At 68.1% G+C, this 111679-nt stretch carries 106 protein-coding genes and 1 pseudogene (2 of these 107 cut by a window edge); 56 read left to right on the top strand and 51 right to left on the bottom strand.

Going from position 1 to position 111679, the window contains the following annotated elements:
• The 3 genes in view from EGT29_RS28190 to EGT29_RS28180 are tightly spaced (at most 34 nt apart) and all read right to left on the bottom strand, a layout consistent with a single transcriptional unit that may run on beyond the window.
• Positions 1–578, bottom strand: the 5' portion of a protein-coding gene (locus tag EGT29_RS28190) for a tripartite tricarboxylate transporter substrate binding protein (protein ID WP_161568023.1). The gene continues 397 nt to the left of window position 1, outside the view; only the first 578 of its 975 coding nucleotides appear in the window; it begins with the start codon at positions 576–578; its stop codon lies beyond the left edge, outside the window.
• A 34-nt stretch (positions 579–612) separates the two neighbouring features.
• Complete coding sequence (locus EGT29_RS28185) at positions 613–1392, bottom strand: SDR family NAD(P)-dependent oxidoreductase (RefSeq protein WP_124692114.1); 780 nt, start codon at positions 1390–1392, stop codon at positions 613–615.
• An 8-nt stretch (positions 1393–1400) separates the two neighbouring features.
• Positions 1401–2531 (bottom strand): Rieske 2Fe-2S domain-containing protein, encoded by a 1131-nt coding sequence (locus tag EGT29_RS28180; RefSeq protein WP_161568022.1) that lies wholly within the window; start codon positions 2529–2531, stop codon positions 1401–1403.
• A gap of 186 nt (positions 2532–2717) precedes the next feature.
• Between EGT29_RS28180 and EGT29_RS28175 the strand changes: the two genes are divergently transcribed.
• Complete coding sequence (locus EGT29_RS28175; RefSeq protein ID WP_124692112.1) at positions 2718–3260, top strand: MarR family winged helix-turn-helix transcriptional regulator; 543 nt, start codon at positions 2718–2720, stop codon at positions 3258–3260.
• A 38-nt stretch (positions 3261–3298) separates the two neighbouring features.
• Here the strand turns inward: EGT29_RS28175 and EGT29_RS28170 are convergent, their stop codons facing one another.
• The 9 genes from EGT29_RS28170 to EGT29_RS28130 form a co-directional block, all read right to left on the bottom strand.
• Positions 3299–4249 carry a tripartite tricarboxylate transporter substrate binding protein gene (locus EGT29_RS28170; protein ID WP_238160238.1) on the bottom strand — a complete coding sequence of 317 codons (951 nt, stop codon included), beginning with the start codon at positions 4247–4249 and terminating at the stop codon, positions 3299–3301.
• Positions 4250–4318: 69 nt separating this feature from the next.
• Positions 4319–5305, bottom strand: a complete 987-nt coding sequence (locus EGT29_RS28165) for an ornithine cyclodeaminase family protein (protein ID WP_161568021.1) — start codon at positions 5303–5305, stop codon at positions 4319–4321.
• Between the two features lie 26 nt (positions 5306–5331).
• Complete coding sequence (locus EGT29_RS28160; protein ID WP_161568020.1) at positions 5332–6477, bottom strand: Xaa-Pro peptidase family protein; 1146 nt, start codon at positions 6475–6477, stop codon at positions 5332–5334.
• A 55-nt stretch (positions 6478–6532) separates the two neighbouring features.
• Entirely contained in the window at positions 6533–8122 is a 1590-nt protein-coding gene (locus EGT29_RS28155; protein ID WP_124692108.1) for a gamma-glutamyltransferase family protein, read from the bottom strand.
• 5 nt (positions 8123–8127) lie between these two features.
• Positions 8128–9057, bottom strand: coding sequence for a branched-chain amino acid transaminase (locus EGT29_RS28150; protein WP_124692107.1), 930 nt, complete (start codon positions 9055–9057; stop codon positions 8128–8130).
• A 55-nt stretch (positions 9058–9112) separates the two neighbouring features.
• Positions 9113–9625, bottom strand: coding sequence for a MarR family winged helix-turn-helix transcriptional regulator (locus EGT29_RS28145; RefSeq protein WP_124692106.1), 513 nt, complete (start codon positions 9623–9625; stop codon positions 9113–9115).
• A 218-nt stretch (positions 9626–9843) separates the two neighbouring features.
• The gene (locus EGT29_RS28140; RefSeq protein WP_124692105.1) at positions 9844–10293 is read right to left on the bottom strand and encodes a type II toxin-antitoxin system HigA family antitoxin; all 450 of its coding nucleotides are present in this window, start codon (positions 10291–10293) and stop codon (positions 9844–9846) included.
• Entirely contained in the window at positions 10281–10562 is a 282-nt protein-coding gene (locus EGT29_RS28135; RefSeq protein ID WP_124692104.1) for a type II toxin-antitoxin system HigB family toxin, read from the bottom strand. The genes EGT29_RS28140 and EGT29_RS28135 overlap by 13 nt, the downstream gene beginning before the upstream one ends.
• A 99-nt stretch (positions 10563–10661) precedes the next feature.
• The gene (locus tag EGT29_RS28130) at positions 10662–11879 is read right to left on the bottom strand and encodes an MFS transporter (RefSeq protein WP_124692103.1); all 1218 of its coding nucleotides are present in this window, start codon (positions 11877–11879) and stop codon (positions 10662–10664) included.
• A gap of 98 nt (positions 11880–11977) precedes the next feature.
• Here EGT29_RS28130 and EGT29_RS28125 point away from each other — a divergent pair, with 98 nt between their 5' ends.
• Positions 11978–12922: a LysR family transcriptional regulator gene (locus tag EGT29_RS28125; protein WP_124692102.1), complete on the top strand. Its 945-nt coding sequence runs from the start codon at positions 11978–11980 to the stop codon at positions 12920–12922.
• Here EGT29_RS28125 and EGT29_RS28120 read toward each other — a convergent pair.
• The 5 genes and pseudogenes from EGT29_RS28120 to EGT29_RS28100 all read right to left on the bottom strand — a co-directional run bounded on the left by EGT29_RS28120 (position 12909) and on the right by EGT29_RS28100 (position 19167).
• Complete coding sequence (locus EGT29_RS28120) at positions 12909–13874, bottom strand: tripartite tricarboxylate transporter substrate binding protein (RefSeq protein WP_124692101.1); 966 nt, start codon at positions 13872–13874, stop codon at positions 12909–12911. The genes EGT29_RS28125 and EGT29_RS28120 overlap by 14 nt on opposite strands.
• Positions 13875–13909: 35 nt before the next feature.
• Positions 13910–14956, bottom strand: a complete 1047-nt coding sequence (locus EGT29_RS28115; RefSeq protein ID WP_124692100.1) for a GTP-binding protein — start codon at positions 14954–14956, stop codon at positions 13910–13912.
• Positions 14953–15273, bottom strand: a complete 321-nt coding sequence (locus EGT29_RS28110; protein WP_370283081.1) for a hypothetical protein — start codon at positions 15271–15273, stop codon at positions 14953–14955. The genes EGT29_RS28115 and EGT29_RS28110 overlap by 4 nt, the downstream gene beginning before the upstream one ends.
• 24 nt (positions 15274–15297) lie before the next feature.
• Positions 15298–17074: pseudogene (locus EGT29_RS28105) on the bottom strand (hydantoinase B/oxoprolinase family protein); the annotation flags it as partial.
• The gene (locus tag EGT29_RS28100) at positions 17074–19167 is read right to left on the bottom strand and encodes a hydantoinase/oxoprolinase family protein (protein ID WP_124692098.1); all 2094 of its coding nucleotides are present in this window, start codon (positions 19165–19167) and stop codon (positions 17074–17076) included. The gene EGT29_RS28100 and the pseudogene EGT29_RS28105, both read right to left, overlap by 1 nt.
• A 129-nt stretch (positions 19168–19296) precedes the next feature.
• On the opposite strand from EGT29_RS28100, the gene EGT29_RS28095 reads away from it, so the two are divergent.
• The 4 genes from EGT29_RS28095 (at position 19297) to EGT29_RS28080 (ending at position 22798) form a co-directional block, all read left to right on the top strand.
• On the top strand, positions 19297–20292 hold the full coding sequence (locus tag EGT29_RS28095) for a LysR family transcriptional regulator (RefSeq protein WP_124692097.1): 996 nt from the start codon (positions 19297–19299) through the stop codon (positions 20290–20292).
• Entirely contained in the window at positions 20289–21800 is a 1512-nt protein-coding gene (locus tag EGT29_RS28090) for a helix-turn-helix transcriptional regulator (RefSeq protein WP_124692096.1), read from the top strand. Before EGT29_RS28095 ends, EGT29_RS28090 begins: the two co-directional genes overlap by 4 nt.
• Positions 21801–21936: 136 nt before the next feature.
• Positions 21937–22122, top strand: a complete 186-nt coding sequence (locus EGT29_RS28085) for a CsbD family protein (RefSeq protein ID WP_124692095.1) — start codon at positions 21937–21939, stop codon at positions 22120–22122.
• A gap of 52 nt (positions 22123–22174) precedes the next feature.
• Positions 22175–22798, top strand: a complete 624-nt coding sequence (locus EGT29_RS28080; protein ID WP_124692094.1) for a sensor histidine kinase — start codon at positions 22175–22177, stop codon at positions 22796–22798.
• Here the strand turns inward: EGT29_RS28080 and EGT29_RS28075 are convergent.
• Positions 22795–23715: a LysR family transcriptional regulator gene (locus EGT29_RS28075; RefSeq protein ID WP_124692093.1), complete on the bottom strand. Its 921-nt coding sequence runs from the start codon at positions 23713–23715 to the stop codon at positions 22795–22797. The genes EGT29_RS28080 and EGT29_RS28075 overlap by 4 nt on opposite strands.
• Before the next feature lie 174 nt (positions 23716–23889).
• Between EGT29_RS28075 and EGT29_RS28070 the strand changes: the two genes are divergently transcribed.
• Positions 23890–25311 carry an amidohydrolase family protein gene (locus tag EGT29_RS28070; protein WP_124692092.1) on the top strand — a complete coding sequence of 474 codons (1422 nt, stop codon included), beginning with the start codon at positions 23890–23892 and terminating at the stop codon, positions 25309–25311.
• Positions 25308–26297, top strand: coding sequence for a tripartite tricarboxylate transporter substrate binding protein (locus tag EGT29_RS28065; protein ID WP_124692091.1), 990 nt, complete (start codon positions 25308–25310; stop codon positions 26295–26297). Before EGT29_RS28070 ends, EGT29_RS28065 begins: the two co-directional genes overlap by 4 nt.
• Before the next feature lie 19 nt (positions 26298–26316).
• Here EGT29_RS28065 and EGT29_RS28060 read toward each other — a convergent pair whose 3' ends face one another.
• Positions 26317–26973: a flavin reductase family protein gene (locus EGT29_RS28060; RefSeq protein ID WP_124692090.1), complete on the bottom strand. Its 657-nt coding sequence runs from the start codon at positions 26971–26973 to the stop codon at positions 26317–26319.
• A gap of 119 nt (positions 26974–27092) precedes the next feature.
• Between EGT29_RS28060 and EGT29_RS28055 the strand changes: the two genes are divergently transcribed.
• The 7 genes from EGT29_RS28055 (at position 27093) to EGT29_RS28025 (ending at position 35485) form a co-directional block, all read left to right on the top strand.
• Positions 27093–29474: a xanthine dehydrogenase family protein molybdopterin-binding subunit gene (locus tag EGT29_RS28055; RefSeq protein WP_124692089.1), complete on the top strand. Its 2382-nt coding sequence runs from the start codon at positions 27093–27095 to the stop codon at positions 29472–29474.
• Positions 29471–30286, top strand: a complete 816-nt coding sequence (locus EGT29_RS28050) for a xanthine dehydrogenase family protein subunit M (protein WP_124692088.1) — start codon at positions 29471–29473, stop codon at positions 30284–30286. Before EGT29_RS28055 ends, EGT29_RS28050 begins: the two co-directional genes overlap by 4 nt.
• The gene (locus tag EGT29_RS28045; RefSeq protein WP_124692087.1) at positions 30283–31521 is read left to right on the top strand and encodes a 2Fe-2S iron-sulfur cluster-binding protein; all 1239 of its coding nucleotides are present in this window, start codon (positions 30283–30285) and stop codon (positions 31519–31521) included. The genes EGT29_RS28050 and EGT29_RS28045 overlap by 4 nt, the downstream gene beginning before the upstream one ends.
• Entirely contained in the window at positions 31518–32852 is a 1335-nt protein-coding gene (hmgA, locus tag EGT29_RS28040) for a homogentisate 1,2-dioxygenase (protein ID WP_124692086.1), read from the top strand. The genes EGT29_RS28045 and hmgA overlap by 4 nt, the downstream gene beginning before the upstream one ends.
• Positions 32849–33964 (top strand): amidohydrolase family protein, encoded by a 1116-nt coding sequence (locus EGT29_RS28035; protein ID WP_124692085.1) that lies wholly within the window; start codon positions 32849–32851, stop codon positions 33962–33964. Before hmgA ends, EGT29_RS28035 begins: the two co-directional genes overlap by 4 nt.
• A gap of 77 nt (positions 33965–34041) precedes the next feature.
• Complete coding sequence (locus EGT29_RS28030) at positions 34042–35088, top strand: ABC transporter substrate-binding protein (protein WP_161568019.1); 1047 nt, start codon at positions 34042–34044, stop codon at positions 35086–35088.
• 1 nt (position 35089) lies between these two features.
• Positions 35090–35485 (top strand): RidA family protein, encoded by a 396-nt coding sequence (locus EGT29_RS28025; RefSeq protein WP_124692083.1) that lies wholly within the window; start codon positions 35090–35092, stop codon positions 35483–35485.
• A gap of 3 nt (positions 35486–35488) precedes the next feature.
• Here the strand turns inward: EGT29_RS28025 and EGT29_RS28020 are convergent, their stop codons facing one another.
• The 13 genes from EGT29_RS28020 to EGT29_RS27960 all read right to left on the bottom strand — a co-directional run bounded on the left by EGT29_RS28020 (position 35489) and on the right by EGT29_RS27960 (position 48013).
• Positions 35489–35989, bottom strand: a complete 501-nt coding sequence (locus EGT29_RS28020) for a MarR family winged helix-turn-helix transcriptional regulator (RefSeq protein WP_124692082.1) — start codon at positions 35987–35989, stop codon at positions 35489–35491.
• A gap of 145 nt (positions 35990–36134) precedes the next feature.
• Positions 36135–37340 (bottom strand): FAD-dependent monooxygenase, encoded by a 1206-nt coding sequence (locus tag EGT29_RS28015; RefSeq protein WP_124692081.1) that lies wholly within the window; start codon positions 37338–37340, stop codon positions 36135–36137.
• Between the two features lie 18 nt (positions 37341–37358).
• Positions 37359–38357 carry a tripartite tricarboxylate transporter substrate binding protein gene (locus EGT29_RS28010; RefSeq protein ID WP_124692080.1) on the bottom strand — a complete coding sequence of 333 codons (999 nt, stop codon included), beginning with the start codon at positions 38355–38357 and terminating at the stop codon, positions 37359–37361.
• A 196-nt stretch (positions 38358–38553) separates the two neighbouring features.
• Positions 38554–39498, bottom strand: a complete 945-nt coding sequence (gene nudC, locus EGT29_RS28005) for an NAD(+) diphosphatase (RefSeq protein ID WP_124692079.1) — start codon at positions 39496–39498, stop codon at positions 38554–38556.
• Positions 39499–39566: 68 nt separating this feature from the next.
• Entirely contained in the window at positions 39567–40349 is a 783-nt protein-coding gene (locus tag EGT29_RS28000; protein WP_124692078.1) for a sulfate/molybdate ABC transporter ATP-binding protein, read from the bottom strand.
• Positions 40346–41095: a molybdate ABC transporter substrate-binding protein gene (gene modA, locus EGT29_RS27995; RefSeq protein ID WP_124692077.1), complete on the bottom strand. Its 750-nt coding sequence runs from the start codon at positions 41093–41095 to the stop codon at positions 40346–40348. The genes EGT29_RS28000 and modA overlap by 4 nt, the downstream gene beginning before the upstream one ends.
• Positions 41096–41104: 9 nt before the next feature.
• On the bottom strand, positions 41105–41782 hold the full coding sequence (gene modB / locus EGT29_RS27990) for a molybdate ABC transporter permease subunit (protein WP_124692076.1): 678 nt from the start codon (positions 41780–41782) through the stop codon (positions 41105–41107).
• Between the two features lie 71 nt (positions 41783–41853).
• On the bottom strand, positions 41854–42213 hold the full coding sequence (locus EGT29_RS27985) for a winged helix-turn-helix domain-containing protein (protein ID WP_124692075.1): 360 nt from the start codon (positions 42211–42213) through the stop codon (positions 41854–41856).
• Between the two features lie 58 nt (positions 42214–42271).
• Positions 42272–42670 (bottom strand): DUF1850 domain-containing protein, encoded by a 399-nt coding sequence (locus EGT29_RS27980; RefSeq protein ID WP_124692074.1) that lies wholly within the window; start codon positions 42668–42670, stop codon positions 42272–42274.
• A complete protein-coding gene (locus tag EGT29_RS27975) occupies positions 42667–44733 on the bottom strand; it encodes a TRAP transporter permease (RefSeq protein ID WP_124692073.1) in 2067 nt (688 codons plus the stop codon). The genes EGT29_RS27980 and EGT29_RS27975 overlap by 4 nt, the downstream gene beginning before the upstream one ends.
• 21 nt (positions 44734–44754) lie before the next feature.
• Positions 44755–45747 carry a TAXI family TRAP transporter solute-binding subunit gene (locus tag EGT29_RS27970; protein ID WP_341432197.1) on the bottom strand — a complete coding sequence of 331 codons (993 nt, stop codon included), beginning with the start codon at positions 45745–45747 and terminating at the stop codon, positions 44755–44757.
• Between the two features lie 77 nt (positions 45748–45824).
• Positions 45825–47288, bottom strand: coding sequence for an ATP-binding protein (locus tag EGT29_RS27965; protein ID WP_124692072.1), 1464 nt, complete (start codon positions 47286–47288; stop codon positions 45825–45827).
• Positions 47285–48013 carry a response regulator transcription factor gene (locus EGT29_RS27960; protein WP_124692071.1) on the bottom strand — a complete coding sequence of 243 codons (729 nt, stop codon included), beginning with the start codon at positions 48011–48013 and terminating at the stop codon, positions 47285–47287. Before EGT29_RS27960 ends, EGT29_RS27965 begins: the two co-directional genes overlap by 4 nt.
• Before the next feature lie 139 nt (positions 48014–48152).
• Between EGT29_RS27960 and EGT29_RS27955 the strand changes: the two genes are divergently transcribed.
• The 3 genes from EGT29_RS27955 to EGT29_RS27945 all read left to right on the top strand — a co-directional run bounded on the left by EGT29_RS27955 (position 48153) and on the right by EGT29_RS27945 (position 49891).
• Complete coding sequence (locus EGT29_RS27955; RefSeq protein ID WP_124692070.1) at positions 48153–48737, top strand: cytochrome b/b6 domain-containing protein; 585 nt, start codon at positions 48153–48155, stop codon at positions 48735–48737.
• A 9-nt stretch (positions 48738–48746) separates the two neighbouring features.
• Positions 48747–49532, top strand: coding sequence for a molybdopterin-dependent oxidoreductase (locus tag EGT29_RS27950; RefSeq protein WP_124692069.1), 786 nt, complete (start codon positions 48747–48749; stop codon positions 49530–49532).
• A gap of 65 nt (positions 49533–49597) precedes the next feature.
• Complete coding sequence (locus tag EGT29_RS27945; RefSeq protein ID WP_124692068.1) at positions 49598–49891, top strand: pentapeptide MXKDX repeat protein; 294 nt, start codon at positions 49598–49600, stop codon at positions 49889–49891.
• A 10-nt stretch (positions 49892–49901) separates the two neighbouring features.
• Here EGT29_RS27945 and EGT29_RS27940 read toward each other — a convergent pair whose 3' ends face one another.
• Both EGT29_RS27940 and EGT29_RS27935 read right to left on the bottom strand, forming a co-directional pair.
• Positions 49902–51830, bottom strand: a complete 1929-nt coding sequence (locus EGT29_RS27940; protein WP_124692067.1) for an aconitase family protein — start codon at positions 51828–51830, stop codon at positions 49902–49904.
• Between the two features lie 97 nt (positions 51831–51927).
• A complete protein-coding gene (locus EGT29_RS27935) occupies positions 51928–52800 on the bottom strand; it encodes a VOC family protein (protein WP_161568018.1) in 873 nt (290 codons plus the stop codon).
• A gap of 195 nt (positions 52801–52995) precedes the next feature.
• Between EGT29_RS27935 and EGT29_RS27930 the strand changes: the two genes are divergently transcribed.
• From EGT29_RS27930 to EGT29_RS27880, 11 genes are all read left to right on the top strand, one after another.
• Positions 52996–54474 (top strand): carboxylesterase/lipase family protein, encoded by a 1479-nt coding sequence (locus EGT29_RS27930; protein WP_124692065.1) that lies wholly within the window; start codon positions 52996–52998, stop codon positions 54472–54474.
• Entirely contained in the window at positions 54467–56002 is a 1536-nt protein-coding gene (locus EGT29_RS27925) for an amidohydrolase family protein (protein ID WP_161568017.1), read from the top strand. The genes EGT29_RS27930 and EGT29_RS27925 overlap by 8 nt, the downstream gene beginning before the upstream one ends.
• Positions 56003–56138: 136 nt before the next feature.
• Positions 56139–57374, top strand: a complete 1236-nt coding sequence (locus EGT29_RS27920; protein WP_124692063.1) for an ABC transporter substrate-binding protein — start codon at positions 56139–56141, stop codon at positions 57372–57374.
• 15 nt (positions 57375–57389) lie between these two features.
• Positions 57390–58244, top strand: a complete 855-nt coding sequence (locus tag EGT29_RS27915; RefSeq protein WP_124692062.1) for a branched-chain amino acid ABC transporter permease — start codon at positions 57390–57392, stop codon at positions 58242–58244.
• An 8-nt stretch (positions 58245–58252) separates the two neighbouring features.
• A complete protein-coding gene (locus EGT29_RS27910; protein ID WP_161568016.1) occupies positions 58253–59215 on the top strand; it encodes a branched-chain amino acid ABC transporter permease in 963 nt (320 codons plus the stop codon).
• Positions 59212–59961: an ABC transporter ATP-binding protein gene (locus EGT29_RS27905; protein WP_124692060.1), complete on the top strand. Its 750-nt coding sequence runs from the start codon at positions 59212–59214 to the stop codon at positions 59959–59961. Before EGT29_RS27910 ends, EGT29_RS27905 begins: the two co-directional genes overlap by 4 nt.
• Positions 59958–60686, top strand: coding sequence for an ABC transporter ATP-binding protein (locus tag EGT29_RS27900; RefSeq protein WP_124692059.1), 729 nt, complete (start codon positions 59958–59960; stop codon positions 60684–60686). The genes EGT29_RS27905 and EGT29_RS27900 overlap by 4 nt, the downstream gene beginning before the upstream one ends.
• Before the next feature lie 131 nt (positions 60687–60817).
• Positions 60818–61837: a helix-turn-helix domain-containing protein gene (locus EGT29_RS27895; protein ID WP_161568015.1), complete on the top strand. Its 1020-nt coding sequence runs from the start codon at positions 60818–60820 to the stop codon at positions 61835–61837.
• 114 nt (positions 61838–61951) lie between these two features.
• Positions 61952–63352 (top strand): 3-isopropylmalate dehydratase large subunit, encoded by a 1401-nt coding sequence (gene leuC / locus EGT29_RS27890; RefSeq protein ID WP_124692057.1) that lies wholly within the window; start codon positions 61952–61954, stop codon positions 63350–63352.
• A gap of 10 nt (positions 63353–63362) precedes the next feature.
• Positions 63363–64019, top strand: coding sequence for a 3-isopropylmalate dehydratase small subunit (gene leuD, locus EGT29_RS27885; protein ID WP_124692056.1), 657 nt, complete (start codon positions 63363–63365; stop codon positions 64017–64019).
• A 60-nt stretch (positions 64020–64079) separates the two neighbouring features.
• Entirely contained in the window at positions 64080–64979 is a 900-nt protein-coding gene (locus tag EGT29_RS27880) for a LysR substrate-binding domain-containing protein (protein WP_124692055.1), read from the top strand.
• Positions 64980–64983: 4 nt separating this feature from the next.
• Here the strand turns inward: EGT29_RS27880 and EGT29_RS27875 are convergent, their stop codons facing one another.
• Positions 64984–66492, bottom strand: a complete 1509-nt coding sequence (locus tag EGT29_RS27875) for a CoA-acylating methylmalonate-semialdehyde dehydrogenase (protein WP_124692054.1) — start codon at positions 66490–66492, stop codon at positions 64984–64986.
• Between the two features lie 119 nt (positions 66493–66611).
• Between EGT29_RS27875 and EGT29_RS27870 the strand changes: the two genes are divergently transcribed.
• Positions 66612–67544, top strand: coding sequence for a LysR family transcriptional regulator (locus EGT29_RS27870; protein WP_124692053.1), 933 nt, complete (start codon positions 66612–66614; stop codon positions 67542–67544).
• Between the two features lie 38 nt (positions 67545–67582).
• Here the strand turns inward: EGT29_RS27870 and EGT29_RS27865 are convergent, their stop codons facing one another.
• Positions 67583–68419, bottom strand: coding sequence for an NAD-dependent protein deacetylase (locus EGT29_RS27865; protein ID WP_124692052.1), 837 nt, complete (start codon positions 68417–68419; stop codon positions 67583–67585).
• A gap of 433 nt (positions 68420–68852) precedes the next feature.
• On the opposite strand from EGT29_RS27865, the gene EGT29_RS27860 reads away from it, so the two are divergent.
• The 5 genes from EGT29_RS27860 to EGT29_RS27840 all read left to right on the top strand — a co-directional run bounded on the left by EGT29_RS27860 (position 68853) and on the right by EGT29_RS27840 (position 74065).
• Entirely contained in the window at positions 68853–69521 is a 669-nt protein-coding gene (locus EGT29_RS27860) for a response regulator (RefSeq protein WP_124692051.1), read from the top strand.
• Between the two features lie 26 nt (positions 69522–69547).
• Positions 69548–70960: a sensor histidine kinase gene (locus EGT29_RS27855; protein ID WP_124692547.1), complete on the top strand. Its 1413-nt coding sequence runs from the start codon at positions 69548–69550 to the stop codon at positions 70958–70960.
• Between the two features lie 122 nt (positions 70961–71082).
• Positions 71083–72078: a tripartite tricarboxylate transporter substrate binding protein gene (locus EGT29_RS27850; protein ID WP_124692050.1), complete on the top strand. Its 996-nt coding sequence runs from the start codon at positions 71083–71085 to the stop codon at positions 72076–72078.
• 17 nt (positions 72079–72095) lie between these two features.
• Positions 72096–72533, top strand: a complete 438-nt coding sequence (locus EGT29_RS27845) for a tripartite tricarboxylate transporter TctB family protein (RefSeq protein WP_124692546.1) — start codon at positions 72096–72098, stop codon at positions 72531–72533.
• Positions 72530–74065, top strand: coding sequence for a tripartite tricarboxylate transporter permease (locus EGT29_RS27840; RefSeq protein ID WP_124692049.1), 1536 nt, complete (start codon positions 72530–72532; stop codon positions 74063–74065). The genes EGT29_RS27845 and EGT29_RS27840 overlap by 4 nt, the downstream gene beginning before the upstream one ends.
• A 47-nt stretch (positions 74066–74112) precedes the next feature.
• On the opposite strand, the gene EGT29_RS27835 is transcribed toward EGT29_RS27840, so the two are convergent.
• Entirely contained in the window at positions 74113–75279 is a 1167-nt protein-coding gene (locus tag EGT29_RS27835) for a methionine aminotransferase (protein ID WP_124692048.1), read from the bottom strand.
• 95 nt (positions 75280–75374) lie between these two features.
• On the opposite strand from EGT29_RS27835, the gene EGT29_RS27830 reads away from it, so the two are divergent.
• Entirely contained in the window at positions 75375–76412 is a 1038-nt protein-coding gene (locus tag EGT29_RS27830) for an AbrB family transcriptional regulator (RefSeq protein ID WP_124692047.1), read from the top strand.
• 240 nt (positions 76413–76652) lie between these two features.
• A complete protein-coding gene (locus EGT29_RS27825; protein WP_087840420.1) occupies positions 76653–76859 on the top strand; it encodes a cold-shock protein in 207 nt (68 codons plus the stop codon).
• Between the two features lie 457 nt (positions 76860–77316).
• On the opposite strand, the gene EGT29_RS27820 is transcribed toward EGT29_RS27825, so the two are convergent.
• Positions 77317–78303, bottom strand: coding sequence for a D-2-hydroxyacid dehydrogenase family protein (locus EGT29_RS27820; RefSeq protein ID WP_124692046.1), 987 nt, complete (start codon positions 78301–78303; stop codon positions 77317–77319).
• 202 nt (positions 78304–78505) lie between these two features.
• On the opposite strand from EGT29_RS27820, the gene EGT29_RS27815 reads away from it, so the two are divergent.
• The 8 genes from EGT29_RS27815 to EGT29_RS27780 all read left to right on the top strand — a co-directional run bounded on the left by EGT29_RS27815 (position 78506) and on the right by EGT29_RS27780 (position 88178).
• Entirely contained in the window at positions 78506–80365 is a 1860-nt protein-coding gene (locus EGT29_RS27815; protein ID WP_124692045.1) for a phosphoenolpyruvate carboxykinase (GTP), read from the top strand.
• Between the two features lie 159 nt (positions 80366–80524).
• Positions 80525–81433 carry a LysR family transcriptional regulator gene (locus tag EGT29_RS27810; RefSeq protein ID WP_124692044.1) on the top strand — a complete coding sequence of 303 codons (909 nt, stop codon included), beginning with the start codon at positions 80525–80527 and terminating at the stop codon, positions 81431–81433.
• 131 nt (positions 81434–81564) lie between these two features.
• Positions 81565–82035 carry a fasciclin domain-containing protein gene (locus EGT29_RS27805; protein ID WP_124692043.1) on the top strand — a complete coding sequence of 157 codons (471 nt, stop codon included), beginning with the start codon at positions 81565–81567 and terminating at the stop codon, positions 82033–82035.
• 149 nt (positions 82036–82184) lie between these two features.
• Entirely contained in the window at positions 82185–82739 is a 555-nt protein-coding gene (locus EGT29_RS27800; protein WP_124692042.1) for a MarR family winged helix-turn-helix transcriptional regulator, read from the top strand.
• A gap of 740 nt (positions 82740–83479) precedes the next feature.
• The gene (mnmG, locus tag EGT29_RS27795; protein WP_124692041.1) at positions 83480–85420 is read left to right on the top strand and encodes a tRNA uridine-5-carboxymethylaminomethyl(34) synthesis enzyme MnmG; all 1941 of its coding nucleotides are present in this window, start codon (positions 83480–83482) and stop codon (positions 85418–85420) included.
• A 184-nt stretch (positions 85421–85604) separates the two neighbouring features.
• The gene (gene rsmG / locus EGT29_RS27790; protein ID WP_124692040.1) at positions 85605–86291 is read left to right on the top strand and encodes a 16S rRNA (guanine(527)-N(7))-methyltransferase RsmG; all 687 of its coding nucleotides are present in this window, start codon (positions 85605–85607) and stop codon (positions 86289–86291) included.
• Between the two features lie 58 nt (positions 86292–86349).
• Positions 86350–87219 carry a ParA family protein gene (locus EGT29_RS27785; protein WP_238160236.1) on the top strand — a complete coding sequence of 290 codons (870 nt, stop codon included), beginning with the start codon at positions 86350–86352 and terminating at the stop codon, positions 87217–87219.
• Between the two features lie 23 nt (positions 87220–87242).
• Positions 87243–88178, top strand: coding sequence for a ParB/RepB/Spo0J family partition protein (locus EGT29_RS27780; RefSeq protein WP_124692039.1), 936 nt, complete (start codon positions 87243–87245; stop codon positions 88176–88178).
• Positions 88179–88191: 13 nt separating this feature from the next.
• Here the strand turns inward: EGT29_RS27780 and EGT29_RS27775 are convergent, their stop codons facing one another.
• Together EGT29_RS27775 and EGT29_RS27770 are read right to left on the bottom strand one after the other, a co-directional pair.
• A complete protein-coding gene (locus tag EGT29_RS27775) occupies positions 88192–88668 on the bottom strand; it encodes an aromatic-ring-hydroxylating dioxygenase subunit beta (protein ID WP_124692038.1) in 477 nt (158 codons plus the stop codon).
• A gap of 10 nt (positions 88669–88678) precedes the next feature.
• The gene (locus tag EGT29_RS27770) at positions 88679–89962 is read right to left on the bottom strand and encodes a Rieske 2Fe-2S domain-containing protein (RefSeq protein ID WP_124692037.1); all 1284 of its coding nucleotides are present in this window, start codon (positions 89960–89962) and stop codon (positions 88679–88681) included.
• Positions 89963–90082: 120 nt separating this feature from the next.
• Between EGT29_RS27770 and EGT29_RS27765 the strand changes: the two genes are divergently transcribed.
• The gene (locus EGT29_RS27765; protein ID WP_124692036.1) at positions 90083–91063 is read left to right on the top strand and encodes a LysR family transcriptional regulator; all 981 of its coding nucleotides are present in this window, start codon (positions 90083–90085) and stop codon (positions 91061–91063) included.
• A 9-nt stretch (positions 91064–91072) separates the two neighbouring features.
• On the opposite strand, the gene EGT29_RS27760 is transcribed toward EGT29_RS27765, so the two are convergent.
• The 3 genes from EGT29_RS27760 to EGT29_RS27750 form a co-directional block, all read right to left on the bottom strand.
• Entirely contained in the window at positions 91073–92098 is a 1026-nt protein-coding gene (locus tag EGT29_RS27760; protein ID WP_124692035.1) for a GTP-binding protein, read from the bottom strand.
• An 18-nt stretch (positions 92099–92116) separates the two neighbouring features.
• Entirely contained in the window at positions 92117–92896 is a 780-nt protein-coding gene (locus EGT29_RS27755; RefSeq protein ID WP_124692034.1) for an IclR family transcriptional regulator, read from the bottom strand.
• A gap of 189 nt (positions 92897–93085) precedes the next feature.
• Positions 93086–94063: a tripartite tricarboxylate transporter substrate binding protein gene (locus tag EGT29_RS27750; RefSeq protein WP_124692033.1), complete on the bottom strand. Its 978-nt coding sequence runs from the start codon at positions 94061–94063 to the stop codon at positions 93086–93088.
• A gap of 143 nt (positions 94064–94206) precedes the next feature.
• On the opposite strand from EGT29_RS27750, the gene EGT29_RS27745 reads away from it, so the two are divergent.
• The 4 genes from EGT29_RS27745 (at position 94207) to EGT29_RS27730 (ending at position 99130) form a co-directional block, all read left to right on the top strand.
• Positions 94207–95505, top strand: a complete 1299-nt coding sequence (locus EGT29_RS27745) for a Rieske 2Fe-2S domain-containing protein (protein WP_124692032.1) — start codon at positions 94207–94209, stop codon at positions 95503–95505.
• A gap of 5 nt (positions 95506–95510) precedes the next feature.
• On the top strand, positions 95511–96620 hold the full coding sequence (locus tag EGT29_RS27740) for a zinc-binding dehydrogenase (protein ID WP_238160235.1): 1110 nt from the start codon (positions 95511–95513) through the stop codon (positions 96618–96620).
• Between the two features lie 226 nt (positions 96621–96846).
• Complete coding sequence (locus EGT29_RS27735) at positions 96847–98106, top strand: Rieske 2Fe-2S domain-containing protein (protein ID WP_161568014.1); 1260 nt, start codon at positions 96847–96849, stop codon at positions 98104–98106.
• 22 nt (positions 98107–98128) lie between these two features.
• Positions 98129–99130, top strand: a complete 1002-nt coding sequence (locus tag EGT29_RS27730) for a tripartite tricarboxylate transporter substrate binding protein (RefSeq protein WP_124692029.1) — start codon at positions 98129–98131, stop codon at positions 99128–99130.
• 12 nt (positions 99131–99142) lie between these two features.
• Here EGT29_RS27730 and EGT29_RS27725 read toward each other — a convergent pair whose 3' ends face one another.
• A complete protein-coding gene (locus EGT29_RS27725; protein ID WP_124692028.1) occupies positions 99143–99637 on the bottom strand; it encodes a MarR family winged helix-turn-helix transcriptional regulator in 495 nt (164 codons plus the stop codon).
• A 103-nt stretch (positions 99638–99740) separates the two neighbouring features.
• On the opposite strand from EGT29_RS27725, the gene EGT29_RS27720 reads away from it, so the two are divergent.
• A complete protein-coding gene (locus tag EGT29_RS27720) occupies positions 99741–100385 on the top strand; it encodes a cysteine hydrolase family protein (RefSeq protein WP_124692027.1) in 645 nt (214 codons plus the stop codon).
• A 1-nt stretch (position 100386) separates the two neighbouring features.
• Here EGT29_RS27720 and EGT29_RS27715 read toward each other — a convergent pair whose 3' ends face one another.
• Together EGT29_RS27715 and EGT29_RS27710 are read right to left on the bottom strand one after the other, a co-directional pair.
• Positions 100387–100695: a DUF202 domain-containing protein gene (locus tag EGT29_RS27715; protein WP_124692026.1), complete on the bottom strand. Its 309-nt coding sequence runs from the start codon at positions 100693–100695 to the stop codon at positions 100387–100389.
• A complete protein-coding gene (locus EGT29_RS27710; protein WP_124692025.1) occupies positions 100692–101033 on the bottom strand; it encodes a YidH family protein in 342 nt (113 codons plus the stop codon). The genes EGT29_RS27715 and EGT29_RS27710 overlap by 4 nt, the downstream gene beginning before the upstream one ends.
• Before the next feature lie 130 nt (positions 101034–101163).
• Between EGT29_RS27710 and EGT29_RS27705 the strand changes: the two genes are divergently transcribed.
• On the top strand, positions 101164–102213 hold the full coding sequence (locus tag EGT29_RS27705; RefSeq protein WP_124692024.1) for an NADP(H)-dependent aldo-keto reductase: 1050 nt from the start codon (positions 101164–101166) through the stop codon (positions 102211–102213).
• Positions 102214–102228: 15 nt separating this feature from the next.
• On the opposite strand, the gene EGT29_RS27700 is transcribed toward EGT29_RS27705, so the two are convergent.
• Positions 102229–103134, bottom strand: coding sequence for a LysR family transcriptional regulator (locus EGT29_RS27700; RefSeq protein WP_124692023.1), 906 nt, complete (start codon positions 103132–103134; stop codon positions 102229–102231).
• Positions 103135–103346: 212 nt separating this feature from the next.
• Between EGT29_RS27700 and EGT29_RS27695 the strand changes: the two genes are divergently transcribed.
• Genes EGT29_RS27695 through EGT29_RS27685 form a run of 3 tightly spaced genes read left to right on the top strand, consistent with a single transcriptional unit; the run spans position 103347 to position 106448 of the window.
• Positions 103347–104456: a hypothetical protein gene (locus EGT29_RS27695; protein WP_124692022.1), complete on the top strand. Its 1110-nt coding sequence runs from the start codon at positions 103347–103349 to the stop codon at positions 104454–104456.
• A gap of 23 nt (positions 104457–104479) precedes the next feature.
• Complete coding sequence (locus tag EGT29_RS27690; protein ID WP_124692021.1) at positions 104480–105466, top strand: SMP-30/gluconolactonase/LRE family protein; 987 nt, start codon at positions 104480–104482, stop codon at positions 105464–105466.
• 10 nt (positions 105467–105476) lie between these two features.
• Positions 105477–106448 (top strand): tripartite tricarboxylate transporter substrate binding protein, encoded by a 972-nt coding sequence (locus tag EGT29_RS27685; protein WP_161568013.1) that lies wholly within the window; start codon positions 105477–105479, stop codon positions 106446–106448.
• Between the two features lie 35 nt (positions 106449–106483).
• Here the strand turns inward: EGT29_RS27685 and EGT29_RS27680 are convergent, their stop codons facing one another.
• The 4 genes from EGT29_RS27680 to EGT29_RS27665 all read right to left on the bottom strand — a co-directional run bounded on the left by EGT29_RS27680 (position 106484) and on the right by EGT29_RS27665 (position 110646).
• Positions 106484–107476, bottom strand: a complete 993-nt coding sequence (locus tag EGT29_RS27680) for an ABC transporter substrate-binding protein (protein WP_124692019.1) — start codon at positions 107474–107476, stop codon at positions 106484–106486.
• Between the two features lie 31 nt (positions 107477–107507).
• Positions 107508–108488, bottom strand: coding sequence for a tripartite tricarboxylate transporter substrate binding protein (locus EGT29_RS27675; protein ID WP_161568012.1), 981 nt, complete (start codon positions 108486–108488; stop codon positions 107508–107510).
• 233 nt (positions 108489–108721) lie between these two features.
• Complete coding sequence (locus EGT29_RS27670; RefSeq protein WP_161568011.1) at positions 108722–109633, bottom strand: LysR family transcriptional regulator; 912 nt, start codon at positions 109631–109633, stop codon at positions 108722–108724.
• Between the two features lie 68 nt (positions 109634–109701).
• Complete coding sequence (locus EGT29_RS27665) at positions 109702–110646, bottom strand: alpha/beta hydrolase (protein ID WP_161568010.1); 945 nt, start codon at positions 110644–110646, stop codon at positions 109702–109704.
• A 131-nt stretch (positions 110647–110777) separates the two neighbouring features.
• Between EGT29_RS27665 and EGT29_RS27660 the strand changes: the two genes are divergently transcribed.
• A protein-coding gene (locus tag EGT29_RS27660) for a LysR family transcriptional regulator (protein ID WP_161568009.1) crosses the window boundary here: on the top strand, positions 110778–111679 show its 5' portion. It continues 46 nt past the right edge of the window; only the first 902 of its 948 coding nucleotides appear in the window; it begins with the start codon at positions 110778–110780; its stop codon lies off the right edge, out of view.

The following is a 111679-nucleotide window of genomic DNA, read 5'->3' as shown; positions in this document are numbered from 1 at the left end:
TTCAGCGCCGGCGCCAGTCCCTTGTACGACACGAAGGACATGTCGATGCCGGCCATCTGCTTGAGCATTTCGCCGGCCACGTGCTGCGGCGAGCCGTTGGCCGAACCGGTGTAGGTCAGGCCGGGATGAGCCTTGGCATAGGTGACCAGCTCGGGCAGGTTCTTCACGCCCAGGCGCGGATGCGCCGCCAGCACCATCAGCGTCTTGGCCGGCAGGATCACCGGCGCGAAGTCGGCCTGCACGTCGAAGCTCACGACCCCCTTGGGCAGCACCAGCGGCGACAGCACGAAGGTATTGGGCGTCATCATCAGCGTATGGCCATCGGGCGCCGCGCGGGCCACGTGCGCGGCGCCGATGGTGCCGCTCGCGCCGGGGCGGTTCTCGACCACGACGGTCTGGCCCAGGCGCTGGCCCAGCTTGTCGCCGATCACGCGGGCCAGCATGTCCGGGCTGCCTCCGGGCGGGAAGGGAACGACGATGGTGATGGGCCGCGACGGATAGTCGGCGTCGGCCCCATGGGCGGCCGCCATCGGCAGGCAGGCGGCACAGGACAGCAGGAGTGCGGCAAGGGTCTTCATACGGAGCATCCTGAACAAGAGTGGAAACGCCGCGCTAGGCGACGCGCGTACCGCTGGCCGACACCCCGCCGTCCACGGGCAGCACGGCGCCCGTGATGAACGAGGCTTCGTCGGAAGCCAGCCACAACACCGGCGCCGCGATCTCGGCCGGCTCGCCCCAGCGGGCGATGGGCGCGGGCACGAAGCCGCGGTCCTTCAGTTCGGATTCGGACAGGCCGCGCGCGGCGGCGCGGCCCAGCGTGAATCCGGTCAGCACCGACCCCGGACACACGGCATTGGCACGTACGCCATGCCGCGCTTCCTCGATGGCCAGCACCCGGGTCGCCGCCACCATCGCCGCCTTGGTGGCGTCGTACTGGCCCATGCCGGCCCGGCCGCAGATGCCGAAGGTGGAGGCGACGTTGACCACCGCGCCGCGCCCCGACCGGCGCAGCCAGGGCAGGGCGAGCGCGGTGACCAGGCTGGCGCCGACCACGTTGACCGACAGGATGCGCTGCCACGAGGCGGCATCGGCGTCGGCCAGGCGGTGGTATTCGCGCGTGGCGGCGTTGTTGACCAGGATGTCGAGCGCATCGCCGCCCGCGCGGATGGCGTCGCCCAATCGCGCCACCCGGGCTTCGTCGGCGATGTCGCAGGTGGCGGCGACGATGCGCTCGCTGCCCAGGCGCGCCACGGCCGCCGCCAGCGCCTCGGCGTCGCGATCCACCAGGATCACGCGCGCGCCTTCATCGGCGAACAGCGCGGCAATGGCCTGGCCGATGCCGCCCGCGCCGCCGGTAACCAGCGCGGTCCTGCCTTCGAGCCTGTGTCCCATGCGCGCTCCTAGGCGGGGTAGGCCAGCGAGCCGGCCGGGTTGTCGATGCGCTCGCCGTGCTGGGCCTGCGACACGAAGGCCGTGCGCAGCAGCCGGCGGACCTTGATCACGTCCTCGTCGGGCGCCAGCAGGTACTCGCGCGAACGGGCCTCGATCAGGTCACCCTGCGCCTCGGCGGCGAAGGCGTCCTCGGCGTTGACCAGTTCCAGCCGCGGCAGCGCCACCTCGTTGAACAGGCGCGTGGCGGCGGCGCGTTCGGCCTCGGTCCGGGCACGCCAGGACAGGAAGCGGACCACCGTCGTGTGCTGGGCATCCTGCGGGAACTGCCACAGCCGCGACGCGTAGGGCGCGGCGCCCGGCGCCGGCATGATGGGATTGGTGGTCAGACAGGGCAGGCAGAAGCGCTGGCCCTTGACGTCCACGGTGAAGTGGCCGTGGTTGATGGGCTCGCCTTCCAGGTCGACCGATACGCCGCGCACGCCGTGCGAGGTGCGGATGATCTTGATGCGGCGGTCTTCCAGCGGCACCTCGTTGCTGCCCGGCTTGCGTTCGGCGCGATGCACGGCCTGCGAATCAGTGTGCAGCACGACCGCGTGGAAGCCGTCGCTGCCGTCGATGGCCAGCAGCCAGTTGGCCTTCCAGGTGGAGGTGGGCAGCCGGAAGCAGATGAATTCGTCGGGCTTGAGCAGTTCCTCGGGAACCTGGGTCTCGAGCGGCGGCGGCGGAAAGCGGACCGGATCGCCCAGGTAGGCCCAGACATAGCCCCCCAGCTCCCGCGCCGGATACGCCGGCACGCCCAGCCGGTCGTGATGCGGAGTATGCGCGGTTTCCCACGGGATCAGCGTGCAGCGGCCTTCGCCGTTGAAACGCAGCCCGTGCATCAGGCATTGCAGTTCGCCATCCATGACGCGGCCGACCGACAGCCGGATGCTGCGATGGGGGCAGCGATCGCGCACGACATTCGGCTGGCCGTCGGCATCGCGCCAGGCGGCGAGGTTCTCGCCCAGCACCTTCAGCCCGACCGGCTTGCCGGTGGGCAGTTCTTCCGTTTGCAGGATCGGATACCAGTAGTTGCGCAGGCCGGTCGGCAAGCCTTCCGGAATCAACTGGACCAGTTCCTTGACCGCGGTGTCGCTCATTTTCATCCCCTGGGTTCTAGCATGCGAACACTATAAGAAGATGGAAATAACATGTCAAATAATGAATTCATGAATTCCATAACCTATTGTTTTATATTGAATTATAAATTTGTACACGTATAAGTGTTCATATAAGTAGGCAAACTCGGTCGACGGGTGTGGTAACGTTGCCGCCGAGGAGATTCCATGCAGCCCGAACCCGACCACGAACTGCCGGCCGACGCCGGCTCTACGCGCGACGAGCCCGATCCGCTGCTGGTCATGTACAGCATGCCGGGGCACCTGATCCGGCGCGCCAAGCAGAAGACCACGCTGGCCTTCGCGCCCATCACCCGGCGCTTCAACCTCACGCCCATCCAGTACGTCGTGCTCAAGACGATCTCGATACGGCCCGGTGTGGACCAGGCCGAACTGGGCGACATCGTGGGGCTCGATACCTCGACCACCGGACAGGTGGCCGCCCGGCTGGAACAACGCTCGTTGATCGTGCGCCGGCCCGACGGCCGGCGCCAGCGCGTGGAAGCCTCGGCCGAAGGCCTGGCGCTGCTCGAGCAGCTGGGGCCGATGCTGGAGGAAATTCAGGACGAGGTCGTCCAGCCTCTTACGGCCAAGGAAAGACAACAACTGCTGCGGCTGTTGTCCAAGATGCTGGGCGTGGCCACGCTGTACTACCGGCCCAAGCCACGCGGACGGCGGCGCGCGCCGCGCGATCCGGACGCGGCGGGCTGATTCGCCGCGATGACCCGCCAGGGGTCATCGCACCGCCTTCACTCTATCGTCACGCCGGTCCGGGCGATGATGTCCTTCCAGGCGCGCGCTTCGTCCCGCAGACGGCCGGCGAACTGCGCGGGAGAATTCGCGATCGGCAGCGTGCCTTGCTCGACGAACTTGCGCTGCACGTCCGGATCATTGACCGCCGCGCGGAAAGCGCCGGCCAGCCGCTCGACGATGGCCGGGTCGGTGCCGCGCGGCGCCGCGATGCCCCACCAGTTGGCCAGGATGACGCCCGGCGGCAGGCCGACCTCGCCCGTGGTCGGGACCTGCGGCAGGGCCGGCAGCCGCTGGTCGGCGGCCACCGCCACGGCGCGGATGCGCCCCGCCGCGACCTGCCCGGCGACGATGCCGTAGCTGGCGATCAGCAGTTGCACGTCGTTGGCGACCAGCGCCTGCACACCGGGCTGCGAGCCCTTATAGGGCACATGGACCATGCGCGCGCCCAGCTGGTCCGACAGCATCAGCGCGGACACGTGGGGCACGGTACCCGCGCCCGGCGATCCGTAGTTCAGCTTGCCCGGATGGGCCTTGGCGTAGTCGGCGAATCCGGCATAGTCGCGGGCCGGCAGCGCGCCCGCGATCGTGACCAGATAGGGCTGCTCGACCAGCAGGCTGACCGGCGTCAGCGCCGCCAGCGGATCGAAGCCCATCTTCGGGAACAGGAACTGGTTGATGACGAAGTTGTTCGTCGGCCCCATCAGCAGCGTATAGCCGTCGGGCGCGGCGTTGACCACGTCCAGCGTGCCGATGTTGCCCGCCGCGCCGGCCTTGTAGTCGACGATGACGGGCTGCCCGAGCTGCTTCTCCAGGGCCTGCTGCAGGTTGCGCAGCACCAGGTCCCCGCCGCCGCCGGGCGGATAGGGCAGGACGATCTTGACCGGCCGCTCGGGATAGGCGGAGAAGGCGGCGGCGGCGAACGACAGGCTGGCGACGGCCAGGACCAAACGGCATCCACTGCATGGCTTGCTCATAAGAACTCCCATGAATGTAAGGAAACCCCGGCCGGCTGGGGCCTAGGCCAGGTCGAAGCGCTGTCCCCGGTTCTGCTCGTCGGCGCGGCGGTAGATGTCCCACGCCACCGCCACGTCTATGCTGCCTATGCCGGTCATGAAAGCCATGACCCGATCCGTCGCGGCGGCCCGGCCCGGGGCGCGGCCGCTCACGATGTCCTGCATGCCGACGCCGCGGGCGTCGTCGATGGCCAGCCCCGGCCGGTAGCGCTCGAAGGCGCGCGCCAGGTTGTCCCGGTGGTCGCACACCACGCGGTCGGCCCGCCCATAGGTGGCGTCGTCCCACGAGCCCGTGATGTCGAGCGGGATCAGCACCGTGCCCGGCGACCACCATTCGGCCGCGATGGGATGCGTCTGGAGCTTGGGCACGGAAGACACCACGATGTCCATGTCCTGCACGGCCTGCCGGATCTCGTCCACCGGCGTCAGCGTCCACGGCCCCTGGCCCGCCATGCGCGCGCAGAAGTCCGCCCGCGAGGCGGGGCGCTGCGAAGCCACGAATACTTCCGCGATCGAGGGAAACAGCGCCGCCAGGCAGCGCAGGGACCACTCGCCCAGGCCGCCGCAGCCCACCAGGCCGACGCGGCGCGGCGCCGGGTTCGCGCAATACCTGGCCGCCAGCGCGGCGCAGGCGCCGGTGCGGGCGTAGGTGATCCACATCCCGTCCATGATGGCCACCGGCACGCCGGTAAGCGGATCGTTCAGCACGATCAGCGCGCTGGAGTCCGGCGCGCCATGCCGGGCATTGCCCGGAAAGAACGACACCCACTTCATACCCAGCGCCTGCTGGCCGCCCACCCAGGCCGGCATGGCGTGCAGGAAGCTCGACGGGCCGTGCGGGTGCAGCGCGACCTTGGCCGGCACCTCGACTTCCCCCGCCGCATCGCGGCGATAGGTGTCCTCGACGACGCGGATGACGTCGGCCAGCGGCGGCGCGCAATGCGCGACGTCGGTGGCCGACAGCAGGAGCGGGCGTATGGCGGCGGGCATGTCGGTCTCCATCGAGGCCTGCGGGTTCACAGGGAAATGGTGTGCAGCCGCCAGTCCAGGGAGCCCGAGATGATCTCGCACCCCTGCGCGCGCACGATCACGTGCTCTTCCGCGTTCAGCAGCCCTTCCTGCGTCTCGATCTTGGGTTCCGGCGTGATGCTCATGCCTTCCTGGAACACGTGCGTATCGAACGCGTTGATGTAGGGCGGCTCGTTGACCAGCCCGATGCCATGGCCGATGCGCTTGGCGGAATGGTCCGAGTAGTTGGTCCAGCCGGTCCGGGCCAGCAGCGACTGCGAATACTCGAACACCGATGCGGTCGTGACGCCGGGCCGGATCTTCTCCATCACCTGGAAGAGGATTTCCCACATGCCGTCGTGCTCGCCCTGCTGGCGCGCGCTGGGCGCGCCGAACACCGCGCGCCGCGTGATGTCCATCTTGTAGCCGTTGACGCTGCAGCCACCGTCCAGGTACAGGATGTCCCCGCGCCGGAACGCGCCGCCGGGACCCGTGGCGCCCAGCGCCACCGGCGGCCCCGAATCCAGGTCCGCGCCCAGTTCGGCGTACAGGGCCATGATGCGCTGCTGGACCGCGCGCTGCGTCACGCCCTCGTCCAAGGATTCCAGGCATTGCCCCCAGGCCCGCGATCCGATCGCGCACGCCTGCCGCAGCTGCTCGATCTCCCATTCGGACTTGATCATGCGACAGGCCCAGATCACCGGCGAGGCATCGACCCAGCGTATGCCGGGCAGCTCGCCGCGCAGGCGGTCGAGATCCGCCAGCCCCAGGCCCAGCCGGGGTTCGTTGCCCAGCTCGATGCCCAGCCGCGCGGCGTGCAGCCCGCGTTCGGCCAGGATGTCGCGCAGCCCCCAGTCGGTGGCCGGCTCGCGGTCGAACGGCACCTCGGGGTAGATACGCCGGTCGGCCACGCAGGGATTGCCCGGCCGGCGGTACAGGCGCGCGAACATGTCCGGGCCGCTCCAGTTCACCAGGGCCGGTTCGCCCTCGGCCGGCAGCACGAAGGCCGCCGGGCGGCCTGGGCTGGCCTTCTCGCCGGTGAAGTAGTAGAAGCCCACGGGATCGGTAACCACCAGCCCGTCCATGCCGGCGCGCGCCATTTCCGCCCGCGCGCGGGCCATCCTCGATTCGAATTCCTGCCGTGGCACGCTCACTGTTCGCTCCTCCTGTCGCCGCGCCGCATCCTTGGGGAAGCGGGTGGCGCGGTAGTCAAAAGCCGACGGCCGCGCCGTCCTTGCGATGGTCCGATCCCGCCACATAGCCGTCGTCGCCACGCAGGATCAACTGCGCGCCGCCGAACGCGAAAGCGGCCTGCGGCGATTCCCGCCGCACTTCGTGGCCGCGCGCGAGCAGGCCCGCCACGATGGCTTCCGGCATGCCGGCCTCGACCAGCACCTTGCGTCCCGACACCACCTGCCAGCGCGGCGCGTCGGACGCAGCCTGCGGGTTCTGGCCGTACAGCTGCGTGCGCACGGCCAGCTGCAGATGCCCTTGCGCCTGCATCGGCCCGCCCATCACGCCGAAGCTCATCGCGGGCTGGCCCGCGCGCATCGCGAAGCCGGGAATGATGGTGTGCAGCGGCAGCCGCCGCGACCCCACCAGATTGGGATGCCCGGGCCGCAGCGAGAAACCCATGCCGCGGTTCTGCAGGCTGATGCCGGTGCCGGGCACGACCACGCCCGAACCGAAGCCCTCGTAGTTGGACTGGATGAACGAGACCATCATGCCCGCCGCGTCGGCCGCGGCCAGATAGACCGTGCCGCCCTGGCGCGGCGCGCCCGCGCCGAAATCGCCGGCGCGCGCCGGATCGATCAGCGCCGCGCGCGCATCCAGGTAGTCGTCCGCCAGCAGCGACCGCGGGTCGATCTGCATCGAGGCCGGATCGCCGACGAAGGCCTCGACGTCGGCGAACGCCAGTTTCATCGCCTCGATCTGCAGATGCATGGCTTCGACGCTGTCGACCGCGTGCCGCCGCGGGTCGTGGCGCGCCAGGATGCCCAGCGCGATCAGCGTGGCGATGCCCTGCGTATTGGGCGGAATCTCGTGCACGTCGACGTCGCCGATGCGCTGCGACAGCGTGCCGCACCAGTGCGCTTCGTGCGCCGCCAGGTCGTCCCGCGTCATCGCGCCGCCGTGGCGCGCGGCATGCGCGACCAGGGCCTCGGCCAGTGCGCCCCGGTAGAAGGCCTCGCCGCCCGTGGCGGCGATGGCCTCCAGCGTGCCGGCCAACGGCGCGTTGCGGAAGATCTCGCCGGCGGCCGGCGCGCGCCCGCCAGGCAGGAAGGCTTCGGCGAAACCCGGCTGGTCGGCATAGTTGGGCGCGATGCGATGCCACAGCGCGGCGATCAGCGGACTGACCGCGAACCCCCGCCGCGCATAGTCCACCGCCGGCTCGAACAGGCGCTCGAAAGGCAGCGCGCCGAAGCGCCGGCTCAGCGCCGCCCATGACGACACCACGCCCGGCACCGTGACGCTGTCCCAGCCGCGGCGCGGCATGGTCTGGCCCCCGGCGAAGCGCGCCGCCTCCCAGGCGGCCGGCGCGCGGCCGCTGGCATTGAGCCCATGCAGGTTCGCGCCGTCCCAGACCACCGCGAAGGCATCGCTGCCCACGCCGTTGGCGGTGGGCTCGACCACCGTGGAAGCGATGGCCGCCGCCACCGCCGCATCGACGGCGTTGCCGCCTTGCAGCAGCATGCGCAGCCCGGCCTGCGCCGCCAGCGGCTGCGAGGCGCACACCACGTTGCGCGCCAGCACCGGCGAACGCTGCGACGGATAAGGCAATGCGTAGTCGAGATCCATGGCGCTCAGGCCGGCACGCCGGCCACCGGGGTCACCCAGTGCGCGTAGCGTTCGTCGCGTCCACGCACGGCATCGAAATACAGCGACTGCAGCCGCCGCGTCACCGGTCCCGGCACGCCCTGGCCGATGGGCCGGTCGTCCAGCGCCACCACCGGCGTGACCTCGGCGCCGGTGCCGACGAAGAAGGCCTCGTCGGCGATGTACATGGCGTCGCGGGTGAAGAACTCCTCGCGCACTACCAGGCCCGCGCCGCGCGCCAGCTGGATGATGGAGTCGCGGGTGATGCCGTCCAGGATGTAGGTCAGCGGCGGCGTGATCAGTTGCCCGTCGCGCACGATGAAGACGTTCTCCACCGAGCCCTCGGCCACGTGCCCCTGGGCATCCAGCAGCAGCGCCTCGTCGTAGCCGCCGCGCAGCGCGTCGGTGCGCGCCATCTGGAACAGCATGTAGTTGCCGCAGGCCTTGGCCTTGGACATGTTCGAATTGATGTGATGCCGCGTATAGGACGAGGTCTTGACGCGCGTGCCCTGCTCCAGCTTGCCCTGGCCCAGGTATTCGCCCCAGAACCAGACCGCGATGCCCACGCTGACCTTGCAGCCCGTGTAGTTCAGCCCCATGCCGCCGTAGCCGATGTAGGCCACCGGCCGCAGATAGCACTTCGCATGGCCGCTGGCCGCGACGGTTTCGCGGCAGGCCTCGACGATGGTGTCCCGGGTGTAGGGAATGTCCAGCCCGATGATCTTGGCCGACTTGAACAGCCGGTCGATGTGGGCGTCGAGCCGGAATATGGAGGTTCCCTGCTCGCCGTCATAGGCGCGTATGCCTTCGAAGACCCCGAATCCATACTGGAAACTGTTGCTGACGAAATGGACGGACGCATCCGCCCAATCGACCAGCTTGCCATCGATCCAGATGGGTGAACCCTGCTCTTCCATGACCGCCTCCTTCCAGGAAAGGCCGACCGCAAGAACTGCTTGATGGGATTGCCGCTTACTTGATGGGGGAAATCTTCAGGTTGCGCAGCATGCGCTGCAGCGTGGTGCGCAGGATCTCCAGGTCCGCCGGCGGCACGTCGTGCACCGACCACTCGTACTGCGCCGACACCGCGGGCAGCATCGCATCGAGCAGGTCGCGCCCCGCCTGGGTGATGGAGATGATGACCGCGCGGCCGTCGTCGTCGTCCTGTTCGACCGTGACCAGTTCCTGCGCCTCCATCCGGCCGATGGTGCGGCTGAGCGTGGACGACTCGACCAGCGTCAGCTCGATCAGGTCGCGCATCCGGGCATGGTCGCGGCGGGTAAGGGCGATCAGCACCCGGTACACGCTGGCGGTCTGGTTGAAGGGGCGCAGCGCCTCGGTCAGGCTGATGGCCAGCCGTTCGGACACCTGGCGCAGCAGGTAGGCCGTCTTCTTTTCGCTGCGCTGGTCCGAGAAGGCATCCGGCTCGTCATCGACCGGATCGACCGGCTTGCGGCGGGAGGAACGCGTCGAGCTGGAGGCCATGGCGGAGGAACCGTGATGGTTGCGATGGGCCTATTTACTCACAAATAAACTTGCATATGCAAGTTCTTTTACAAGTATTTTTTTGGATGTGTTTGCATATAAATGATGAAAGAGGAGTGAACTCGGTCCGCGTATCAGGGCCGCCTTACAGGGAAATCCGCTCAGGGGCTGGACGATTGAAGGGATTGATTGAACGTCGGGACAGTACGGTTCTTCGCTCAGGGCTTACCGCCACGCTCGATGAAGGCATCCGCACCGACATGGAACCGCTCGACCAGGGCTGCAATCTGCCGGGTGTTGAACATCCTGCGGCCTGCCAGGATTTCGGAAATCACACTCTGGCTTCCCACCTCGGGCAGGTCGGACTGGGTCAGCCCATGCTGGTCCATCAGAAAGCGCAGCACATCCCGAGGGGATGAGGCCGGAATGGCATGGTGGTCGGCCTCATATTCATGCACCGCTGCGGTCAGCAGGTCCAGCAAGTCAGCCAGCGGGTGCGTCACATCTTCCCGTGCAGGGGTATCGCGGGTTTGATCCAGAATCGCTTCAATCAGCGCCAGGGCACGGTCGTAGTCCGCCTCGTTGCGGATCGCACCCACGCCGGCCACGGCGCGGAACTCGCCATAGCTGCGGGCCACCTTGGCCAGGTCGGGGATCACGGCTTCCATGAGTCGTACTCCTTGTGCGTAAAAACGTGCTTGATGAAGACAGTTTGCGATCGGAACACCACGTCCGCAACGATGCGGTACTTGTTGCCGCCTACGTCGAAGACTACATAGCCACCCACCCAGTCCACCGTGTTGAACACCGTCTTCAATGCAGAGAAATCGGTTGCTTGAGCGTGTTCCAGCGTGGTGTGCCAATGAAGCAGCGCATTGGTGGATGCTGGGTGGACGACCCAGAATTCACGCAATGACCGCTTGGAGATGATGTGCATGGAATAGATTATCGCAAAAGTAAATAAAAATAGCAAAATGCAATACAACCGTAGCTGAATCCGGACGTACACGCACGACGTGTTGCCATCCACGACTAGCTAGCGCACCAAGCGCCCCATCCTCACCCCCAACGCCCCCAGTGCCGTCGCCGTGGCCAGCCCCACCACGCCCAGCCAGCCCGCGTGCGCCCACACCAGGCTGCCCAGCCCCGCGCCAGCGGCCATGCCGATGAACATTCCGGCCACCAGCAGGGCGTTCAGCCGGCTACGCGCCGCGGGCTCCAGGCCGTAGACCTGGGTCTGGCTGGCCACCAGCGAAGCCTGCACGCCGAAGTCGAAGCCGATGGCGCTGGCGACCAGCAGGGCGAGCTGCGCCTGTGCCGGCAACACCTCGGTCAGCGCCAGGCTGGCGAACGAGACCGCGGCGATGATGGTGGCGATGCGGGCCACGCCGTCGGAACCACGGCGGTCGGCCAGCCGGCCGGCGAAGGGCGCGGCCAGGGCGCCCGCCGCGCCGGCCAGGCCGAAGGCGCCGGCCGCCGTGCTGCCCAGGTGGAAGCGGTCGTGCAGCATCACGGCCAGCGTGCACCAGAAGGCGCTGAAGCCCACCGCCAACAGGCCTTGCGCGTAGACCGCGCGGCGCAGCGCGCCATGGCGGCGCCACAATTGCGCCATGGAAGCCAGCAGCGCGCCATATCCCAGCTGCGCGGTGGGCGCGAAGCGCGGCAAGCCGCGCGCCGCCACCACGCCCACGCCGGCGACGGACACCGCGGCCACCAGGAACATGGCGCGCCAGTTCCAGTATTCCGCCACGAAGCCGCTGACCACGCGCGACAGCAGGATGCCCAGCAGCAGGCCGGTCATGACGGTGCCCACGGCCTTGCCGCGCTGCGCATCGGGCGCCAGCGTCGCGGCCGCCGGCACGATGTCCTGGGCCAGCGTGGCCGCCAGCCCCACTGCCAGGCTGGCGGCCAGCAGCCAGCCCACGCCCGGCGCCAGGCCGCTCAGCAACAGGGCCAGCGCCAGCACCGCCGACTTGCCGACGATGATGCGGCGCCGGTCGTAGCGGTCGCCCAGCGGCGCCAGCAGCAGGATCCCCGCCGCGTAGCCCAGCTGGGTCAAGGTGGGCACCAGCCCCACGGTGCCTTCGCCGGCCCCCAGGTCCTGGCTCAGCAGCCCCAGCATGGGCTGGCTGTAGTAGATGGAAGCCACGCTCAGCCCCGCCCCGGTAGCCAGCAGGCCGACCAGCGAGGTGGTCAGCCGCGCGGCGGGTGCGGCAGGTAGGGACGCACCATGCGCGATTTGTATGGATGACATGCTCGTAAACCCGGAATCGTTCGATAGGACGGGATTCTGCATGGCCGCGGTTACGTCGTGTAGCCCCTGAGGACGCAGATTCGTTATACGCTTGACGCATGAAAACCAGCGTGTCCCCTTCCATCGACCGCATCGAACTGATGCAGACCTTCGTCCGCATCGTCGAAGCCGGAAGCCTGTCCGCCGCCGCCGTGCAACTGGGCACCACCCAGCCCACGGTCAGCCGCAGGCTGCAGACGCTGGAACGCCTGTTGGGGCTGCGCCTGCTGCAGCGCTCCACCCACGGCATGACGCTGACCAGCGACGGCGAACGCTGCTATGCCCACGCGAAGGAACTGGGCGCGACCTGGGACGCCATGGAGGCCGACCTGCGCGGCGCCCACGACGAGCCGCGCGGCACGCTGCGCGTGCTGGTGCCGCATGCCTTCGGCCAGGACCAGATGGTGGCGCCGCTGACCGACTACCTGCGGCGCTATCCCGAAGCCTCGGTCGAATGGCTGCTGCAGGACCGCCACGCCGACTTCATCGCCGAAGGGCTGGACTGCGCGATCCAGGTGGGCGCGGTGAACGACCCCGATGTCGTCGCCATCCTGCTGGCCGAAGTGCCCCGCATCGTCGTGGCCGCGCCATCCCTGCTGCCGAACGGTACGCCGCCGGACGAGGTCAAGGCCCTGGAGACATTGCCCTGGGTGGCGCTGAACATGTATTACCGCGACGAGGTGGTGCTGACGCGCGGCGCCGACGGCATCGGGCACCGCTTCCCCATCCGCCCGCGCATGAGCACCGACAGCCTGTACGCGCTGCGCGCCGCCATGCTGGACGGCGTGGGCGCCGGCATCACGTCGGCCTGGGTGGTGGCCGACGACCTGCGCCAGGGCCGGCTGCGCCACGTCGCGCCCCAATGGCGCGCCGCGTCGCTGCCGCTCTACCTGATCTATCCGTACGCCCGCTACTACCCGGCCAAGCTGCGCGCCTTCATCGACATGATGCGCGCCGCCATGCCGACCATGGCGGGCGTGGCCCCGGCGCTCACTCGACGGTGATGTTCGCCGCCTTGATCAGCTTCCCGTACTTGGCGCTTTCGGCGCGGACATAGTCCGCGAACGCCTGGGGCGGCGACCCCTTGCCGACGAACGCCTGTTCGCTCAGCGTCTGCTTGACCCGCGGCGAGTCGATGGCCTTGCGCACGGCGTCGTGCAGTCTGGCCACCACGTCGGCGGGCAGGCCCGCCGGCCCCCACAGGCCGTACCAGGACACCATCTCGAATCCCTGCAATCCCGATTCGGCCACCGTGGGCACGTCGGGCAGCGCGGGCAGGCGCTGGGCGCTGGTGACGGCCAGCGCCTTGGTGCGGCCGGCCTTGACCGGCGGCAGCGACGACGGCACGGCATCGATGACGGCGCTGATGTGGCCGCCCATGAGATCGGTCAGCGCAGGCCCGGTGCCCTTGTACAGCACGACGGGGATGTCGGCCTTGGCCTCGTAGCTGATGGCGGCCTCGGCCAGGTGGCTGGCCGAACCGGCGGCGGAGGCGCCGAAGAAGTATTTGCCGGGCGCCTGGTGCGCCAGCGCGATGAACGACTTGAGGTCTTTCGCCGGCACGCCGGGGTTGGCGGTAACCAGCAGCGGCACCTCGCCCAGGTTGGTGATGGGCGTGAAGTCCTTGTGGATGTCGTAGGGCAGGGACTTGAGCAGCCACGGGCCGGCCGCGAAGGTCGAGGCATTGACCAGCAGGGTGTAGCCGTCGGCCGGCGCGCGCGCCACCGCTTCGCTGCCTATGGATCCGCTGGCGCCGGCGCGGTTCTCGACCACGAAGGTCTGGCCCAGCTGGTGGCCCAGGCTGTCGGCGAACACGCGCGCCACCGCGTCCACCGTGCCGCCCGGCGGATAGGGCACGATGACGCGGACGGGCCGCTGGGGATAGGCCTGCGCGCTGGCGGCCAGCGTGGCGGCGCAGGCCAGCAGGCCCGCGAGATATCGGATGAAAGGCTTCATGTCGGTCTCCTTTGTCGTTGTGATGGGCGGGGGGGCTAGGGTTGTCGGCGCTCGAAGATCCTGAGCGTGTCGTCGACCAGGTCGCGGTCGACGTCGCGGGTGATGAAGACGATGCGGGTGCGGTGGTCGTCGTCGGGCCAGGCGGGCAGGAAGGAATGGGGATGGAACACGTGCTGGACCCCGTGTATGACCACCGGCCGGCCCGGGTGCTCGATGACGTTGACGATGCCCTTGACGCGCAGCAGGTCGGGGCCGCGCAGCGTGGCCAGCATGGCCAGCCAGCGCTGCACGCCGGCCCATGACACGGGTTCGTCGCGGGTCACCACGTACGACCGGATGCGGTCGCCGTGGCGGGTGCGGTCGTGGTCGTGATGGTGTCCGTGGTCATGGCCGTGGGCGGGATGTCCGTGCGCATCGCCGTGTGCATCGTGCGCCTCGGCTTGCAGCCAGCGCCGCACGTCGCGCTGGCGGCCGTCCGGCGCCGCCAGCCAGTCGCCGTCGTCACGGCCGGCGCGCACCGCATCGGCGCCCGGATTGATCTCCCGCAGCCGGCGCAGCAGGGCCTCGGACTGGCCGGCGGACGCGAGGTCGGTCTTGGTCAGCACCAGCAGGTCGGCCACCGCCGCCTGCTTCACCGCCTCTTCCTGCCGGTCCAGCGTATCGATGCCGTTGCAGGCATCGACGGTCGTGGCCACGTGGTCCAGCCGGTAGCGGCGCGCCACCGCGGGCTCGCCCATCAGCGTGTGCAGGATGGGAGCGGGATCGGCCAGCCCGGTGGTCTCGATCACCACGCGCCGCAGCGGCGCGGCCTGGTCCGCCAGCCGCCGGTCCAGCCGCTCGAAGGCCTCGACCAGGTCGCCGCGGATGGTGCAGCAGATGCAGCCGTTGGCCAGCAGCACCATGTCCTCGGCGCTCTGTTCCAGCAGATGGTGGTCCAGCCCGACCTCGCCGAACTCGTTGATGATGACCGCCGTGTCGCGCAGGGCGGGCCGCGCCAGCAGGCGGTTCAGCAGGGTGGTCTTGCCGCTGCCCAGGAAGCCGGTCAGCACCGTGACCGGGATGCGGTCGTCCGTCTCTATCATGGCAAGGCTCCGAAACGCGCGCCGCCGTGCAGGCGGGCGAAAGAACTCAGGGTGCGATCCAGCCGGCCCAGCAGCCATGCCGCGCCGGCCTGCGGAACACCCCCGTCGGGATCGGCCAGCGCCGACAGCACGGCTGCCATGCCTCCTTCCTGTCCGGCCGGGGCATGGCATTGCAGCAGCGCGTGGGCCTCGGCCTCGCCCAGCCGCCCGGCATCGTCGCGCAGGTAGTCCAGGATGTCGCGCTCGAAATCCTGCAACCGCAGCGTCACGCCGCCCATGCCGCACGCGCAGGCGCCGCCCATGGACACGTGCTGCAGCGCCAGGTCGTTCCACAGGCGCAGCAGCGCGGCGGCGCGGGCGGCGGCATCAGGCGGCACGGCGGCCCCGCAGCGCCTGGGTGGCGGCATGGTCCACCGCGCCTTCGGCGGTCATCGCCACGCCGTAGACGTCGCGCGCCGCCTGGGCGCTGACATAGCCCTCGCGCACGTCCTCGGCCACCGTCTCGGGGTCGCGTCCGCGCGGATCGCCGAAACCGCCGCCGCCGCCCGACAGCATCTTGTAGGCATCGCCGCGCTCCAGCCGCACGTTGAAGATCTTGGCGTTGGGCATGCCGTCGTCCCATTCGCCCTTGCGGCGGATGGCGATGCCGTTGCCCGCGGCCTCGTGGCCCCCCTCCAGACCCCAGGGCTTGCAGTGCATGCGGTCGATGCGCGTGGTCACGGCGAAGGGGGACAGCGCCTGCACCACCATCTCGGCGCCCAGTCCGCCGCGATAGGTGCCGGCGCCGCCGCTGTCGGCGCGGATGGCATAGCGCTCGACCAGGACCGGATACTTGGCCTCGAGCTGCTCGGTGGGACTGTTGTGGGTGTCGCCGTCGTTGATGCACACCGTGACCGACACGCCGTCCTCGCGCGATTTCGCGCCCCAGCCTCCGCCCAGCGGGCCGATGCCCACGATGAACAGGCGGCCGTCCTCGGGCGAGATGCCGTGGATGTTGGGGAACACCAGGTCGGCATGGTGGCCGGCGATGGCGCGGTCGGGTATGGCCGGCGCCAGCGCCTTGAAGATGGTGTCGATGACGGTCATGGGGAAGGTCATCCAGACCCGCATCGGGAACGGGCGCTCGGCGCTGATGACGGTACCCATGGGCATGACCACCTTCAACGGCCGGAAGCTGCCGTCGTTGACCGGATAGTCGGTGGGCGTGGTCAGGCACTTGAAGGCCACCTGCGCGCACGCGATGCCGGTGGTGAAGCCGGAGTTGTAGAAGCCGCGCACCTGCCGGCTCACGTCCGACAGGTCGATGGTCATCTCGTCGCCCTGCTTGATCACCTTGACCCGGATGGGAATGCGCCGCCCCACGTCCACGCCGTCGTCGTCCATGTAGGACTCGGCCTCGTAGACGCCGTCGGGAATGCTGAGCGTGTTCTGCCGCGCCACCGCTTCCGACTGGTCCATGATCTGCGCGATCGAGCCGTGCACGGCATCGGCGCCGTAGCGCTGGACCAGTTCCAGGAAGCGCCGCTCGCCGGTGGTGATGGCGGTGATCTGCGCGCGCAGGTCGCCCAGCGCGCGCTCGGGCAGGCGCACGTTCATCGCGATGATGTCGACCAGGTCCTGGTTGACCACGCCGGCGCGGCGGTACTTGACGATGGGGATCTGTATCCCTTCCGAGAAGATGTCGGTCGTGACCTGGCCCAGCGTGCCGCCCACGTCCAGCCAGTGCGCCATGCAGCAGGTGAAGGCGACGATGCGGCCCTCGTGGAACACCGGCATGGTGAAGGTGAAGTGATTCAGGTGGCTGCCGGTGACGTAGGCGTCGTTGGTGACCAGGATGTCGCCGGGATGGATGTTCTCCATTCCGAAGTGGCGGATCTTGGCCTTGACGGTCTCGGACATCCCGCGGATGAACATGGGCAGGCCCAGGCCGATCGACACCGTGTCGCCCTCGGGCGTGAACAGGCCCACGGTGAAGTCCAGCGCCTCGTAGATGATGAGGTTGTAGGCGGTCCTCGTCAGGTTGGTCTTCATTTCCTCCGTCACGGCCAGCAGGCCGTTGCGGATGATCTCCACCGTGACCGGATCGACGGTGTGCTGGTTCGTTTCTCGCGCGTTCATCAACGTTCGCTCCCGATGGCCACGTGCAGGTTGCCGCAGTCGTCCACGGTCAGTTCGTCGCCCGGCTGGACGACGGTCGTGGAGGCATGTTCTTCGATCAGGGCTGGCCCCGGAATGCGGTTGCCGGCCAGCAGGGCGTCGCGGCGGTACACCGGCGTCGGCACCTGGCCGTGCGAACGGAAGTACACCGGCTTGGTGGCGCGCAGCGCGCCTTCGGGCGGCGTCTGGCCGCCGGCCCGCACAGCATGGCGCGGCGGCTTGCGCATCACGCCCAGCACGGTCACGCGCAGGCTGACGATGTCGGCCGGTTCGGCCGGCGCGCTGGTGCCGTAGCGGATGGCGTGGACGTCGTCGAAATGGCGCTTGATCGCGTCGCGGTCCTGGCGCTCGAAATACACGCGCGGCAGGTCCACCGTGACCGCATGTTCCTGGCCGACGTAGCGCATGTCGGCCGAACGCTCGATAACGATCTCGTCCGGCCGCACCGCCGAGGCCGCGACCGCCGCACGCCCTTCCGTCTCCATCGATGCGTACAGCGACTCGATCTCGTCGAACGACAGGTCGTCCAGGTGGCGGAACACCGAACGCACGTAGTCGTAGCGCAGGTCGCTGAACAGCATGCCGTAGGCCGAGAAATAGCCCGGCGCATAGGGAATGAGCACGCGGCGGATGCCGAGTTCGCGCGCGATGGCCGAGGCGTGCAGCGGCCCGGCGCCGCCGTAGACCACCATGGTGAAGCTGCCGGCGTCCAGGCCGCGCTCGGTGGTGACCGCCTTGACCGCGTGCGACATCGCCGTCACCGCGATGCGCAGGATGCCGTCCGCGGCCTCGACCGTTTCCAGCCCCAGCGGCGCGGCGATGCGTTCGTGCATGGCGGCGCGCGCGCCCTCCAGGTCCAGCGGCATCTCGCCGCCCAGGAAGTGTCCGGCGTCCAGGCGGCCCAGTACCAGGTTGGCGTCGGTCACCGTGGGTTCGGTGCCGCCCCGGCCGTAGCAGACCGGGCCCGGCATAGAGCCGGCGCTCCGCGGCCCCACCCGCAGCGCATTGCCCAGCTCGACGCGCGCGATGCTGCCGCCGCCGGTACCCACTTCGAAGATGTCCATCATGGGGATCTGGATGGGCAGCGCCTTCTCGTAGCCGCCGATCAGCGCGCTGCCGGTGGTGAGCGGGCGCCCTTCGCTGATCACGCCGGCCTTGGCCGTGGTGCCGCCCATGTCGAAGGCGATGGCGTCGGGCAGGCCGAGCTGCGCGCAGATCGCCTGGGCGCCGATGACGCCCGCGGCGGGACCCGACTCCAGCATGCGGACGCATTCGCGGCGCGCATGTTCCAGCGGGAACAGACCGCCGGTGGACTGGACCGCGTAGAAGTCGCCGCCGAAGCCGCGCTCGCCCAGGTGCGTCTCGAGCTGGCCCAGGTAGGCCGACACGCGCGGCCCCACGTAGGCATTGGCGACGGCGGTCGACACGCGTTCGAACTCGCGGTATTCCTGCGACAGTTCATGCGAGGCGGTCACGAAGGCGTGCGGCAGTTCCTCGAGCAGGATCTCCTTCACGCGCTTCTCGTGGTCGGGCTTGCGATAGGAATGCAGCAGCAGCACCGCGGCCGCCTCCACGCCCTGCGCCTTCAATTCCCGCGCCACCTCGCGCACCCGTGCCTCGTCCAGGGGCTTGTGGACGCTGCCGTCCGCGCGCAGCCGCTCCTGGACTTCGTAGCGCAGCGAACGCTTGACCAGTGGCGTGTGCTTGGAGAAGAAAAGGTTGTAGGCATCGGGGCGGTTGACGCGGCCGATCTCGTAGATGTCGCGGAATCCCTCGGTGATCAGCAGCGCCGTCTTCGCGCCGTTTCGTTCGAGCAGCGTGTTGATGGCGATGGTCGAGCCATGCAGGAAAAGGTAGCCGTTGCGCAGGTCGATGCCGGCGCCGTCCAGCGTGTGCTGGATGCCTTCGACCAGCCGGCCGTGCGTGGACAGGGCCTTGCCGAAATGCAGCGTGCCGGTGCCTTCGTCGAAGGCAGCCATGTCGGTGAACGTCCCGCCGATATCCACGGCGATGCGCAGGGGCGCCGCTGCGGGCGCCAGATGGGGTGCGGTCATGGTTGTGGGCGCAGTGCGCGCGATGTCGTGACGGCTGGCAGTGTAGGAAGCACGCAGATATCTTCCTAGACTGCGGCCAGAGATTTCAGACATGCCAAAATAGAGATGTCTTAACGAACCTGCCAACCCATGAACCAGGCCGACCTGAAACTGTTCGTCGAAGTGGCCGAAAGCGGCAGCTTCACCAAGGTGGCGGCCGCGCGCATGACCGTGCAGTCGCACGTCAGCCGCCAGATCGGCAACCTGGAACGCGAGTGCGGCGGCAGGCTGTTCCGCCGCACGGGCCGCGGCGTGGTCCTGACCGAACTGGGCGAGCACATCATCGCCCGCGTGCGGACCTGGCTGGCCGACACCGACCAGTTGTTCCGCGAGATCCGCTCGACGTCCCCGGTGCCCATGGGCGAAGTCCGCCTGGGCATCCTGCCGTCGGCCGCCCATCCGCTCCTGACCACGCTGTTCGGCCGCGTACGCCAGCAGTACCCCCTGATCCGCCTGAACGTGCGCGAGGGGCAGGGCGGCGAACTCGACGCGCTGCTGGACGCGGGCCTGGTCGACATGGCCGTCCTGTTCCGCTTCCACAAACCGGCCAGCGCCGAGGAACGGCTGCTGGCCACCGGCCACACCTACCTCGTGGCGCGTCCCGGCGACCCCCTCACACGGGCGCCTTCCATCGACTTCGCGCGCCTGCAGGACCTGCCCCTGGTGCTGCCCCGGCGGCCCGCCCACTGGCGCGCGATCCTGGACGAGACCGCCCGCAGCAAGGGCTTCGCGCTGCAAGCGGCGATCGAGGCGGATTCGCTGACCGCGCAGAAGGAACTGGCCGCCACCCAGTCGGTGTATGCCGTCCTGGGGCCCTATTCGATCATGCATGAACTGCGCCAGGGATCATTGCAGGCCACCCGCCTCGTCAATCCGGACCTGCGCCGCTACGTCACGCTGGCCCTGCCGAAGTCGGGCGTGATGACGCCCGCCTGCCAGGCCGTTTCAACCATGTTGCAGGACATCGTCGAACAATGGGGCGGCGACCTCAGCCCACCGAAGGAAGCGGCGGCGATCGGATACACTGCCCGGCACCGTGGCGCCAGGTCCGGCGCCAGCCGCGGCACAAACCCGAGGTCCGCATGAGCAAGAGCACCGACAAGCCGCATCCCGACCGGCGCCAACTCCAGCAGATCATTTCGGGGCTGACGGAAGGCATCGTCCTGCTCGATCCGGACGGCGCCATCATCTGGGCGAACGCAACGGCGCTGGCCATCCACGACGCGAAGAACCTGGCCGCCCTGGGCCGCACGGCCGAGGACTATGTCGCCGCATACACCCTGAAGTACCGCAACAACCACACGCTCGCGCCGGCCCAGTATCCGATCATGCGGGTGCTGGCGGGCGAGCGCTTCAGCGACGTGGTGGTCGAGGCGACCCGGCCCGGCGACGAGTCTTTCCGGCGCATGCTCCAGGTGCGCGGCCTCGTGCTGACCGGCGCATCGGAAGAACCCCAGTCGCTCGTGCTCGTGATCCAGGACGTGACCGAGCGCTTCAGCGCCGAGGAACGCTTCGAGCGCACCTTCAATACGAACCCCGCGCCCGCCATCATCTGCAGCCTGGCCGACCTGCGCTACGTCAAGGTCAACCAGGGTTTCCTGGACATGACGGGCTATGCCCGCGACGAGGTGCTGGGCCGCTCCACCTACGAACTGGACGTCCTTAACGAGGCCGCGCGCCGCGACGAAGCGATACGGCTGCTGGAGGAAGGCCGCACGATTCCGCAGATGGAAGCCTCGCTGCGCCTGAAGGACGGCGGCACCAAGCTCGTCATCGTGGCCGGCCAGCCGCTGGACGTGTGCGAAGACACCTGCATGCTCTTCACCTTCATGGACCTGGAGCCGCGCCGCCGGGCCGAGGACGCGCTGCGCCAGACCGAGGAACGCTTCTCGAAGGCCTTCATGCTGGCACCCGTGCCGATGGCCGTCTGTCACCGCGGCGACTTCGCGCTGATGGCGGTGAACGAAGCCTTCATCGCCGCCACCGGCCACGAGGCGCCGGACATCCTGGCCAAGACGCCGGCCGACCTGCACCTGTGGGCCGACGCCGCCGTCCATCGCAAACTGAAGGACGACCTGGACGCCACCGGCAGCGTGCGCAACGCCGAGGTCGCCCTGCGCACGCGCGGCGGCGACGTGCTGGACTGCCTGCTGTCGGCCGAGACCGCCACCATCAACGGCCAGGCCTGCGTGCTCGTGGCGATCCAGGACATCACCGATCGCAAGCGCGGTGAAGAGGAACTGGTCGCGGCCATCGACACCGTCATGCAGGACGCCTCCTGGTTCAGCCGTACCGTCATCGAGAAGCTGGCCCAGATCCGGCGTCCGCAGGACGCCCTGGCCGGCACCCTGGCGCTGTCGGAACTGACGCCGCGCGAACACGAAGTGCTGGGACGGATGTGCCAGGGCGAGAACAACGAGCAGATCGCGGCGGCGATGCGGGTATCGCCCAATACGGTGCGCAACCACATCGCGATGCTGTACAGCAAGATCGGCGTGCACCGCCGCAGCGACGCCATCGTCTGGGCGCGCCAGCGCGGCGTGACCGGATACGAGGTGCCGGCCAAGGGCGCCGGACGCACACGTGGGCGCTAGAAGCGCGGCCCGTGGGACAGAAAGACTACCGCCCCTGGTACATGCTCATCTAGCCGCGGTCCCGGCTCGACGCTAAAGTCTGTCCCACCCCCAGTCCGGCAACGGACTGCACCCTTACCATCGATGAGGAGTTCGCATGGACAAAGATCGCATCAAGGGCGCAGCCAAGGAAGTCAAGGGCACCGTCAAGGAAACCGCGGGCAAGCTGACGGGCGACCGGTCCACCGAAGCCAAGGGCAAGGTGGAGAAGACCGTGGGAACCGTGCAGCGCCGTATCGGCGAAGCCAAGGACAAGCTGCGTGACGAGCTGAACGAGAAGTAACGCAGCGGCGGCCCGCGGGCCGCCGCCCCATCCCGGTACACCAGCAACATCCATGTCCCCACCCGACGACGCCAGCACCCTCCACGAACTTCGGCTACGCGAACTGCACCATCGCATGCGCAACGGCCTGCATCTGCTCTCGAGCGCCTTGCAGGTCCAGGCGCGGCGTTCCGGCAACGAGGACGTGCGCCGGGAATTCGGCGTCGCGGTCAGCCGCATCGAAAGCCTGGTACGGCTGCACGATCATGCGTACCGGCAGGAACCCGGCGTGGTGCCCGACGCGTCTGCGTATCTGGCCGACCTGGCGCAGCATCTGCAATCGGCGCTGATCGACCCTCGCTCGAACCGCCTCGTGGCCATCACGTCCAGCGACGAGTTGCCGCTGGACAGCGACGCCGCGATGTCGCTCGGCTCGGTCCTGATCGAGCTGGCGACCAATGCCGTCAAGTACAGCGCCGGCAACGTCCATCTCGACGTGGAGTACGGGCCGGGCCTGGTCACGGTTACCGTCGAGGACGAAGGCGTGGGCTTTCCGCCCGAGTTCGAGCTGCCGGCCGATGCCGGCTTCGGGCTGCGGCTGGTCGGGCGCATCTGCGAACAGCACGGGGGCACGCTGGCCATCGACCGGTCGGTGGCCTTCGGACGCATCATCGCGGTCATCGGACTGGGGCGCTAAGGCTCCAGCCGCCAGCGCGGATCCCGCTCGAAGCACGCCGACACGAAGTCGACGAACTCGCGTATCTTCAGCGACGAATGGCGCGGCCGCGGGTGGATCACGTACAGCGTGCGCGACGCCGGCGTCCAGCCGGGCAGCACCGGTACCAGCCGCCCTTCGTCCAGGGCCCGGGCGATCATGAAGGTCGGCAGCATGGCCAGGCCCGAGCCGCCCAGCAGCGCATCCTTGAGCACCTGGCTGTTGTTGCTGCGCAGGCTGCCGCCCACGTGCACCATGCGCTCGGTCCGTCCGTCGGAAAAATGCCATTCGTCCGGGGCCGGACCGCGATCGTAGACCAGGCAGTCGTGGCGCTTCAGGTCCTGCGGCGCGGCGGGCGCCTCGCGTCCCGACAGATAGCCGGGCGATGCCGCCACGGTGCGCGTCATGCGGGCGATGGCGCGGGTGGCGTGCGTGGGATGGTTGACGTATTTCTGGTTGCTGCCCAGGGCCAGCGCGACGTCGTAGCCTTCGTCGTCCAGGTCGACGAAGCGGTCGTTCAGCGTCATCTCGACCTTGACGGCGGGGAACTGCCGCAGGAACTCCCCCATCATGACCCCGAAGCCCGCGTAGTCCAGCGACACCGGCGCGCGGACCTTCAGCATGCCGCGCGGCATGGTCTGCATGGACGCGGCCGACCGCTCGACCTCCTCCAGGTCGTCCAGCAGCCGCGCGCATTGCGCGTAGTAGCTGCGGCCCGCCTCGGTCACGTTCAGGCGGCGCGTGGTGCGGGCCACCAGCGAGGTGCCCAGGTGCAGCTCCAGCCACGTCAGGTACTTGCTGACCGATCCCACCGACATGCCCAGCTGGCGCGCGGCCTGCGTGAAGCTTTCGTGCTCGACGACCTTGCGGAACACCGACATCGCCACGAAGCGGTCCATATTTTTTCCGGATTGGAAAACAATTTTTTGATCTGACGATGTTTATCGCCGATGGGGAAAATGTCAACATGGCTTCCCTACGCAGTCGCGCGCGTCCTGCCTCCGCCCACCCGGCGGCCCACGGCCTGATGGCCCGGGCCCCGGGGATCTCCGCCATCACATCCGAGGGGACACATGAGCCGCACGCTGATCAGGAACGCTTCCATCCTTTCCATGGACCCCGCCGTGGGCGACTTCGCCCAGGCCGACATCCTCATCGACGGCGACCGGATCGCCGCCATCGGCCCCGGCCTGAACACGGCCGCCGACGAGATCGTGGACGGCACGCACCGCATCGTCATGCCGGGCATGGTCAACGCCCACATCCACACCTGGGAATTCCAGCTGCGCGGCATCGGCGCCGACTGGGTCGGCAGCCGCGACTACCATGCCAACCTGCACAAGAAGCTGGCCACCTACTACACCGCGCGCGACGTCTACCTGGGCAACCTGCTGGGCGCGCTGAACCAGTTGCGCAACGGCACCACCACCATCGTCGACTGGTGCCACATCCTGCGCGACGCCGAGATGACCGACGCCGCCATCGACGCCCTGGAGGAATCGGGCATACGCGCCGTGTTCGCGCGCGGCACGGTCAAGCCGCCCGAGCGCGAAGGCGCCGTTCCCTACTACAAGCAGTCTTTCCCGCGCGACGAGATCCACCGCCTGCGCACGGGCCGGCTGGCCACCGACGACGGGCTGGTCACGCTGGCCATGGCCATCCTGGGCCCCGACTGGGGCGAGTACGACGTGGCCGCCCACGACATCCGCCTGGCGCGCGAGTACGGCCTGTTCAATTCCGCCCACACCTATGGCCGCAAGGGCAAGCGTGTGGTCGAGGACGGCTATCCGCGCCTGGCCCGCGAGGGCCTGCTGGGTCCCGACCACAACATCGGCCACGGCAACTGTTTCGACGACGACGAATTGAAGATCGTGCTGGACGCCGGCTGTACCATCACGGCCACCAACCTGACCGAGATGCTGAACTACGAAAAGCCCGCCATGCTGGGACGGCTGGTCAAGCACGGCGCCACGCCCTCGCTGGGAACCGACTGCGATCCCTACTTCAACAGTTCCATGCTGTGGGTCATGCGCCATGCCTTCCTGCACCAGCGCGAACTGGACAACCGCAGCCTGTTCGCCGAAGGCAACTGGCCGGCCAAGACCCAGCACTCCACCCAGACGCGCGATGCCATCCACTGGGCCACGCTGGGCGGGGCCAAGGCCTTCGGCCTGGACGGCAAGACCGGCTCGCTGGCGCCGGGCAAGCAGGCCGACCTGATCATGATCGACACGCGCGGCATGAATATCTTCCCCGCCAACGCCGGCGGCGATCCCGCGCACATCGTCGTCATGTACGCGGAAACCTCGGACATCGAGAACGTCATGGTCGCGGGCCGCTTCGTCAAGCGCGACGGCCGCCTCGCCTTCGACGCCGGCCGCCTCGCCCGCCTGACGGACGAACTGCTGGCGTCCCGCCTGCGCCTCTTCCAGGACGGCTCGTTCAAGAGCGTGCCGGTCGAGCGCGGACCCCAACCCGGGAGGTTCCTGGTATGACACGCCGCCGATTCATCCGCGAGCTGGCCACGCTGGCCGGCGCCACCGCCACCCTTCCAGGCGCCCGCGCGCTGGCCCAGGAAGCCTGGCCCGCCAAACCCATCCGCCTGGTCCACGGCTTCACCGCCGGCGGGGCGGTGGATATCCAGGCCCGCCTGCTGGCGCAGCAACTGACCGAACACCTGGGCCAGACCGCCTACGTCGAAGGCAAGCCCGGTGCCGGCGGCACGCTGGGCGCGAACCTCGTGGCCAAGGCCGCGCCCGACGGCTACACGCTGTTCTTCATGGCCTCGGGCCATTCGGCGGCGCCGGGACTGTACAAGTCGCTGCCCTTCGATCCGGCCGGCGATTTCACGCTGGCGTCCATGGTCACCCGCAGTCCCTTCGTGATCCTGGCTGGCCCCGCCGCCAAGTCCGCCTCCGTGCGGGACCTGGTGGCCGAAGCCCGGGCCAGGCCGCGCGGCGTCGACTTCGGCACCGGCGGCATCGGCACCGGCATGCACCTGGCCGCGGTGCTGTTCCAGTCGCGCCTGGGCGTGCAGATGACCCACGTGCCGTACAAGGGCGGCAACGCGCCCATGATGGCACTGATGGGCGGCGAGGTGCCTTACATCTTCACGTCCCTGGCCGGCAACGCGGTCAGCCAGATCCAGGCCGGCGCGGTCCGGGCGCTGGCCGTCACGTCCATCGACCGCTATCCCGGCCTGCCCGAGGTGCCCACGGTGGCCGAGACGGTGCTGCCCGGCTTCGATGTCAGCGCATGGTACGCCCTGGCCGGTCCGCGCGGCCTGCCGCCGGCGGTCGTGCGCCGGTTGAACGAGACGGTGGCGCAGGCGCTGTCGGACGCCGGGATGCTGGCGGCGCTGAAGAAACAGGCGGCCTCGCCCTGGCCTACGACGGCCGCGCAGGCCCAGTCCTTCGTGGCCGAGGACATCCAGCGCTGGACCCAGGTCATACGCAGCGAGAACATCGCGCCGGAGACCTGACCCCGCCCGCCGCGCGGGGCTAGCGGGACTCCGCGGCCCCGGCGGTGCCCGCCTGTTCGCGCCACGCGGCTTCGGTCAGCGGGCGCATTTCCACCAGATGGTCCTGCAAGGCGTACCAGCCGCCGCCCTGCATGCGGCCCACCAGGTCCAGCGCCGGGGTATCGATGTAGTGGCGCCCGGCATCCAGCACCGCGCCGTCGCGCACGTGCATGGCCACCGGCCGGCCCACCACCAGCCAGCGGTGGTCGTCGATGGGCAGCACATGCTGCGTCACGCATTCGAACGCCACCGGGGCGGCGGCGATGCGCGGCGGATCCACCTTGATCGAGGGCGCCGTCTCCAGCCCCGCCATCTCCAGCTCGTCCACCTCGGGGCCGAAGTCGATGGCGGTAACGTTCATCTGCGCCATCAGTTCGCGCGAGACCAGGTTGACCACGAACTCGCCGCCGTCGCGCAGGTTGACGCCGGTGTCCTTGGGCTTGCCCTGGCGCGACCCGACGCCGATCGCGATCACCGGAGGATCGCCCGACATCAGGCCGAAGAAGGAGAATGGCGCGGCGTTCAGGCCGCCGCCGTTGTCGCGCGTCACGACCCAGGCGATCGGCCGCGGGACGATGGTGGCCGTCATCAGTTTGTAGATGCTGCGCCGGTCGATGGCTGCAAGATCGAAGTACATGCCGGAAGCTCCAGGGGATGGATCGGGGAATCTGCCATGCTTGCCAATTAGTGTCACTATAAACTAATATGAAACTAAATGGCGGTCATCGGCACCATCAGGAAAGCGGAGAAATCGGCATGGATGGGACACAGCGGACGCAGGAAGGCATAGGCGCCAGCGTCATCCGCAAGGAGGACGCCCGGCACCTGCACGGGCGCGGCCAGTTCGTCGGCGACATCGCGCTGCCCGGCATGCTGGACGCGGCCATCGTGCGCAGTCCGGCGGCCCATGCGCGGCTGCGCGGCGTGCGCCGCCCGGCCGGATCCCTGATCTTCACGGCCGGCGACTTGGCCCTGCCCGACATCATGGCCCCGCACCTGCCGCCGGCCGCGCGGCAGGCGGCCATGCCCGTGCTGGCGAAGGATCGCGTGCGCTACGTGGGCGAACCGGTGGCGGTGGCGCTGGCGCCGACGCGCGCGCGGGCCGAGGACCTGGCGGAAACGGTCGAACTGGACCTCGATCCCCTGCCGGTGGCGATGTCCGTCGAGCAGGCCGCGGCCGAAGGCGCCGCCGTGCTGCATGACGGCTGGCCTGGCAACCAGATCCATGAATTCCGCTTCTGCAGCGGCCAGGACGGCGCGCTGCCCGGCCATCTCGCGCAGGCGCCCATCAAGGTCGAGGGTGTCTACCGCATGGCGCGCCAGTCGATGAACCCGATGGAAGGCAAGGGTTGCCTGGCCTATTGGGACGACCGGCAGGACCAGCTCATCCTCCATACCTCGACGCAGATCCCGCACCTGATCCGCGACGGCGTCAGCGACGTGCTGGGCCTGCCGCGGTCGCAGCTGCGCGTGATCGCGCCGGACGTGGGCGGCGGCTTCGGCTACAAGAGCATCCTGCAGGCCGAGGAAGTGCTGGTCTGCTGGCTGGCCCGGCGGCTGCGGCGACCGGTGCGCTGGCTGGAGGACCGCCGCGAGCACCTGATCGCCGCGGCCAATACCCGCGAGCAGCTTTACCGCGTCACCGCCTACGCGGACCGCGACGGCAGGCTGCTGGGCGTGGATGCCGACATCGCCATCGATGCCGGCGCCTATTCGGTCTATCCGTTCACCAACCTGCTGGACGCGGGCATGGCGGCCGGCGCGATTCCCGGCCCCTACGACATTCCGTGGTACCGCAGCCGCTCGCGCGCGTTGGCCACCAACAAGCCGCCGGTCGCCCCTTACCGGGGCGTGGCCCGGCCCGGCGCCTGCTTCGCCATCGAGCAAGCGCTGGACGCCGTCGCGCGCCAGGCCGGCCGCCCGGCCTGGGAAGTCCGGCTGGCCAATCTGATTCCCGCGCAGGCCATGCCCTACACGACCCTGAATGGCAGGGTCTACGACAGCGGCGACTATCCGGAGGCGCTGCGGCGCGCGGTGCACGCCATCCGGCCCCGGGCCCGGCAAGCGGCGGAAAGCATGGCCGCGCGGGAACATGCGGCCTCCCATCGCATCGGCGTGGGCGTGGCCTGTTTCGTCGAACTGACCGGACACGGCATGCGGGCCGCGCACGACTGGAAGCTGCCGGTGCGCCCCGCGCCGGAGCCCGCCACGGTACGGCTCAACGCCGACGGCACGCTGGAGGTCCGCCTGGGCCTGCAATCGCACGGCCAGGGCATGGAGACCACCATGGCGCAGGTGGCCCACGAGATCCTGGGCCTGCCGCTGGACGCCGTGCGCGTGCTGCACGGGGACACCGGCTTGTCCGCCTTTTCCACCGGCACCTATGCCTCGCGCGGCATGGTGATGGGCGGCGGCGCCGTGGCCGGCGCGTGTCGGGAACTGGCGCGGCGGCTGCAACGCCTGGGCGCGGTCCTGCTGGACTGCGACGCCGAGGACGTGGCCGTGGCGCACGGGCGCATACAGGGGCCATCGGCCAGCCTGACGCTGGCGCAGGTGGCGCGCATCTGGCACGAGGACTGCGGCGCCTTCGGCAACCCGGCCGAGCCGGCCAGCCTGGAAGTCACGCACGGCTACGAGCTGCCGGGCGAGGGCGCCTTCAGCTACGGCGCCCACGCGGCGGTGGTCGACGTCGACCTCGAGACCGGCTACGTACGCGTGGTGGACTATCTGGTGGTCGAGGACTGCGGCGTCGCCGTCAATCCCATGATCGTCGACGGCCAGGTCATGGGCGGCGTGGTGCAGGGCATAGGCAGCGCGCTGTACGAAGAATCGCTGTACGACGCGGCCGGGCAGCCCCAGGCATCGACGCTGGTGGACTACCTGCTGCCCTCGGCCGGCGACGTGCCCTTCGTGCACGTGGACCACCTGCACCATCCGTCGCCGTTCACCGAGTTCGGCATGAAGGGCGTGGGCGAAGGCGGTGCCATCCCCTCGGCCTCGGTCGTGTGCAGCGCGGTCAACGATGCGCTGGGCGGCGAGGGCGCCTGTCTGTCCGAACTGCCGCTGTCGCCCGCGCGCGTGCTGCGGGCGCTGGCCGACGCGCGCCGGACCGCGGCGCGCCACGAGGAGGCGGCATGAAGCCCTGTGCCTTCGACTACGTCCGGCCCGCCGACCTGGCGTCGGCGCTAGACACGCTGTCGGCTGGCGCCGACGTCCGGCCCATGGCGGGTGGCCAGTCGCTGGTGCCCGTCCTGTCCATGCGGCTGGCGCGGCCCGCGCGGGTGATGGACGTCTCGCGGCTGCGCGAATTGCAGGCCGGCGGCCGGCAGGGCGATGTCCTGGAACTGGGCGCCGCGGTCACGCACGCGCGCATCGAGGACGGCATCGCCGCATCGTTCGCGCAGGGCTACCTGACCCACGTCGCCGGCGGCATCGCCTATCGGGCGGTACGCAATCGCGGCACCGTGGGCGGCAGCCTGGCGCACGCCGATCCCATCGCCGACTGGCCCGTGGCGCTGCTGGCCGCCGGCGCCTCGGTGGTGGCGGCCAGCGCGGCGGGCCGGCGGGAACTGCCGCTGGAAACCTTCGCCGACGGCCCCTTCTCGCACACGCTGCGCGAGGACGAACTGCTGGTGTCCATCCGCCTGCCCTGGCGCTCCGAGGCCACGCGCTGGGCCTACGCCAAGCTCGCCCGCAAGGCCGGCGAGTTCGCGCAGGCCATCGCCGCCATCGTGATCGACCGGCCCGCCGGCTACGCGCGCGTGGCGGTGGCCGGCGCCGGCGGCACGCCCATGCTGCTGCCCGCGCTGGCCGAACGGCTGCTGCGCGGCGAGCTGCGCGGCTTCGACCTGGCGCAGGCGGGGCAGGCGCTGCGTGGCGGCGGCGCGCAGGCCGACGATCTGCACGCGGCCGCGGTGGCGCTGCGCCGCACGGTCCAGGAGTTGTCATGACCGAGCATCCCATTTCCCTGACCGTGAACGGCGCCGCCACGCGCGCCTGGGTCGAGCCGCGCACCTCGCTGGGCGACTTCCTGCGCGAGGACCGGCGCCTGACCGGCCTGCACCTGGCCTGCGAGCACGGCGTCTGCGGGGCCTGCAACGTCTACGTGGACGGCGCGCTGAGCCGGTCGTGCACCGTGCTGGCCGTTGCCTGCGAGGACCTGGAGGTCGCCACCATCGAGGCCTTCGACGACGATGCCCTGATGGCGGCGCTGCGGCAGGCCTTCTCGCGCGCGCATGCCTTGCAGTGCGGCTATTGCACGCCGGGCATGCTGATGTCCGCCCGCGACATCGTGACGCGCTTCCCCGACGCCGACGAGGCGACGATACGGCGCGAGCTGGCGGGCAACCTGTGCCGCTGCACGGGCTATGCCGGCATCGTGCGCGCCATCCTGGACGTGGTGCAAAGCGGAGCGGGACACCGGCTCGCCACGCCGGTGGCGGCGCCGCAGCCGGCGCACGGCGCGCCGGCGCCGGACTCCCTCCATCCCCGGCAGGCCATGCCCGCATCCCCGCCCGAGGCAGCGTCCGCCGCCGAACCCGCGGCCCTCGACATGGCCGCCCCCGTGGATACCGCCGGAATGACGCGCGTGTCCCGCCACTTCGACCTGCCCGTCCCCGCCGACCGGGTCTGGGACTTCTTCGGCGATCTGCCCCGCGTGTCGCGCTGCATGCCCGGCATGGAGGTCGAACACGTGGAAGGCGACCGGCTCCGGGGAAAGATGACGGTGAAGGCCGGGCCGATACGCGCGGTGTTCGATGCCCAGGCCCACGTCACGCGCGATCCCGCCGCGCGGCGCGGCACGGTCCACTGCCGGGGCGTCGATCGCATCACGCGCACGCAGGTCGTGTGCGAACTCGGCTACGCGCTGGCGGACGCGGCTTCAGACGCCACGTCGGTGCGCATCGACGCCGCCTTCCGGCTGGCCGGGCGGCTGGCCGAGTTCAGCCGCGCCGACGTGGTGCAGGCGCTGGCCGACCAGTTGACGGCCCGCTTCGCCGCCAATGTCGCGCACCAGCTGACGCAGGGCGGCCAAGCGCCCGCGGGCGCGCCCCCGGACGGCGGCGAACTCCGGCTGTCGCTGGCCCTGCTGGCGCGGCAGTTCGTTTCCACCCTGGCCGCCCGCGCCTGGCGCGTCCTGCGCCGCCAGCCCACCCAACGACCACGCAACGAGGACGAATCATGAAACACGCCGACGAGGAGGCCCTGGCCTACCAGCCGGGCTTCGGCAATCACTTCGTGTCCGAGGCATTGCCCGGCGCGCTGCCCCCGGACCAGAACAGCCCGCAGCGCGGCAACTACGGGCTCTACACCGAACAACTGTCCGGCACCGCCTTCACCGCGCCCCGGGCCGAGAACCTGCGTTCGTGGGTCTATCGCATCCATCCGTCGGCCGGCCACAGCCCCTTCGAACTGATCGACCACGGCATGCTGCGCACCGCGCCGTTCGACGAAGTCCCGACCACGCCCACGCAGCTGCGATGGAATCCGCTGCCCGCGCCCGCCGGGTCCGTCGATTTCATCGAAGGCCTGTTCACCATGGCGGGCAACGGCCACGCCGACACGCAGGCCGGCATGGGCATCCACCTGTACGCCGCCAATCGCTCGATGGGCGACCGAAGCTTCTACGACGCCGACGGCGAACTCCTGATCGTCCCGCAGTCGGGACGGCTGCGCGTGCGCACCGAGATGGGCGTGCTGCAGGCGGGGCCGGGCGAGATCGTCGTGGTCCCGCGCGGCATCAAGATGAGCGTGGACCTGCCCGACGGCCAGGCGCGCGGCTACGTCTGCGAGAACTACGGCACGCCGTTCCGGCTGCCCGAGCTGGGCCCCATCGGCTCGAACGGCCTGGCCAACCCGCGCGATTTCCTCGCGCCCGTGGCCGCCTACGAGCATCGCGCCGGCGATTTCGAGATCGTCGCCAAGTTCCGCGGCCGGCTGTGGTCGGCGCGCCAGCAGTGGTCGCCTTTCGACGTCGTGGCCTGGCACGGCACGCTGGCGCCCTACAAGTACGACTGCAGGAAATTCATGGCGATCAGCACGGTCAGCTTCGACCATCCCGATCCGTCCATCTACACGGTGCTGACCTCGCCTTCGGGCGATCCCGGCATCGCCAACGCCGACTTCGTCATCTTCCCCTCGCGCTGGCTGGTGGCCGAGCACTCGTTCCGTCCGCCCTGGTACCACCGCAACGTGATGAGCGAGTTCATGGGGCTGATCCACGGCGTTTACGAAGCCAAGGTCGAGGGCTTCGTGCCCGGCGGGTGCAGCCTGCACAACAGCATGAGCGCGCACGGTCCCGACCGCGAGACCTACGAGCGCGCCATCGGCGAACCGCTCGCGCCGGCCAAGCTGCCCGACACGCTGGCCTTCATGTTCGAGAGCCGCTACGTCATCTGCCCGACGGCGGCGGCCATGCAGTCCCCCACCCTGCAGGCCGACTACTGGCGCTGCTGGGCCGACCTGAAGATCCATTTCGATGGACCCGCAACTTCCGCCATGGAGAGCAAGAAATGATAGTGATCGACGCAGATGCCCACGTCATGGAATCCGAGGAGACCTGGTCCTTCCTCGAACCCGAATACCATGCGCGGCGCCCCGTGGTCGTGACCTTCCCCGAGGACACGTCGCTGGGCGTGTTCAACGCCGCCTGGCTGATCGATGAAAAGGTCCGGCTGTTCGGCGCCTCGCCCACGGCCGGCACGCGCTCGCTGCGCAAGAAGTACAACCTCGACTCGCAGCACCTGAGCAAGCCCGAGGAACGCCTGAAGGACATGGACAAGCGGCGCATCGACTACCAGGTCATCCACACCACCTTCGGCCTGTTGAACCTGTGCGAGGATCCGGAGCTGGAAGCCGCGCTCATGCGCAGCTACAACACCTTCATGGCGAAGAAGTGCGCCGAGTCGGGCGGGCGCATCATGTACAACGCACTGGTGCCCTTCCGCAGCCCGGATGCCGCCGTGAAGGAAATCCGCCGCGTCAAGCAGATGGGCGGCGCCGTGGCCGTGTTCATGCGCGGCATCGAATGGGACCGCCCCGTCAGCGACCCGAGCTTCTTCCCCATCTACGCGGAAGCCGAGAAGCAGGACCTGGCCATGGCGGTGCACGTGGGATCGGGCAGCCCCGGCCTGCGCCACCTGTTCGACACGCAGAAGCGCGTGGCCGGCGAAGAGCCGTTCTGGCCAGCGCGCATGAAGCGCTTCATCGGCCCCATCAGCGTGCAGTTCGGTTTCTACAGCCTGGCCGAGAGCTCGGTCGTGACGGACTTCCCCAAGCTGCGCTGGGCCTTCCTGGAAGCCACCGGCAGCGAATGGCTGCTGGGCGCGGTGGGCGCGCTGGAACGCGCCGGCAAGCCGGGCGCGCGCCGCCTGTTCGACGAAGGACGGGTGTTCGTCGGCTGCGAGCCGAGCGAGGACCTGGCCTACGTGGCCAACCGCTTCGGCTCGGATTTCCTGATCATCGGCAGCGACATGCCGCACCAGGACGAGGCCGCGCACGAGGACCTGGTGGGCGAATTCGAGGCCCGTACCGACCTGGCCCCCGAGCTGATGGAAAAGATGTTCTGGCGCAACGCCCAGCGGCTGTACGGCTTCGAGGCCCGGTCGGCGCTCCGGTCGGCCGCATGAGCGCGCCCACCCGGCCGCCCGAAGGGCGCGCGACCTTTCTCGGGAAGGATGTCGCGCAGCGACAGGAGGGTAGTCCAGTGAACGCCGCCCGCACGCGCCTCTGGTACACGCGCTGCCCGCTGCCCACCGCGTCGGGCCTCGCGCTCGACGCGGGCCTCCTGACCGGCGCCCTGGCCGGGCGGGGGGCGGCGCTGGCGGCGGTGGAGACCCTGGACACGCCGGATGCCCGGCAGTCCCACTTCACCCATGCGGTGGCCGGACTGTTCCGGCAGGGCGGCAACATCCCGCCGATCTGGGCGCGCGCGCGCGGCGCGAACACGGTGCTGGCGGGCATCGCGTGGACGCCGGAGTATCAGGCCATCCTGGCGCGTCCCGACGCGGGCATACGCGGCGTCGCCGACCTGAAGGGCAAGCGGCTGGCGTTGCCGGTACGCCGCTCCGGCGAGATCGATTTCTGGCGCGCGATGTGCCTGCGCGGCTACGATTCCGCGCTGCGCCTGGCCGGCCTGACCCTGGCCGACGTCACGCTGGTCGAGCTGCCGGTGGACGAGGTCTACATCGCCCGGCAGGGCGAGGACGAGGCCTCGCGCGCCTGGATGTGGGCCGGCGCGGCGCGCGTGCGGCGCCAGCAGGCCGAGACCTTCGCCTATGTGCGCGGCGAGGTCGACGCCCTGTATGCCTCGGGCGCACTGGGCCTGCAGTTGCAGGCGCTGCTGCAGGCGACCGAAGTGGTCGAGCTGGGCTTCCATGCCGACCGGCGCGCTCAGATCAACAATCAGGTGCCCAACATCCTGACCGTGGACGCCGACCTGGCCCGCAACCGGCCCGAGGTCGTCGCGGCCTACCTGTCCGCGCTGAACCGGTCCATAGCCTGGGCGCGCCAGCATCCCGGCGACGCGCTGCGCATCTACGCCAAGGAAGTGGGCGCGCCCGAGGAATGGATCGCGCCGTCCTACCGCGAGACGGATTTCCGGTCGCTGCGCGTCGGACTCGATCCGGAATTGATCGCGGCCGTATCGAGTCAGAAGGACTTCCTGCTCGAACACGGATTCATCCAGCACGACTTCGACGTCCAGGAATGGGTGTGCGACGAACCCATGCGGCTGGCCAGCCAGGAGACATGACATGAACGAACACCTGAACCCCGACGGGCTGGCCACGCCCAACGGCTTCTGCCACGTCGTGCGCTCGCGCGCGGCCACCACCATCCTGGTCGCCGGCCAGGTGGCCTACGACGAACAGGGCAACATCGTCGGCGAGAACGACCTGGCGACGCAGGTGGACCAGGTCTACCGCAACCTCGAACGCGCGCTGGCCGCCTGCGGCGCGACCTTCGCCGACGTGGTCAAGACCACCTTGTTCGTGAAGGACATGACACCGGAGAAGATCGCCATCATCCGGCAGGTGCGCGCGCGCTACCTGGCGCCCGACCGGCCGCCGGCCAGCACCATGATCGGCGTGCAGGCGCTGGCCAAGCCCGCCCTGATGCTGGAGGTCGAGGCCACGGCCATGCTGGACTGAGGACTATTCGGACGAAGCCGTGCGCCGGCGCGAGGGAAAGGTGCGGGACGAGGCCTGCCGCAAGATGGCGGCCTGGCTGAGCAGCCGGTCCACCAGGGCCTCCAGCACCCTGCGCTCGTCGGCGCTAAGCGGCTTGAGCAGGTCGCGTTCGTACTCGACCGCGCCGGGCGAGATCTCGTCGTAGATGCGGCGCCCTTCCTCCGTCAGCTCGATGGTGGAGCGGCGCCGGTCGTTCTCGTCCAGCGTGCGCGTCATCAGGTTCTTGTCCACCATCTCGCGCAGCGCCCGGCTGACCGTGACCTTGTCCATGCCGGAATAGTCGGTAAGTTCGGTAACGGAAGTGGGCTCGAGCTGCGCGGCGGCCGCCAGCATGCGCCATTGCGAGACATTCAGGCCGAAGCTGGGCGTATAGGTACGCTGCAGTCCGATACTGACGTCGTTGAGCAAGCGGGAGAGCTTGTACGGAAGGAAGTGCTGAAGTTCTAGTGTCGAGGCTTTCTTCATGTGTGGAGGGCTTGCACATGATCCCGGCGCCTCGGACTCGCGGCACCTGATCCGGCGGATTATAACGGAACGCTATATCGAAACGGCACGCGGCGCCAGGGCTGGCGCCGCGTGCCGTCGAGGCGGACGGTTCGGTGCGCGCCGCTCAGGCCGCGCTCTCCAGCGACACTGTACGGGCGTCGTAGCCATAGATCCAGCGGTAGCGTTCCTCTACCTGCTGCTGGCCCCATTCGCGCTCGATGTAGCGCTGCGCCTCGGCCGGATCGGCCAGCTCGGGATTGTGCACGCGCCGCACCTGTTCGGCCGAGCTGCGCGTGATGTTGGCCGTGCGCGGCCGGCGCAGCGCTTCGTAGCTGCGCAGCGCATGGCCGGCATCGTCGCCGTAGGCTTGCAGGCAGCGCGCCAGGATGAGTCCGTCTTCCAGCGCCATGTTGGCGCCCTGGCTGAGAAAAGGCAGCGTGGAATGGCAGGCGTCGCCCAGCAGGGTGACGCGGCCGTCGGTCCAGCGTTCGAGCGGCGCCCGCACCATCAGCGCCCACTTGTAGGGAATGGTGATGTTGCGGACCATCCGCTGCACGTGGGGATGCCAGCCGGCGAAGTCCGCCAGGCATTCCTCGGTGGTGCCGGCGGCGTTCCAGGATTCGATCAGCCAGTTGTCCTGGTCCACCATGCCGATGAAGTTCAGCAGCTTGCCCTGGCGCACCGGGTAGGTCACGATGTGCGCCGTGGGACCCAGCCACATGCTGCCGCCGACCAGATCGATCGTGCCCTGGATGGCTTCGGCGGGAATCAGGCCGCGCCAGGCCATGCAGCCGGTGAACGCCGGCTTGTCGGGCCCCAGCAGGATCTGGCGCACGCGCGAATGGATGCCGTCGGCGCCCACCATCAGCGGCGCCGTGGCCTCGGAGCCGTCGACGAAGCGCATGCGCACGCCGCGGTCGTCCTGCGACAGCGCCTCGAGCTGCTTGCCCAGGTGCACCGCGCCGGGCTTGGCCTGCAGCACCGCGCGCAGCAGCATGCCGTGCAGGTCGGCGCGGTGGAAGGTGACGTAGGGCGCGCCGTAGCTGTCGACCGACTGCTCGCCCAGCGGCATGAACGGCCGCTTCTGCCCGGTGTTCCAGAGGTAGGTGTCCTTGCCCTTGCTGAAGGTGGCGTACCGCTGCAGCTCGTCGCCCAGCCCCAGCTCCAGCAGGACCCGCGAGCCGTTGGGCGTGGTCTGGATGCCGGCGCCGACCTCCTTCAGGTCGGTGGCCTGTTCGTAGACGTCGACGTCGATGCCCCGCCGTAGCAGCGCCAGCGCCGCCGCCAGGCCGCCGATGCCGGCACCGATGATTGCCACATGCTGCGTCATGAATGAAGACTCCTAATATCAGGGAGAAGTATCGAGCTGGATGTTGGCGGCCTTGATCAGCGCCGTCATCTTGCCGCGTTCCTGGTCGATGTAGCGCGCGAACTCGGGCGGCGCCATGTAGGTGGGCTCTATGCCGGCATTGCGCAGGCTTTCCTGGACCCCGGGCGAGGCCATGGTGGCGCGCAGCGCGCCGGTCAGCTTCTGCACGACGTCCTCGGGCGTACCCTTGGGCACGACCATGCCCTGCCAGCCCGTCACGTCGAACGTCGGAAAGCCCGAAGCCGCCATGGTGGGCAGGTCGGGCATGAACTCGGTGGGCTTCTGGCTGCCCACGGCCAGGCCCCGCAGCTTGCCGGCCTTCAATTGCTGGCCGCCCGCCGCGTAGTCGATGAAGATGGCCTGGACCCGGCCGGCCATCAGGTCGGGCAGCGCGGGCGCCACGCCCTTGTAGGACACATGGGTGGCCTGGATGCCGCTCTGGAACTTCAGCATTTCCATCGCCAGGTGATGGGGCGTACCCACGCCGGGCGAGGCATAGCTGAGCGTGCCGGCCTTTTCCTTGGCCAGGCTGACGAACTCGGCCACCGAGCGCGCCGGGACCGAGGGCGACACCGCCAGGATCATCGGGAAGGCACCGGCCATGCCAAGCACCGCGAAGTCCTTCACCGGGTCGTAGTTGAGCGACTTGAACAGCAGCGCGTTGACCACGAAGGTGTTGGTGTTGCCCAGCATGAGCGTATAGCCGTCGGGCCGCGCCTTGGCCACCAGTTCGGCGGCGATGTTGGTCGATGCGCCCGGACGGTTCTCGACCACGATCTGCTGGCCCAGCCGCTCGGACATGGCGGGCGCGAGGATGCGCGCCAGGATGTCGGAGCCGCCGCCCACCGCGAACGGGACGATGAGCCGGATGGGATGGGTGGGATAGGCGCCGTCGTTGGCCTGGGCCGCCGGACCGGCAAGCATCAGGCCGGCGCCCAGACAGCAGAGAGGCGCCGCTTTGGGGAGGAAAGTCTGCATCTCGGATCCCTTTTCGGATGGAGTTCGGACAACCAGTGCCGGCCATATTTCCACAAACTTGTTCCGATGTAAACAATTTTGAAACTATATGGAGGGAAATCCTGACTCGTTGATCCGGCGGTTGAACGCCTACCTGCCCGGGGAGGGGTAAGACAGAATGATCAAGGCGTTGGCCGCCCGGCGGCCCCGCCTGCGTTCACAGCGCGGGGCCGGTCCCTTCGACGAAGGCCCGCACCAGGTGATGCGCGATGGCGTAGGGCCTGGGCGCGGACAGGCCCTCGGGATGCGTGCCGTCCAGCATCTGGCGGACTTCCTCGCGCGTGAACCAGCGCGCGTCTTCCAGCTCGTTGCGGTCGATCACGATGTCGGTGCCTTGCGCGCGGGCGAAGCAGCCTATCATCAGCGACGACGGGAAGGGCCAGGGCTGCGACGCGAAGTAGGCCACCTCGGCGCAGGCGATGCCCGCTTCCTCGCTGATCTCGCGCCGCACGGCGTCCTCGATGGTCTCGCCGGGCTCGAGGAAGCCCGCCAGGGCCGAATACATGCCCGCCGCGAAGCGCGGCTGCCGGCCCAGCAGGCAGCGGTCGCCGTCCACCGCCAGCATGATCACCACCGGATCCACGCGCGGGAAGTGCTGGGCGCCGCAGGCCGGACAGTCGCGCCGCCAGCCGGCGCAGGACACGCGGCTGGGTTCGCCGCAGTTGGCGCAATAGCGGTGCCGGTCATGCCAGCTCAGGATGGCCTTGGCGCCGCCCAGTTCACCCAGCAGGTCGGGCGGGAACAGGCCGCGCATGGCGATGCTGCGCAGGTCCAGCAGCTCCAGCCCGGGCCGCGCGGCGGCCGCCTCGGCCAACCCCGCGTCCAGCGCCACCGCGAATAGCGGGCGGCCCTGTTCGTCCTGCCCCAGGAAGATCTCCTGGCGCGCGGGCCCCAGGCCTATCCAGGCCTCGGCGGCGAACAAGGGAGAAGGCGCGCCCGCGCCCACGTCCAGCAGGGGCACGTCACCGACGAACACCATGAACCGGGCCGCCGCATCGTGCCGGCGCGCCCGGACGAACTCGGCATCGGCGCGCGCCTCGGACATGCGGTCGAGCGGATTGAGGCCGAAGCCCACGGCGGCGGAGCGATCGAAGGATGGCATGGGAAGGGGCGGCCACGCGCAGCGTGCCGCCGCAGAGTCGTCTGACCGACGATTCTACCGCCGCGCGTTCAGGAAGTGCCCGGATTGAGCAGCGTGCGCAGGCGCTGGCGCATCGGCGTCTCGGCCGGGGCGTCGTCCCCCAGCGCGCGGCGGATGAAATCGCGGCTCTGGCCGCTGCGCAGGTCCACTTCACGCGCGACCTGCCCGTCCTGGTAAAGGAAGGCGACGTCGGCCAATTCCAGCACGTCGTCGATGTCGTGCGTGATCATCAGCACGGGAACGCCCCATTGCCGCGCCACCTCGGCCAGTTCCTTGCGCAGTTCGCCGCGCAGCATGGGATTGAGCGCGGCGAAGGGCTCGTCCAGCAACAGCGCGCGGGGCTCGCAGGCCAGGGCCCGCGCCAGCGCCACCCGCTGCTGCTGGCCGCCCGACAACACGCCGGGCCGGCTGTCGGCCATGGCGGCCAGGCCGAAGCGGTCGATCAGGTCCTGCACGCGCCGTTCGTCCTCGGGCGCCAGGCGCCGCCGGCGCCACGAGGTCAGGCCGAAGGCGATGTTCTGGCGCACCGACAGATGCGGGAACAGCGCGTAGTGCTGGAACAGGTAGCCGATGCCGCGCGCGGGCGGAGCAAGGTCGATGCCGCGCGCGGCATCGAACAGGGTCCGGCCGTCCAGCCGGATGTGGCCGGCACCGGGCCGCAGCAACCCGGCCACCGCCTGCAGGGTCAGCGACTTGCCCGAGCCCGACGGCCCGTACAGCGCGACGAAGGGCGCATCGGAGGCGAAGCGCGCGGCCAGGTCGAAGCGCCGGTTGCCGTCGCGCACCGTCAGCGCGATGTCGACATCGATCACGGCTTGCCGAATCCGTAGCGATTCAACACCTGCTGGCCGGGGGCCGACAACAGGAAGTCGACGAAGGCCTGGGCCTGCGCCGGGTGCTTGCTGCCGGACAGCACGGCCACCGGGTAGGTCACCGGGGTATGGCCGCCGGCGGTCAGCGTGATCCTGACCTTGTCCTGCATGATGGCCGCGTCGGTGCGGTAGACGAAACCGGCGTCCACTTCGCCCCGGCTCACGTAGTCCAGCACCTGGCGCACGCTGTCGGCCTGGATGAACTTGGGTTCGAGCGAGGTCCACAGGCCGGCGCTGTCCAGCGCCTGCCTGGTGTAGTTGCCCACCGGCACGGTGGCGAGCTTGCCAATGGCGATGCGCTTGACCGGCGCGCCGGCCAGGTCCTGCAGCGAGGCGATGGCCGGGCCGCCCTGCACGGGCGTGACCAGCACCAGGCTGTTGGCGGCGAAATCGCGCCGCGTCGGCACGTCGATCAGCTTTTGCGCCACGGCCCTGTCCATCGTGGCCTGGTCGGCGCTGGCGAACACGTCCACCGGCGCGCCCTGGCTCATCTGCTGGAGCAGCGTGCCCGAGGCGGCGAAGTTCAGCCGCACCGTGGTGCCGGGATGCCGTTGTTCGAATTGCTTGCCGAGGTCCTTGAAGGCATTGGTCAGGCTGGCCGCGGCCGATACGGTGATCTCCTGGGCGAAGGCCGGGAACGGCAGGGCAAGGGCGAGCAGCAGGGCGGCGTAGCGGGCGCGGGACATGGGACTCCTTCAGCGTAGCGACAGGTAGCGGTTGCACGCCACCAGGATGGCGATGGAAATGGCGGAGGTGATGACCACCAGCAGCAGGGCCAGATCGTCCTGGCCGGCCTGCGTGGCGTCGTAGATGGCCATGGAAAGCGTTTGCGTGCGCTGGGGGATCGAGCCCGCCACCATCAGCGAGGCGCCGAATTCGCCCATGGCGCGCGCGAAGGCCAGCAGGGTGCCGGCCAGGATGCCCGGCCAGGCCAGCGGCAGCGTCACGCGCACGAACACCGACCAGCGCGACTGGCCCAGCGTGCTGGCGGCCGATTCGAGCGTGCGGTCGATGCCGGCGAAGGCAGCGCTGGCCGACTTCAGGACCAGCGGCAGGGCGACGATGGCGGAGGCCACGACCGCGCCGTGCCAACTGAAGATGATGGTGTAGTCGAAGTGCTCGTATATCCAGCCGCCCAGCGGACTGCGCCGGCCGGCCGCCAGCAGGATGGCGTAGCCGATGACCGTGGGCGGCAGCACCAGCGGCAGCATGAACACGGCTTCGGCCATCGAACTGCCCGGAAACGGCTTGCGCGCGAACAGCCACCCCAGGCCCACGCCCGCGACCAGGGCCAGTACGGTGGCCAGGGCCGCGACCTTCAGGGACAGGATCAGCGGAAAAGCGTCGAATGAATCCAGCAGCGCATTCGTCATATTCCGAAGAATACAGCGAATCCTGGCTGGACGGTAGCGCGAGAAGGCCGCCCGGCGCGGCCCCCGGCCGGTCAGTCGGCCAGCATGCCCGCCATGGCGGCGATGTCCTCGGCCGCGGCCGATTGGGCGGTGGCCTCGATGGAGCGGTAGCGCCGTATCAATTCGCGGCCCACGTCGGTCACGACGGTGCCGCCGCCGCGCGCGCCGCCGGCGGCGCTTTCGACCGCGGGCTCGCGCAGGGACCGGTTCAGCTCGTCCACCAGCAGCCAGGCGCGGCGGTACGACATGCCCATATGCTGGGCGGCGGCGGTGATGGAGCCCGCCTCCAGGATGGCTTCCAGCAGCGCGATCTTGCCCGGCCCGATCGCGATGGCGTTTTCGCGGTAGACCCGCAGCCGGAACTGGAACCGGGGTGTGGTGGACGTATCCATGAGACGAGGAAAGACTCCGATGACGCGGGTCATTGTAGGTGCGGGGCGCGGATCTGTCTCAGCCCTTGGCCCGGCACGCGGTGACCTCGGCCGGAACGTCGGCCGGCGCGCCCGCCATCCAGGTTTCCAGCGGCGCGCAGCGCGAACCGATGCAAAGCGTGTAGTCGCCGGCGTATTCCGAGCGGGACAGGGTCAGTGCGTCGCGCCACGGCTGCGCCGGGCGATAGTGCCAGGCGCCATGCTCCAGGCGGGCCCCCTCGGGGGGATCCATGCCGGCGCCGGAACCCTGTATGGCGGCGTCGGCGATCAACAGGCGCTCGCCGACGATGCGGTAGGTCTCGCGCCATTCGATCTTCTCGATAGAATGGCGCCAGGACAGCGAAAACCCGTCCGCCGGCACGGCCAGGTGAAAGCCCCCCGCCGCCAGGCACAGGGCCGCCACCAGCATGTCAGTCATCCATGGCGCCGCGCGCCATCCGGAACCGGCGTGACGGGCGTGCCCGGGCTGCGGCTGCGATACCAGTGCCACGCGCCCAGCATGGCCGCCATGACGAAGCCCACGGAATCGGTCACCGGCACCGCCGCCACCAGCAGGCCGGCCGCCACGAAGGCCCAGACGCGCTCCAGCACGTTCAGCCGGGCGCGCCAATAGCCGATGGCGGTACCGCCCCACAGCACCACGGCCACCACGGCCTTGATGACGACATAGGCGGTTTCCAGCAGCGAGTCGTCCTGCAGCATCAGGGCGGGACTGTAGACCGCGATGTAGGGAATCAGGAAGCCCGCGATGGCGATCCGTACCGCCTGCATCCCGATCTTCATGCCCGAGGCCCGCGCGATGGGCGCCGCGGCGAATGCCGCGAGCGCCACGGGCGGCGTCAGGTCGGCCATGATGCCGAAATAGAACACGAACATGTGCGAGACGATCAGCGGCACGCCCAGGTGCAGCAGGGCCGGTGCCGCCAGCGAACTGGTGATGATGTAGTTCGGGATGGTGGGAATGCCCATGCCCAGCACCAGGCAGACCAGCATGGTCAGCATCAGGCTGAGCAGCAGGCTGTTTTCCCCCACGCTGATCACGTAGCCGGCGAAAGTCGTGGCCGCGCCGGTCAGCGTAAGCGTGCCGATGATCACGCCCACCAGCGCGCAGGCCACCCCCACCGGCAGCGCGTGGCGGGCACCGTCGGCCAGCGCCAGCAGCGCCGTGCGCAGGATGGCGCGGCCGCCCTGGCGCACGTACAGCACGACGCCCAGGACGGCGATCACGGCCACCACCGCGCCTATGCCGTACTTCAGGAAGGCCGAGCACGCCAGCGCGATGGCGACCCAGAACGCGATGCGCCAGCCCATGGAGCCCAAGCCCAGCATGACCCCGGCGCCGAAGATCAGCACCACCGTCAGCGCCAGCCCGACCGTGCCCGAGAACAGCGGCGTATAGCCCGAGAACAGCAGCCAGACCAGCGCGATCAGCGGCAGCAGCAGATACCACCGGTCCCGGATGGCGCGCCAGGGATTGGGGCAGTCTTCCTTGGCCATGCCGTGCAGGCCGGCGCGTCCCGCCTCGAAGTGCACCATGACGAAGGCGGTGAAGAAATACAGGATGGCCGGGATCAGCGCCGCCTTGCAGATGTCCACGTAGGGAACGTTGATGGTCTCGGCCATGATGAAGGCCACGGCGCCCATCACCGGCGGCATGATCTGGCCGCCCATGCTGGCGGTGGCCTCGACGCCGCCGGCGAAACTCGATTCGTAGCCGAAGCGCTTCATCAGCGGAATCGTGAACTGCCCGGTGGTGACCACGTTGGCGACGCCGGAGCCGTTGATGGTTCCCATCAGTCCCGAGGAGATGACCGCCACCTTGGCCGGGCCGCCCCGCCGATGGCCGAACAGGCCGAGCGCGAAATCGGTGAAGAGCTGGATCATGCCGGCGTGTTCCAGGAAGGCGCCGAACAGGATGAACAGGAAGATGTAGGACGACGAGACGTAGATGGGCGTGCCGTAGATGCCTTCGGTGCCGAACCCCAGCTGCCCGACCACCTGGTCCAGGCCATAGCCCCGGTGGGCCAGTTCGCCGGGCAGGTACTGGCCGAACAGGGCATAGGCCAGGAAGCAGGCGCAGATGATGGGCAGGGCGATGCCCATCGCCCGGCGCGCCGCCTCGAACACCAGCACGATCAGCACGATGCCCACCGCCATGTCGGCCGGCGTGACCTCGCCCGCGCGCTGGATCAGTTCGCCTTCGAACACCCACTGGTACAGGCCGGTGGCGAACGCCACCGCCCCGATCGCCCAGCCCAGCCATTTCTGCCGCAGCGGCGGATACAGCACGAACACCATCAGCAGCAGGAAGCCCACGTGGACCGCCCGCACCACGGAGCTGGACAGCGGGCTGAAGGCCGCCGTGATGATCTGGAACGCCGAAAAGGCGATGGCGATGTAGAACAGCGCGCCGGTCAGGACGACCGGTTCCGGCCCCGCCGCCGTCGAGGCGGCGCCGGGCGTTGCAGTGGTTTGGTCCATGTTTCCCCGGCGCGGTGGCGGTTATTTCAGCAGCCCGATTTCCTTGTAGTACTTCTGGGCGCCCGGGTGGAAAGGCACGGACGTGCCGCCCATCGCGTTCTCGCGCTTGATCTCCTTGGCGGCGGAGTGCGCGGCCACCAGTTGATCGAGGTGCTCGAACAGGTTCTTGGTCATTTCGTAGGCGGTATCGTCCGACACCCCTTCGTGGCTGACCAGGAAGTTGCGGATCGCGATGCTGGGCACGGCCTCGGTCTGCCCGGTATAGGTGTTGGCCGGAATGGTCGTGCTCTGGTAGGCGGAGTCGCCGATCTTGGCGACGACATCGGGCGGGATCGCCACCACGACGATCTTCATCGTGGTCGCGAGATCGCGGATCGAGGCCACGCCCAGTCCGGCCGATTGCAGCGTCACGTCGAGCTGGCGGTTCTTGATGAGTTCCACCGATTCGCCGAAGGGCAGGTATTCGACCTTGGAGAAATCCTTGTAGGTCAGGCCGGCGGCCTTCACCACGGCGCGCGCGTTCAGCTCGGTGCCCGAACGCGGCGCGCCGACCGAGATGCGCTTGCCCTTGAGATCGGCCAGCGTCTTGATGCCCGACCCCTCGCTGGCGATGAGCTGGATGTAGTTGGAATAGATGCCCGCGATGACGCGCAGTTTCTTCAGGGGCGTCTTGAAGCCCGCGTCCTCGGAACCGTTCCAGGCGTCGGACAACGCATCGGCCAGCGTGAAGGCGATCTCGCCGCGGCCGGCCTGCAGCAGGTTCAGGTTCTCGGCCGAGGCCTTGGTGGCCTGCACGCTGGTCTTCGCGCCGGGAATGGTCTTGGAGTAGATCTGGCCCAGGGCCACGCCCAGCGGGTAGTACACGCCGCTCTGGCCGCCCGTGAGCACATTGATGAATTTCTGCTGGGCCAGCGCCGGACGGCCCATGACCGAGGCGGCGACGCCGGCGGCCGCGGCCGTGAGCAGCGTGCGGCGACGGGGGTCGAACGCGGAAACAATGGGAAGGCTTTTCAAGTCTCTCTCCTCATCCGTATCGTTGTACGCCCGATGGTACACGAGGACGCATCCGGATACATACAGGAAAGACGCGTTCAACCGGCCGCCAGGTCGAACCGGAACACCGTGCCCGGCCCGCCGTCCTCGACCAGCCGGATGTCGCTGCCGTGCAGGGCGAGCATGCGCTGGACGATGATCAGCCCCAGCCCGCCGCTCTCCTGTGCCTTGCGGCCCCAGGCGGGGATCCGCTTGAACAGGCGGGGCCGCAGCGCCTCGGGGATGCCCGAACCGGTGTCGCGCACGTCGATCCGCACCCCGTTCGCAGCCGCGGCCAGGCCCACCGTGACCCGCGTGCCGGGCGGATTGTGGCGGATGGCGTTGTCCAGCAGGTTGGTCAGCACGCGCTCGATCATGGCGATGTCGGCATGGACCTGCGGCAATGCCGGCGGGATCTCGGTCAGCAGGCGCTGGCCGCGCGCCTCGGCCGCCAGCTCGAACTTCTGCACGACGTCCTGCACCAGGTCGGGCAGGGCGAAGGTCTCGCGCTCGGGCTGGACCAGCCCCGACTCCAGGCGGGCCAGCTCGAACAGCGCCTGCGCCAGCACCCCGACCTTGCGGCTCTGGTCCAGCGCGATGTCCAGGTAGCGATGGTGCTCGGCCTGGGTCAGCAGGCCGTCCTTGACGCGCAGGGTTTCCAGGTAGCCGTGCAGCGAGGTCAACGGCGTGCGCAGGTCGTGCGAGATGTTGGCGACCAGCTCCCGGCGCTGCTGGTCCTGGCGGGTCAGTTCGCGCCACTGTTCGGCGATGCGCCGGCTCATCTGCGCGAAGGCGGCGCGCAGCGTGGCGATTTCGTCGCGCCGGCCGTCGTCGGGCGGCGGATCCAGCGGCGGCGTGGGCGCATCGCCGGCGGCGTCGAAGCTGCGCACCGTATCGGCCAGCGCGCGCAAGGGGCGGGTGATGAGATGGAAGGCGACGAGGCCCATGATCAGGCCCAGCAGCGCGACCAGGCCCATGGCCAGGCCCGTCATGCGCCACACCGAGTGGCGGGCGAGCCCCGCGGCCAGCGCATCGTGCGTCTCGCCCTGCAGGATGACGTAGACGTAGCCGGCCTCCTTGCCATCGACGCGCACCGGCGCGGCATTGAATACCTTGCGCGCATCCGCGCTGCGGGGATCGTCGCCCAGTATGGGCAGCGCGGCCCCCGCGGCCAGGCGGCGCACCGGCGCCAGGTCGACGCGGTCGCGCCGCAGGCGGCCGGGCGGAGCGGCATGGCCGACGATGCGCCCGTCGGGATCGAGCAGGTACAGTTCGACGGCGGGATTGACCGCCATCAGCTTGTCGAACAGGTCGCGCACGGCCTCCGGTTTCCATCCGCCGGCATCCATGAGCTGCGCCGTGCCGGCGATGTGCGCGGCCAGTCCGCTCGACAACTGCTGCACGACCTCCTGTTCGTGGCGCGCCTCGGCCCGGATCTGGAACAGCAGCGACATCCCGCTGCAGGCCAGCAGCAGCACGGCGAACACCAGCGAAAGCCGCTGCGTGAGCGAAAGGCGCTTCATGGCGCGGCGGCCTCGTCCCGCGCGCCCGAGGCGAACTTGTAGCCGCGGCCCCACACCGTCAGGATGCGACGCGGCTGGGACGGGTCGTCCTCGACCTTCGTGCGCAGGCGGTTGATGTGCGTGTTGACCGTATGCTCGTAGCCGTCATGCTGGTAGCCCCACACCTCGTTCAACAGGTCCATGCGCGAGTACACCTTGTCGGGATGCCGCACGAAGAAGGCCAGCAGGTCGAATTCGCGCGGCGTCAGGTCGATGGCCCGGCCATTCAGCAGGGCCGTGCGGGCCAGCGGATCCAGGTCCAGGCCATGCAGCGACAGCAGCCCGGCTTCGATGCGCGCGTGGCGCGCCAGGGCATCCACGCGGCGCAGCAGCGCCTTGACGCGCGCCACCAGCTCCAGCATGGAGAAGGGCTTGGCGAGGTAGTCGTCGGCGCCCAGCTCCAGCCCGACGATGCGGTGGACTTCGCTGGAACGCGCGCTGGTGATGATGATGGGGGTGTAGCGCGCCATGGCCCGGGCCCGGCGGCAGATTTCCAGTCCGTCCACGCCGGGCAGCATCAGGTCCAGGACCAGGGCGTCCCAGGCCCCGCCCTCCAGCATGCGCATGCCCTGCTCGCCGTCGGCCGCGTGCTCGACGGCATAGCCCTCGTCGCGCAGGTGCATGCGCAACAATTCGGCGATATGGGCATCATCCTCGACGATCAGGACGCGCTTGACTCGTTCCATGAACCTGCCTGTGAAAAACCGTAGACGCCATTCTCGCCAATCCCGGCGCGGGAATTCATCACATTTATTTTAAGTTTGCGTGAGGACTCCGGTATGGCGGGGGGCCAACAATGCGGCAAACCCTGAACGGAGAGCCCGCATGTCCCCCATTCATCCCGCCTGGGTGCGCATCGCCCACGCCCTGAACGCGGTGGCCGTGCTCGCCATGGTGGCGAGCGGATGGCGCATCTACAACGCTTCGCCGCTGTTCGACTTCGCGTTCCCCCAGGCGATCACCCTGGGCGGATGGCTGGCCGGCGCGCTGCAATGGCATTTCGCCGCCATGTGGCTGCTGGCGGTCAACGGCCTGGCCTATCTCGCGCTAAACGTCGCGACCGGCCGGCTGGCCCGCCGCTTCCTGCCGCTTTCGCCGCGCGGCGTGCTGCGCGATATCGCGGCGGCGCTGCGCGGCCGCCTGGCCCATGACGACCCGCGCCGGTACAACCAGGTCCAGCGCCTGGCCTACCTGTTCGTCATGCTGGACGTCGCGCTGCTGGTCGTGTCGGGACTGGTGCTGTGGAAATCGGTGCAGTTCGGCCTGCTGCGCGAGCTGATGGGCGGCTACGAGGCGGCGCGCCGCGTGCATTTCGCCGCGATGGCCGCCCTGGTGGGATTCGTGGCCGTACACCTGGTCATGGTGGCACTGGTGCCTCGCACCCTGCGTGCCATGATCCGGGGCAGGTAGGAGGCCGCCATGGAAAAACGCTCCCGCCTGTCCACGTCCGATGCCCGGCTGGCGCTGCGCGAAGCCCGGCGGCTGCTGGCGCCCCGGATCGAGCGCCCCGACCGGCGCGCCTTCCTGACGCGCCCGCTATCCCTGGGCGGGCTGGCCCTGCTGTCGGGCTGCGACGTCACCGGCCAGGCCGGTGTCGAACAGGCGCTGTCGGCCGTCTCCCGCTTCAACGACAAGGTACAGGGCTGGCTGTTCGATCCGGACGCGCTGGCGCCGACCTATCCCGCCTCCATGATCACGCGCCCGTTTCCGTTCAACGCCTACTACGGGGTGGACGAGGCCCCTCGGGTGGACGAGGCGGACTACCGGCTCGAGGTCGCCGGCCGGGTGGCCGACCGCCGGCCATGGCGCCTGGCCGACCTGCGGGCCCTGCCCCAGGCCGAACAGATCACGCGGCACATCTGCGTGGAAGGCTGGAGCGCCATCGGGCGCTGGGGCGGCGTGCGCTTCTCGGATTTCCTGGCCCGCATCGGCGCCGACACCCGCGCCCGGTACGTGGGCTTCAAGTGCGCGGACGACTACTACACCAGCATCGACATGCCGACGGCGCTGCATCCGCAAACGCTGCTCACGCTGAGCTACGACGGACGCACGCTGCCGCGCGAATACGGTTTTCCCATGAAGCTGCGCATGCCGACCAAGCTTGGCTACAAGAATCCCAAGCACGTCCGGGCGATCTTCGTCACCGACACCTACCCTGGCGGCTACTGGGAAGACCAGGGATACAACTGGTTCGGCGGCAGCTGAGCCGAGGTTCCATACGGCGCGGATTCCCCACGCCCTCTTTCGACCCACGCTTCAAGGAGCGACGCATGAAGAAACTGACCCCTCTCGTTCTTTCCCTGGGCATGGCCCTGGCCGCCGTCACGGCTCACGCCGCCGATAACATGGGCAAGGACAACATGGCCAAGGACGGCATGGGCAAGGACGCCATGTCCAAAACCGCGCCCGCCAAGGACGCGATGAAGAAGGACGACATGAAGAAAGACGGCATGAAAAGGGATGCCATGGCCGGCGACAGGATGAAGCACGATGGCATGAAGAAGGACGGCATGAAGAAGGACACCATGTCGAAGGACGGCATGGGCGATGGCATGAAGAAATAGCGCCCCGCGCCTATCCCCGCAGCTGGCCGTAGTCCACGATCCGGCCCGCCAGCGCGCTGGCGGCCACCGAATACGGGCTGGCCAGCCATACGCTCCCGGGTCCCGAGCGGCCCGGGAAATTGCGGTTGATCGCGCTGATGGTGACCTGCGAGGCCGAGGTCGACTGGCCCGGCCCGCAGTTGGCGCACGAACCGCAGCCCGGCATTACCAGCTCCACGCCGGCACGCTCGAAAACGTCCAGGTAGCCGCGCTGCTCGCAATAGCGCTTGACCTCCATCGTGCCGAACTGCAGGTAGAAACGGGTGTGCGGCGCGATGCGCAAGCCCTGGTCCAGGCCCCATTTCAAGACCTCGTGGTAGGCGTCGAAATCGGCCCGCTTGCCGCCGGTACAGGAACCGCCGTAGGCGATGTCGACCGCAACGTCGCCGTCCAGCTCGGCAATGGCCACGCCGTTGCCCGGATCGCCCGGGCGGGCCGCCATGGGCTGCACGCTCGCGCCGTCGATATGGATCACGCGGCGGTAGGCGGCATCCGCGTCGCTGGCCATCCAGTCCTCCAGCGCGAAGTCGACGCCGCGGCGTTCCTTCAGGAAAGCGACGGTGCGTTCGTCCGGCTCGACGATGCCGGTGAATCCGCCCAGCTCGGCCACCATGTTGGTCAGCGTGGCGCGCTCGTCCACCGACATGGCGCGCACCGCCTCGCCGCCGTATTCGAACACCGCGCCGATGGCTTCGCCGTTGCGCACCGCCTCGGACCGCAGCAGCACCAGCACGATGTCCTTGGCCGTGACGCCGGGCGCCAGCGTGCCCGAGATCTCCACGCGCAACGTTTCCGGCACCTTGCAGCGCACGTAACCGGTCGCCCAGCTGTTGGCCATGTCGGTCGAGCCCACGCCGAACGCCAGGCAGCCCAGCGCGCCGGCATGCGGCGTGTGCGAATCGGTGCCGGCCACGACCTCGCCCGGCAGCGCGTGGCGCTCGGCCATCAGCGCATGGCAGATGCCTTCGGAGCCGCTGCCGTCGGGCAACTGGCCGTAGTGGCGCACCGGATAGTCGTCGATGAAATCATGGTGTCCCTGCACCAGGGTCGCCACGCGCGGCAGGAGGCCGCCCTTGACGTGCGGCACGCTCTGCGGCGCCAGGACCAGGTGGTCGTGGAAGGCCACGATGCGGTCCGGATCGCGCAGCGGCGCCGGCTTGCCGTAGGCCAGGTGCATCAGGTGCGCGCTCATGCCGGTGAAGTAGTCGTGGCTGAAGCGCCAGTCGGCGCGGATGAACACACCGCTGCCGCGTCCCGCCTCGACGGTGTCGGGATGCAGGTGCCGGTGGATGATCTTCTCGACCAGCGTCAGCCCCTTGCCCGCGGCGCGCGGCGTGGACCCCGTGTCGGCGCGCAGCGCCCGCCGGCTGTAGGCCATCAGCCCGCCGCTGCGGATGATCGCCTGGGTCAGCGCGTCGCGGCCGTTCAGGAACCGCTCGATGGGAATGGCTTCGCCGGCCTCGATCCGGCGCAGCACGTCGAAGTCGGTCGTGGTCAGAATGCCGATGTTGTCGCAGTTCTGCTGGTAGATGCGCTCGAAGCTCTCGGCCACGATCAGCCGTATGCCGGCCGACAGCTCGGCCAGCGGGCTGTGCTCGCGCGACGAACCCTTGCCGTAGCGCTTGCCCGCCACCGTGATGCCGAAGCCGCCCTGGCGCACGGCGTCCTCGCCTATGGGCAGTTCGTCGCCGGCCTTCAGCCCGACGTAGGGGTAGCGGCCCAGGCGCTCGTCGTAGACCAGCATGGTCGTGACCGGCGTGATCTCGTCGGTCGAGACGTCGTCGCGCAGCGGTCCGGCCTGGGCGAGCGAGACGGATTCGCCGGCCAGCTGGCGGCGGATACAGGACGGATCGCGCGACAGGTAAAGCACGCGGCCCTCGAAACGGATGCTGTCTTGCATGAACGACTCCTTTCCCGAACTGTAGGGGAGGGGCCGTCCATGCATAAAGCCTCGTTTCGGCACTCCAGCCATCTCGCTCCGAGATCGCTGGCCGGCGTCACTCCTGGCGGAACAGGTGGGCCACGCCCAGGGCGTTCTCGGCCGGCACCATGAAGCGGCCCGGGCCGTCCACGACGGGAAAGCCCGCCTGCGCCACCCATGCCCGCGCCGCGGCCAGGTCGCGCACGCCGAAGGTCGCGGCCACGATGGCCGGGGCCGGCGCCATCAGCGTGCCTGGCAATTCGACGCCGGCCTGCTCGGGCCCCATGAAGCGCAGGGCCGTCACCACCGGCAGCCGGATCAGGAACGAACCGTCGTCCTGCCGGACGCTGGGCTGGCCGCTCAGCACCGCGTAGCGCGCGGCGGTCTGCTCGGGGTTCTCGGACACCAGCAGGATCTCGGCCAGCGAGGTCGCGCCGTTGGCGTGGCCCAGGTAGCGGGGCTGGTGGACGTATTCGGGATTGCGGTGGCGGGCGGCCTGGATCAGTCCCTCGGGCGTGGCGGCGCTGTCGAAATGCACGCAGTCGAAGCGCGCCGTGCGCATGCCGTCCTCGGTACCGATGTCGCGCTGCAAGGTGATCACGCCCGAATTGGCGACCTTGCTGTCCTCCAGGCGCCGATGCACGGTCTCGGCATCGGTGCAGCCGAAGCAGATGATGTGGGCGCCCTGGAACTTGTCCACGAACCGCTCCCATCCCCAGTCCATGGCGCCGGGGTTCACGATGCCCAGCACCTCGATGTAGTTCTTCGGGAAGATCGCGCAGCGGTTGCCGGTCGCCATGGGAACGGGCGCCTCGCCCGGCGCCTTGGAACCGGAATGCACGGAGAGCGGGCTCAGGGTGAAACCCAGGCGCTCGTACAGGGCGCAAGCCTGGTCCATGTCGCGCACGGCGATGCCCAGGTGATTGACCGAATCGATGTCTCCGCTCATTGGAACCTCCTCTGTTTCGATGGCATCCATACTGGCACCGCGCCGCCGCCACGGTCTTGCGCCGGAGTGCAACGCCGCTTGTCACCCAGCGCAATGCGGCGCAGGACATTCCTGCGCATGCGGTACTGCACTCCACGACAAGAGCGCGGCGGCGGTGGACGCCATACTCGCTGCGGGCAAGCAACGGAGTTCGACATGGGCGGTGATGCAAGCGGGTTCGTGGAAGTCGGCCTGGCGGAGGGGCGATTGCGTGGCGCGCGCCGGGACGGCGTGCTGTGGTTCTCGGGCGTGCCCTATGCCCGTCCACCCTTGGAGTCCTTGCGCTTCGCCCCGCCCGAGCCGCCACGGCCGTGGACGGGTACGCGCGACGCGACCGGCGCCATGCCCATCGCGCCGCAGGCGGCCTCGCGGCTGGCGGCGGTGATGGGCGACTTCTCGCGCGAGCAGAGCGAGGACTGCCTGCAACTGACGATCGCCACGCCGGGCCTGGACGGCGGCCACCGGCCCGTGATCATCTGGCTGCACGGCGGCGGATTCTCCAGCGGCGGCGGCGGGCTGGACTGGTACGACGGCTGCCGGCTGGCGCGCGAGGGCGACGCCGTGGTCGTGGGCGTGAACTACCGGCTGGGGGCGCTGGGCTACCTGTACGCGAACGGACTCTCGCCCGGCAACCTGGGCCTGCTGGACCAGGCCCAGGCCATCCGCTTCGTGCGCGAACACGCGCACGATTTCGGCGGCGATCCGAACGCCATCACGCTGATGGGCCAGTCGGCCGGCGCCAACGCGATTGCCGCGCTGTTCGCGGGCGGCCATGCCGGGCCGGGCATACGCCGGGCCGTCCTGCAAAGCGGCGCCTACGGCATCGGGACGCTGGACACGGCGCGCGCGGGCGAGATGGGTGAACGCTTCCTCCACCACCTGGGCCTGGCGGATGCGCCGGGCCGCGCGCGGGACCTTTCCGTGGCCACCATCCTGGCCGCGCAGGGCGCCGTCGCGCGCGAGACCGCGCAACTGGGAGAAACGGCGCCGCCCTTCCATCTGCTGGCCGATCCGCCCGGCCTGCCGGCGGACTTCCGCTTCGACACGCTGGCAGCCGACGCCATGGCCGGCGTGCAGATCCTGGTGGGCGTCACGGCCCGTGAATGCCAGGCCTTCTTCGCGCGGGACCCGCGCATGGCCGGCCTGGACCACGACGGCGCGCAGGCGCGGCTGCGCGCGCTGTACGGCGACGCGGCGGCTGGCGACTACGCCCGCCGCCGTGAAGCCCGCCCCGACATCCACGCGGCCGACCTGTTCAGCGACTGGATCTCGGATCACGTCTTCGATGCGCCGACGATCCAGTTTGCGGACCGCGCCTCGGCGGCGGGCGCCGACGTGTATTTCTACCGCTTCGACTGGCAGGCACCCGCCTCCGGCTTCGGCAGTTGCCATTGCCTGGAACTGCCCTTCCTCATGGGCACCGCGCGCGCCTGGAACGGCTCGCCCATGCTGGAAGCGGCCGACCCACAGGCGATCGACCGCCTGTCGGCCACGATGCGCGCGGCCTGGCTGGCCTTCGCGCGCGACGGCGTGCCGGCGGCACCATCGCTGCCCGCGTGGCCGCGCTATGCACGGGACACGCGGCTGGCCATGCACCTGGACGACGCGCCGCGCGTGGGGAGCGCGCATGCCTGAGACGACGCTCCCGGCCACCGTGATACGCGGGGTGACCCTGGTCGATCCGGAAACGGCCGGCCAACCGTTCCAGGCGGACCTGACCATCGCGGGCAAGCGCATCGCGCGCATCGTCCCGCACGGCACGATGCCGCTTCCTTCCACGGCGCGCGTCGTCGACGGCTCGCGCTGGCTGGCCGTGCCGGGCCTGGTCAACGCGCACTACCATTCGCACGACGTCCTGCTCAAGGGATGCTTCGACGTGATGTCGCTGGAGCGCTGGACCTTCCGCGCGCTGCCGCGCTACTTCCCGCCGCGCTCGGACGACGAGCTGCGCCTGCGCACGCTGGTGGGCGCGGCCGAATGCCTGCTGGGCGGCATCACGACGGTGCAGGACATGCTGAGCCTGTGGCCGCTCGACCGGCGTCAGATCGAGGTCGTACGGCGCGCCTACGAGGACGCCGGCCTGCGCGTCGTGCTGGGCATGCAGGTGGCGGACGTGGGCGCGCTGGACACCATGCCCTTCCTGCGGGACGTCCTGCCGGCCGAGGCCGCGTCGCTGGCCGCCGGTCCGCCGCCGCCGGCCGGCATGCGCGACGCCGTGGCCGAGATGGCGGACATCCTGGCCGCGCATCCCGCGCGGGACGACGACCGGCTGAGCTGGGCCGTCTGCCCGTCCAGCCCCGAGCGCTGCGGCCCGGCGCTGCTGACGGCCCTGCGCGATCTTGCCCGCGAGCATGGGCGGCGCATGTTCTCGCACGTGGCCATCTCGCGCATGGAAGCGGTGGCCGCGCGCGAACTGTTCAAGGCGGACGGCGGCTCGCCCATCCGCTACCTGGCGCGGCTGGGCCTGCTGGGGCCCGAGCTGACGCTGGCGCACGGCGTCTGGCTGGACCGCCGCGACATGGCCATGCTGGCGAAATCCGGCACGCGCATGGTGCTCAACCCCATGAGCAACCTGAAGACCAAGAATGGCATCGCACCGCTGCGCCGCTACCTGGACCACGGCGTGGGCGTCGCGCTGGGTTGCGACAACTGCTCGTGCTCGGACGCGCAGAACATGTTCCAGGCCATGAAGCTGGCCGTGCTGCAGGCGGCCATCACCGGCCACGACGAAGGCCCGCCCCATGCCGCCGACGCCCTGCGCGCCGCCACGCTGGGTGGCGCGCAGGCCCTGGGCCTGGAGCGCGACATCGGCCGGCTGGCGGAAGGCCGCAAGGCCGACATCACCTTCCTGGACCTGCGCGATCCGGTGTACCTGCCGCTCAACGACGCGGCGCGCCAGGTGGTCTTCGGCGAAAGCGGACGCGGCGTGGCCGCCGTCATGGTCGACGGACGCATGCTGGTGGAAAACGGCCGCCTGGCTTCCATCGACCTGGAAGCCGTCCGGCGGGAGCTGGCCGGCCTTCTGCCCACGCTGGAACGCGATGCCCGCGAAGCCGCCGCGCGCGCCGCCCGCCTCGACCCCTACCTGCGACGGGCCCAGGAACAGGCACTGGGCGTGAAGCTGGGCATGCGCCGTTTCGCGGAGCTTGCCTCACGGGGCTAGGGAACAACCCCCAGGCGGACGTGCACCAGGACTCAACCGGTCATGCGCTGACGCGCAAGCGCCTGCCCGCGAACCCTTCCACTATGCCCCTGCACAACACCAAGACGTTCCGACAACCTCCCGCCTGGGGAACCCCATGAAACGCATCCATTTCCGACTCGCCCTGGCCACGCTCGCCGCTGGCCTGGCACTGACCGGCGCCGGTGCCGGCGCGGCCGAACCCACCATCCGGATCGGCGTGCTGAGCCCGAACACCGGCCCCTACGCCGCCATCGGCGAGGACGTCCGCAACGGCTTCCAGCTCTACGTCGACGAAATAGGCGCCAAGGCCGGCGGTGCCCGGCTCGAACTGGTCTTCGAGGACTCCCAGGCCAAGCCCGACGTGGGCCTGACCAAGGCCAGGAAACTGGTGGAAAGCGACAAGGTGGCCTTCCTGGGCGGCGTGGTCTCGTCCAGCGTCGCCTACGCCCTGCGCGACTACGTGGTGGAAAAGAACATTCCCTACGTCGTCTCGGTGTCCAGCGCCGACGGCCTGACGCAGCAACTGGCCGCGCCCAACATCTTCCGCACCAACAGCTCCGGCAGCCAGGCCAGCCATCCCTTCGGCAAGTGGCTGTACGACAAGGGCTATCGCCGCCTGGTCCTGGTCGCCACCGGCTACGCCGCGGGCTTCGAGCAGACCGGCGGCATCGCCCGCACCTTCACCCAGGCCGGCGGCAAGATCGTGCAGACGCTGTATCCGCCGCTGGGCACCGCCGACTTCGCGCCCTTCCTGTCCAGCATCAAGGTCAAGGACGCCGACGCCGTGGCCGCGGTGTTCGCCGGCTCGGAAGCCATCAAGTTCGTCAAGCAGTACGACGAGTACGGCCTGAAGGGCACGCTGCCCCTGGTCGCCTCCAGCATGCTGACCGATGACATGATCCTGGAGGCGCAGGGCAAGTCGGCCCTGGGCATCCTGTCGTCGTCGCACTATTCGGCCCGCGTGAAGACGCCGGAGAACGAGGCCTTCGTCAAGGCCTACCAGAAGCGCTTCGGCCGCACGCCCACCTTCTATTCGGAGGGCTCGTACGTGGCCGCGCGCGCCATCGGCGAGGCCATCAAGGCCCTCAAGGGCGACGTCTCGGACAAGAGCAAGGTGAACAAGACGCTCGCCGGCGTGAAGTTCGCCGCGCCGCGCGGGGCATTCCGCTTCGACGACTATCGCAGCCCCGTGCATGACATCTATGTGTTCGAGGTCAAGCGGGTCGATGGCAAGCTGGTCAACGAACCCGTGGCGAAGGTGCCGGACGTCTCGCAGTTCTACACCTGGCAGCCGAAGGAATTCATGGAGATGAAGCCCTACCGGGACATCGCCAACGAGTGGGCGAAGTAGCGAGCGGGCCGTTCCATGTCTTTCTACTCGATCCAGATACTGAACGCGCTGTCGCTGGCGATGCTGCTGTTCCTGATCGCCGCGGGCCTGTCCATCATCTTCGGGCTGATGCGCATCATCAACCTGGCCCACGGCTCGTTCTACCTGCTGGGCGGCTACTGCGGGCTGAGCGTGCTGGCACGTACCGGCAGCTTCTGGCTGGCGCTGCTGGCCGCCGCCGTCGTCGTCGGCCTGGTCGGCATCGTGCTGCAGCGGCTGTTGCTGCAACGCGTGCAGAACAACGAGCTGGGCCAGGTGCTGATGAGCTTCGGCGTGCTGCTGGTGATCTCGGACTTCGCCTTGTGGTTCTGGGGCGGGCTGCCGCAGACCCTGGAGCGTCCGGAGTTCCTGGACGGCGCGCTGCGGTACGGCGGCATGGTGTTCCCCAAGTACCGCGTGGCGCTCATCGCCTGCGGCGCCGCCGTCGCGCTGGCCCTGTGGCTGCTGATCGAGAAGACCCGCATCGGCGCCATCATCCGCGCCGGCGTGGACGACCCGGGCATGGTGCGCGCCCAGGGCATCGACATCCGCCTGGTGTTCACGCTGGTGTTCGCCGCCGGCGCGGCCCTGGCGGGCGTGGCGGGCGTGCTGGGCGGCGCCATGCTGGGCATTTATCCCGGCGCCGATTTCGAGGTCATGCTGCAGGCCTTCGCCGTGGTCGTGATCGGCGGCCTGGGCAGCCTGAAGGGCGCGCTGTACGGCAGCCTGCTGATCGGGTTCGCCGACACGCTGGGCAAGGCCTTCATACCCGAGCTGGCCATGTTCACGATGTTCGTTCCCATGGTGGCCATGCTGGTCATCCGGCCCAACGGCCTGTTCGGCCGCGCATGAGGCAAGCCATGACCGCTTCCCGATTCTCTTTCTCCTCCCCCTGGCTTGCCACGGCGCTGGGCACCGTCGCGCTCGTCGTGCTCGGGCAGGGGCTGTCGTCGTACGGCGCCGGACTCGTCATCGACTGCCTGGTGTTCGCCATTCTGGCGCTCGGCCTGAACCTGCTGCTGGGCTACGCCGGGCTGCCGTCGCTGGGGCATGCCGCGTACTTCGGCGTGGGGGCCTATACCGCCGGGCTCGTCTACCTGCACGTGTCCACCAACTTCTGGCTGGCGGCCGCCGCCGCGATCGTGGCCAGCATGGCCGTGGCCGCGGTGTACGCGCTGCTCGCGCTCCGGACCACGGGCGTCTACTTCCTGATCATCACGCTCGCGCTGGGCCAGATCACCTGGGCCACGGCCTTCTCGTGGCGCTCGGTCACGGGCGGCGACGACGGACTGCGCGGCATCGGCCGGCCGGACCTGGGCCTGCCCGGCCTGTCCGTCGCCGACACCGACGGCTACTACCTGCTGGTCGTCCTGGCCACGGCCGCCGCGCTCTGCCTGATGGCCATCCTGGCGCGATCTCCATTCGGCCACGCGCTGCGGGGCATCCAGCAGAACGGTCCGCGCATGGCGGCCCTGGGCTACAACGTCTGGCTGTACAAGTACCTGGCCTTCATCATCTCGGCGGGCTTCGCCGGCTACGCGGGCGTGCTGTTCGTCTTCTACAAGGGTTTCGTCAGCCCCGAGTCGGTCGGCATCGTGATCTCGGCCGAGATCACGCTGATGGTCATCATAGGCGGAGCCGGCACGCTGGCCGGGCCGGTGCTGGGCGCCTTCATCGTGATGCTGCTCAGCCACCTGGTCAGCGGCTTCACCGACCGCTGGATCACCTGGCTGGGCCTGCTGTACGTGGCGGCCGTGCTGTTCGCGCCGCGCGGCATCGTCGCCCTGGCCCACGACCTCGTGCGCACCCGGAGGGCTTCATGAGATCCGCGGCGGTACAACTCGAAGGCATAGGCATTTCATTCGGCGGTCTGCGCGCCGTGTCCGACGTCTCGCTCGACATCGCGGTGGGCGAGCGCCGCGTGCTGCTGGGGCCCAACGGCGCGGGCAAGACCACCCTGTTCAACATGATAGGCGGGCAACTGACGCCGACGGCCGGCAAGGTGCGGCTGTTCGGCGAGGACGTGACCGCGCTGGCGCCGCACCGGCGCGCGCACAAGGGCCTGGCGCGCACCTTCCAGATCACCTCGCTGTTTCAGGACGCCAGCGTGGAAGAGAACGTCCATCTGGCGGTGCGGGCCTTGTCGTCCACCCGCTACGGGATGATGCGCGGCGCCGCCCGGCCCGGCCCGGTCTGGGAACGGGTGCGCGCGCTGCTGGACGACTGGCGCTTCACCGCCGATCGCCGCACGCGCGTGTGCGACCTGTCCTACGGCGACCAGCGCAAGCTCGAACTGGCAATGGCGGTGGCCGGCGAACCCCGGGTGCTGCTGCTGGACGAGCCGACCTCGGGCCTGTCCGCCATGGAAACCGAAAGCGTCGTCACGCTGATCAAGGAACTGCCGGCCGACGTCACCGTGATCGTGGTCGAACACGACATGGACGTGGCCTTCGAGGTGGCCGACCGCTTCACCATCCTGCAGAACGGCCAGATGGTCATGACCGGCACGGCCGAGGAAGTGCGCAACAACGCCGAGATCCGGCGCATCTATTTCGGTGAAGGCGAATGACCACGACGCATCCCCGCTTGCTCGACGTCGCGGACGTCCACACCTACTACGGCCCGAGCTACATCCTCCAGGGCGTGACCCTGGGCGCCGCCCAGGGCGAGGTGGTCGCCATCCTGGGGCGCAACGGCGTCGGCAAGACTACCCTGGTCAGCACGCTGGCGGGTTTCGTACCGCCGCGGCAGGGGAAGATAAGTATCGGCGGAATCGATATCACGGGCACGACCCCGGAACGCATCAGCCGGCAGGGCATCGCGCTGGTCCCGCAAGGGCGGCGCATCTTCCGTTCGCTGACGGTGCACGAGACCCTGGAACTGGGCAGCAACCTGCGCCGCTACGACCGAGAAGGCTTGTCGTGGACCAAGGACGAGGTCTATGCCGCCTTCCCCCGCCTGGCCGAGCGACGCAACAACCGGGCGGGCGGCCTGTCCGGCGGGGAGCAGCAGATGCTGGCGGTCGGCCGCGCGCTGGTCGGCTATCCGCGCGTCGTGCTGCTGGACGAACCGACCGAGGGGCTGTCGCCGCTGCTGGTCAAGGAACTCCACGCCGTGCTGGTCGAGGTCAAGCGGCGCGGCTCGACGCTGCTGCTGATCGAGCAGCGCCTGAAATTCGCAATGGCGCTGGCCGATCGCGTCCTGCTGGTGAACAAGGGGCGCATCGTGTACGAATCCACGCCCGAGGCCCTGCAGGCCGCCGAGGAGGTCCGGGACCGCTACCTCGGCGTCTGATCCCCTGCCTGGCAACCAGGGAATACGAGGCCCCGCCCGGCGGCCATCGGCGTCCAGTCTGTGTTACGTTGGACGAGCATGGTCCGATGCGCTCGCCGCAGCCGGGCGGGAACCTGGAGGAACGCCATTCAATGGGTACGCATATCGGACACGCGCCGCAGGACGTGTGGGGCGCCATGCCGGGCGGGCCGTTCGGTAGCCAGGACGTCGTCAGTTCGGATAACGTCGAGCAGTACACCAAGCTGGTCAGCAGCCAGATCGCCCGGGTCGAGATCGGCACCGCCAGCCGCAACCGCTTCCAGCACCAGATCGCGCGCACCAGCGTCGGCCCGCTCAACTTCATCTACATCCGCTCCGATCCGCTCGAAATCCACCGCACGGCCCGGTGCATAGAACGCGACAACCAGAACGACTACCTGGTCGGGATCAACCTGGTGGGCAACGCCGTCGTCAGCCATCCGCACCAGCGGACGGTGGTGGACGCCGAAAGCCTGTTCCTGCTGGACAAGGCCATTCCCTACCGGTCCACGCACGACGACGCCACCGCGCGCATGCTGGTGTCCGTCCCGCGCCGCCTGCTGGAAAGCCGGCTGCCCGACCCCAGCCATTTCCTGTCGGTCACGCCCAGCATCCGCAACGGCATCGGCCGGCTGGCGGCCCACCATCTGGGACTGCTGGCGCAGGAAGGCCTGCTGCTGAACAACAACACGCGCATCCAGGCCATCGACATGGCGCTGGACCTGGTGGGACTGGCGTTCCAGGGCGGCGAGGCCGCGCCCGACCCCGAGGCCGGCGCGCCGCCCCAGAGCAGCGCCATCCTGCTGTCGCGCGCCAAGGCCTACCTGCGCTGCCACCTGGACGATCCCGACATGGATCCGGCCACGGTCGCCAAGGCCATGAACATTTCCAAGCGCTACCTGCACAAGCTGTTCTCGACCGCCGACACCACTTTCGGCACCTGGGTCCGGGAAGAACGCCTGACGCGGGCCAACGCGATGCTGGTGGACCCGCGCTTCGACCATATCTCCATCACCGAGATCGCGCTGCGCCAGGGCTTCAACGACATTCCGCATTTCAGCCGCCAGTTCCGCGCGCGCTACGGCTATCCGCCGCGCATGGCGCGCACCGACGCCATACGCATGACGCAGTGACCCCCGCCATCGGCGACGGCAGCCCTCTCCAATCGTCATCCCACGCCGCATCCGGGGCTCCTATCATGGAAGCCCGCCGGCCCCGGGCCGGCTCGCGATGATGGATGACCACGCATGCCGCGCACGCTCTACGACAAACTCTGGGACACGCACGCCTTTGCCGCCGAACCCGACGGCACCTGCCTCTTGTACATCGACCGGCACCTGATCAACGAGGTGTCCAGCCCACAGGCCTTCGAGGGCCTGCGGCTGGCCGGCCGCGTGCCGTGGCGGGCCGATTCCTGTCTGGCGATCGCCGACCACAATGTCCCCACCACCGACCGCAGCCAGGGCATCGACGATCCGTTCTCGCGCGCGCAGGTGGGCGCGCTGGAGGACAACGCCCGCACTTTCGGCCTGACCTTCTTCGGCATGCAGGACCGGCGCCAGGGCATCGAGCACGTGGTCGGCCCCGAACAGGGCGCGACGCTGCCGGGCATGACGGTGGTGTGCGGGGACTCCCACACCAGCACCCACGGCGCCTTCGCCTGCCTGGCGCACGGCATCGGCACCTCGGAAGTCGAGCACGTGCTGGCCACGCAAACGCTGATCGCGCGCAAGATGAAATCCATGCTGGTGCGCGTGGAAGGCACGTTGCAGCCCGGCGTGGTGGCCAAGGACATCGTGCTGGCGCTGATCGGCCGGATAGGCGCGGCCGGCGCCACCGGCCACGCCATCGAATACGCGGGCTCGACGATACGCGCGCTGTCGATGGAAGGCCGCATGACCATCTGCAACATGTCCATCGAGGCCGGCGCGCGGGCCGGCATGATCGCGGTGGACGACACCACCATCGACTACCTGCGCGGCCGGCCGTTCTCGCCGTCGGGCGGGCAGTGGGACCAGGCCGTGGCCTGGTGGCGCACGCTGCGCTCGGACGACGGCGCGGTGTTCGACACGGTGGTGGAGATCGACGCGGCCTCCATCCTGCCGCAGGTGACCTGGGGCACCTCGCCCGAGATGGTCGTGGCCGTGGACGGCAAGGTGCCGGATCCCGACACCGAAGCCGATCCGGTCCGCCGCGAGGGCATGCGCAAGGCGCTGGCCTACATGGGGCTGGCCGCCAATACGCCCATCGCCGACATCGCCCTGGACAAGGTGTTCATCGGCTCGTGCACCAATTCCCGCATCGAGGACCTGCGCGCCGCCGCCGCCGTGGTCAAGGGCCGCCGCAAGGCGCCGAACATCCGGCTCGCGATGGTGGTGCCCGGCTCCGGGCTGGTGAAGGCGCAGGCGGAACAGGAAGGCCTGGACCGCGTCTTCATCGACGCCGGTTTCGAATGGCGCGAATCCGGCTGTTCCATGTGCATGGCCATGAACGCCGACCGGCTCTCGCCGGGAGAACGCTGCGCCTCGACCTCCAACCGCAATTTCGAAGGCCGGCAGGGCGCCGGCGGCCGCACGCACCTCGTCAGCCCCGCGATGGCGGCGGCCGCGGCCATCGCCGGCCGCTTCGTCGACGTGCGCGCGCTGTAAGGAGTCCATCATGGAAAAATTCGATCGCCTGCAAGGCCTGGTCGCGCCGCTCGACCGCGGCAACGTCGACACCGACGCCATCATTCCCAAGCAGTTCCTCAAATCCATCCGCCGCACGGGCTTCGGCCCCAACCTGTTCGACGAATGGCGCTACCTGGACCAGGGCGAGCCTGGCCAGGATTGCAGCGGCCGTCCGCTGAATCCCGACTTCGTGCTGAACGAAGCGCGCTACCGGGGCGCGACCATCCTGCTGGCCCGCGCCAACTTCGGCTGCGGCTCCTCGCGCGAACACGCGCCGTGGGCCTTGCAGCAATACGGTTTTCGCGCCGTGATCGCGCCCAGCTTCGGCGACATCTTCTACAACAACGCGATGCAGAACGGCCTCTTGCCGGTGGTGCTGCGCGAGGACGAAGTGGATGCGCTGTTCGCGCTGGCGACGCGGGAACAGCCGGTGCAACTGCTGGTCGACCTCCAGGCGCAGACCGTGTCCGGTCCGGACGGCTCGCCCTCCTTCGGCTTCGACATCGCGCCGTTCCGCAAATACTGCCTGCTGAACGGCCTGGACGACATCGGCCTGACGCTGCGCAAGGCCGACCAGATCCGCGCCTTCGAGGATGCGCACCTGCGGACGTACCCCTGGCTGTCGCCCGCGCGCCGCAGCGTCTGAGCGCGTTGCCCCCTGTCGCCCGCCGTGCCACAATCCGCGCAGCGACAGGAAGGCAAGACCATGAGCAATCTCGTCCGTAAACTCGACCTGACCTCGCTGCGCCTGTTCGTCGCCGTCTGCCAGGAACGCAACATCGCGCGCGCGGCCGAACGCGAGGCCATCGCGCCCTCGGCCGTCAGCCGCCGCATCGCCGAGATCGAAGGCGTGATCGGGCAGCCGGTCATCCACCGCGAATCGCGCGGCATCTCGGTCACCCCCATAGGCGAGGCCGTGTATCGCCACGCACGGGAAGTCCTGGCCGACATCGAACGCATGGAAGCCGAGCTGTCCCAGTACGCCACCGGCGCCAAGGGCACGATACGCATCGTCGGCAACATGTCGTCCATCGTGCAGTTCCTGCCCGAGGACATCGCCGCCTTCAAGCGCGTCTTCCCCGACGTGGACATCCAGATCGACGAACAGACCAGCAGCGAGGTGCTGCGCAGCCTGACCGAAAGCGATTTCGACCTGGGCTTCTCCAACAAGGTCCCGGGCATCGAGCGGCTCGAGCACCTGCCCTACCGCAGCGACCGCCTGGTACTGGCCGTGCCGCGCCGCCATCGCCTGGCCAAGGCGCCCGTGGTGCGCCTGCGCGATTTCATGGATGAGAACATCGTCGGCATGGGGCAGGGGACGTCGCTGACGCAATTGCTGGTCAAGGAAGCCGGACGGCTGGGCGCGACGCTGCACGTCAAGATCAGCGTCAGCAGCCTGGACGCGCTGTGCCGCATGGTCCACGTCGGCCTGGGCGTCGCGGTCGTGCCGCAGCACAGCGGCGAACTGTACGTGGGCACGCTGGACCTGGCGCTGGTCCCCATCGAGGAACCCTGGGCCGCGCGCGAACTCTTCGTGGTCTTCCGGCAGCGCGAAGGCCTCTCGGCCCCCGCCGCCGCATTGGTTGACTTCTTGATGAGCCGCTAAAGAGCTACTTGGCAATGGGCATGGCGAATTCCGCGCCCTTCTCGATGCTGCTCGGCCACCGCTGCATGATGCTCTTCTGCTTCGTGTAGAAGCGCACGCCTTCCTCGCCGTAGGCATGCATGTCGCCGAACAGCGAACGCTTCCAGCCGCCGAAGCCGTGCCAGGCCATGGGCACGGGAATGGGCACGTTGATGCCCACCATGCCGACCTGGATGCGGCGGCCGAATTCGCGCGCCACGTTGCCGTCGCTGGTGAAGCAGCTCACGCCGTTGCCGAATTCATGGGCGTTGATCAGCTCGACCGCCGAGGCGAAGTCGGGCACGCGCACGCAGGACAGCACGGGGCCGAAGATTTCCTCGCGATAGATGCGCATGCCGGGCTTGACGTGGTCGAACAGCGTGCCGCCCATCCAGAACCCGCGTTCGCAGCCCGCGCCGGCCGAGGCCGCGTCGAAGCGGCGTCCGTCCACCAGCAGTTGCGCGCCTTCTTCCACGCCCACGCCGATGTAGTCGCTGATGCGGCGATGCGCGCCGGCATGCACGATGGGGCCCATCTCGGCATCCAGCTCCATGCCGTTCTTGACCTTCAGCGCATGGGTGCGCTCGATCAGGCGCGGCACGATGCGGTCCGCCACGTCGCCCACCAGCACCGCCACCGAAATGGCCATGCAGCGTTCGCCGGCCGAGCCGTAGCCCGCGCCCACCAGCGCGTCCACGGCCACGTCCAGGTCGGCGTCGGGCATGACCACCATGTGGTTCTTCGCGCCGCCCAGCGCCTGCACGCGCTTGCCGTTGCGCGCGCCGGTCTCGTAGATGCTTTGCGCGATGGGCGTGGAGCCGACGAAGGACACCGCGGCCACGTCGGGGTGGGCCAGCAGCGCGTCCACCGCTTCCTTGTCGCCCTGCACGACGTTGAACACGCCGTCGGGCAGGCCGGCTTCCTTGAGCAGCTCGGCCATGATCAGCGAAGGCGTCGGATCGATGGGACTGGGCTTGAGCACGAAACTGTTGCCGGCGGCGATGGCCACGGGGAACATCCACATCGGCACCATCACCGGGAAGTTGAACGGCGTGACGCCGGCCACCACGCCCAGCGGCTGGCGCAGTGTCCAGTTGTCCATGCCGGTGGAAACCTGGTCGGTGAACTGCGTCTTGAGCAGCTGCGGAATGCCGCAGGCGAATTCGACGATGTCGATGCCGCGCGCGACTTCGCCCTGCGCATCGGTGAACACCTTGCCGTGCTCGGCGGTGATCGCGCGGGCCAGCTCGTCCTTGTGGCGGTTCAGCAGCTCCAGGAAGCGGAACATCACGCGCGCCCGGCGGATGGGCGGCACGTCGGCCCAGGCGGGGAAGGCGCGGCGGGCGCTGGCGACGGCGGCATCGACGTCGGCGGCGGTGGCCAGCGCCACCTGGCCGGAGACGGCGCCGGTGGCGGGGTTGAAGACGTCGGCGACGCGCGATCCCTGCGCGGGCATCTTGCGGCCGTCGACCCAGTGGACGATGGAAGCGGACATGGCGGTCATCCTGAGAAGAAGAAATCGAGGATCCCAGTCTAGGCCCGCGCCGCCGATTGGATAAGCTGGCCGAAGCCGATTAAAGTGTTCAATATCTTGAACAATCCGAGCGGAAAAAAATGGCTGCCGACATCATCGGGCCGTGGGTGGCCGACATCCACCTGCTGACAGTGTTGGCCGAGACCCGCAGCTTCACCCAGGCGGCGCGCCGCCTGGGCCTGTCCAAGGCCTCGGTCAGCATGCGCATCGTCGCGCTGGAGCGCGCGGCCGGCGTGCCGCTGGTCCAGCGCACGACGCGTTCGGTGGTGCTGACCGATGCCGGCCGGGAACTGGTGGCCGACGCCGCGCCGGCGTTCGAGCGCATCGACGCCGGCTTCACCGCGGTGAAGGACCTGTCGGGCACGCCGCGCGGCACAGTGCGCGTCACCGCCCCCGTGGCCCTGGGCAGGCAGCACATCTCGCCACGGCTGGCGGCGTTCTTCCGCGGCTATCCCGACGTGCGCATCCACCTGGACCTGACCGACCGCTTCGTCAACCTGGCGCAGGAAGGCTACGACCTGGCCATCCGCCACACGGCGGCCGCGCCCGAAAGCTATGTCGCCTGGCCCCTGTGCGAGACCCGTTCGCTGCTGGTGGCCAGCCCCGCCTACCTGCGCCGGCGCGGCACGCCCCGGCATCCGCGCGACCTGGCCGACCACGACTGCGTGCTGTACCTGGGACCGGGCGCCGACACCTGGACCTTCGTTCCGGCCGGCAACGCGCAGGCCGACACGCTGTCGGTGCCCGTGCAAGGCCCCTTGAAGGCCAACAACAGCGAGGTCCTGCGCGACGCGGTGCTGGACGGACTGGGCATCGGCCTCCTGCCCGATTTCAGCGCGGCGCCCGCCATGCGCCGGCTCAGGCCGGTATTGCCGGACTGGCGCGTACAGGGTTTCTTCGGCAACCAGCTGTATGCGCTGCGCCCCTGGGCGCCACGCGTGCCGCGCGCGGTGCAATGCTTCGTGGAATACCTGCGCGAGTCGATGGCGCCGGGTTTCCCCTTGCCGGACTAGCAAGGCGCCAGCGGTCCACGGCACAACTTTTCATGGCCTCATGCCGCCGCGCGGTCCGCCAGCATGAAGGCCAGCGTCTCGGCACAGGACTGCTCCACCTTCAGGGTCAGCAACTCGTCGGCGCGCGTGCGCCCCAGGTTGACCGCCGCGACCGGCAGGCCGGCCTGCGCGCCCGCGCGCACGTAGCGATAGCCGGAATGCACCATCAGCGACGAGCCCACCACCAGGATGGCATCGGCCTCGTCCAGCGCGCGCAGTACCGTCACCACGCGCGGCGCGGGCACCTGTTCGCCAAAGAAGACGACGTCCGGCTTCAGGATCCCGCCGCAGGCGGGACAGGGCGGCACGGCGAAACGGGAGAAATCCACCGCCTCCAGGTCCGCGTCGCCATCCGGCGCATCGGCCGCGTCCAGCGCGATCCAGGCCGGGTTCATGGCCTCCAGCCTCTGCTGGAACACGGCGCGCGGTTCGCGGTGCACGCAATGCATGCAGCGGACCTGGTCCAGCCGGCCATGCAGGTCCACTACCGCGCGGCTGCCCGCCGCCTGGTGCAGGCCATCGACGTTCTGGGTGACCAGGAGCCGCATTCTCCCGCTGGCCTCCAACCGCGCCAGCGCGCGATGAGTGTCGTTGGGCCCGGCCTTCCCGAAGCGGCGCCACCCGATCATGCTGCGCGCCCAGTAGCGCGCCCGGGCCGGATCGTCGCGCATGAAGACCTGGAAGTCGATGGGCGGCGTACGTTTCCACTGGCCATCGGCGTCGCGATAGTCCGGGATGCCCGAGTCCGTGCTGCACCCGGCACCGGTCAGCACGAACAGGCGTTCGTGCCGGCCCACGAACGCGGCCAGGGCGGAGGAAGAAGCGAATACATCCATGAACGGCTCCAGGCAGGCGACCAGAATACCCGATGCGAGCCTCCAGGGCCTGTGGATAACCTCTAGGAAGCAGGGGTGTGCACACGATGTTGAGCCTTTGTGGATAACTTCGCTTTCGTCTTCGGCCGAAAAACTTGTCCAATTTCCGGGTACACCATGTGGACAAGGTTATCCACATGCTCAAAAATTAGGCAAACCGTTGAATCGAAAAGGATTTTTTGAACGGTCAAAGTTATCCACAGGCTCCTATTAACTACTACGAATTGGATAGATAGTTTTGGGATAAAGCTCAAACATCTTTTCTTCCTATTGCCACGAGGGCCGCAAGCGGCCCGGGGCGCCGCTACGCGGACGCCGGTTGACCCCGCCGGGTCGAACACCTAGCATCCAGGCGTCCCATCCCTATAAGTAAGTACGGAGCACGCGATCCGCCATGCGCATCCTGCTGGTCGAAGACGAACCCGAACTGGCCCGGTGGCTGTCAGGCACGCTGGCCAGGCATGCCGGCTTCGTCGTGGAATGGGCCGACGACGGGGTGGTTGCCGAAAAGCGCCTGCAGGTCGAGGACTTCGATGCCGTCGTCCTGGACCTGGGACTGCCCGGACTGGATGGCCGCACGCTGCTGGCCAGGCTGCGCGCCCGCGACGACCGCACGCCGGTCCTGATATTGACCGCGCGCGATTCCCTGACGGAACGCGTGACCACCCTGCACGAAGGCGCGGACGATTTCCTTCCCAAGCCCTTCAACGTGGCCGAGCTGGAAGCCCGGCTGCTGGCGCTGATACGGCGCAGCCGGGGCAGGGAACATCCACGCCTGGCCTGCGGATCGCTGGTTTTCGACCTGGCGGCCCAGAAATTCCTGCTGGACAACCAGCCCCTGGCCCTGTCGCCCCGGGAACACGCGGTTTTGCGGGCCCTGATCCAGCGTAGCGGCGAACCCATGACCAAGCAGCAGATCCTGGACCGGGTATTCGACGATGACCGCGACGTCGGGCTGGACGCCATCGAGGTAATCGTCCACCGGCTGCGCAAGCGCCTGGGCGACACCGGCGTCCGTATCGTGACCCTGCGCGGGCTGGGATACAGCCTGGAACCCGCGTGACGGCTTCCTCGTCCGGAACCCCCCTCTTGCCGGCCCGGCCACGGCGCCGCAGCCTGAAGACCACCCTGCTGTGGTGGCTGCTTCCCGTCCTGGCCGTGGTGGCCGGCGGTGGCCTGTGGCTGTCGGTCAGGCTGCTGGACGACCTGACCAATGCCGCCTACGACCGTTCGCTGGCAGGCGCGCTGCGGGCCATAGACCTGAACATATCGACGGAAAGCGGCGGGTTGGCAGTGGAACTGCCCTATAGGCTGCTGCAATTCTTCGAATTGACCGCCAGCGGCAACGTGTATTTCAGGGTGTCCACCGAGGACAACCTGACCGAGATCGGCAATCCCTCGCTTCCCATGCCGGCGCATGCGCTGGTGTCGGGCCAGGCGGAATTCTTCAATGCCGAGTATTTCGGCGAACCCGTGCGCGTGGGCGTGCTCGCGCGCCGGCTCGATCCGCCGTTGTATGGCGCGAAAGACCGCCAGCGGGTGGTCATCCAGGTCGCGGAAAGCATCGAATCGCGGGCAGCCTTCACCCGGGCCGTGCTGATGCGCGCGATCGAGCGCGATACGCTGCAGATCCTGTTGAGCGCGATCCTGCTGACAGGCGGGGTGATCATCGCGTTGCGCCCGCTGGTGCGTTTGAGCGAGGAAATCGACGCGCGCGATCCCGACGACCTGAGGCCCGTCGACGACAGCCAGGTGCCGGCCGAGGTCCAGCCGCTGGTGTCCGCCATCAACCGGCATATCGCGCGGCACGATGCCCAGGCTCGCGCGCAGCGCCAATTCCTGGACGATGCTTCCCATCAGTTGCGCACGCCGTTGACCGTGCTCAAGACCCAGGTGGATTTCGCGCTGCGCGAGAACGATCCGCAGGCGGTCCGGCAGGTCTTGCAGGCCATGCATGCCGGGGTGGACCGGTCCATACGGATGGCCAACCAGATGCTGGCGCTGGCCCGCGTCCATGATGCCTCGCTGGCCGAGGGGGGCCTGCCTTTCGTGCCGACGGACCTGGCCGAGCTGGCCGGGGAGTGTGTCCGCAGCCTGTTGCCGGCCGCGCGTGCCAAGCAGCTGGACTACGGCATCGAGGCACCCGAGGAAGCCTTGTGGATGCCGGGGTTGCCCGTGCTGCTGCGCGAAGCCGTGCTCAACCTGCTGGACAATGCCATTCGCTACAGCCCCGAGGAAGGCATGGTGACGCTGACGCTGCTGCGCGAGCCCGGGCAACTCGTGCTGCGGGTGGAGGACAGCGGGCCGGGCATGCCGGTATCCGACATCGAGCGGGCCGGCGTGCGGTTTCGCCGCGGCGAGTCCGGCAAGGGCAAGCCGGGCGCCGGCCTGGGACTGGCCATCGCGCAGCGGATCGCGGGCCTGCACAAGGGCAGACTGGTGCTGGAAAACCGGGAACCGGGCCCGGGCCTGCGCGCGTCCCTGGTTTTCCCCAGGTCTTGAATGTTGCTTCGCAGCACGAAAACACGGGAAATTGAAAGCCGGTTGAAAGCCCCGTGTTCGTACAGTCGCCTCGGTGCGGCCTGACAGCCGCGACATCGACAACAACGACAAGGAGGTGACTGATGAAACCCACAGTCCGACTGCGGGCGGCGGCGTGTGCCGCGGCCATGGCCTTCGCGGGACTGGCCGCGCAACCGGCGGCCGCCGCGCCCGAACGGCCCGAGTGCATCGCCCCCGCCAAGCCCGGCGGCGGTTTCGACCTGACCTGCAAGATCGCCCAGAGCGGCCTGCAGGAAGGCAAGTACCTGAGCGCTCCGATGCGATCGGTGTACATGCCCGGCGGCATCGGCGCCGTGGCCTACAACACCATCATCGCCCAGCGTCCGGCCGAGGCCGGCACCATCGTGGCCTTCTCGGGTGGTTCGCTGCTGAACATCGCCCAGGGCAAGTTCGGCCGCTACACCGAATCCGACGTGCGCTGGGTATCGGGCATCGGCACCGACTACGGCGCGGTCGTGGTGCGCAAGGACGCCCCCTGGAAGGATCTCAAAAGCCTGATGGCCGCCATCAAGGCCGATCCCACCAAGGTGGTGTTCGGCGCCGGCGGCACCATCGGCAGCCAGGACTGGATGAAGGCGGCGCTGACCGCGCGTGCCGCCGGCATCGACTACAAGACCATGCGCTTCGTCGCCTTCGAGGGCGGCGGCGAGACCCTGACGGCCTTGCAGGGCGGCCATGTGCAGGTGTATTCGGGCGATGCCGGCGAGGTCGCGTCCGTGCTGGACGCCGGCGTGCCCATCCGCATCCTGGCCGTGTTCGCCGACCAGCGCCTGCCGGGCCGGCTGGCCGACGTGCCCACCGCCAAGGAGCAGGGCTTCGACATCCAGTGGCCCATCATCCGTGGTTTCTACGTGGGACCGAAGGTCGCGGATGCCGACTATCAGTGGTGGGTGGGTACCTTCGACAAGATGATGGCCACGCCCGAATTCGCGAAGTTGCGCGAACAACGCGGCCTGTTCCCGTTCAACAAGACCGGCAAGGAGCTGGACGGCTACATCAAGCAGCAGGTTGCCGAGTACCGCAAGCTGGCCGACGAGTTCGGACTGGTGCGTAAATGAGCGGCGGCCGTGTCGTGTTGAACGACCGGCTGCTGGGAACGGCGGCGCTGGTTTTCGCCGCCGTGATGGTGTGGCAGGGCTACGGGCTCGAGGCGCCTTTCGCCTACGAGCCGGTGGGCCCGCGCGCCTTTCCCATGCTGCTGTCGCTGGTCATCGGCCTGTGCGGCCTCTGGCTGGCCGCAAGGGGCGGTAATCCGGTCGAGTCCGTGGCGGCGGGCGTCAAGGGACGCGTCGTCGCCGTGTCAGTGGCGCTGGCCGCCTACGCCTTCCTGTTCCAGTGGCTGGGCATTGTCCTGGCTACCTTCCTGATGAGCCTGCCGGTGGGCCGCGCGTTCGGCGGATCGTGGCTCAAGACGGGCATCACCGGGCTGGCCCTGGGCGTGGCCGTGTTCCTGCTGTTCGATAAGGTGCTGGACGTGGTGCTGCCCACCGGCCTGCTGGGAGGCCTGCTGTGAACGATATCTTCGGCCATCTGGCCACCGGTTTCTCGGTCGCGCTGACGCCGCTCAACCTGTTGATCGCGGCCATCGGCTCCTTCATCGGCACCATCGTGGGCGTACTGCCCGGCCTCGGGCCCATCAACGGCGTGGCCATCCTGATGCCGCTGGCCTTCGCGATGCAGCTGCCGCCGGAAAGCTCGCTCATCCTGCTGGCCGCGGTCTACATCGGCTGCGAATACGGCGGGCGCATCAGTTCCATCCTGATCAACGTGCCGGGCGAAGCCTCGGCCATCATGACGGCACTGGACGGCTACCCCATGGCCCGCCAGGGCAAGGCCGGCGTAGCCTTGTCGATCTCGGCCTGGAGTTCCTTCGTGGGCTCGGCCGTGGCCACCGTCGGCATCGCCATCGCCGCGCCCCTGCTGGCCCGATGGGCGCTGGCCTTTGGACCGGCGGAGTACTTCGCGCTGATGGTGTTCGCCTTCTGCTGCCTGGCCGGGCTGATGGGCGAGCAGCCCGTCAAGGCGCTGCTGGCCGCCGCCGTGGGCCTGGCCTTGTCCACCGTGGGCATAGACGAGAACTCCGGCATCTACCGCTACACCTTCGATTCGCTGCACCTGAGCGACGGCATCCAGTTCGTGGTGGTGGTGATCGGCCTGTTCTCCGTCAGCGAGATGCTGCTGCTGCTGGAACAGTCGGTCACGGGCAACGCGGTGGTCAAGCCGACAGGACGCACCCTGTTCAACATGCGGGAAGTGGCGATGACCTGGTGGGGCACGGTGCGAGGGGCGTTGATCGGCTTCGTGGTGGGCGTGCTGCCCGGCGCCGGCGCCACCGTGGCCTCGGCCATGGCCTATTCGACCGAGAAGCGCCTGGTCGAACAGTCCGACCCGGAAGGCGCGCATTTCGGCAAGGGCGACATCCGCGGCCTGGCCTCGCCCGAGGCGGCCAACAACGCGTCGGCCACGGGTTCGTTCGTGCCCATGCTGACGCTGGGCGTACCGGGATCGGGTACCACCGCAGTGATGATGGGCGTGCTGGCGCTCTACAACATCACGCCGGGGCCCGCGCTGTTCGAGCAGCGCCCCGAGATCGTCTGGGGCCTGATCGCGTCGCTGTTCATCGGCAACGCCATGCTGCTGGCGATGAATATTCCCATGGTGGGCGTGTTCGCGCGCATGCTGTCGGTGCCGACCTGGGCGCTGGTGCCGTTCATCGTGACGGTGAGCACGATAGGCGTGTACTCGGTGCACGCCACCACCTTCGACCTCGTGATGATGGTGGCGCTGGGCGTGGTGGGCTATCTGCTGCGCAAGATGTCGGTGCCCATGGCGCCGCTCATCCTGGGGCTGGTGCTGGGCAACATGATGGAGCAGAACCTGCGCCGGGCGCTGTCCATCACCAACGGCGACACGGCCATCCTGTGGGAAAGCCCGGTCAGCATCGGCCTGTGGCTGTGCGCGGCGGCCGTGCTGATCGTGCCGGTCACGATGCGCGTGCTGGCCCGGCGTCGCGCGGGCGCTTCCGAACCCGCCGCGTCGGCCTAGGCGACACAGGCGGCAGGCATGCGGGCGATCGGGCCCGCATGCCGCTTTCAGACCCGCTGCAGGCGCTCCAGCGCCGCGTCCAGCGTGCTGTCCTTCTTGGCGAAGCAGAAGCGCACCAATTGCCGGTTCGAGGCCGGCGCGTCCGGATCCGTATGGAAAGCCGCGATGGGTATGACCGCCACGCCGTGCTCGGTGGTCAGCCAGCGCGCGAATTCGCTTTCTGGCGCATCCGAGATCGCGCTGTAGTCGGCCAGCAGGAAGTAGGTGCCCGGGCAGGGCAGGGTGCGAAAGCGCGTCTGCTTCAGACCCGCTTCCAGGCGGTCGCGCTTGGCCTGATAGAAGGCGGGCAGTTCCAGGTAGTGGCGGGGATCCTGCAGGAACGCGGCCAGCGCGTACTGCATGGGGGTCGAGACCGCGAACACCATGAACTGGTGGATCTTGCGGAATTCCACGGACAGGGCGGCGGGTGCGCAGCAATAGCCGATCTTCCAGCCGGTGGTGTGGAAAGTCTTGCCGAACGACGAGATCAGGAAGCTGCGGGCCGCCAGCGCCGGCCGGCGCGCGATGGACGCATGCCGGCGGCCGTCGAACACGATGTGCTCGTAGACCTCGTCCGAGATCAGCACCACGCCCGTGCGTTCAAGGATGCGTTCGAGCTCGTCCAGGTCGCCGTCGTCCAGCACCGCGCCGGTTGGATTGTGCGGGAAATTGATCAGCAGGGCCCGGGTGCGCGGCGTGATGGCGCGCCGTACCGCGTCCCAGTCGGGCCGGTAGCCGGGAGCCTCGGGCGTGGGCGCAAGCAGCTGTACCGCCACCGGCGTGGCGCCCGCCAGGCGTATGGCCGGCACGTAAGAGTCGTAGTTGGGCTCCAGCACGATGACCTCGTCGCCGGCGCCGGCCACCGCCAGGATGGCGGTCATCAGGGCCTGGGTGGCACCGCTGGTCACGGTGATCTCCGTCTCGGGATCGTAGGCCGCGCCGTACAGCGCCTGCGTCTTGGCCGCGATGGCGGCGCGCAGCGCCGGGATCCCCGGCATGGGGGCGTACTGGTTGTGGCCCGCGGCCATGGCGGCGTCCACCTGCGCCAGCAGGCCGGCATCGGGATCGAAATCGGGAAAGCCCTGGCCCAGGTTGATGGCGCGGGTTTCCGTGGCCAGCCGGCTCATGACGGTAAAGATGGTGACGCCGACGTCCGGCAATTTGGAATTAATCATCAGCTTGCTTGGGCCTTGGATGTACCATTCGTCTTCATCGAATCAGTCTACCTCCATGCGTCCGCCGGCGGCCACGCCCGCCTGTTTCGTTCCCCATGTTCGTCCGTCTACTGCTAGGTTTCGCCATCGCGCTTTGCGGCTCGCTGATAGCGGTCGCGCTCCATACCCCGCTGCCCTGGATGCTGGGCGCGCTGATCGCCACGGCGGCGACCAAGATCGCCGGCGTGCAGTCCCGGAGCCGGACCGAACTGCGCTATGCGGGACAGTGGGTGATAGGCGTGGGCCTGGGGCTGTATTTCACGCCCATGGTGGTCGACGAGATCGCGGGCAATCTGCTGCCGCTGCTGCTGGGGGCCATCTTCTCGGTGGCCGCGGGGCTGGCCGGCGCCTGGTTCCTCCAGCGCGCCGGCGGCGTGGAATTCAGCACCGCCTATTTTTCGTCCACCATAGGCGGCGCGGCGGAAATGGCCAACCTGTCCGACCGCTACGGCGGCAAGGTGGCGCTGGTCGCCTCGGCCCACAGCCTGCGCATCCTGCTTGTCGTCGTGCTGGTGCCGCTGGCTTTCCGGATGTCGGGCGTGAACGGCAGCGGGCTTTTCGCGCCCGCCATGACGGCGGTGGATCCCGCCGGCCTGGCGGCGATGTTCGCGCTGGGTGCCGGCGGCGCGCTGCTGGCCGTGCGGCTGCGCATACCCAATGCCTGGGTGCTGGGGCCCATGGCCGTCACCATCCTGCTGACGTCCAACGACATGGCCTTGTCGGCGATGCCCACCTTCATGCTGAACGCCGCGCAGTTGCTCATAGGCTGGTCGCTGGGCGACCGCTACACCCCCGATTTCTTCCGGACGGCCCCGCGCTTCATGGGATTGATCCTGGCCTACACCCTGGTCGTGATCATGCTTTCGGTGGGCCTGAGCCTGCTCCTGGCGCGTCCCAGCGGCATCGCGCTGCCCACGCTGATCCTCGGGCTGGCGCCTGGCGGTATTGCCGAGATGTGCATCACCGCCAAGGTGCTGCAATTGGGGGTGCCGCTGGTAACGGCTTTCCAGGTGTTCCGGCTGGCCTTCGTGCTGCTGATCACCCCGCCGCTCTACCGTGGTTTGCTTATGCGTTTTCCGGCGTTGCGCGACTGATTTCGAGCGCCCTGCGCAGGGTGATCCGGGCCTGTTGCGCGGCGTGGACATGGCATTTGCGATACGCCTGCTAAATATTATTGATTCGCAAAGTACACGCGGGTATGCTGCGATTCGCAGTTGAATTCAAGCAGCACGCAAGTCCCGTCTGCCATTGCGGATGTCCGCCATTACCGCATTTCAGTTCGTGTCGGCGTTCTTGGTTCCATTGCATTGTTTATTGATTAGAGGACGCCGAACATGGCACAGAAGGGCAAGGTCAAATGGTTTAACGCGGACAAAGGTTTCGGCTTCATCACGCCGGACGCCGGTGGTCCGGATGTGTTCGCTCACTTTTCCGCCATCGTCGGCCGCGGCTACCGCAGCCTGGCCGAAGGGCAGGAAGTCGAGTACGAAGTCAAGGACGGCCCCAAGGGCCCCCAGGCTTCCGACATCAAGCCGCTGTAAATAGCCGCACATGCGCGGGGCGGCGCACGCCGCCCCGCTTCCCCATCCCGCTCCCCAGCGGGGTGGGCTTGTTTTTTTCTAAAGTATTTGACCCCACCTACTGACCCCCCTACGCCCTTCGGGCGCCCCCCAGGGGGCGAAACCGGCGGACTGGCGAAGCCAGATCCGCGGTTTCCTGGGTCTAGGGAAAGCATCTTGAACTGAAACACGGGTGCTACCGCCGGCAGCCAGCGATAGCACCGGTGCCATAACCCAAGAAACGGGTACTAGACCCAGGATGCGGTGGATCCGGCTCCGCCGGTCCACCCGCATCGTCCCCTTGAGGGGGAGCGGCCAAAGGCCGCTTGGGGGTGGGCTTTCCTTCCGGTCCACCCGCATCGCCCCCTTGAGGGGGCCCGCGTAAGCGGGTAGGGGGTGGGCTTCCCTGGCCCGCACAAGCGGGCAGGGGTGGGCTTCCCTACGGGGTGACCAGATTAGCGGGTTTCCCCGCCGCCCACGCCAATATGTTCTCGAATGCAACCTTGAAATAAAGGTTGTAGCTGTTGCTTTCCACGAAGCCGATGTGCGGCGTGCAGATGACGTTCTCCATCCGCAGCAGCGGGTGGCCTTGCAGGATGGGCTCGCTTTCGAAGACGTCGACCGCCGCCAGCCCCGGCCGGCCCCGGTTCAGCGCCAGGACCAGGGCATCGGGCTCCACCAGCTCCGCCCGCGAGGTATTCACGAACAGCGCCTCGGGCCCCATGCGCTGCAGGTCGGCCAGCGTGACGATGCCGCGGGTTTCCTCGCTCAGCTTGAGCAGCATGCACAGCACGTCGCTGCCTTCGAACAGCGCCTCCTTGCTGGCCGCCGTCTCCAGGCCGTCGGCCCGTGCCCGGTCCAGGGTGGATTCGCGGCCCCAGACCGTCACCTTCATGCCGAAGGCCTTGCCGTAGCCCGCGATGATCTTGCCGATCTTGCCGTAGCCGAACAGGCCCAATCGGCCCCCGTGCAAGGTCCGGCCCAAGCCGAAATTGGGCGGCATCGACGACGCTTTCATGCCGGATTGCTGCCAAGCCCCATGCTTGAGGTTTGCCGCATATTGAGGAATTCGCCTCATCGCGCTCATAATGAGCGCCCACGTCAGTTCTGCCGGCGCAACAGGCGAGCCGACCCCCTGAGCGACGGCGACCCCGCGCTCGGTGCAGGCCTCCACGTCGATGTGCGACCCGACGCGCCCCGTCTGGGAAATCAGCTTCAGCTGAGGCAATTTATCCAGCAGGGCGCGGGTGATGGGCGTACGCTCACGGATCAGTACCAGCGTTTCCGTGTCGCGCAGCCGGACGGCCAATTGGCCCAGCCCCTTGACCGTGTTGTTGTAGACCTTGACGTCGTGGCCATCGAGCAGACTGAAGCAGTCCAGCTTGCGTACCGCGTCTTGATAGTCGTCCAGAATCGTTATGCGCATGGGCTTTCCTTCAATCAGCGTCGATGGTAGTCCAATTGGTCTTGTAAGTGGTAGCTGCCAACGGTAACGGACCCTTTCTTCCTGGAAACTTTTGCGGAAAGGGGGTGGGGTATATTAAGTTAAAGTCCGGCCGGGCCAATCGATGCCCGGCTCATTATTTACATCATGATCAGGCGCCCCAGCGTCGAGGAGAATGTCACCAATGAACGCCGTGCCTAAAACATCGGTTCCCAAACAACTTTCGGCGGTCGACGCTCCCGACTGGGTACGTCACGAACGATTGAAGGCCTGGGTGGCCGAAGTCGCGGCGCTGGCGCAGCCCGATCGCATCGAGTGGTGCGATGGCTCGCAGGAAGAATACGACCGGCTGTGCGAACTGATGGTCCAGGCCGGCACGTTGCGCCGCCTGAATCCCGCCAAGCGTCCCAATTCCTATCTGGCCTGGTCCGATCCGTCCGACGTCGCGCGCGTCGAGGACCGCACCTTCATCTGCTCCGAACGCAAGGAAGACGCGGGCCCCACGAACAACTGGGTGGACCCGGCGGAAATGCGCACCACGCTGAACGGGCTGTTCGCCGGTTCCATGCGCGGCCGCACCATGTATGTGATTCCGTTCTCGATGGGGCCGCTGGGCTCGCCCATCGCGCAGATCGGCGTCGAGCTGTCCGACTCGCCCTACGTCGTGGCCAACATGCGCATCATGACCCGCATGGGCCGCAAGGTCTATGACGTGCTGGGCGCCGACGGCGTGTTCGTTCCCTGCGTCCACACCGTGGGCAAGCCGCTTGCCCAGGGCGAGGCCGACGTCATCTGGCCCTGCAACGACACCAAGTACATCGTCCACTATCCCGAGACCCGCGAGATCTGGTCCTTCGGTTCGGGTTATGGCGGCAACGCGCTGCTGGGCAAGAAGTGCCTGGCGCTGCGCATCGCTTCCAAGATGGGCCGCGACCAGGGCTGGCTGGCCGAACACATGCTCATCCTGGGCGTCACCTCGCCCGAGGGCAAGAAGATGCACGTCGGCGCGGCCTTCCCCTCGGCCTGCGGCAAGACCAACTTCGCGATGCTGATCCCGTCGCTGCCGGGCTGGAAGGTCACCACCATCGGCGACGATATCGCCTGGATCAAGCCCAGCCCCGACGGCAAGCTGCGCGCCATCAACCCCGAGGCCGGCTATTTCGGCGTCGCGCCCGGCACCAACGAGAAGACCAACTTCAACTGCATGGCGACGCTGCGCGAGAACGTCATCTTCACCAACGTCGCGCTGACCGACGACGGCGACGTCTGGTGGGAAGGCATGAGCGAGCCGCCCGCCCACTGCATCGACTGGCAGGGCAAGGACTGGACGCCGGAAATCGGCAAGACCACGGGCCGCAAGGCGGCGCATCCGAATGCCCGCTTCACCGTCGCCGCCGACCAGAACCCGGCCATCGACGCCGAGTGGGACAACCCCGCGGGCGTGACCATCGACGCCTTCGTGTTCGGCGGCCGCCGCTCCACCACGGTGCCGCTGGTGACCGAGGCCCGCAACTGGGTCGAGGGCGTCTACATGGCCGCCACCATGGGTTCGGAAACCACCGCCGCGGCCACCGGCAAGCAGGGTGTGGTGCGCCGCGATCCCTTCGCCATGCTGCCGTTCTGCGGCTACAACATGAGCGACTATTTCAGCCACTGGCTGCAACTGGGCGCCAAGCTCGAGTCGGCCGGCGTGCGCCTGCCCGCCATCTTCTGCGTGAACTGGTTCCGTACGGACGAGAACGGCAAATTCGTCTGGCCCGGCTTCGGCGAAAACATGCGCGTGCTGAAGTGGATGCTCGAACGCATCGATGGCAAGGCCCAGGGCGTGGACCACGTCTTCGGCGTCACGCCTTCCTACGAGGACCTGAGCTGGGAAGGCCTGAACTTCACCCGTGAGCAGTTCGATCGCATCACCGCGATCGACACGCAAGCCTGGAAGGAAGAGCTGCGCCTGCACGACGAACTGTTCGACCTGCTCAAGCAGGGCCTGCCGAACGAACTGGTGGAGGTCAAGCAGCGCCTGTCCAAGCGCCTGCAAGGCTGAGCCTCGCTCGCAAGCCGGGCGGAGTACCGCTCCGGCTCGCGATGCACGGCCCCGATGCCCGCCCTGGGCGTCGGGGTTTTTTTATCCTGTCGGCAAAATTCGCCAAAATATAATAACTGCTACGTTTCTTCCGTTATTGGAAGGCAAGATTCGAACGCCATGGATCTTCTGTCCGCAGCACGCATCTATACCCAGGTCGTCGAACTTGGAAGCATCTCCGCCGTTGCCCGTGAACTCGACCTGGGCCATGCCTCGGTCCGGGAGCGCATCGAGAAACTGGAGGAATTCCTCCAGGTCCGCCTGCTCAGCCGCGATGCGAACGGGCTGGTCTGCACCGAGGAAGGGAAGACCTTCTACAATCACTGCAAGACCCTCCTGGCGGCCGCCGACGCAGCCGTAGCCGTCGTCCGGCAGGGCGAGCAAGAGGACATCCGCGGCAGCGTCCGCATAGCTTCCGCCCAGTGCTTCGGCGAGATCGTTCTGCCCGCGATATTGCTTCGCATCCGGATTGCCTATCCCAAGCTGCACCTGGACGTGATCCTGAACGACGCCGTGGTCGATCCCGTGACGGAAGGCGTCGATATTTCGCTGCGCGTCGGCTCCCTGGCCGAAGGCAGTTTCGTCGCCCATCCGCTGGGCCAGATCGGACGGGTGCTGGTTGCCGCCCCTTCGTTCATCGAACGGCACGGTTCGATCGAAACCCCGGACGACCTCGTCCGCCACCCGTTCATCCGGGTCAACGGAATCTTCGCCAATGACCGCGTCCCGCTCAGCCATCCGGAAAAAGGCGTGCGGCAGGCGCGGATACAAACCTCGTGCACCACCAGCCATTGGCGGCCCATGTACGAGCTGATTCAGTCCGGCTGTGGAATAGGCGTGGTGCAACAACCCGCCTGCATCGACGCGCTACGGAAGGGAAGCCTGGTGCAGCTGCTTCCCGAATACACCGTGCCGCCTTTTCCCATCCATGCACTGGTCCATGCCCATCGACCCACCGCGTCCAGGATCAGGGCCGTGCTGGATCAATTGAAGAAAGACGTTCCGGCGGCCCTGGAAGGGACGCCGTAGGGGCGGGATGCCGTTCCCTGTTGCGCCCCCTTGCCAAGCGATGACCCTGGTTACAGCGTGGCGAGCGACCATGGAAGACGGCCGCAAGCCGGTCATGTCCCAAGGAGAAACTTGTCGCTCGGGAGAAGCGCATGCATGTCAGATACATACTCGGATCGATCGCCACGGCATTGGCATTGGGCCTGATGAGCCCCGCCGGTGTCCAGGCGCGCAATATCATCGACACGGCCCAGACGGCCGGAATGTTCAGTTCATGGGTCAACGCGGTACGCGAGGCGGGTATGGAGCAGACGCTGAAAGGCCAGCCCTATACCGTGTTCGCGCCGTCCGACGAAGCCTTCGCCAAACTGCCCTCGGCCCAGCGCGAGGCATTGCGGAACAAGGACACGCTGGTGCAGGTGGTGAAGCTGCACATGGTGGCGGGCAAGGTCAGCCTGAAGGATGCCAAGGAAGGAACGCAGATCAGGACCGAGGGCGGCAAGACGCTGACGGTCCATCGCAAGAACCGCCGGCTGTTGCTATCGGATGCCGAAGTGCTGGAGCCCGACGTCGAAGTGGACAACGGCTACATCAACGTTTTGGATACGGTCCTGTTTCCCTGATTCCGCGGAGTGAACATGGGGAGTCCCGCGCCTTATTAAGATTCATGACTGAATCTTGCATTTTCTTCTAGCTCGAAGAAAATAGCACGGTTTGTCATGGAATTGTGCGAATGCAGACAGGGCGAGGATAATGACGCCTCATCTTCCCCATGAAAACCTCGAACGAGTTGCCACCCATGATAAGCAATCCCCTGCCTGGAAAGGAACCCGCCGGCTCCTTCGAAGCGTTGGACGTACGCGGCCAGGAGGGTTTGCTGGCTCCCAGGGTGGCTGCGCTTGGCAAGGCGCTGGCACGCGCTTCCCAATTGCAGGCCCGGATGCAGTTCGGGTTTTCTCAGACAGAGTGGCAAGTCGTCAGGTTGCTTGCCGATTTCCAGCCAGTCTCGATACGCAAGTTGGCTTCCCTGGCCATGGTCGATGCGGCGCAGATCAGCCGGGCGATCGGTGTCTTGACCAGAAATGGATTGGTCGAAAGAGGGACCTCGGCACGGGATAGCCGGCGAGCCGACCTAAGGCTGAGCCCCCTGGGCATGGAGACCGCCGTCACCCTGCGGCAGTTGTCCCGGCAGCGCAATGAGCGGCTGTTGGATGGCTATTCGCCAGAACGGATCACCGGCTTGTTTGAAATGCTGGAGGTACTGACCGCGCGGGCCATGCGTGAAGAGATGGACATTGCCGAAGGGGAGGCCAGCCGGGAAACGTGAGCGAAAAAATTTCACGTGGAGTATTGCGGCCGACTTTCCCGGAGTGAACGCCCTGAGTGGCTAGATGTTGAGTAGTGGGACCACCGCAGCTTTCAGAAACGCAATGGCCGAGAGCTGTTTCTCATCGGTAGCGCATGACCGGAACTACCGGATGGAGCGGGAACTGCGATCGACCAACTCGATGTCCCCCTTGCTTGGTAAGTGGTCTTGCCACTTGTGTGCCGTGGTCGGGCTGATGCCAGCGACAGGGCCGCTGCCTTCACCCCCAAGCTGGCTTATGGCTGTTCACCCGACAAGTGTTCCCAAGTGGCTGAAGCGTAGAGAACTCGAATTTCCCGGGCTCTTTCGGGTGAAAGAAGAGTGGCCCCAGCGCGTCGATGTTTCACGTGAAACATCGGCACGCCTTGATCGTAGAGGAAATTTGGTCGAGACCTTGGCGAGGGCTCATCCGCATCTCCCGACGCCTATTCCTGGTGTTAGCGGGTACGGCGATCACGTACCCACCCTATCCACTGCCACGTAGCGCTGACACACGCATCCTGAATAGCTCAAGCAGGCACCCCAGTGTTCCACGTGAAACACTATGGAGCAGCTTGTCCAGGGTAATGCTCGCGCTGACAGGGCGAGAATCCTATAATCCCAAGTTACCGTGGCGTTTTCTCACCAGACCCGGATATCTCTCCCTGGCCACGAAGGCTGCCAGGTCGCCAGGTGAAACCTGGCCTTTTGCGGATCCCACCATGCTGTATCCAACCGAATTTGATGTCATTGTTGTAGGCGGCGGCCACGCTGGTACCGAGGCTGCATTGGCGGCAGCGCGCGCTGGCTGCAAGACGCTGCTGCTCACGCATAACATCGAGACCCTGGGGCAGATGTCCTGCAATCCCTCCATAGGCGGGATCGGCAAGGGCCATCTGGTGAAGGAAGTCGACGCACTGGGCGGGGCCATGGCCCTAGCCACGGACGAAGCAGGGATCCAGTTCCGCATCCTGAACGCATCCAAAGGGCCTGCGGTGCGGGCTACCCGAGCCCAGGCAGACCGGGTGCTCTATCGCAAGGCTATTCGTCATCGACTGGAAAACCAGCCCAACCTCTGGCTGTTCCAGCAAGCGGTGGACGACCTGATGCTGGAAGGGGACAAGGTAGTCGGCGCGGTCACCCAGATCGGCCTGCGCTTCCGCGCGCGGGCGGTGGTATTGACCGCAGGCACTTTCCTGAACGGACTGGTTCACGTGGGACTGCAGAACTACTCGGCGGGCCGGGCCGGCGATCCGCCCGCGATCTCGCTGGGCAAGCGCCTGCAGGAACTCAAGCTGGGCCAGGGACGCCTGAAAACCGGGACGCCGCCCCGTATCGACGGGCGCTCTATCGACTTCAGTGTGCTGGAAGAACAGCCCGGCGACCTGGATCCGGTACCGGTGTTTTCCTACCTGGGCGATGTCGCCATGCATCCGCGCCAACTGCCGTGCTGGATCACGCACACGAATGCGCGGACGCACGAGATCATCCGTGGCGGCCTGGACCGTTCGCCCATGTACACCGGCGTCATCGAAGGGGTGGGGCCGCGCTACTGCCCGTCCATCGAAGACAAGATCCACCGTTTTGCGGACAAGACATCCCATCAGGTTTTCCTGGAACCGGAAGGGCTGACGACCCACGAGTTCTACCCCAACGGGGTATCGACCAGCCTGCCCTTCGATGTGCAGCTCGACCTGATCCATTCGCTGCCCGGGCTGGAAAATGCCCATATCCTGCGGCCCGGCTACGCCATCGAATATGACTATTTCGATCCACGTGGACTGAAAACGTCGCTCGAGACCCGCGCCATTTCCGGACTGTTCTTCGCCGGACAGATCAATGGCACGACGGGCTACGAAGAAGCGGCTGCGCAGGGACTGCTGGCCGGCATCAACGCCGCCCTGAAGGTGAAGGGCGAGGAAGCCTGGGTGCCGCGCCGCGACCAGGCCTATCTGGGCGTGTTGGCCGACGACCTGGTCACGCGCGGCGTGACCGAGCCCTATCGCATGTTCACGTCGCGGGCCGAGTATCGCCTGAGCCTGCGCGAGGACAATGCCGACTGGCGCCTGACGGAAACCGGCCGCCAGCTCGGGCTGGTGGACGACGCGCGCTGGGATGCCTTCAACCGCAAGCGGGATGCCGTGGCGAGCGAGGTCGAGCGCCTGCGGTCCACGTGGATCAATCCCCGGACTTTCCCGGCCCACGCTGCCGAGCCGCTGCTGGGCAAGGCGATCGAGCGTGAGTACACACTATTCGACTTGCTCAAGCGCCCGAACGTTTCCTATGATGCACTTATGCAAGCTAAGAATGCGGACGAGGAATTGCTGGCGGGGCCGGGCGTAACCGACCAGATCGTTGCCGAACAGGTCGAGATCCAGGTCAAGTATGCGGGCTACATCGCGCGCCAGCAGAACGAGATCGACAAGCAGGCCGGGCACGAGAACCAGCGCATACCCGAAGACATCGACTATGACTCGGTGCGCAGCCTGTCCTTCGAAGTCCGCCAGAAGCTCAAGACTCATCGGCCGCAAACCATCGGCCAGGCCGCCCGCATCTCGGGCATCACGCCTGCCGCCATCTCGCTCCTGCTGATACACCTGAAGCGCCGCCAATACGGAAAGCTGAATGCCGATTCCGCCGCCGACGCGAACCGGGCGGCATGAGCGTGTCCCACGGCCGCTCGACAACCACACGCCTTCTCCTGGGAGAAAAGCCGCGCCACGACGAGACAGGAGGCTCGTCGGTATCGATGCGCGGCTTGCGGGGAAGCGTGTCCGCTTCCCCGGCAAGGGGAGCTCCCGGCCGCCGGAGGGTCGTCCCATGAACATGTCCCGGAAACCGATCCCGATGCAGGAACCTTTCAATGGCGCGGTATTCGCCGCCCAGCTCGAGTCGGACTGCGCGGTGTTGCGCCTGCCGCTCGATCATGCGCGTATCGATCTGCTGCTGAATTATCTGGCGCAGATGCTGCGCTGGAACCGCACCTACAACCTCACGGCCATACGCGAGCCTGAGCAGATGCTTTTGCATCACATAACGGATAGCCTGTCGGTGGTGCCGGAACTGGCCCAGCGCCTTGCCGGCCAGCCGGCCAGCATCCTGGACGTGGGTTCGGGCGGAGGACTGCCCGGCGTGGTCCTGGCCATTTGCCGGCCGGAATGGCAGGTGCGCTGCGTGGACGCGGTGGAAAAGAAGACCGCGTTCATCAAGCACGTGGCCGGGGTGCTGCGGCTGTCCAACCTGGACGCGACGCACGCGCGGGTCGAGGAGCTCGAACCCGCCGAGTGCGACATCGTCGTCTCGCGCGCGTTCGCCTCGCTGCACGATTTTGCCGCGCTGGCCGGACGCCACGTCAAGCCCGGAGGGCGGCTGGCCGCCATGAAGGGCCATCCGCCGGAAGACGAGATGCAGGCGCTGAAGGACCAGGGCGCATGGCAGGTGGAAGGCGTTACGACGCTTTATGTGCCAAGATTGTCCGCCCGCCGCTGCCTGGTCTGGATGGACCGCATCGAGGGCGGGGCAAACGAGGGTTAGCAGAACGCGGCGCCGGCCATCGGCGCGTCAGATTCACCCAATAATCAGGTTGTATTCGATGTCTTCCAATTCCAGCATGGTCAACGAGGCGGCACCGTCCGGAGAAGAAGCCGGCGAGCTGGAGGCGATCAGCGGCGCCGAGCCGCTGGCCGCCAAGCGCACCGCCCGCATCTTCTGCATCGCGAACCAGAAGGGCGGTGTCGGCAAGACCACCACCGCGGTCAATCTGGCGGCGGCCCTCGTGGCCCAGAAGCAGCGCGTGCTGCTGGTCGATCTCGATCCGCAGGGCAACGCCACCATGGGCAGCGGCATCGACAAGCGCGAGCTGCAGGCCACGCTCTACGAGGTCCTGATCGGCGAAGCCAGCATCGCCGAGGCCGCGAAGGCATCCGAGAGCGGCTATGACGTCCTGCCCTCCAACCGCGAACTGGCGGGCGCCGAGATCGACCTGGTGGAGCTCGAAGAGCGCGAGCGGCAGCTCAAGCATGCCATCGCCGCCGTGGCCGACCGCTATGACTTCGTGCTGATCGACTGCCCGCCCACCTTGTCGCTGCTGACGCTCAACGGCCTGGCCGCCGCGCATGGCGTGATCATTCCCATGCAGTGCGAGTACTTCGCGCTGGAAGGGCTGTCGGATCTCGTCAACACCATCAAACGGGTCCACGCCAACCTGAATCCCGACCTGCGCGTGATCGGCCTCCTGCGCGTGATGTTCGATCCGCGCGTGACCTTGCAGCAGCAGGTCTCGGCACAGCTCGAGAGCCATTTCGGCGACAAGGTATTCAACAGCATCATCCCGCGCAACGTCAGGCTGGCCGAGGCGCCCAGCTATGGCCTGCCGGGCGTGGTGTTCGACCCCGCGTCCAAGGGGGCGCAGGCCTACGTGGCCTTCGGGGCGGAAATGATAGAGCGTATGAAGACGCTATAGCTTTGGGGAAGCACATCATGGAAATGAAAGCAGGATCTAAGGGTGTGAAGAAACCCAAAGGACTCGGACGCGGACTGGACGCGCTGCTGGGCGCCGACATGCCGGCGGTCAGCACGCTGGGCACCAAGTCCACGGCCCAGCCCGAAGCGAAGGAAGGTCCGCCCAATACGCTGCCGGTGTCCAGCATGCAGGCCGGCCGCTACCAGCCGCGCTCGCGCATGGACGAGGGCGCGCTGGGCGAACTGGCCGAATCGATACGCACCCAGGGCGTGATGCAGCCCATCCTGGTCCGCGCGATCGAAGGCGGGCGCTACGAGATCATCGCGGGCGAACGCCGCTTCCGCGCCGCGCAGCTGGCCGGCCTGGCCGAGGTGCCGGTGCTGGTGCGCGAGGTCAGCGACGAGAACGCCGCGGTCATGGCGCTGATCGAGAACATCCAGCGCGAGGACCTGAACCCGCTGGAAGAAGCGCAGGGCGTGCAGCGATTGATCGGCGAATTCGGCATGACGCACGAGCAGGCCGCCCAGGCCATCGGCCGCTCGCGTTCGGCCACGAGCAACCTGCTGCGCCTGTTGAACCTGGCCGCGCCGGTGCAGACCATGCTGCTGGCAGGCGACCTCGACATGGGCCACGCCCGCGCGCTGCTGGCGGTGGATGCCGCCACGCAGATCCAGCTTGCCACGCAGATCGTGGCCAAGCGGCTGTCGGTGCGCGAGGCCGAGAAGCTCGTCGCGCAGACGCTGCAAGAGGCGGCGCAGAAGTCCAGCCGCAAACCCGCGGCCAAGTCGCGCGACGTGCTGCGGCTGGAAGAAGCGCTGTCCGATCGGCTGGGCACGCAGGTGGCCTTCAAGATCGGCGCGAAGGAACGCGGCCAGATCATCATCGACTTCCACGGCTGGGAACACCTGTCGTCGCTGCTGGAAAAGCAGGGCCTGGCGGACGTGCTGGAAAACAGCTGAACGGATCGAGGAATCAGAGCGGCACGGCCAGCATGTTGTCGATGCTGAAGGAATCGACGATGACCAGGCGCCGCCTGAGCCTGAGGCGATCACCGGCGATCGCCATCTGGTCCTCGTATCGGCCGACCATATAGACCGACGCGTTTCCCTCCAGATCCGACTGCATCACCAGGAAGTTCGCGCTGGCGGAAATGGCGCCCGCGTCGGTTTCGTCGGCGCGCACGTTGGTGATGTAGTGGCGGAAGTTCACGTCCCGATACGTAAGCGTGCCCTTGATCAGCATGGTCACGCGGTCCTTGACCATCCCATGGCTGTAGCAGCCCATCAGCGGGGCGGGCAGTCCGGCGTCATGGTTTTCGCGCGACACGACGCGGTAGTCGCAGGCGTCGGCCGTGAAAAAGTCCGGCCATTCCGCATAGCGCCGCTGATCGAGCGCGTCCGCATAGTCGTAGTTGAAGCGTTCGACCCGGGCTTGAAGTGAAGGAACCATGGGATTGCCTTTAGACCTTTTCAGTAGCAGCCGGCTCGAAGCCCATCAACTGGTGATAGTGCGTCCAGAACCCGCGGATCGAGATTTCCTGGGACAGGTAATCCGTGTCGTGCAGTTCTCCCGTGCCTCCCATCTCCAGCACGGAATGTTCGCCGTGCCGCGTCTTCAGTCCTAGCTGGACCAGCCGAAGGGCTTCGCCGTCTTCCATCGAGATGTATCCCGCGGGCCCGATCAGGTTGACCTGCAGCAGTCGATTGTGCAGGTCCTCGTCCGTATCGCCCTCGAAGCCGAGGTAGGTGATGTGGAGTTCGACCGCATCCGGGCCCTTCGGACGCAGATGGCGGATGGCGTAGGTGTTGTCCACCTGGGCGACGACCAGCGACGGGAACATCGACAACAGGGTGGTCTTGTAGCCGTCCTGCAGATCGAGCGGCACCTCCAGCATGGCTGGATCGTGCATCTGAAGATCCGGCATCAGCTTGCCGCTGCCGGCGTAGTCCCGATCCAGATCACGCAGCCCCTGCGCATCGTCGTCGCTCAGGATCGAATGATTCCAGGTGTTCTTGCCGTCCTTGTCCAGCTTGATGCCGCCTTTCATCGCGGGTGTCTGGATGCCGAAGGACACCTGGAACAAATGCAGCAGCGACGCGTGATAAGGATCGCGGACGTTCTCGTTATAAAGCTTCCAGTTGCCCGCGATCTTCTGGCGCAGATAGCCGATGACCTTGGGCGTTCGCTGCATCAGCAGGCGGTCTATCTGCGTCAGGCTGTGCGGGCCCAGGTAGGCGGGAAGGGGCTCGGTGTCATCGCTATACGTGCCGAAGACAAGGCCGCCATGGGTCGCGATGCGAAGCTTGCGCAGGCCATGGTCCTTCTTGTCGAAGCAGGGCGGCATGCCGCCTTTTCCCTTGTGGCCTTTCTCGAAAGGCACGCTGGCAAGATCGCCTGACAGGCTGTAGGTCCACAGATGGTAAGGGCAGACGTGGCGCCTGGCGTTGCCGCGCACCTTGTCGGCAAGCCGGGCGCCCCGGTGAGCACAGGAGTTCTCGACGGCGTGGATGGACCCGTCCCTGGAGCGGCTGACGATGACCTGGGTGTCGCCGACCCAGTTGGTGACGTAGTCTCCCCACTGCGGAATCTCGCATTCCATTGCAAGGTAGTTCCAGACGGGACCGCGAAACAGCCGTTCCATCTCCAGGCGGTATATGCGCGGGTCCGTGAACACCTCGTAGGGAACGCGGGAGAAATCCGCCGCGGGCCAGACAGGTTGAGCGCCATGCGCCTGCGTGTTCATTGTCGAGGGTTCCTTTTCGATTGGAGACGCCAGCGGTATGGGAGAATCGTAGCGAAGCAGCCGCCGCGGAAAAATGGCCGAGCCTGAAAACGAGTTTTTCAGCAAATGGAGAAATGCACGATGGACCGTTGGGCTGAATATGAATTCTTCGTGCGGGTCGTCGAAACGGGAAGCCTCAGCAAGGCGGCCGAAGCGTTGAACTTCTCCACGCCATCGGCAAGCCGGCACCTGGCGGCATTGGAAAAGCGCCTGGGCGCGCGGCTCGTGGAGCGAAGCACGCGGCGCCTGTTCGTGACGGAGGTGGGCCAGAATTTCTATGCCCGATGCAAGGCCGCGCTGGAGGAGATGACCGAGGCGGAAGAGGAAGCGGCCCTGACTTCCAGCTCGCCGTCGGGCAGCTTGCGCGTGACCGCGTCCCTGTCGTTGATGCTGCAGCACGTCACCCGATTGCTGCCACGCTTCACCGAGAAATATCCCAGCGTCAAGATCGAGCTGATCGCCGCGAATCGGTACTACGACATCACCGACGATGACATCGACGTGGCGATCCGGACCCGCGAGTACGAGCCCGATTCGACACTGGTGATACGGCGGCTGGCGACGACGCGAAGAATCCTCGCGGCATCGCCGGCCTACATCGACCGTCATGGATTGCCCGCCGTGCCGCAGGCATTGGCGGGACACAAGTACCTGGGCTACAGCTACCACAATCCGAACGAACTCACCTTCCAGCGCGGGAAGGAAGTCGTCACCATTCCGATGGCGCCGCTGCTGGATGCCAACGACGGACAGATCGTACGCAGCGCCGCCCTGGAGGGACTGGGCATTCTCAGCCAGCCCATGTATGTCGTCCATGACGACCTGATGGCCGGACGGCTGGTTCCCGTGCTGCTGGATTGGGAACTGCCCCGGCTATCGATCAGCCTGGCCTATCGGCGCCGCAAGCTGGTGCCGGCGAAAACGCGGGTCTTCCTCGACTTCATCACGGAAGACTTTCACCAGAACGAATACGAGAAGCGCTGGGAAGCCGCGTTGACCATGGCGCAGCGGCCACCGCAAGCGCGCACCGGCGTTTCGCGCCGGCGTGGACACGTGGCCTGAACGTGGCGTTCAGGCCACGAGCAGCGCGGCCATCCGGTGCGGATCGGCATGCGTCGCGATGATGGTCAGGCCGGTTCGCTGTTGCGGGATATCAGCCGCCGACAGCGGCCGCACGTCGAAGCGCCTTTCGTCGGGAGCGAACTGCACCAGGCAACGCCGGCCGTCCGCCAGGGCGACGACGCCCTTGAGCCGCAGCAGGTCCTGTCCCAGCGCATCGGCCAGCGCATGCAGGCGGATCAGCAGCGCGTCGCGCGCCAGGGGATCGGGCAGGGGAAGGAAATGCGCCTGCTCCGCATGATGATGCGCGTGCCGGCCATGATCGTGAGGGTGGGCATGATCGTGGACATGCGGTGCCGGCGGGCTCGCGGCATGGTCCACATGCCCGGGTTCCGCGACCGGGGGCGACGACGGGCCGCATGGCGCGAGGGCGCGCGAAACCGCCTCCCACGCCAGGTCGGCCTGGTTGGAACGCAGCACCGGCACGCCGGGCTTGAGCGCCGCCAGCCTCGCGGCCAGGGCGCGGGTCGACGCTTCGTCGGCTTCCCGTGTCTTGGTCATGATCAGCGCCTGCGCCGCGCGTACCTGCGCCCGCGCTTCCGGATGGCGATCGAGCAATGCCGCGCCGGCCGGCGCGCCCGCCACCGTGACGACGGCCTGCAGGCGGTAGCGTTCGCGCAGCAGCGGATGTTCGTGAAAGGCCTGGAGAATGGGCGCGGGGTCGGCCATGCCCGTGGTCTCGATCGCCACGGCGGGAAACGCCGGCATGCGACGTTGCAGCCGCGCCCAGAACAGGTCTTCCAGGGCCTGCTCCAGGCCCGGCAGCCCGGTGCAGCAGACGCACGATCCCGATACCAGCGAAGCCTGTTCGGTCACGCCCAGCAGGGCGCCATCCAGGCCGACCTCGCCCAGTTCATTGACGATCACCGCCGCGCCCCGCAGTCCCGGCTGTTCCAGCCACGCCGACAGCAGCGTCGTCTTGCCGCTGCCCAGGAAGCCGGTCAGCAGATAGACGGGGATGGGGGACGAGGTGGCCATGAATGATCGCGAGTCCGTTCAGGGCTGGTAGCCCAGCCGCGCCGATACGCCGTCGGCGGCCTGGAGCACGGGCGCAACGAAACCGCGCAGCGCCTTCTTGGTCAGCCGCTGGATGGGACCGGCGACACCGATCGCGGCGATGACCTGTCCGGTATGGTCGCGCACCGGCGCCGCCAGGCCCCGCATGCCGACCTCGCTTTCCTCGTCGTCCTGCGCATGGCCCTCGCGCCGCACCTGTTCCAGCGTGTTGCGCAACACGGCCGGATCGGTCGGCGTGTTCGGCGTGCGCGGCGAGAGGCCGTCCTTGAGCACGCGCGCCAGCACGTCCGCGCTCTGGAAGGCCAGCAGCGCGCGGCCCTCGCTGGTGCAAAAGGCGGGCTTGCGCGCGCCGACGTACGAACGCATGCGTATGGCCTGGTGGCTTTCGAGGTTGAACAGATAGATGATGTTGCTCTGCTCCAGCGTGGCCAGGTGCACGGTCTCGCCGGTGATCTCGCGCAGCTCGTGCAGATAGGGCAGGGCCTGCGTCGAAATATCCATGCGCCGCCGCACCAGCGCGCCCAGCGCGAACAGCCCCAGCCCCAGCCGGTAGCGGCCGTTCTCCGGGTTCTGCTCCAGCAGCCCCTCGGCCGTCAGCGTGCTGGCCAGCCGGTGCACCGTGCTCTTGGCCAGCCCCAGCCGCTTGGCAAGCGTACTGATCCCGATCTCGACTTCCGTCTCGGAAAACGCCTTGAGCACACGAATGGCCGAAGCGACCGAAGACAGCCGCCCGTCGCCTCCGTCCTGAGTGTCTTGCATGATGATGGACAATGTTTGTGTCAACCCACCTTTATAACAAGTGCTGGCAGCCAGCGAAGCATGGAAGCGACAAACCAGGAAAGTCCCACCGGGCCCAGGAAACCGCGGATCTGGCTTTGCCAGTCCGCCGGTTTCGCCCCCTTGAGGGGGCGCCCGGAGGGCGTAGGGGGTGGGCTTTCCTTGCGCGCGTCAGCGCGTAGGGGGGGGCGCTATATATTGTTTCCAGTGCACGATTTCCTTCTTCACGAAATCGTTGAACGTGGGCGCGTCCCAGTCGAAGGTCTCCATGTTCTGGGCCCGCAGCTCGGCCTGCCCTTCCGGCGATTGCAGGGCCTTGCGCACCGCGAGGTTGAGCTTGGTGACCAGTTCGGGCGACATGCCGGCGGGACCCGACAGCGAGAACCAGGTGGTACCGGTCAGCTGCGGATAGCCCAGTTCCTTGAAGGTCGGGATGTCGGGGAAGTCGGTCACGCGCTGCGCCGAGGTCACGGCCAGCGGGCGCAGCTTGCCGGCCTTGATGTTGCCGGCGGCGGTGCTGAGCGTGATGAAGGCGGCGGGTACCTGGTTGGCCGCCACGTCCGCCACGGCGGGACCCGCGCCCTTGTAGCTGATGTGCACCAGGTTCAGCTTGGTGATCTGGCGGAAGGCTTCGCCGATCAGGGCGCCGTGCGTGCCCTGTCCGGGCGAGGCCCAGCTCAGGCCCTCGGGCATGGACTTGACCTGCTTGATGAAGCCGGGCACGTCCTTGATGGGCTGCGCGACGTTGACCGCCAGCACGGTGGGCGGTCCGCCCAGCAGGGCGATGTGGGTGAAGTCCTTGATCGGGTCGAAGCTGGTCGCGTTGGTCAGCGGGGCGACCACGTGCGAGCCGATGCCCGAGACCACCAGGGTATAGCCGTCGGGCTCGGCGCGCGCCACCATCTGCGAACCGATGACGCCGCCCGCGCCGCCGCGGTTGTCCACCACGAAGCTCTGCTTGAACGTCTCGGCAAGATGGCGCGCGATCAGCCGGCCGAGGGTGTCGGCGCTGCCGCCGGGCGCATAGGGCACCACGATCTTCACCGGGCGGTTGGGCCACGGATCCTGCGCACAGGCCGGCGCCGCGAGCGCGCCGGCTGCAAGGCTCGCGCACAGCAGGCGCGCGAGGAAATGGCGATGAATCGTCATCGGCGTGTCTCCTTTCTGAGGTTCTGATCTCCCGCCGCGGCATGGACCGCATTGACATCGGGATCGAGCGAATGATAACTTTGTTTCCTATCAAGGAACAGTGTTCCTGTATACGGAACGAATTTCAAGCGAGGGGACCAAGGATGTTGAAGAAAGAACAGAATGACCTGCTTACCCAGACGGGGCCGGGAACGCCCTTGGGCGAGCTGTTCCGCCGCTACTGGCAGCCGGTGATGCTGAGCCGCGAGCTGCCCGGTCCCGGCTGCGAGCCGGTGCGCGTGAAGCTGCTGTCCGAGCGGCTGTTGGCGATACGCGACGAAGAAGACAACCTTGGCCTGATCGACGAATTCTGTGCGCATCGCGGCGTGTCGCTGTGGTTCGGCCGCTACGACGAGAAGGGCCAGGGCGGCGGTATCCGCTGCCCCTATCACGGCTGGAAGTACGCCGCCGACGGCCAGTGCCTGGACGTGCCGTCCGAGGCGGAAGACAGCGGCTTTCGCAGCCGCATCAAGCTCACCTCGTATCCGCTGGTCGAGCGCGGCGGCATCCTGTGGACCTACATGGGTCCGCCCGAGCACCAGCCGCCGCTGCCCGAGTACGAGTTCGCGATGGTGCCCGACGCGCAGCGCTTCGTGTCCAAGCGCATCCAGGAAAACAACTGGCTGCAGGCGCTCGAAGGCGGGATCGATTCCAGCCACGTCTCGTGGCTGCACCGCGACAGCCTGAAGTCCGATCCGCTGTTCAAGGGCGCGGCCGGCAACCAGTACAACCTCAAGGACCTGCGCCCGGTATTCGAAGTGGTCGACACCGACACGGGGCTGCTGGTGGGCGTGCGCCGCAATGCCGACGACGATTCCTACTACTGGCGCATCACGCCCTGGCTGATGCCTTGCTTCACCATGGTGCCGCCGCGCGGCGACCATCCCGTGCACGGACACTTCTGGGTACCCATCGACGACGAGAACTGCTGGGCGTGGAGCTTCGACTACCACGCGGGCCGCGCGCTGACCGAAAGCGAGGTCCAGGCGATGGAGGACGGCAAGGGCATTCACGTGCGTTACGTGCCGGGCACGTTCCGGCCCTTGCAGAACAAGGAAAACGATTACCTGATGGACCGCGAGGCGCAGAAGGCCGGCAGGACCTACAGCGGCGTCGAGGGCATAGGCATGCAGGACGCGTCGCTGCAGGAAAGCATGGGTCCGATCCAGGATCGCACCAAGGAACACCTGACCTCCACCGACAACGGCATCGTCAAGATGCGCCGCGCGCTGATGAAGGCCGTCAAGGCGCTGGCCGAGGAAGGCGCGGCGCCTCCGGGAACGCATCCGTCGGCGCACCACGTCCGCTCGGCCGCGGTGATCCTGCCGCGCGACCAGCACTTCAAGGATGCCGCCGCCGAGGCGCTCACGGCGCAGCCGGGCCGGCCGCACGCATCGGTATGACGGCCATGGCGCTTACCGTACGAGCCGCGGTCGCGGTCGAGGCCGGCAGGACCGAACTGCGCGAGCTGGCCGCGCCGGCCACCTCGGCCACCAGCGGCCTGCTCAAGGTCGCCGTCACCGGCGTGTGCGGCAGCGATTGGCCCTACTACCAGCAACTGCCGGCCAGCCGCGGCCCGCTCGTGCTGGGCCACGAGACCGTGGGCCACGTGGCCGAGCTGGGCGAGGTGGCGCGCGCCAAATGGGGCGTGAAGGAAGGCGATCTGGTCGCACTGGAGGAATACCTGCCCTGCGGCCACTGCGAGTTCTGCCGCAGCGGCGAGTTCCGGCTGTGCGACGCCACCGACTGGCGGCTGGGCGGCTTGCGTTACGGCGCCACCGGCCTGTCGGTGGAACCGGGACTGTGGGGCGGGTTCAGCCAGTATCAGTTTCTGCATCTGAACACGGTGTTCCATCGCGTACCCGCCGGGGTCTCGCCCCGCCACGCGGCGCTGGCGCTGCCGCTGGCCAACGGCATCGAATGGACCTACCTCCAGGGCGGCGCGGGGCCGGGCCAGACCGTGGTAATACAAGGGCCGGGCCAGCAGGGCCTGGCGTGCGTCGTGGCCGCGCGCGAAGCGGGCGCCGAACGCATCATCATCACCGGTCTTTCGAACGAGACGGATGCCCGGCGCCTGGCGCTGGCGCGCGAACTCGGCGCGCACCACACCATCGACATCGAGTCCCAGGACCTGCTCGAAACCGTTGCCGACCTGACCGGCGGCCTGATGGCGGATCTCGTCATCGACTGCGCGGCGGGCGGCACCGATTCGGTCGTCACCGCGATCCAGCTCGCGCGCAAGCGCGGGCGGGTCATCCTGGGCGGGCAGAAGCGGCGGCGCATTCCCGAGTTCGACAGCGACCGCATCATCGCGCGCTTCCTGACCGTCAAGGGCATGCGCGGCCACAGCTACGAGTCGGTCGAGCTGGCCCTGCAACTGATCGCGGGCGACCGTCATGGCGTGAAGAAGATGAGCACCCATGCCTTCGGGCTCGAGGATACCGACCTCGCGCTGCGCAGCCTGGCGGGCCAGGGCGTGCAGGGGGCCATCCACATGACCATCGATCCCTGGAACTGAATCCGGCCCGCTAGCGGCCGGAACTTTCCCACCAGGCAGCCATGGCCCTTCGACGCGGCAACACCGCGGCGAAGGGCCATGGCTGTTGCCGTTTCCTCCTTCTTGACACCCGGCCATGCGAATCTCATACTGGCCAAATACTAGCGAATCGCTAGTATTTGGCCAGTGCAGGGCTGCGCCCATCTGCCAGGGCGGGACGCGGTCATGGAAAAGGAGACGGGAATCGATGCTCAGCCTCGAAATGAATCGCATGCTTACCCAGGTGGAGAACGGCGCGCCCATGGGGAATCTCATCGGCCGGTTCTGGATGCCGGCGCTGCTGTCGGAGGAAATCGCCGAGCCGGGGGGGCCGCCGGTGCGGGTCGGCCTGCTCGGCCGCAGGCTGGTGGCGTTCCGCGACTCGCAGGGCCGGGTCGGGCTGCTGGATGCGCGCTGCCCGCATCGCTCGGTCGACCTGTTCTTCGGCCGCAATGAAGAGGGCGGATTGCGCTGCGTCTACCACGGCTGGAAGTTCGGGGTGGACGGCGCCTGCGTCGACATGCCCAGCGAGCCTTCGTCCAGCCCGATGAAAGACAAGGTACGCGCGCGGGCGTATCCCGTGCACGAATCAGGTGGCATGGTCTGGGCCTATCTCGGCCCTGGCGAGGCGCCCGCCGTGCCCGACATCGAACTCATGTCGCTGCCGGCAAGCCACGTCTATGCCTCGAAGCGGCTGATGCGCTGCAACTACATGCAGGCGCTGGAAGGCAGCCTGGACACCTCTCATCTGTCTTTCCTGCACCAGATGAACCTCATGTCCAAGGACGTGTTCGGCGTAGGAGACTTCCAGCGCTTCTCCGACGCAGATGGCGCGCCGCGGTTCTTCTGTGTCGACACCTCCTACGGCATGTCCATCTCGGCGCGCCGCGACGGCGACGACGACACCTACTACTGGCGTGTCACGCAGTGGCTGATGCCGGTTGGCGTACTGGTCCCGACCGCGCCGGGAAGCGTGTGCCGCGCCAATTTCTTCGTCCCGATCGACGACCGGAACTGCTGGTGGTACCGGATCCGCTACCAGCCGGAGCGGCCGCTCGAACACGAGGAAATCGAGGAGTACGACGCTGGCGACCTGGATTATTCGCGTCGCGTGCCGGGCACTTATGAATCGGTGGGCAACAAGGAAAACGACTACCTGATCGATCGCGACAGACAGCGCACCGAATCCTTTACCGGCATCCTCAGCGCCCAGCTGCAGGACATCGCCGTGCAGGAAAGCCAGGGCGAGATCGTGGATCGCAGCATCGAGCACCTCGGGACGTCCGACACCGCCATTGCCCAGACCCGGCGCCGGCTGATCAACGCCGCCCAGGCGCTCGAGGAAGGGCGGCTGCCGCCGGAAGCGGACGCGGCTTCGCAATACCGCATGCGTGCCATCGCCATTACGCTGAACCGCGCCAGGAGTTTCGACGAAGCTGCGGCGCTGGCGCAGTTGCCGCCGGCATAGAGGCCCCCCGGGAGGAGACGAAATGCATCTTACGACGACAAGCATCATCAGACATCTTGCCCTGGCGGCCGCGTTTGGCGCCGCTGGCCTGCTCCCGCTGGGAGCGTGCGCGCAGGAGCCCTCTTGGCCCACCCGCCCCGTCCGGGTGATCGTGCCCTTCCTGGCGGGGGGGTCGATCGACGTCGTGGCCCGTACGCTGGCGGCCGAACTTTCGGCCCGCTATCACCAGCAGTTCGTGGTGGACAACAAGGCCGGCGCCGGCGGCACCATAGGCACGGACCTGGTGGCCAAGAGCGCGGCGGACGGCTACACGCTGCTGCTTACGGCGCAGGGACCGCTCGTGATCAATCCGTTCATCATGTCCAAGCTGCCCTACGACGCGCAGCATGCTTTTGCGCCGGTGTCGCGGGTGGTCGATGCGCCCAACGTTCTGGTGGCCTCGCCCAAGGCCGGACTGCCGACGTTCGACGCCTTCCTGCAGCGGGCCCGGTCGGGCGGCGCGCCGCTGACCTATGCCACCCAGGGCGTCGGCACCACGGGCCACGTCACCGGCGCGCTGCTGGACCAGGCGCTGGGCATTTCGCTGACGCACGTGCCGTACAACGGCTTTCCTCCCATACTGACCGACGTCATGCAGGGCCGCGTCGACCTGATGATCGCCGACACCGTGAACGTGGGAGAGCGCGTCCGGACGGGCCAGTTGGCCGCCGTCGCGGTGGCATCGGCCCGGCGCAGCGCGGTGCTGCCCGACGTGCCGACCTTCGCGGAAAAGGGCTATCCCGAGATCGTGGCGGGTCCCTGGTTCGCGCTGCTGGCGCCGGCAGGCACGTCCAAGGCGGTGCGCGACAAGCTGTCGGCCACGGTCAGGGATATCCTTGCAAAGCCCGGCATTGCCGCGCGCTTCCAGGGCATGGGACTGGACATCGTCGGCTCGACGCCGGACGATCTGCAAGGCTACATGGACAAGGAATACGCGCGCTGGGGCGCGATCATCCGCAAGGCCGGCATACAGCCGGTTTCCTGAGCCGCCGCGGGGTCAGTCGGCGAAGTCTTTCCAGGTCCGGGGAGACTTCAGCCGGTCCGAGGCCGTGGCCGCCAGCCTGCCCAGGATCTCCCGGATGTGGCGCTCTTCCCCCGGGCCCATGGCACCCAGCACGTCGTGCTCCAGGGCGCTCATCACCTGCTCCACGTCGAGGCGCGCCCGCTCGCCCGCCGCGGTCAACCGCAGCACGGAGCGCCGGCGATCGCGCGGGTCGACGCCCTTGGTCATGTAGCCCTGCCTGGTCAGCTGCACGATGGCCCGCGAGACGAAAAAGGCGTCCGTGCTCGTGTGTTCGGCCACTTCCTTGGCCGACAGCGGGCCGTAGCGTCCGACCACCGCCATCACGCGCCACGTGATGGTCGTCAGGCCGTATTTTTCTTCCCACATGGGTGACAGGAACTGCGAGATGCGCGTCGCGATCATCAGCGCCTGATAGGCGATGCGGTGCTCGAGCGGGACGGTCGGGTCGGGCGGAGTCTTCTTCGGCATGGTCGATTGGGGCGCCGCGGCGATGGGATGGCAGTCGGGCGCACGGCGGAAGTGGCTATATTATGCAGTCTGTCAGCGCTCGTCGATGATCAAGGAGACCGCCATGCCCTACCGCTTCGACCGCATCGATCCCCGCCACACCGCCATGGTCGTGGTGGACATGCAGAACGACTTCGTCGCCGACGGCGCCAAGCTCCAGTCCCGGCAGGCCAAGGACATGGTCGGCAAGCTGGCCGAGACCCTGCGCTTTTGCCGCGAGCAGGGGATACGCGTGCTCTACACCGCGCACGTGCATCGCGACGACGGTTGCGACATGGGGGTGTTCCGCGACCTGTACGGGCCCATCGCCGACCACTCGTCGCTGGTGGACGGAACCACCGGCGCCGACATCTACCCCGAACTCGCGCCGGCCCAGGGCGAGCACGTCATCAAGAAGCACCGCTACAGCGGCTTCTACGGCACCGACCTGGACATCATCCTGCGCGAATGGGGCATACGCAACGTCGTGGTCTCGGGCACCACCACCGAGAACTGCTGCCACGCCACGGCGCGCGACGCGATGTTCCACAACTACAAGGTGGCGTTCCTGGCCGACGCCACCGGCACCTTCGACTATCCCGACGTGGGCTGGGGCGCGATGAGCGCGGCCGAGGTGCACAAGGCCACGCTGACCATCCTCGCGTTCTCGACCGCGCACGTGATGAACGTGGACGAGTTCAAGTCGCTGGTGGCCAAGGGCAGGGACTGAACTAGCTCAGCACGAGCCAGGTCCCGGCCAGGCTCGTGATGGCCACCAGCGCGGTGATGCCCGCCATCCACGCCGACGAGGCGGCATGGATCTTGTCCAGGGCCAGGGCCGACCGGCGCCACGACGCGGTCGCGAAGAACAGGATGGCGCACAGCATGTCCAGCGCGCCCACGACGAGGAACGCCGGCTGGTTTTCCTGCACGCCCGCGCGCAGCACCAGCAGCGCCACGGCGGTCATCGACAGGCCGGTGCGGCCCCAGGACAGCGCGGTGCGCTGGGGTTGCAGCCCTGGGTCGAGTTGCGAACTCATCGGAACAGCACGAACAGGCCGGCCACCACGGCAACCAGCAGGGTCACGCCCGCGGCCAGCGGAATCAGCGCCGAGCGCGGCAGCGGCCGCGAATGCCGCATGGCCTGCTGGTTGGCCTTCCACTGGAAATAGGCGCCGCAGCAGAAGATCAGGCCGGCAACGGTCATCGCCACGCTCAGCGCCAGCAGCGGCCAATGCGGCTGGACCACGCCGCCGAACTGGTGGAGCAGGATGGCGCCAGCCAGCACGGCAAGCGCGGTGCGTATCCAGGCGAGGAAGGTGCGTTCGTTGGCCAGCGTGAAGCGATAGTCGGGTTCGCGGCCGTCATCCTCTTGCATGCGAGGGTTCTCCTGCGGGGTTTATTTATTTGGGTGCCCGCTATTTTAGGCTCCCGCGGGCGGCTTTCATGCAGGCGACAGCGGCCATGCAGTAACCTTGGGCGGGACAACCCACAACCGGAGCACAGACGTGGAATACCGCAAACTGGGACGCACCGATCTCGAAGTCAGCGTGATCGGGCTGGGAACCATGACCTGGGGCGAACAGAACAGCGAAGCCGACGCCCACGAGCAACTGGACCATGCGCTGGCGCAGGGCGTGAACCTGGTGGATGCCGCCGAGATGTATCCGGTGCCGCCCAAGGCCGAGACCCAGGGCCGCACCGAAACCTACATCGGCACCTGGCTGGCCCGTACCGGCCGCCGCCATGACATCGTGCTGACCAGCAAGGTCGCCGGCCCGCTGCGCGACGCCAAGCGCCCCGGCCACATCCGCGACGGCAAGCCCTTCCTGGACCGCAAGAACCTGACCGCCGCGCTGCACGACAGCCTCAAGCGCCTGCAGACGGACTACCTCGACCTCTACCAGCTGCACTGGCCCGACCGCACCACGGCCACCTTCGGCCAGCTCGCCTATCCCTGGGTGAAGGACGACCACACCGTGCCCATCGAGGAAACGCTGTCGGTGCTGCAGGACTTCGTGCGCGAGGGCAAGGTCCGGCACATCGGCGTCTCGAACGAGACGCCCTGGGGCGTGGCGCAGTTCCTGAAGCTGTCCGAGACGCACGGCCTGCCGCGCATCGCATCCATCCAGAACCCCTACAGCCTGCTCAACCGCGTGTACGAAATCGGCCTGTCCGAGTTCACGCAGTTCGAACAGGTCAGCCTGCTGGCCTATTCGCCGCTGGGCATGGGCGTGCTGTCCGGCAAGTACCTGGGCGGGGCGCGGCCCGAGGGCGCGCGCCTGACGCTGTTCTCGCGCTTCACCCGCTATGACGGGCCCGAGGCCGAATCGGCCGCGCGCCGGTACGTGGAACTCGCGCGCGACCATGGCCTCGTGCCGGCGCAGATGGCGCTGGCCTGGGTGAACAGCCGGCCCTTCGTGGCCAGCAACCTGATCGGCGCGACCTCGATGGCGCAGTTGCAGGAGAACATCGCCAGCGCGCAGGTCGTGCTGCCGGCGGCGGTGATCGAGGGCATCGAGGCCATACACCGGGCGCAGCCGAATCCGTGCCCGTAGCCAAGCCGGCTCGCCCTATCTCGATCCCTTGAACAGCCGGATGACCAGGTCACGCATCCACTGGTGCGCGGGATCGAGTTCGAACCGCTTGCTCCAGTGGAGCATGACGGGAAAATCCCCGTGGGCGAACTGGGCCTCGCTTACCGCGTAGCCTCCCGAGTCGGCAAAGTAGTTCGCAAGCCCTATCGGCAGTACCACCGCCAGGTCCGTGGTCTTCACGATGGCCGGCAAGGCCAGGAAATTCGACGAGGTGATGCGGATCTTCTTGTCGATGCCCATTTCCTGCAGGACCCGGACGGTATCGCCGTAGGCGCGTATCGCGACATAATCCAGGCGGCCCAGCTGTTCCCGCGTCAGGGCACCGCCACCTTGCCCGAGCAGGGCCGGGTGTCCCGCTCGCAGAAGGACGGAATACCTGTCGCGCACCAGTTCCAGGCTCTGGGTCCCCACCAGGTCCGGGATGAAGCCGAGCGCCAGATCGACGATGCCCGCATCGAGCGACGCGCAGATCGCGTCATGCGGCAGCGCGCAGCTGTCCACCGTGACGCCGGGGGCTTCTTTTCTCAGCGTCTCGATCAGCCTGGGCAGGAAGAGTGCCTCGCCGATGTCGTTCAGGTGAAGCCGAAGCCGCATCCGCGATGTCGACGGCTCGAACTGCTCGCCCTCGTTGAGGGCCGCTTCGATCATGGCGATGGCTCCCTGGACGGCATGCGCCAGGCGTGCGCCGCGCAGCGTCGGCCGCACGCCGCCGGGCGCCCGCACGAACAGGGGGTCTCCCAGGCTTACGCGCAGCCGAGTCAGTCCCTGGCTTGCCGCCGGCTGCGACAGGTTCAGCGCATCGGCCGCGCGGCTCACGCTGCCGGACCGATAGATGGCGTCGAACAGCCGCAGCAAGTTGAGATCGATGTCTCGTATATCCATCTGTGGATGCACCTCCTCGATCGCCGGAATGGCTGCCGTCGCGCGCAGATGCCGGCTAGTTTAGCGGCGGGCGGCAACCCGCGAGGGCCAATATTCACGAGATGGAAGTTCACTTAGTTGGCAAGGCTAATGGAGCGCCTGGCGAGCGGAGGGTAATCTTGCGCACTGTCGTCGCCCCGGATCCTCCGGCGCGGGGCCGTCATCGTCATGCCATGGACAGCAACCTCAGAAAAGACGTCAGCGCCGGGGGTGGAAAGCCCCTGATCGAAGCGGGCCTGCGCAATCTGCTGGTCGATTGCGCCGGTATCAGGAACGGGCAGCGCGTCGTGCTGATCCACGAAGAAGGCAACCCCGCCGTCGAGCGCGAGGTCGTTGCCGCGATCGAGCAAGGGGCGCGCGCACTCGGCGCGACCGTGACCAGCCTGGGATGCGGCGAGCGGCTCGCAGGCCCCGAGGCCATCCCGCCCCACATCGTGGAGGCCATGGCCCAGGCCGACGTCACCATCCTGAGCCATTACATGGGCGCGATGCTGCGCCTGCGCCCGCCGATCGGCGCGGGCGTCCACGTGCTCAACTACGCCACCAACAGGAACGTTCTTGCCTCGCGCTGGGCCACGGTGCCGTACGGCGTCTGGCTGGAAGCCGGCGATGCCATCGCGCGCGAACTGCGCGGGGCCACGAACTGGCGTGTGACGTGTCCGCTCGGCACGGATTTGCGAGGCCACGTCACACCGCCTCCCGCGTCCGCGCCCACGCAACCGTTTACCGTGCTCACGTTTCCGATAGGCACGCACAACCCGATCCGTTCGCACGGGGCCTCCGGGCGGCTCGTGATCCGCTGGCTGGCAAGCTCCGCGAATCACGACATCGGCGACGGCCTGCTGCTTCGGAGTCCGGTCACCGCCGAGGTGCGCGCCGATCGCATCGTGAGCCTGGAAGGCGATGCCGAGGAGGTTGCCAAGGCCGAATCGCTGCTGCACAGCCTGGGGCGCAGGAACGGCGTCGATCCCATGCTTATCAACTCCTGGCACGCGGGCATCAATCCCCAGGCCCGGCCCTGCTGCGATCCGGAAAAAGACCTGAATCACTGGCAGCTCATGTCGCACAACAACCCGCGCCTGATGCACTTCCATGCCGTCGGCCACGCCATGCCGGGCGAAATCTCGCTGCCCGTCCTGGATCCCGATATCTGGCTGGACGATCGTCAGTTCTGGCGCCAGGGCGAATTCCTGCTGCTGGAGTCGCCCGCGATCCAGGACATCCTTCGGCGCCACCCGGGATCGGAAGACGCGTACGAACTGAACCACGAAGTCGGCGCCTGATTTCACCATACCGGTAGCCAGACGTGCCGCTTTCCTTTTCCCTTTCAGATGTCGAGCCCGTCGGCCATGGCCTGCGCCGGCCGGAATGCGTACTGTGCAACCGCCACGGCGACATGTTCGTCGCGCACCTGGGCCACGGCATCATGCACATCGCCCCGGACGGCACGCAGCGCGCGATCGGCAACCATGCCGAGGTGGATGGCGCGCCGTGGATTCCCAACGGCATTGCATGGATGCCCGACAATTCCTTTCTGGTCGCGAACATGGGGCCGGCGGGCGGGCTCTGGCGATTGACGGGCGAGGGCGCTCTCGAACTGGTGCTGGCCGAGCTGGACGGCCTGCCCCTGGGAGCCACCAACTTCGTGATGCTGGACGATCGCGGCCGCACCTGGGTCACGGTCACGACGCGCCAGTGGCCGATCTCGAAGGCCTTCGCGCCGCTTGGCGGCCCGACGATGGACGATGGCTACCTGATCCTGATCGATGCGAAGGGACCCCGGATCGTCGCCGATGGCTTCGCCTTCGCCAACGAAGTCCGGATCGATGCCGGCGGGCGATACATCTATGTCGTCGAGACCTTCGGCAGGCGCGTCACCCGGTTCGCCCTGAAGGGCGACCACCTGGCGGACCGCACGGTCTTCGCCCGCTTCGGCCATGGGACCTTCGCGGACGGCGCCGCCTTCGATGCAGAAGGGCATCTGTGGGCGGCGAGCATCGTCAGCAACCGGCTGCTCAGGATCGCGCCCGACGGCAGCGTGCAGACGGTGCTGGAGGAGCTGGATGCGCAGCACGTCGACAGGATCGAGCGCCGGCTGGCGGCGGGCACCATTGAGCGCGAAGACGTGCAGCACACGCCCACGCGCGTGCTGAAGAACATCGCCAGCGTGACCTTCGGCGGTCCCGACCTGCGCACCGTGTACCTGGGCTCGCTGGGGGGCGACACCCTCGGCATGTTTCGTTCGCCCGTGGCCGGCGTACCGCCGGCGCACTGGAACCAGAAATTCCGATAAGGAGACGATGATGAAACATGTTTACGGTGCCGCGGCCGTCTTGCTCGCGTGCTGCATCTCGGCGCCCGCCGTCGCGGCGGACGCCGATTATCCCAACCGTCCCGTGCGCATCGTCGTCACGACCCCGCCCGGCGGTGCCGTCGACGTACTCGGGCGGCTCATGGCAGGCGAGCTGACCAAGAAGCTGGGCCAGACGGTCTTCGTCGAGAACCGCGGCGGCGCGAACGGCAACATCGCGGGGGAATTCGTGGCGCGGGCGCCCGCGGACGGCTATACGCTGCTGCAGACTTCCGGCGGCATGCTGACCACCAATCCGCACCTGTATCGGAGCATGGCCTTCGATCCCCTGAAGGACTTCACGCCGATCACCCAGGTAGCCTTGAATCCCCTCTGGCTGGTGGTCCGCGCGGGCCTGCCGGTCGACACCGTGACGGAGTTCGTGGCCTATCTGAAGGCGCATCCGAATACCGTTACCTACAGTTCAGCCGGCAGCGGCAGCGCCCTGCACATGGCTCAGGCCGAGTTCGCCCGCGCAACGGGCGTCACCGCCCGTCACATTCCCTATAAAGGAGCGGGGCAGGCGCTGCAGGATGTCATCGCCGGTCAGGTCGATTTCACGTGGGACCCCGGTCCGGCTCTGCAGCACCGCTCGTCCGGCAAAATCAAGATCATCGCCGTGGGCATGCCCAAGCGGTCGAGCGCCGCGCCCGACGTGCCGACCGTCGCGGAATCGGGATATCCCGGGCTCAATACCGCTTCCGCGCATGCGCTGCTGGCGCCGGCCGGGACACCGCGAGACATCGTGAATCGCCTGAACAAGGCGGCCGTGGAGATCCTCGGCAATCCCGACGTCGCGCAGCGGATCCGCGCGATAGGCATCGAGCCGATCGGCAACTCGCCCGAGCGGGCGGCGGCCGATATCCGGCGGGAGTCCGAGCACTACAAGCAACTGATACGCGAGGCCAACATCAGCGTCGAGTAGGCCGAGGAGGCCGGTAGTGCCCGGACGGTTCGCGCCTAGATCTTGAACGCCTCGAACGTCTCCGGCGCGAACAGGTCTTCCGGCGTCAGCAGCTTCTTCGACAGTCCGCCCTGGTGGTGGTAGCGCAGGAAGGTCTCCAGCGTCTTGCGGTTGTTCTCGAAGCCGTAGGCCCAGAAGTCCTCGCCCATTTCCTTGACCACCGCCTCCATGTTGCCCAGCAGCCAGGGGTGCATGATCTTGAGCGCGGCGGTCTCGCGCAGGTTCTGGTAGGCCACCTGCTGCGCCTGCACGAAGGCCTTGTACAGCGACTGCGCGACCCAGCGGTTGGCTTCGTAGATCTCGCGGCGGATGACCAGCGTGTGCATGATGGGGAAGATCCCCGTGCTGCGGAAGTACTCGCGCTCGACCGCCTCGAAATCGGGGAACAGGCGCGTGACCTTGCCCTTGCCGGTCAGGAAGGTGGACGGCATGCGCGCGGTGTGCAGGGCATCGATCTCGCCGTCCAGCAGCATTTGCGACAGGGTCTGCGTGGGGCCGATCTGCTCGACTTTGATGTTGGGCGGCAGGTCGATCTTGAGCTTCTCGGGGCGGCCGGGCTCTTCCTCGCCGCCGGTGACGTAGGTCACGCTGTCCACGGGCACGCCGTAGTGTTCGTCCAGGATGCCGCGGATCCACACCGGCGCGGTCATCTGGTACTCGGGCGTGCCGATGCGCTTGCCGATCAGGTCCTTGGGTTCGCGGATGCCCGCGTCCGCGTTTACGTAGATGCACGAGTGGCGGAAGAAGCGCGAGGGGAAGATGGGGATCGCGATGAAGGGCCGCTCGGGCTTGAACAGCGACACGGTGTAGGACGACAGCGACATCTCGGCCACGTCGAACTCGCGATGCCGCAGCATGCGGAAGAAGGTTTCCTCGACCGGCATGTTCAGGTAGTTCAGGTCGATGCCGTCGGGAACGACGGTACCGTCCATCAGCGCGCGGGTGCGGTCATAGTCCCAGCAGCCCAGGGAAAGTCTCAGTTTGGACATAAGCGGCCTCGATAGAGAGAAGGTTGGACGGTCATTCGATGCGGATGTTGGCCTTCCGGATGACGGCGCCGTAGCGGTCGATGTCGGAACGGATCTTCTGCCCGAACTGTTCGGGCGTGCCGCCCACCGGCGTCAGGTAGCTGGTGGCCAGCGTCGATTGCACTTCGGGCTTCTTCAGGATGGCGTTCACCGCCGTGTTCAGCCTGGCGACGATCTCGCGCGGCGTGCCCGCCGGGGCCAGCATGCCATACCAGATGTCGATGTTGAAACCGGGGAAGCCTTGTTCGGCGCCGGTGGGCAGGTCGGGCGCATAAGGCGTGCGCTGGTCGGCCGCGACGGCGTAGACGCGCATGCGGCCGTCCTTGAGGTAGCCGGCGATGTTGGTCAGCGTGATGAAGATCAGGTCGACCTGGCCGCCCAGCACGTTGGGCACCGAGTCCGAGCAGCCTTTGTACGGCACGTGGGTGACGTCCACGTCGGCCTGCTGCTTGAACATCTCGCCCGCCAGGTGCAGCGCCGAGCCCGTGTCGCAGCCGGCGTAGGACAGCTTGCCCGGATTGCTCTTGGCGTAGGCCACCAGATCCTTGAGCGACCCGGGCGCGAGGTTGGCGCGCGCGCCCAGTACCGCCGGCGTGGTGCCGATCTGCACCACCGGCGCGAAGCTCTTGAGGGTGTCGAAGGGCAGCTTGTTCATCAACGTGTGGTTGATGGTCATGGTGTTGGGGATGATGGCCAGCGTGTAGCCGTCGGCCGGCGCCTTGGCCAGCTGGTCCAGCCCGATGTTGCCGCCGGCGCCGGGTTTGTTCTCGACCACGAAGGTCTGGCCCAGTTCGGCGCGCAGGTGCGTGGCGATCAGGCGCGCGGCCGTGTCCACGCCGCCGCCGGCGGTCACGGGCACGATCACGCGCACGGGCTTGGCGGGATAGTTGTCCGCCATCGCCAGGGGCGAGGCGGCGGCCGCGGCCACGGCCACGGACAGGGCGGCGAACAGGGCGCGTGCCGGGAATTTCATGCAGGTCTCCATCTGTGCTTCTTCAATGACTCGTACCGATCCCCATGCCACGCCGGACACGATCGCTTTGCGGGATGGGGGAGTGTGCGCGCCGGTGCGTGGGTCACCACGCCCGGTGCGTCTTGGAGGCGCCTAGCGGCCCCGTCGGGGCGGCTTGCGGCGTTGCGGAAATTCTAAGTCGGGAAGGGGGGCGGGAACCGGTTCGGGGCCATGATTAATACTGATCGCAGCCATCATCGATCGGTATCGCCCGCCCGTGGCGCGCCGTCCGGCAGCCCGCGTATGTGCGTGCGCAGCACGTCCAGGAACAGCGCGGAAGCGGAGGTCAGCGGGCGGCGCGGGTGGGTGACGCAGATGATCTGCCGCGTCATGGCCGGCGCCTCGATGGTGCGCACGCGCAGGGGCGAGCGGCGCGCACGGCGGCGCACCACGCTGCGGGGCAGGATGGCGTAGAAGCCGGCGTCCTCGGCCAGGTTCAGCAGCGCCGTCATCGAATAGATCTCGAACACGGGCTTGAACACCAGGTTCTCCTGGCGGGCGTAGTCTTCCAGGATCTCGCGCAGGTTGTGCTCGCGCGGGGTGAACAGCAGAGGCAGGGCGGCAGCCGCCGACAGCGGCAGGGATGCCGGCACCGTGTCGTCGTCCGGGCCGACCAGCAAGAGTTCCTCGTCGATGATGGGTTCGACGCTGAGCGAGAACGGCCGGCGCGGCTTGTCCACGATGGCCGCGTCGATCTTGCCGGCCGCCACCCAGTCGAGCAGCGGCCCGTTGGTGACGGTGACGTTCACCTTGGGATAGGCGCGCGCGAAATCGGTCAGTGCCTCGCTCAGCACGCTTTCGGCCAGCGACGAGATCATGCCGACCACCACTTCGCCGCCGACTTCGCCGCCGCGCAGGGTCATCTGCTCGCGCGCCTGCGAGAGGTCCCGCAGGATGGGCAGGTACAGCTGGTACATGCGCCGCCCCGCCTCGGTGGGCTCCATCCCGCGCGCGCTGCGGATGAACAGTTTCTGGCCCAGTTCTTCTTCCAGCTTGACGATCTGCGCGCTCAGGGCGGGCTGCACGACGTTCACGCGGCGCGCCGCGCCCGTGACGGTGCCTTCCTCGAAAAGGCAGATGAAGTACTGGATCTGGCGGAGTTCCAAGGCGGTGGTCCCGGGCTGCGGTATGTCCGATTTTATCGGTACCGGCGCCCTTGAAGGGGCCGCCCGCGTCAGTCCAGCAGGGCGGCCAGCGCCTGGGCGCTGCGGACGGCGATGCGCCGGCTCGCGGCGCTGTCGGCTACCCAGCGCAGGAAACCATGGGGCATGCCCGCCGCGCGCACCAGTTCGCACGCCGCGCCGGCCGCCCGCAGGCGGTCGGCCAGGATCTCGGCGTCGCTGCGCAGCGGGTCCAGTTCGGCGGCCACGGCCACCGCCGGCGGCAGGCCGGTGAAGTCCGGCGCCAGCAGCGGCGCCACCCGGCTGTCGCCCGGACCGGGTTCGCGCCCCAGGTAGTCGCGCAGGATCCGCCGGCAGCGGGCGCGGGTCAGCAGCGGGGCGTTGGCGTTCTCGCGGTACGAGGGGGTCTCGAAATCGATGCCGATGATGGGGTAGGCCAGCCACATCGCCCGCAGCGGGATCCGGCCGCGCGTTTCCAGCGCGGCGGCCAGGGCCAGGTTCGCGCCGGAGCTGTCGCCGCCCACGGCCAGGCGCGCGGGGTCGGCGCCCAGCGCCTCGGCCTGTTCGTGCAGCCACCGCAGCGCGCCTACGGTGTCGTTGAACGCGGCCGGGAAGGGGTGCCCGGGCAGCACGCGATAGTCCACGCTGGCCACCATCACGCCGGCTTCCATCGCCAGCAGGCAGCAGGTGGCGTCATGGCTGTCGAGGTCGCCGTTGGTGAAGGCGCCGCCGTGCAGGTAGAGCAACGCGGGGGGGCGGGGCCGGCGCGGGCGGTACAGGCGCAGCGCCAGCGGCGCGCCGTCGACGGTGATGCCGACGTCCTCGATGTCCAGCGGCACCGGCGGGCGCCGCAGCGGCTGGCGCGCGCGCAGGAAGGCGGCGCGCACCTGGGCCGGCTCCAGCAGGTGCGAGGGCGTGGTCTCGGCCTCGACCAGGCGCAGCACGCGCGGCGCGATGTCGGGGTCCAGCCGGGCAAGCAGGGCGTCGTCGGGCTTCATGGTCAAGGCGGCGGTGACGAGGGTGGGCAGCGTGGCTATGATAGGGCCGGCCCTGCTCGGCCGCGTCATATTTCCGCGGTCCAGGGGCCATGCCGCCAGGGTATGGCGCACGACGGGGGAATGGCGGGACCATGGACATTCGTCAACTGAAGTATTTCGTGACCGTTGCCGCGCACGAGAATTTCTCGAAGGCGGCGCAGCAGCTCTTCATCGCCCAGCCGGCCCTGAGCCGGCGCATCCGCATGCTGGAAGACGAACTGGGCGTGCGGCTGTTCGAACGCCACCTGCGCGGCGCGACGCTCACCCCCGAGGGCCGCCGCCTGCTGGACCGCGCGCAATACCTGCTGCGCAGCTTCGACCAGCTCAAGAGCGACGTGCACGACACGCAGGGACCGCCGTCCGGCCCGGTCATCATCGGCATGACGCCCAACTACGTGACGGTGATAGGCGCCGCGCTCACGGTCGCGATCAAGCAGCGCTTTCCCGATGCGCAGCCGCACATCGTCCAGGCCTTCAGCCCGGCCATGCACGACATGCTGCGCGACAACGCGGTCGACATCGCGCTGCTGAGCGGCGCCACGCCGGCGCCGCCGCCGGCGCACATGCTCGCGGTCGAACCCCTGTTCGAGGACCGCCTGTGCCTGGTGGGACGCGCGGGGGATCCGCTGCTCGCGCGCAGCGAGATCCCGGTGCGCCAGTTGCGCGGCCTGCCGCTGATCCTGACGGGCGTGTCGCGCGCCGGCATACGCAACGAGATCGAAGCCCTGGCCGCGCGCCAGCGGGTGCCCCTGCGCATCGAGGCCGAGGTCGGCGCCTTCGCGCTGGCGGCGCAACTGGTGCGCCTGGGCATGGGCTACACCGTCTATCTGCCGTCCAGTGTCGCGCTGGAAGCCGGCCTGGCCGCGGTGCCCATCGCCGGGCTCTGGCTGCAGCGCAGCCTGGCCTGGCCGGTGTCGCGCCCGCTGTCGCGCGTGGCCAGCGAGGTACTGCCCATGGTGCGCGAGCTGATCCTGGCGCAGGTCGAACAAGGGCA

It is taken from the genome of Pigmentiphaga sp. H8 (assembly GCF_003854895.1).
GTDB lineage: Bacteria > Pseudomonadota > Gammaproteobacteria > Burkholderiales > Burkholderiaceae_B > Pigmentiphaga.
The sequence above is the reverse complement of the archived record's forward strand: the minus strand, read 5'-3'. Positions and strand labels throughout refer to the sequence as shown.

What these genes read in the sequence shown, in the direction of transcription:
- EGT29_RS28095 (WP_124692097.1), top strand. Translation starts at nt 19,297, where the DNA reads ATGAACCAGGCCGACCTGAAACTGTTCGTCGAAGTGGCCGAAAGCGGC.
- EGT29_RS28130 (WP_124692103.1), bottom strand. Translation starts at nt 11,879, where the DNA reads ATGTCATCCATACAAATCGCGCATGGTGCGTCCCTACCTGCCGCACCC.
- EGT29_RS27870 (WP_124692053.1), top strand. Translation starts at nt 66,612, where the DNA reads ATGGCTGCCGACATCATCGGGCCGTGGGTGGCCGACATCCACCTGCTG.
- EGT29_RS27770 (WP_124692037.1), bottom strand. Translation starts at nt 89,962, where the DNA reads ATGAACACGCAGGCGCATGGCGCTCAACCTGTCTGGCCCGCGGCGGAT.
- EGT29_RS28010 (WP_124692080.1), bottom strand. Translation starts at nt 38,357, where the DNA reads ATGCAGACTTTCCTCCCCAAAGCGGCGCCTCTCTGCTGTCTGGGCGCC.
- EGT29_RS28125 (WP_124692102.1), top strand. Translation starts at nt 11,978, where the DNA reads ATGAAAACCAGCGTGTCCCCTTCCATCGACCGCATCGAACTGATGCAG.
- EGT29_RS27735 (WP_161568014.1), top strand. Translation starts at nt 96,847, where the DNA reads ATGCTCAGCCTCGAAATGAATCGCATGCTTACCCAGGTGGAGAACGGC.
- EGT29_RS27895 (WP_161568015.1), top strand. Translation starts at nt 60,818, where the DNA reads ATGGGTACGCATATCGGACACGCGCCGCAGGACGTGTGGGGCGCCATG.
- EGT29_RS27945 (WP_124692068.1), top strand. Translation starts at nt 49,598, where the DNA reads ATGAAGAAACTGACCCCTCTCGTTCTTTCCCTGGGCATGGCCCTGGCC.
- EGT29_RS27755 (WP_124692034.1), bottom strand. Translation starts at nt 92,896, where the DNA reads ATGCAAGACACTCAGGACGGAGGCGACGGGCGGCTGTCTTCGGTCGCT.
- EGT29_RS27835 (WP_124692048.1), bottom strand. Translation starts at nt 75,279, where the DNA reads ATGATTAATTCCAAATTGCCGGACGTCGGCGTCACCATCTTTACCGTC.
- EGT29_RS27810 (WP_124692044.1), top strand. Translation starts at nt 80,525, where the DNA reads ATGGATCTTCTGTCCGCAGCACGCATCTATACCCAGGTCGTCGAACTT.
- EGT29_RS27720 (WP_124692027.1), top strand. Translation starts at nt 99,741, where the DNA reads ATGCCCTACCGCTTCGACCGCATCGATCCCCGCCACACCGCCATGGTC.
- EGT29_RS27935 (WP_161568018.1), bottom strand. Translation starts at nt 52,800, where the DNA reads ATGAGCGGAGACATCGATTCGGTCAATCACCTGGGCATCGCCGTGCGC.
- EGT29_RS28165 (WP_161568021.1), bottom strand. Translation starts at nt 5,305, where the DNA reads ATGCCCGCCGCCATACGCCCGCTCCTGCTGTCGGCCACCGACGTCGCG.
- EGT29_RS27780 (WP_124692039.1), top strand. Translation starts at nt 87,243, where the DNA reads ATGAAAGCAGGATCTAAGGGTGTGAAGAAACCCAAAGGACTCGGACGC.
- EGT29_RS27760 (WP_124692035.1), bottom strand. Translation starts at nt 92,098, where the DNA reads ATGGCCACCTCGTCCCCCATCCCCGTCTATCTGCTGACCGGCTTCCTG.
- EGT29_RS28080 (WP_124692094.1), top strand. Translation starts at nt 22,175, where the DNA reads ATGTCCCCACCCGACGACGCCAGCACCCTCCACGAACTTCGGCTACGC.
- EGT29_RS28020 (WP_124692082.1), bottom strand. Translation starts at nt 35,989, where the DNA reads ATGAAGAAAGCCTCGACACTAGAACTTCAGCACTTCCTTCCGTACAAG.
- EGT29_RS27805 (WP_124692043.1), top strand. Translation starts at nt 81,565, where the DNA reads ATGCATGTCAGATACATACTCGGATCGATCGCCACGGCATTGGCATTG.
- EGT29_RS27745 (WP_124692032.1), top strand. Translation starts at nt 94,207, where the DNA reads ATGTTGAAGAAAGAACAGAATGACCTGCTTACCCAGACGGGGCCGGGA.
- EGT29_RS27905 (WP_124692060.1), top strand. Translation starts at nt 59,212, where the DNA reads ATGAGATCCGCGGCGGTACAACTCGAAGGCATAGGCATTTCATTCGGC.
- EGT29_RS27900 (WP_124692059.1), top strand. Translation starts at nt 59,958, where the DNA reads ATGACCACGACGCATCCCCGCTTGCTCGACGTCGCGGACGTCCACACC.
- EGT29_RS28050 (WP_124692088.1), top strand. Translation starts at nt 29,471, where the DNA reads ATGAAGCCCTGTGCCTTCGACTACGTCCGGCCCGCCGACCTGGCGTCG.
- EGT29_RS28185 (WP_124692114.1), bottom strand. Translation starts at nt 1,392, where the DNA reads ATGGGACACAGGCTCGAAGGCAGGACCGCGCTGGTTACCGGCGGCGCG.
- EGT29_RS27695 (WP_124692022.1), top strand. Translation starts at nt 103,347, where the DNA reads ATGGACAGCAACCTCAGAAAAGACGTCAGCGCCGGGGGTGGAAAGCCC.
- EGT29_RS28135 (WP_124692104.1), bottom strand. Translation starts at nt 10,562, where the DNA reads ATGCACATCATCTCCAAGCGGTCATTGCGTGAATTCTGGGTCGTCCAC.
- EGT29_RS27665 (WP_161568010.1), bottom strand. Translation starts at nt 110,646, where the DNA reads ATGAAGCCCGACGACGCCCTGCTTGCCCGGCTGGACCCCGACATCGCG.
- EGT29_RS27985 (WP_124692075.1), bottom strand. Translation starts at nt 42,213, where the DNA reads ATGGATACGTCCACCACACCCCGGTTCCAGTTCCGGCTGCGGGTCTAC.
- EGT29_RS27710 (WP_124692025.1), bottom strand. Translation starts at nt 101,033, where the DNA reads ATGCAAGAGGATGACGGCCGCGAACCCGACTATCGCTTCACGCTGGCC.
- EGT29_RS28015 (WP_124692081.1), bottom strand. Translation starts at nt 37,340, where the DNA reads ATGACGCAGCATGTGGCAATCATCGGTGCCGGCATCGGCGGCCTGGCG.
- EGT29_RS28060 (WP_124692090.1), bottom strand. Translation starts at nt 26,973, where the DNA reads ATGTACTTCGATCTTGCAGCCATCGACCGGCGCAGCATCTACAAACTG.
- EGT29_RS27675 (WP_161568012.1), bottom strand. Translation starts at nt 108,488, where the DNA reads ATGAAATTCCCGGCACGCGCCCTGTTCGCCGCCCTGTCCGTGGCCGTG.
- EGT29_RS28115 (WP_124692100.1), bottom strand. Translation starts at nt 14,956, where the DNA reads ATGATAGAGACGGACGACCGCATCCCGGTCACGGTGCTGACCGGCTTC.
- EGT29_RS28155 (WP_124692108.1), bottom strand. Translation starts at nt 8,122, where the DNA reads ATGGATCTCGACTACGCATTGCCTTATCCGTCGCAGCGTTCGCCGGTG.
- EGT29_RS27800 (WP_124692042.1), top strand. Translation starts at nt 82,185, where the DNA reads ATGAAAACCTCGAACGAGTTGCCACCCATGATAAGCAATCCCCTGCCT.
- EGT29_RS27740 (WP_238160235.1), top strand. Translation starts at nt 95,511, where the DNA reads ATGGCGCTTACCGTACGAGCCGCGGTCGCGGTCGAGGCCGGCAGGACC.
- EGT29_RS27815 (WP_124692045.1), top strand. Translation starts at nt 78,506, where the DNA reads ATGAACGCCGTGCCTAAAACATCGGTTCCCAAACAACTTTCGGCGGTC.
- modB (WP_124692076.1), bottom strand. Translation starts at nt 41,782, where the DNA reads ATGACGAATGCGCTGCTGGATTCATTCGACGCTTTTCCGCTGATCCTG.
- EGT29_RS27825 (WP_087840420.1), top strand. Translation starts at nt 76,653, where the DNA reads ATGGCACAGAAGGGCAAGGTCAAATGGTTTAACGCGGACAAAGGTTTC.
- EGT29_RS28175 (WP_124692112.1), top strand. Translation starts at nt 2,718, where the DNA reads ATGCAGCCCGAACCCGACCACGAACTGCCGGCCGACGCCGGCTCTACG.
- EGT29_RS28090 (WP_124692096.1), top strand. Translation starts at nt 20,289, where the DNA reads ATGAGCAAGAGCACCGACAAGCCGCATCCCGACCGGCGCCAACTCCAG.
- EGT29_RS27725 (WP_124692028.1), bottom strand. Translation starts at nt 99,637, where the DNA reads ATGCCGAAGAAGACTCCGCCCGACCCGACCGTCCCGCTCGAGCACCGC.
- mnmG (WP_124692041.1), top strand. Translation starts at nt 83,480, where the DNA reads ATGCTGTATCCAACCGAATTTGATGTCATTGTTGTAGGCGGCGGCCAC.
- EGT29_RS28045 (WP_124692087.1), top strand. Translation starts at nt 30,283, where the DNA reads ATGACCGAGCATCCCATTTCCCTGACCGTGAACGGCGCCGCCACGCGC.
- EGT29_RS27920 (WP_124692063.1), top strand. Translation starts at nt 56,139, where the DNA reads ATGAAACGCATCCATTTCCGACTCGCCCTGGCCACGCTCGCCGCTGGC.
- EGT29_RS27975 (WP_124692073.1), bottom strand. Translation starts at nt 44,733, where the DNA reads ATGGACCAAACCACTGCAACGCCCGGCGCCGCCTCGACGGCGGCGGGG.
- EGT29_RS27750 (WP_124692033.1), bottom strand. Translation starts at nt 94,063, where the DNA reads ATGACGATTCATCGCCATTTCCTCGCGCGCCTGCTGTGCGCGAGCCTT.
- EGT29_RS28070 (WP_124692092.1), top strand. Translation starts at nt 23,890, where the DNA reads ATGAGCCGCACGCTGATCAGGAACGCTTCCATCCTTTCCATGGACCCC.
- rsmG (WP_124692040.1), top strand. Translation starts at nt 85,605, where the DNA reads ATGCAGGAACCTTTCAATGGCGCGGTATTCGCCGCCCAGCTCGAGTCG.
- EGT29_RS27680 (WP_124692019.1), bottom strand. Translation starts at nt 107,476, where the DNA reads ATGTCCAAACTGAGACTTTCCCTGGGCTGCTGGGACTATGACCGCACC.
- EGT29_RS27930 (WP_124692065.1), top strand. Translation starts at nt 52,996, where the DNA reads ATGGGCGGTGATGCAAGCGGGTTCGTGGAAGTCGGCCTGGCGGAGGGG.
- EGT29_RS27715 (WP_124692026.1), bottom strand. Translation starts at nt 100,695, where the DNA reads ATGAGTTCGCAACTCGACCCAGGGCTGCAACCCCAGCGCACCGCGCTG.
- EGT29_RS27685 (WP_161568013.1), top strand. Translation starts at nt 105,477, where the DNA reads ATGAAACATGTTTACGGTGCCGCGGCCGTCTTGCTCGCGTGCTGCATC.
- EGT29_RS27700 (WP_124692023.1), bottom strand. Translation starts at nt 103,134, where the DNA reads ATGGATATACGAGACATCGATCTCAACTTGCTGCGGCTGTTCGACGCC.
- EGT29_RS27910 (WP_161568016.1), top strand. Translation starts at nt 58,253, where the DNA reads ATGACCGCTTCCCGATTCTCTTTCTCCTCCCCCTGGCTTGCCACGGCG.
- EGT29_RS27880 (WP_124692055.1), top strand. Translation starts at nt 64,080, where the DNA reads ATGAGCAATCTCGTCCGTAAACTCGACCTGACCTCGCTGCGCCTGTTC.
- EGT29_RS27785 (WP_238160236.1), top strand. Translation starts at nt 86,350, where the DNA reads ATGTCTTCCAATTCCAGCATGGTCAACGAGGCGGCACCGTCCGGAGAA.
- EGT29_RS28120 (WP_124692101.1), bottom strand. Translation starts at nt 13,874, where the DNA reads ATGAAGCCTTTCATCCGATATCTCGCGGGCCTGCTGGCCTGCGCCGCC.
- EGT29_RS27875 (WP_124692054.1), bottom strand. Translation starts at nt 66,492, where the DNA reads ATGTCCGCTTCCATCGTCCACTGGGTCGACGGCCGCAAGATGCCCGCG.
- EGT29_RS27730 (WP_124692029.1), top strand. Translation starts at nt 98,129, where the DNA reads ATGCATCTTACGACGACAAGCATCATCAGACATCTTGCCCTGGCGGCC.
- EGT29_RS27980 (WP_124692074.1), bottom strand. Translation starts at nt 42,670, where the DNA reads ATGACTGACATGCTGGTGGCGGCCCTGTGCCTGGCGGCGGGGGGCTTT.
- EGT29_RS28150 (WP_124692107.1), bottom strand. Translation starts at nt 9,057, where the DNA reads ATGGAAGAGCAGGGTTCACCCATCTGGATCGATGGCAAGCTGGTCGAT.
- EGT29_RS28145 (WP_124692106.1), bottom strand. Translation starts at nt 9,625, where the DNA reads ATGGCCTCCAGCTCGACGCGTTCCTCCCGCCGCAAGCCGGTCGATCCG.
- EGT29_RS28075 (WP_124692093.1), bottom strand. Translation starts at nt 23,715, where the DNA reads ATGGACCGCTTCGTGGCGATGTCGGTGTTCCGCAAGGTCGTCGAGCAC.
- EGT29_RS28085 (WP_124692095.1), top strand. Translation starts at nt 21,937, where the DNA reads ATGGACAAAGATCGCATCAAGGGCGCAGCCAAGGAAGTCAAGGGCACC.
- nudC (WP_124692079.1), bottom strand. Translation starts at nt 39,498, where the DNA reads ATGCCATCCTTCGATCGCTCCGCCGCCGTGGGCTTCGGCCTCAATCCG.
- EGT29_RS27955 (WP_124692070.1), top strand. Translation starts at nt 48,153, where the DNA reads ATGTCCCCCATTCATCCCGCCTGGGTGCGCATCGCCCACGCCCTGAAC.
- leuC (WP_124692057.1), top strand. Translation starts at nt 61,952, where the DNA reads ATGCCGCGCACGCTCTACGACAAACTCTGGGACACGCACGCCTTTGCC.
- EGT29_RS27950 (WP_124692069.1), top strand. Translation starts at nt 48,747, where the DNA reads ATGGAAAAACGCTCCCGCCTGTCCACGTCCGATGCCCGGCTGGCGCTG.
- EGT29_RS28100 (WP_124692098.1), bottom strand. Translation starts at nt 19,167, where the DNA reads ATGACCGCACCCCATCTGGCGCCCGCAGCGGCGCCCCTGCGCATCGCC.
- modA (WP_124692077.1), bottom strand. Translation starts at nt 41,095, where the DNA reads ATGTCCCGCGCCCGCTACGCCGCCCTGCTGCTCGCCCTTGCCCTGCCG.
- EGT29_RS27820 (WP_124692046.1), bottom strand. Translation starts at nt 78,303, where the DNA reads ATGCGCATAACGATTCTGGACGACTATCAAGACGCGGTACGCAAGCTG.
- EGT29_RS28065 (WP_124692091.1), top strand. Translation starts at nt 25,308, where the DNA reads ATGACACGCCGCCGATTCATCCGCGAGCTGGCCACGCTGGCCGGCGCC.
- EGT29_RS27960 (WP_124692071.1), bottom strand. Translation starts at nt 48,013, where the DNA reads ATGGAACGAGTCAAGCGCGTCCTGATCGTCGAGGATGATGCCCATATC.
- EGT29_RS27850 (WP_124692050.1), top strand. Translation starts at nt 71,083, where the DNA reads ATGAAACCCACAGTCCGACTGCGGGCGGCGGCGTGTGCCGCGGCCATG.
- EGT29_RS28035 (WP_124692085.1), top strand. Translation starts at nt 32,849, where the DNA reads ATGATAGTGATCGACGCAGATGCCCACGTCATGGAATCCGAGGAGACC.
- EGT29_RS27965 (WP_124692072.1), bottom strand. Translation starts at nt 47,288, where the DNA reads ATGAAGCGCCTTTCGCTCACGCAGCGGCTTTCGCTGGTGTTCGCCGTG.
- hmgA (WP_124692086.1), top strand. Translation starts at nt 31,518, where the DNA reads ATGAAACACGCCGACGAGGAGGCCCTGGCCTACCAGCCGGGCTTCGGC.
- EGT29_RS27830 (WP_124692047.1), top strand. Translation starts at nt 75,375, where the DNA reads ATGTTCGTCCGTCTACTGCTAGGTTTCGCCATCGCGCTTTGCGGCTCG.
- EGT29_RS27925 (WP_161568017.1), top strand. Translation starts at nt 54,467, where the DNA reads ATGCCTGAGACGACGCTCCCGGCCACCGTGATACGCGGGGTGACCCTG.
- EGT29_RS28055 (WP_124692089.1), top strand. Translation starts at nt 27,093, where the DNA reads ATGGATGGGACACAGCGGACGCAGGAAGGCATAGGCGCCAGCGTCATC.
- EGT29_RS27940 (WP_124692067.1), bottom strand. Translation starts at nt 51,830, where the DNA reads ATGCAAGACAGCATCCGTTTCGAGGGCCGCGTGCTTTACCTGTCGCGC.
- EGT29_RS27915 (WP_124692062.1), top strand. Translation starts at nt 57,390, where the DNA reads ATGTCTTTCTACTCGATCCAGATACTGAACGCGCTGTCGCTGGCGATG.
- EGT29_RS27775 (WP_124692038.1), bottom strand. Translation starts at nt 88,668, where the DNA reads ATGGTTCCTTCACTTCAAGCCCGGGTCGAACGCTTCAACTACGACTAT.
- EGT29_RS27860 (WP_124692051.1), top strand. Translation starts at nt 68,853, where the DNA reads ATGCGCATCCTGCTGGTCGAAGACGAACCCGAACTGGCCCGGTGGCTG.
- EGT29_RS28180 (WP_161568022.1), bottom strand. Translation starts at nt 2,531, where the DNA reads ATGAGCGACACCGCGGTCAAGGAACTGGTCCAGTTGATTCCGGAAGGC.
- EGT29_RS27865 (WP_124692052.1), bottom strand. Translation starts at nt 68,419, where the DNA reads ATGGATGTATTCGCTTCTTCCTCCGCCCTGGCCGCGTTCGTGGGCCGG.
- EGT29_RS28025 (WP_124692083.1), top strand. Translation starts at nt 35,090, where the DNA reads ATGAACGAACACCTGAACCCCGACGGGCTGGCCACGCCCAACGGCTTC.
- EGT29_RS27765 (WP_124692036.1), top strand. Translation starts at nt 90,083, where the DNA reads ATGGACCGTTGGGCTGAATATGAATTCTTCGTGCGGGTCGTCGAAACG.
- leuD (WP_124692056.1), top strand. Translation starts at nt 63,363, where the DNA reads ATGGAAAAATTCGATCGCCTGCAAGGCCTGGTCGCGCCGCTCGACCGC.
- EGT29_RS28140 (WP_124692105.1), bottom strand. Translation starts at nt 10,293, where the DNA reads ATGGAAGCCGTGATCCCCGACCTGGCCAAGGTGGCCCGCAGCTATGGC.